Source organism: Aromatoleum diolicum (assembly GCF_012910955.1).
GTDB lineage: Bacteria > Pseudomonadota > Gammaproteobacteria > Burkholderiales > Rhodocyclaceae > Aromatoleum > Aromatoleum diolicum.
On sequence record NZ_WTVQ01000005.1, the window covers coordinates 1 to 114,564 of the forward strand.

Genomic DNA, 114,564 nt, shown 5'->3' on the forward strand with positions numbered 1-114,564 from the left:
AGTGTGCCATCGCGCCCCAGTTCTGGCGACCGTGCTTGCGCAACCAGACCAGAACCGTCGACCGGCCTTGAATGCCGTAACGCTCCTGCGCCTGCTTGTAGGTCAGTTCGCCTTTTTCTACTTGCTCCACCACCGCCAGTTTAAAAGCCAGCGTGTAGTCCCGCTGTGTCCTCTTAATCCCCGTTTCCATCTGACTTCCCCTTTCTTTCCAGAAAAGGTGTCAACTTCTTTCAGGACGGGTCACGGTCGACAAAAAAGGCGCTGCCGATGCAGCGCCTTTTTTTGTTCACCGCCCGCAGGCGGCTAGCAACCGATCAGCCACGCGCGGCGAGATAAGCCGCGAAGTCCTCGCTCACTTCCGGATGACGCAGGGCGAGCTCGACGGTCGCCTTGAGGTAGCCAAGCTTCGAACCGCAGTCGTATCGTACTCCCTTGAACTGGTAGGACAGCACGGCCTCTTCCTTCAGCAGCGAGGCAATCGCGTCGGTCAGCTGCAACTCCCCGCCGGCACCGGGCGTGATCGAACGCAGATGATCGAAAATCCGCGGCGTCAGGATGTAACGGCCGACCACCGCCTGCGTCGTCGGCGCGTCCTCGGGCTTCGGCTTCTCGACGATACCGGTGACACGCTGCACGTCGCCCAGCTGGGTTTCGGTGCTGACGATGCCATACTGCCGCGTTTCCTCGCGCGGCACGTTCATCGTGCCGAGCACCGAACAGCGGTGGTAGTTATACACACCCACCATCTGCTGCATGACCGGATCTGCGCCGTGATTGTCCAGCAAGTCATCCGCGAGGATCACCGCGAAGGCCTCGTCGGCTACCACGGCAGAAGCGCACAGCACCGCATGGCCCAGACCAAGGGCCTCCGACTGCCGAATGTAGATGCAGTTCACACCCTTCGGCACGGTCCGCTGCACCAAGGCAAGCAGTTCCTTCTTGCCACGCGCTTCCAGTTCGGTTTCCAGTTCGTAGGCCTTGTCGAAATGGTCTTCGATCGAACGCTTGGTGCGGCCGGTGATGAAGACCATGTCGGTGATGCCGGCTGCAACCGCCTCTTCCACCGCGTACTGGATCAGCGGCTTGTCGACGATCGGCAGCATCTCCTTCGGGCTGGCCTTGGTCGCCGGCAGGAAGCGCGTACCCATGCCGGCAACCGGGAATACTGCCTTCGTAATTTTCTTCATATTCTGCATCTCCCTTGTTTCATTGTTCCGTTCAGGCCGGCGCCGGGTCCGTGCCATGTTCCTAAGCCTGTTCAAGCAGGCGCAGCAAACCATCCTCGTCAAGGACCGCCACGCCCAGCTCCTCGGCCTTCGCGAGCTTCGAGCCGGCTTCGGCCCCCGCCACCACGAAATCCGTCTTCTTCGAAACCGAACCGCTCACCTTTCCACCATGCGACTCGATCAGTGCCTTGGCCTCGTCGCGACTCATCGTCGGCAGCGTGCCGGTCAGGACAAATGTCTTTCCGTTTGCCAGGCCCGACGGCACCAGCGCCGGAGCGCCCTCTTCCCAGCTCACGCCGGCTGCGCGCAACTGCTCGATGACCTCGCGGTTGTGCGCCTCGCCGAAAAAGCCCGCAATACTCTGCGCCACCACGGGGCCGACATCCGGCACGTGAAGCAAGCGATCGACATCCGCCTCCATCACTGTGTCGAGCGAACCGAAGTGCCGCGCCAGATCGCGTGCCGTCGCCTCACCGACATTGCGGATCCCCAACGCGAAGATGAAGCGCGCCAGCGTCGTGTGGCGGCTCTTCTCGATTGCCGCCAGCAGGTTCGCCGCCGATTTGTCCGCCATCCGTTGCAGGTTCGCCAGTGCCAGCACTCCGAGCTTGTAGACATCGGCCGGCGTCTTGACGATTCCCGCATCGACGAGCTGCTCGACCAGCTTGTCGCCCAGGCCCTCGATGTCCATTGCGCGACGCCCGGCAAAGTGCAGCAAGGCCTGCTTGCGCTGCGCCGGGCAAAAAAGCCCCCCGGAACAGCGTGCAATCGCCTCGTCCTCCGCCTTTTCGACATGCGACGCACACACCGGACAGCGCGGCGGCATCACGAAGGGCCGCTCGCTGCCGCTGCGCCGCTCGACGACCGGCCCCACGACTTCGGGTATAACGTCGCCGGCCCGCCGCACGATGACCTGATCGCCAATCAAAAGTCCCTTGCGCTGGATTTCCTCTTCGTTGTGCAAGGTGGCGTTGGTCACGGTGACGCCGCCGACGAACACCGGCCTGAGGCGCGCCACCGGCGTCAACGCCCCGGTCCGCCCGACCTGCACCTCGATGTCGAGCAATTCGGTGATCTCTTCCTGCGCCGGATACTTGTGGGCGACCGCCCAGCGCGGTTCGCGCGTGACAAAGCCGAGACGGCGCTGCAGGTCAAAGCGGTTGACCTTGTACACCACGCCGTCGATGTCATATGGCAGCGTGTCGCGCATACCGGCAATGCGGTCGTGGAAGGCAATCAAGTCCTCGACGCCCTTCGCCACGACGCGGTGTTCACATACCGGCAGGCCGAAGGCCACAAGCGCTTCAAGCATTTCGCCCTGGGTCGCAGGCACGGTCCAGTCACCGGTCTCGCCCAAGCCATAGGCAAAGAACGACAGCGGCCGTTTCGCCGCAATGCGCGGGTCGAGCTGGCGCACCGCGCCAGCAGCCGCATTGCGTGGATTGACGAACACCTTCTCGCCGTTCGCCATCTGGCGGACGTTCAGCCTGTCGAAAGCATCGCGGCGCATGTAGATCTCGCCGCGCACTTCGATCAGCGCCGGCACAGCACCGACAAGCCGCAGCGGGATCTGGCGAATCGTGCGCACGTTGTGCGTGACGTCCTCACCGTTTTCCCCGTCGCCGCGCGTGGCCGCACGCACCAGCACCCCGTTTTCATAACGCAGGCTGATCGCAAGCCCATCGAACTTGAGTTCGGCGAGATATTCGACGGCGGGCGCATCGGGACCCAGTTCGAGCGCGTTGCGCACACGCGTATCGAAGGCAATCACACCGCCAGTGGTGGTATCGGTCTCGGTACGGATCGACAGCATCGGCACCGCGTGCCGCACTGCAGCCAGCTCGGGCATCGGTGCGCCGCCCACGCGCTGTGTCGGCGAGTGAGACGCGGCGAGTTCCGGGTAGTCGCGCTCGAGCGCTTCCAGTTCGCGGAACAGCCGGTCGTACTCCGCGTCCGGAATCGTCGGGGCGTCGAGAACGTAGTAAGTGTAATTGTGTGCCTCGAGTTCGCGCCGCAGCTGCGCGGCACGCTCGAAAGCCTGGGGCGATGCGATCATCAGTCGGAAAACAGGCGCATCGCCAGCTTGCCGCCCGCCGGCAGACCAGCGCTGGCCATCTGCGACTGGAACTGCTCGATCTGCGCGCGGATCACGCCTGCGGCATCGGGACCGAAGGACGCGCGATTGTCGTCGACGACGGTACCCTGCAGCGCATCAGCCATCTGCATGGCCTGGCGCATCATGCGCTCGAATACGACCACCCCATTCGCCACGCGCGGCACATCGATGAGCAAGGTCAGGGCGCTGGTGGTGAGATCGCGCATTTCCTCGGCGGCGAACAGCGCGGGCTCAACGTTGCTCAGCGTGTACAGGGTATTGCCCTCTTCGTCGCGGGCATGGAATGCGCCATCGCTGCCGATCGTCAGGCCATGCGATTCCGCCAACGCGCGAATCTTGGTGCCGACAAACGGCTGACTGTTGCTGACGACGTTGATACCGATCTGGACGTCGACGCTTGCGCAGAAGCGATCCAGCTCCGCTGCATTACGCAGCGCCTCGCCGCGCGCCGGTAAATCGGCAGGAACCGCAAGGAACTGATCTGCAACCCGCTGCATGCCGCCGGAAAAATGCATGAAATCGTTTTCACCGATCGGACCTCGCCGATCGACCATCTGCATCGCGGCGCAGAACCAATGGTACGCCCCTGCGCTGTGGGCGTTCAGCGGCCGCCACAGGTTCTCGCCATCGTCAAAGGCAAACCAGCGCACCGGCTTCGAGATGCCCATGAGCTGCTCGCCCTGTGCCGCCCACAGACGCGGCACATCAAGCGGCTCGATAGACTCGATGCGGATCACGCAATCGACCCGCGGATCGACAACGTCCGGCGCTCCCGGCGTAACCCGCCGTACGCCTGCATCGCGAGAACCGGACGGCCCGGATTTCTCGCCGCCCCACGATTCGCCGACCGAGGGTTCCAGGCGTTCGACAGGCCCGGCATCACCCTCGCCATCCCGCGGTTCGAGCAACACGTCGCGGTGGTCGGACCTGAAAGCCAGTTCCGCCTGGCGGCTGTGCTTGCGCTCCTGCCACTTGTTGTACGCAACGATTCCGACGACTGCGGCCACGCCCAGCGCGGCCAATCCGATCTGCAATTCGCTATCCATCTTCCTTCCCGTTGTGAGTCTCGCCACGTACCTTGGCGAGGTCCGTCACCCGTTGGGTTTCGCAAAAAAATTCAATGCCGCATGCGCCTCCACCCGGAACATGCACACGGCGCTTCGTCCTCAGGCCGCGGCCGGCTCGGCCAGGCGCAAAGCCTCTTCCATATCCACTTCCACGACGCGCGAGACACCCTGCTCCTGCATGGTCACGCCCACCAACTGTTGCGCGATCTCCATCGTGATCTTGCTGTGACTGATGAACACGAACTGCGTCTGCGATGACATGCGCTTCACCATCTGACAGTAACGCTCGGTATTCGTATCGTCCAGCGGCGCGTCCACCTCGTCAAGCATGCAGAACGGCGCCGGATTCAGCTGAAACATCGAGAACACCAGCGCGATCGCGGTCAGCGCCTTCTCACCGCCGGACAACAGGTGGATCGAGGTGTTCTTCTTGCCCGGCGGCTGTGCCACGATCTGGATGCCCGCATCCAGAATTTCATCTCCGGTCAGCACCAGCCGCGCTTGTCCGCCACCGAACAGCTGCGGGAACAGCGTGCTGAAATGCTGCGTCACGGTATTGTAGGTCTCTTGCAGTTGTTCGCGCGTCTCGCGATCGATGCGCCGGATCGCATCCTCGAGGGTACCGATGGCCTGCATGAGATCTTCATACTGCGCATCGAGATAGCCCTTGCGCTCTTGCGCACTGCGCAACTCATCAAGTGCAGCCAGGTTCACCTGACCCAGCTCGGCAATCTCCCGCGCCAGACGGGCCACCTCACGCACCAGCGAGGTTTCGCGCAGGTCGGCAGTAAGCAGCGGCAGCAATGTGGCCTCGTCGGCCTGTGCCTCGGCAAGCCGCTCATCGAACTGTGCCGCCGCTAGCTCCGCCGCCTGCACCGCAAGGCGCAGCTCAGCCACACGACCGCGCGCCGGCGCCGCATTCTGCTCCGTGCGCAGGCGCAGTTCCTCGGTCTGCTTCAGGTGGGCGACAGCCTGTTCCAGCGCATCGCGCCGGGCGGCCAGCGCGGCTTCGCGGCTCGCGCGCAGCACCAGCGCTTCCTGCAATGCACCATGGCTGCGGCTGCTGTCGGTGGCCTGCAATTCATGCTGGCGGGCGTCGATCTCGACCGCGACACGTTCCAGCTGTTCCACCGCCAGCTGCAGATTGCGCGCGATGTCGTCGAGCTTGCCGGCGCATTCGCGTTCGGAGAAGCGGGCCTCCTGCAATTCCCGGGCGGTCGCCTGCTCCAGCGCACGAGTCTCCCGCAACACGTTGTCGCGCTCGGCAAGCACCTCCATCGCCCCGTCCAGACGCTCACGCTGCAGTTCGGCAAGCTCAGCCGAACGCGCCTGTTCCATTTCCGCACGCGCCAGGTGCTCGCGCTCGGTGACTTCGAGATGGACCACATCCTCCAGATCGCGCGCGAGCTGCGCGCGGCGCTCTTCCGCGCGCTGGCGCGCCTGCGTCAGCTTGAGCAGTTCGACCTGTTCCGCGTGCACTTGCTGCTGTGTGGCCTGCAATTCGCGGCGCAGCGTGTTGCCGCGCTCCTGCAACTCGGCGGCCACCGCCTCCGCGGCGAGCAACGCGTCGTGCGCAAGTTGCGCGTCGCTCTCCAGTTCGCGCTGCTGTTCCGCCAGGGTATCGATCTCGCGCTGTCGCTCCATGACCCCGTGCGTGCGACTGTCGGGCGCGTAATGCACGAGGGCGTGCCGGGTCAGAAGCTGACCGCGCGGACCGACCAGACACATACCCGGCGCAATCTCGCCACGCCGTTCCAGCCAAGGCTCCAGTGCATCCACGGCGTGGCAGCCACGCAACCAGTCTGCGAGCGCCGGACGCAGTTCGGCCATCGACACGCTGACCTTGTCGATCAACGCAAAAGTGCCCGGAAGCGGCGAATGCGCGTCGCTCGTCAGCTCGGCATGACCGAATGCCACGGCGAACGATCCCGGGGGCGCTTCGTCGAACATCGCCCGTGCGGCATCCGTTACGTTACCGGTCAGCGCGGCCAGTCGCTCCCGTAACACCGCTTCGACGGCCATCTCCCAGCCGGCTTCGACACGAAGCTCGCGCCACAGTGGAGCCAGTTCGACAAGTTTGTGTCGCTTGAGCCAGTCACCGAGTTGCCCCTGCGACTGCACCCGCGCCTGCAACTGCACCAGTGCGTCGCGCCGGGCCCGTAATTCCGTCAGCCGCCGCTGCACCTGCCGCTCGTGATCGAGCGCGGTTTTCAGCGCGGCCTGCGCTTCGGGCAGGCGCGCCTGCGTCGCGCCAAGCTCGTCCTGGCGCAGTTCATGATCCTCGCGCAGCATTTCGAGGCGTTCTTCCTGCTGCGCCAGCACCGATTCATCCGGCCCGTCAATGCTTCCGGTCTCGCCCAACAACCTTCCACGCCGTTGATTCAGCGCATCGAGCGCACGCGCGGCACTCGCGCGGTTGGCTTCCTCGACGCGCAATTGCTGTTCGGTCTGGGCAAGTTCGCGTCGCGCCGCGGCGACCGTCGTGTCGGCAGCCTGGCGTGCCGACTCGGCCTCGGGCAGTCGATCGGCGATCTCTGCATGGCGCGCCTCGGCCTGTTCCGCACGCATCGCCGCGTTGTCGAGCAGTGCCGACCAGCGTTCGCGATCGCCAACCAGCGCCTCCTGGCGCGCACGCCAGTGCGCATCGTCGGTTGCGAGTTGCGCCAGGCGGGTTTCCAGGCGCTTGCGTGCATCTTCCAGGTGCTTGAGCTCTGCCTCCAGCCGACTCACTTCCGCGGAAATTGCGAACAGATCCGTCTGCGCAGCATGCGTTGCCTCGGCGGCGGCAAAGTGGTCCCCGCGTGCCGCCTCGACGGTCGTTTCCAGTTCCTGCAGACGGGCGCTGTCGGACTCCATCTTCGACGACAGCTGATTGAGTTCGGCCCCGAGGCGGTTCTGCTCGGCGCGCGTCTCATTGCGTTTGAGCAGCCACAACAGTTGCTGGCGCTGCGTGTGCGCGGCGTTCAGGTCGCGGAAGCGCGCAGCGATCCCGGCCTGGATTTCCAGATGGCCGATGCGCTCGCCCAGCTCCGTGCGGATGTCGTCGAGACGCGCCAGATTGTCGCGCGCATCCGAGAGACGGCCCTCGGTTTCCCGCCGCCGCTCACGGTACTTGGTTACACCCGCGGCCTCCTCGAGGAATCCCCGCACTTCCTCCGGACGCGCCTCGATGATGCGCGAGATCATCCCCTGCTCGATGATCGCGTAGGCACGCGGCCCCAGACCGGTGCCCAGGAACAGGTCGATGACGTCCTTGCGCCGCACCTGGACGTGATTCAGGAAATAGGTGGATTCGCCGCTGCGATCCAGCACCCGCTTCACGGAAATCTCTGCATAGCGCGACCACTGGCCGGCCGCGCGCCCGTCGGCGTTATCGAACACCAGTTCGACGCTTGCGCGCGACACCGGCTTGCGCGTCGTCGAGCCGTTGAAAATCACGTCCTGCATCGATTCGCCACGCAGCGCGCTGGCGCGCGTCTCGCCCAGCACCCAGCGTACCGCATCGATGATGTTTGACTTGCCGCAGCCGTTCGGACCCACCACACCCACGAGATTGCCCGGGGTGAGAACGGTGGTCGGGTCGACAAAGGTCTTGAAACCGGCGAGTTTTAGCTTGGAAAGACGCACGTCTAGACGGAGACCGGAACGAAAGAGGAAAACGCGGAAGTAAGACGGTCGGCGCCGAGTCTGGCGAAAGCGCGCCATGATAACATCCCGCGCTCGATGCCCTTAGCTAGCGGGCGGCTTCGCAAATGCAAGAATACGAAAGTGCACATTGCCACAGTCGGCGATCCGGCATTTTCATCATGTCACAGGAATTGCGAAGCAGCCCGATGGCAATAGCGGTGCACAACCAGAAACATGCCGACCCGATCCGACGTGAACCCCTATCTCGACCGACTCCAGCCCTATCCCTTCGAAAAACTGCGTGCCCTGTTCGACGGCATCACACCGCCGACCGACTTGAAGCTGATCCGGCTGTCGATCGGCGAGCCGCAGCACCCGACGCCGCAGTTCATCATGCAGGCGCTGACCGACAATCTGAATGGTCTGGCGAGCTACCCCAGCACGCAGGGCAGCGAGGCGCTGCGCGGCGCAATCGCGGGCTGGCTGGAACGCCGTTACGGACTCCCCAAGGTGGATTCCGCGACCCAGGTACTGCCGGTCAATGGCTCGCGCGAGGCGCTGTTCGCTTTCGCGCAATGCGTGATCGACGGCAGTCGCCCCGGCGCCAAGGTGCTCAGCCCGAACCCGTTCTACCAGATCTATGAGGGCGCGGCGCTGCTCGCGGGGGCCGAGCCGGTGTTTCTCAACAACCTGCCGGAAAACCGCTTCGGCTCCGACTTCGATGCGGTGCCGGAATCCGTGTGGCGCGACGTTCAGCTGGTGTTCGTGTGCTCGCCCGGCAATCCGACTGGCCGCGTCCTGTCGCAGGACGAATGGGCGCGCCTGTTCGAACTGTCCGACCGCTACAACTTCGTGATCGCCGCCGACGAGTGTTACTCGGAAATCTATTTCGATGACGACGCACCGCCGGTGGGCGCGCTGCAGGCCGCGCAGCGCCTCGGGCGCAGCGATTTCCGCAATCTGGTGATGTTCTCCAGCCTGTCGAAACGTTCCAATGTCCCCGGCATGCGCTCCGGCTTCGTCGCCGGCGACGCCGCAGTCATCAAGGCTTTCCTGCGCTACCGCACCTACCACGGCTGCGCAATGAGCCCGGCGATACAGGCCGCGTCGGTGGCGGCATGGAACGACGAGGCACACGTAGTGGAAAACCGCCGCCTGTACCGCGAGAAATTCGACCAGGCGACGCCGATCGTCGCCCGCCACCTGAAGGTCGAACGGCCCGACGCGGGTTTTTACCTGTGGGCGCGGACGCCGATTCCGGACACCGAGTTCGCCCGGCGCCTGCAGGCTGAATATAATGTCACGGTCCTGCCCGGCAGCTTCCTTGCCCGGCAAGCGAACGGCGTCAATCCGGGCGCCGGTTTCGTACGGATCGCCCTTGTGGCCGACACGGCCGAATGCGTGGAGGCTGCCGAACGTATCGCAGCCTTCTGCCAAACCCTCAAATAACCGGAATTTCCCCATGCAAGAACTGCAAAAGATCATCGACGAGGCTTTCGAGAACCGTGCCAGCCTCTCCCCCACCTCAGCCCCGGCCATCGTGCGCGACGCAGTCGCCAGCGTCATTGACGGACTCGACACCGGCCGCCTGCGGGTAGCGGAAAAAATCGACGGCACCTGGACCGTCAATCAGTGGATCAAGAAGGCCGTACTGATTTCCTTCCGCCTGCGCGACAACGAGATCGTTTCCGCCGGATCGCTGAATTACTTCGACAAGGTGCCGACCAAGTTCGGCGACTACACGCCCGAACAGTTCCGCGAAGGCGGCTTCCGCGTGGTGCCGCCCGCTGTCGCGCGCAAGGGCAGCTTCATCGGCAAGAACGTGGTGCTGATGCCCTCCTACGTGAACATCGGCGCCTACGTCGATGAAGGCTCGATGGTCGACACCTGGGCGACGGTCGGCTCCTGCGCCCAGATCGGCAAGAACGTGCACCTGTCGGGCGGCGTCGGCATCGGCGGCGTGCTCGAACCGGTGCAGGCCGGCCCGGTCATCATCGAAGACAACGTTTTCGTCGGCGCGCGCTCCGAAGTCGTCGAAGGCGTCATCATCGAGGAAAACGCGGTGCTGTCGATGGGTGTGTACATCGGTCAGAGCACGAAGATCTACGACCGCGAAACCGGCGAAGTCTTCTACGGCCGTGTCCCTTCCGGCGCCGTGGTCGTCCCCGGCAGCCTCCCGTCCGCCGACGGCAAGTACAGCCTGTATTGCGCCGTGATCGTGAAGCGCGTGGACGCCCAGACGCGTGCCAAGACCGCCATCAACGAACTGCTGCGCGGCGCCTGATTTCCCGGCGCCCGCCACCACCCGTCGGGGCGGCCCTGACCGATCGCCCTGACAACGAAGCCCCCTTACCCACGCTCCGGAGACTCGCTCGATGATTTTCGACAAACTTTTCCAGTTGATGGCGGAAAAGGTCGCTTCGGACATCTTCATCTCCGCTGGCGCCCCGATCCATATCAAGATCCAGGGCATCACCATGCCGATCAACCAGCAGGTCATGGATCCGTCCATGATCAAGCGGATGATCTACGAGATGATGAATGCCGAGCAGATCGAAACCTTCGAACGGGACAAGGAGCTGAACCTGTCTTACGGGCGGCGCGATCTCGGCAACTTTCGCGTCAACGTATTCTGGCAGCGCCACAGCGTCGCGATCGTGGTGCGCTACATCCAGGGCGAAATCCCCTCGCTGGAGTCGCTTGGGCTGCCGCCCGTCCTCGCTGAAGTCGTGACCGAGAAACGCGGCCTGGTGCTGGTCGTCGGCGCAACCGGGTCGGGCAAATCGACCACCCTGGCGTCGATGATCGACCATCGCAACCGCAACCGCTCGGGCCACATCCTGACAGTCGAAGACCCGATCGAATACCTGTTCAAACACCGCAAATCGGTGGTGAACCAGCGCGAAGTCGGCATCGACACGCATAGCTGGCACGATGCGCTGCGCAACGCCATGCGTCAGGCGCCGGACTGCATCCTGATCGGCGAAATCCGCGACCGCGAAACGATGCAGGCAGCACTCGCGTACTCGCAGACCGGGCACCTGTGCCTGGCGACGCTGCACGCGAACAACGCCTACCATGCGCTGAACCGCATCGTTAACTTCTTCCCTCTGGAAAACCGTTCGCTGCTGTTCCTCGACCTGGCTGTCGCGCTCAAGTGCGTGGTTTCACAGCGTCTTGTCCGCAAGCCAGACGGTATGCGCATGCCGGCGGTCGAAATCCTCATGAACACCCGCCATGTGTCCGAACTGGTCGAGCGCGGCGAGCTGAATGAAGTCAAAGAAGCGATGCAGCAGAGTCTTGCCCCCGGCTCGCAGACCTTCGAACAGGATCTTCACCGGCTTTACCACGAAGGCATCATCACCTTCGAGGAAGCGCTCGCGAACGCGGATTCGCCGACGAACCTCGCCTGGCTCATCAACAACGCACAGTTCAACAACGCTCCAACGCCCGACAACGCCGACGATGCCCCACCCGTCGTGGATTTCGAACCAACGAGAAAGGACGGTTCCTCGTTCAGCGAATTCTCGCTGCACCTCGACGACGGTCACACCGGCGGAGCGACCTGAGCTGACGGACTTCCCCGACTTTCAACCGGCACCGCGCCGCGATAACAACAATGACATCCCCTGCCCTGACGGCCACCTTCGCCCTTGCCTGCGAGCTCATATCCCGCCCCTCGGTTACCCCCGAGGATAGCGGCTGCCTCGAACTCATCGCATCCCGCCTCGCGCCACTCGGTTTCCGCTTCGAGCGCATCGACACCGGCGGGGTGTGCAACCTGTGGGCACGCCGCGGCGACACCGCCCCCATTCTCTGCTTTGCCGGCCATACCGACGTCGTGCCGACCGGCCCGCTTGACGCCTGGGATTCAAACCCGTTTCAGCCGACAGTGCGCGATGGTCACCTGCACGGCCGCGGCGCCGCAGACATGAAGACTTCGCTTGCGGCGTTCGTCACCGCGATCGAAGGTTTCGTCGCCGGACACCCCGACCATCAGGGCTCGATCGCGCTGCTGCTGACGTCCGATGAGGAAGGCATCGCCAGTCACGGCACCGTCAAGGTCGTCGAAGCCCTGGCGGCGCGCGGCGAGCGTCTCGACTACTGCGTCGTCGGCGAACCGACTTCGGTCAAGACGCTTGGCGACACCATCAAGAACGGGCGCCGCGGCTCGCTCTCCGGGACGCTACGCGTCAAGGGCGTACAGGGCCACGTCGCCTACCCGCAGCTCGCACGCAACCCGATCCACGAATTCGCCCCCGCACTCGCCGAACTCGCCACAATCCGCTGGGACGAGGGCAACGAGTTTTTCCCTCCGACCACCTGGCAGGTGTCCAATATTCACGCCGGCACCGGTGCCAACAACGTGATTCCGGGCGAATGCGAAGTGTTGTTCAACTTCCGTTTCGCCTCGGTCAGCTCCGCCGACCAACTCAAACAACGCACGCACGCCGTGCTCGACCGTCACGGACTGGACTACATGCTGGACTGGCACCTGTCGGGCAAACCATTCCTGACCGGGCGCGGCGAACTGGTCGCCGCGCTGACGGATGCCATCCGCAATATCGCAGGGGTCGAGACCGAACTGTCGACGAGCGGCGGCACGTCCGACGGACGCTTCATTGCCGACATCTGCAACGAAGTGGTCGAGTTTGGTCCGGTCAACGCCACCATCCACAAGGTCAATGAGTGCGTCGCAGTCGACGCGATCGAGCCCCTGTCGAAGATCTACGAATACACCCTGCGCGCCCTGCTGGCCGCCAAGCGAGACTAAGCATGACCCACACCTGCGATCATCCCGACCACGACGACGAGCACCAGCACGAACACGAAAGCGGCCCGCTCGCCGAACTGGTCACGCTACGCGACTGGCTGCGCTACGCCGTCACCCGGTTCAACCGCGCAGAGCTGTTCTTCGGTCACGGGTGTCGCGACGCCTACGACGAAGCGGTGTGGTTGTTGCTGCACACCCTTTCGCTGCCGCTCGACCGGCTCGAACCCTTCCTCGATGCCTGCATCACGGCAGAAGAACGCGAGTCGCTGTTCTCCGTTATCGAGCGCCGCGCCGACGAGCGTATTCCGGCCGCCTACATTACCGGAGAAGCCTGGCTCGGCGATTTCCGCTTTCATGTCGACAAGCGCGTCATCGTGCCCCGTTCGTTCTTCGCCGAATTGCTCGAAAACGGTTTCGCACCGTGGATCGAGGACGCCGCCGAAGTGCGCAGCGCCCTCGATCTATGCACCGGCTCGGGCTGCCTGGCGATCCTGATGGCGCATGCCTTCCCCAATGCCGGGATCGTCGGCGCCGATCTCTCGGACGACGCACTCGAAGTCGCCCACGTCAATGTCGCCGAGTATCAGCTGGAAGACCGGGTTGAACTGGTCAGGAGCGACGTTTTCGACGGACTTGCAGGACGTCGTTTCGATCTGATCATCAGCAATCCGCCCTACGTGACGGCAGAATCGATGGAGACCCTGCCCGCCGAGTATCTCCACGAGCCGCGCATGGCACTGGCGGCGGGCGAAGATGGCCTCGACGTGGTACGCCGGCTGCTGGCGCAGGCGCGTGCCCATCTCAATCCCGGTGGCGTACTGGCGGTCGAAGTGGGGCATAATCGGCATATCGTGGAAGCCGCATTTCCGCAGCTACCCCTGGTCTGGCTGTCGGCCACCGGGGGCGACGACATGGTCTTCCTGCTGCGCGCCGAAGAACTCCCGCAAGCAGCCGCCTGACCGGGCGCGGGGACGCGTTCGGCAACGCTGCACCGGCGGCAGTGCCATGGTCCAGTCCGATCGACAAGGAACATTCATGGCCGGCGCTCGCTACATCCTGCTCGTTGAAGACAACCCCGACGAGGAAGCCCTCGCACTACAGGCCTTGAGCGCCAACGGCCTCACGGATAAGGTCGTCGTGGCCCATGACGGAATGGAGGCACTCGACTACCTGTTCGGTGCGGGGTCTCACCATGGCCGCGATACCACACAGAAGCCCGCAGCCATTCTGCTGGATCTTCAGCTGCCGCGCATCGACGGCTTCGAGGTGCTGCGACGGGTGCGCGCGCACGGTCAGACTTCGCTGCTGCCAGTGGTGGTGGTGACAGCCTCGCACGACGTGGATGACATTCGCGAGGCGTACCGGCTTGGCGCGAACAGCTACGTCGTCAAACCCGTCGACTTTGGCCGTTTCAGCAGCGTCATGGCCCAGATTGGCCGTTACTGGCTCTCGCTCAACGAGCCCGCAGATACCAGCACACGCCGCTGAACGGCAGCCCCATACGTTCAGGCCAGTTCGTCGATCCAGGCCTGCTGGATGGCTTCGAGTACGCGTTCACCACAATGCTTGGGATCGTCGTCGAACTCGGGAAGGGCCATGACCCAGTTCATCAGGTCGACGAAATTGATGCGGGTCGGATCAATCTCCGGGCGCGCTTCGGAGAGCTGGATCGCGATCTCCTGGATTTCGGTCCACTTCATCAGTGCTTGCCCTCCCGGGCCATGTTGATGGTGTAGCGCGGAATCTCGATCACCAACGGCGTCTCGCCGACCACGGCCTGACAGGACAGGCGCGACTGCGGCTCCAGTCCCCAGGCCTTGTCGAGCAGATCCTCCTCGGTCTCCTCGGCCTCCGGCAATGAACCGAAACCCTCGCGCACGATTACGTGACAGGTCGTACAGGCGCAGGACTTTTCACATGCGTGCTCGATTTCGACGCCATGCTCGAGCAGCACATCACAGATCGACTTCCCAGCTTCGGCCTCAATTACCGTCCCGTCCGGACATAATTCCACATGCGGCAAAACAATGATCTGGGTCATACCTGAATCTCATCCACCTTCTGACCCGCCAGCGCCGTCCGGATACTCTTGTCCATGCGGCGGGCGGCAAATTCGTCGGTCACACGGGAAAGTGCGTCGATGCCTTTCTTGATGGCCCGCGGATCATCGCCGGACACCAGCCGCCGCAGTTCGGCAATGGCGGCATCGATCCCGGCACGCTCATCGGCGTTCAAGAGGTCGCCATCCTGCTCCAGTGCATGGGTGGTCGCCTCGATGACGCGATCGGCCTCAACCTGTTGCTCGCGCACCGCACGCGCATGCATGTCGTCGGACGCACGATCGACGCCTTCACGCAGCATGCCGGTAATCTCGTCGTCCGTCAGGCCGTAGGTAGGCTTGACCAGCACGCTCGCCGCGACTCCCGATGACATCTCACGTGCCGACACCGACAACAGGCCATCGGCATCGACCTGGAAGGTCACGCGGATCCGCGCCGCTCCTGCCGCCATCGGCGGAATGCCACGGAGCTCGAAGCGCGCCAGCGAGCGACAATCGGAGACAAGCTCGCGCTCGCCCTGCACGACATGGAAAGCCATCGCGGTCTGGCCGTCCTTGAAGGTCGTGAATTCCTGCGCGCGCGCGATCGGTAGCGTGGAATTGCGCGGCACCACCTTTTCGGTCAGTCCACCCATGGTTTCCAGTCCGAGGGACAACGGAATCACGTCGAGCAGCAGCCAGTCGTCCTCTTCCTTGCGATTGCCGGCCAACACGTTAGCCTGGATCGCGGCGCCAAGCGCTACGACCTTGTCCGGATCAAGATTGGTGAGCGGCTCCTGACCGAAGAATTCGGCCACCGCGCGCTGTATGTGGGGCATGCGGGTGGCACCACCGACCATCACGACACCCTTGATGTCCTCGGGTGCGAGACCTGCATCGCGAAGCACCTTGCGCATCGGTGCTACGGTCTTCTGTATCAGATGCTGGGTCATCTGCGCGAACTCGTCGCGCGTCACGGAAAGATTGACCTGCTCGCCCGTCGCCAGACCCGCCTTGATCGGCGCCTCCTCGGAAGCCGTGAGCAGTTCCTTTGCTTCGCGCGCTTTCATCAGCAGGCGGCGGGCGTCCTCACTCGTTGGCGGCGCAATCTTGGCCTTGTCGAGCACCCAGCAGAACAGGCGATGGTCGAAATCGTCGCCGCCCAGTGCGGCATCGCCATTGGTCGCGAGGACCTCGAAAATTCCCCGTGAGAGCTTGAGAATCGACAGATCGAAGGTGCCGCCGCCGAGGTCATATACCGCGTAGACGCCTTCGGAGGCGTTGTCGAGACCATAGGCGACCGCCGCCGCCGTCGGCTCATTGAGCAGACGCAGCACGTTCAGCCCGGCAAGCTTCGCGGCGTCCTTGGTCGCCTGGCGCTGCGCGTCATCGAAATAGGCGGGAACGGTGATCACGGCACCTGTAAGCTCGCCCCCCAGACTGGCTTCAGCACGGGCCGCAAGCACGCGCAGGATCTCGGCGGAAATTTCCACCGGCGTCTTCACGCCCTGCACGGTACGCAGCCGAAGCATCCCGCCCGCATCGACGAAGTCATAAGGCATCGATTCGACGTGCGCCACATCGTTCAGGCCGCGGCCCATGAAACGCTTCACCGACATGATCGTATTGCGGGGATCGGTGGCGTGCGCGGCCGCTGCACTGCGACCCACTTCGATCGTCCCATCGGGGTGATAGCGCACGATGGACGGCACCATGGCACGCCCGGCCTCGTCGACGAGACACACGGCGATGCCGTTGCGCACCGTCGCAACCAGCGAATTGGTGGTACCCAGGTCGATACCGACGGCAAGCCGGTGCTTGTGCGGCTCCGTCGACTGCCCGGGTTCGGCGATATGCAGAAGGGCCATCAGGTCTCCAGCGCCTCGAGGGCGTCGTCGATCTCGTGTTGGAGTTTTTCCATGAACATCAGGCGACGTACCGTCTCGGCTGCCGCCACGTAATCCTGCTGCTCATCGAACTGCTGTGCAAGCTCGTCGAAAACCTCGCGCGCATGTTGCCGCAGGCGCGTGTGCAATTGCGTCAACTCCTCGCTCTCCCCGGCGGAACGTGCTTCTTCCACCGCCTCACGCCACTCCATCTGTTCCATCAGGAACCCGGACGACATGGCGGTATTGGTGTGCAGCCCGGCATCCACGCCGGCCAGCTCAAGCAGATAGATCGCTCGCGGCAGCGGCTTGCGCAGCGTCCGGAATCCTTCGTTGACCTGCGTCGCCCACTGCATCGAGCGACGCTTGTCGCTGTCCGGCAGATGTGCGAACCGATCGGGATGCACCCGGCCTTGCAGGTCGTGATACGCCATCTCCAGTGCCGCCTCGTCAAGACGAAAACGGCGTGGCAGCCCGAAGAGCGCAAAGAAGTCCTGCTGCAGGTCGATGCTCATGGGGTTGGGGTATCCGACTCAGACGTTGAAGCTCTCGCCGCAACCGCAGGCATCCTTGACGTTCGGGTTGTTGAACTTGAAGCCTTCGTTCAGGCCCTCGCGAACGAAATCAAGCTCCGTGCCGTCCAGGTAGGCCAGACTCTTCGGATCGACAACCACTTTCACACCGTGGCTCTCGAACACCAGATCGTCGTCATGCGTTTCATCGACGAATTCAAGACGGTAAGCCATGCCCGAACAGCCCGAGGTTCTCACCCCGAGGCGAATCCCCACGCCCTTGCCGCGTTTGGCCATGAAGTCCGAAACGTGTTTGGCAGCGCTTGTGCTCAGTGTGACGCTCATGACTCAGTCCCCCGAATTCAGGCTACGTGCTTCTTCTTGTAATCAGCCACTGCGGCCTTGATCGCGTCTTCCGCGAGGATCGAACAGTGGATTTTAACCGGCGGCAGCGCCAGTTCCTCGGCAATCTGCGTGTTCTTGATTTCCAGCGCCTGCTCGACGGTCTTGCCCTTGACCCATTCGGTTACCAGCGAGCTCGAAGCGATCGCCGAGCCACAGCCGTAGGTCTTGAACTTGGCGTCCTCGATCACACCATCCTTGCCGACCTTGATCTGCAGCTTCATCACGTCGCCGCATGCGGGCGCACCCACCATGCCGGTACCGACTCCTTCGTCTTCCTTGGCAAAACCGCCCACGTTGCGGGGATTTTCGTAATGATCCAGTACTTTTTCGCTATATGCCATGATCGTTCTCCTGTTTCATGCGCTCAGTGGGCAGCCCACTGCACGGAATCCAAATCGACGCCTTCCTGCACCATTTCCCAAAGAGGCGACAGCTCACGCAGCTTGCCGATCTTCTTGTGCAGCAGGTCGATCGTGTAATCGACTTCCTCTTCGGTCGTGAAACGCCCGATCGTGAATCGGATCGAGCTGTGGGCGAGTTCGTCGTTGCGTCCCAGCGCACGCAACACGTAGGACGGCTCCAGGCTGGCCGAGGTACAGGCCGATCCGCTCGACACCGCAACATCCTTGATCGCCATGATCAGCGACTCGCCCTCAACGTAGGCGAACGAGATGTTCAGGTTGTGCGGCACGCGATGTTCCATGTCGCCATTGACGTAGGTTGCCTCGATATCCTGCAGGCCTTTCAACAGCCGATCGCGCAGCTTGCGGACGCGATCGTTCTCGATCTTCATCTCTTCGCGCGCAATGCGGAAGGCCTCGCCCATGCCGACGATCTGGTGCGTCGCCAGGGTGCCGGACCGCAGTCCGCGTTCGTGGCCGCCACCGTGCATCTGCGCTTCCAGACGCGCACGCGGCTTGCGTCGCACATACAGTGCGCCGATGCCCTTCGGGCCGTAGGTCTTGTGCGCGGAAAAGGACATCAGATCGACCTTCAGCTGCGACAGGTCGATGTCGACCTTGCCGGTCGCCTGGGCCGCATCGACGTGGAAGGTGATGCCCTTCTCGCGACAGATCTCGCCAATCTCGGCGATAGGCTGGATCACCCCGATCTCGTTATTCACGAACATCACGGAGACTAGGATGGTGTCCGGCCGCAGCGCGTTCCTGAACGCTTCCATATTGATCAGACCGTCTTCCTGCACGTCGAGGTAGGTCGCCTCGAAGCCATGACGCTCAAGTTCGCGGAAGGTGTCCAGCACCGCCTTGTGTTCGGTCTTCAGGGTGATGATGTGCTTGCCCTTGCCCTTGTAGAACTGCGCCGCGCCCTTGATGGCGAGGTTGTTCGACTCGGTCGCGCCGGAAGTCCAAACGATTTCCTTCGGATCCGCATTGACCAGCGCCGCCACTTGCTCGCGCGCGTCCTCCACGGCCTTTTCGGCTTCCCAGCCGTAGGCGTGCGAACGGCTGGCGGGGTTGCCGAACTGCTCGGTCAGCCAGGGAATCATCGCCTGGGCGACGCGCGGATCGACCGGCGTTGTGGCGGAGTAATCCAGGTAAATCGGAAACTTCAGCATCTTGATCCTCCGTCGATCTATTTATGGTTGGGCCGCCATCGCGGTCAAGTTACTCAGTTCATTCGCCAGCTGTCTGAAGCTGGCAAGAAATCCATCCACATCGGCCTGTCGCGTATCGCGCCCCAGGCTGACCCGCACTGCTCCGCGGGCAACTTCCCTGTCGACGCCCATCGCCAGAAGCGTATGCGAAGGCTCCGGGTTTGCGCTGGAACACGCTGAACCGCTGGCACAGGCAAAGCCGGCACGGTCGAGCTTGGCAACCAGCGTTTCGCCGTCGAGCCCGTCGGCGGCGAAGAATACGGTATTCGGCAAGCGCGGCGCTCCCGCCGAAAAAATTCTCATGCCATGCTGCGCAAGCCCCGCCTCGAGGTGGTCACGCAGGGCGGCCAGCCGCGCCGCTTCGTCGCCGATACGGGCCACTGCGCGTTCGCAGGCGACGCCGAAACCGACGATTGCGGCGACGTTCTCGGTACCCGAGCGCAATCCGCGCTCCTGGCCACCACCCGCGACCAGCGGTGCGAGTTCGACCCGCTTGTCCAGCACCAGCGCACCGGCACCAAGCGGACCACCGATCTTGTGCGCCGACAGCGTCATCGCGTTCACGCCCAAGGCGCGAAAATCCACGTCGATCTTGCCCAGCGCCTGCACCGCATCGGTGTGAAACCACGCGCCAATGGCTTTTGCCTCGTGTGCGAGCGTGGCCACATCCTGCAGTACGCCCGTCTCGTTGTTCGCGAGCATCACCGACACCAGCGCCGGCTTTGCCGCGAGCACTGCCTGCCAATCCGTGCGCTTGATGAGTCCGGCCCGATCCACGGCGATCTCCCGCACCGTCCAGTCCGCGCGGCGCAACTGCTTCGCCGGTTCGCGCACACAGGGGTGTTCGATCGCGCTGATTGCAATCATTGCCGGCTTCATCAGCGCCGCTGCGCCCTTGACGAACAGATTGTTCGCTTCGGAGCCACCGCTGGTGAAGACCACCTCGGTGGCATGGGCGCCGACGGCTGCGGCCACTTTCGCCCGCGCCTCGTCGAGCGCCGCACGTGCCTGCCTGCCATATTCATGCCGACTGGAGGCGTTGCCGAAGCGGCCATCGAGCCACGGCAGCATCGCGTCACGCACCACCGGGTCCAGCGGGGTGGTGGCATTCCAGTCGAGATAGACAGGCGCAAACATGGGCTATCCGAACCGGCTCAGGCTGCTGCCGCCTCGCGCATTGCAACCATCGCGCGCCGACGCACATCCTTGAGCACACTCATGTCCGGATCGGCCTTGATCTCGCGGTGCACCAGCGCCGCGAGCGTTACCGAATCCAGATACTCATACATGCGCTTGTTCAGATTGGCCCAAAGATCGTGAGTCAGGCAGCGATGCTCGTCCTGACAGTTCTGCTTGCCACCGCATTGCGTCGCATCCAGCGGCTCATCAACCGCAACAATGATGTCGGCGACGGTGACGCGGCTCATGTCGCGTGCGAGCCGATATCCACCACCGGGGCCACGCACACTGGTGACCAGCTTATGGCGCCGCAGCTTGCCGAACAGTTGTTCGAGATACGACAGTGAAATTTTCTGGCGATCGGCGATTCCGGCCAGCGTCACCGGCCCTTCGGTCTGGCGCGATGCCAGATCGATCATCGCGGTCACCGCAAATCGTCCCTTGGTGGTCAGTCTCATATTGGCTCCTCGTAGCGCGGAGTTTGCCGTCCGGGGGAATACCCGAACGTTTCGCTCAACTATACGTAACCCGACAAAATCGGTCAACTACTCGGAAGCCAATCAATCCACCATTTTCGACAACCGCTGAGCGTCGAATTCATCGCTCTTTTCGATCGTCGCATCGAGTATGAAACCGGCCTTTTCGAAGCGCTCGATCAGCATCTGAATACGACGATCGGTTTCCACGGCATGATCAAGCAGGCCATGCATCGCCTTGGCAAGCGGGTCGTCCATCTGCTTCGTCACGCCGTAGGCGGAAAAGCCCATCTGCTCGGCCTTCTGCTCGCGCGCCTGATCACGCGCACCGTCGCGTTCGGGATCGATGACACGCGCCGGATTGCCGACTGCAGTGGCACCAGCGGGCACCGGCTTCACCACGACGGCATTGGAGCCGATACGCGCGCCATCGCCGACCGTGAAACCACCGAGCACCTTGGCCCCCGCACCGACCACAACCCCCTTGCCCAGTGTCGGGTGGCGCTTGGTGCCACGGTACAGCGAGGTTCCACCAAGCGTCACGGCCTGATAGATGGTGCAGTCGTCACCAATTTCAGCCGTTTCACCGATCACGACGCCCATGCCGTGATCGATGAACACCCGCCGACCGATCGTTGCACCGGGATGAATCTCGATACCAGTCAAAAAACGCCCGACATGGCTGACGAAGCGTCCCAGCCAATAGAAACCCCTATTCCATGCGACGTGCGCAATGCGATGCAGGAACAGCGCATGCACCCCCGGATAACAGGTCAGCACCTCCCAGGTCGAGCGGGCGGCGGGGTCGCGTTCGCGAACGCTGGCCAAATCTTCGCGCAGGCGGCTGAACATGGATGCTCTACTCCAGGAGGCATGGTTGCCGTCGTTAATTTCCGACTATTTTAGTCAGCTTTACGTTCAAACGCACTAATGATGCCGCGGAGGATATTCACCTCCTCCTTTTCCAGCCGGATCCGGCCGAATAGACGCCGGATACGCTGCAGCAAGCGCTTGGGATTGGCGGGATCATAAAATCCGCTGACGGTCATCGCCTCTTGCAGATGGCGATGAAAGCCCTCGATTTCGTCAAAACTTGCCAGGTCCGGCAAGGGCTCGGCCGGCGGCGGCGGCGACAGCGCCGCCATCCGCAGCTCATAGCACAGCAGTTGCACCGCCGCACCGAGATTCAGAGACGAGAAGGCCGGATTCGCGGGGATCGACACCGGCATCGAGCACAAGGCGACATCCTCGTTGGTCAGCCCGCTGGTTTCGGTGCCGAACACCAATGCAACCTCGCCCTGCCCGGCAAACGCGACGAGTTCCGGCGCGGCCTCGCGAGCGCCACGCACCGCTACCGAGCGTTCGCGCCGGCGTGCCGTCACGGCAGCTGACAGGACCGTGCCTTCGAGCGCTTCTTCAAGCGAGCCGACGACTCGCGCATTCGCCAGCAGATCGCCCGCACCCGACGCGCGCGCGTCGGCCACGGGATCGGGAAAGCAAGCCGGATCGACAAGATACAGGCGGCTCAGCCCCATCGTCTTCATCGCACGCGCAGCGGCGCCGATGTTGCCCGGATGGCTGGTACGGGAAAGTACGATACGGATACGGTCAAGCGCGATGGCGCCATTCATATTAAAATCATGTGTTTTATTTGAATTTTATTGAGCGGAGCCCTTCCGGGCACCTGACTCCAGCGAGACCGACGCGCATGCATCCCACCCTGAACATCGCAGTGAAAGCCGCCCGCCGCGCGGGCACCATTATCAACCGCGCTTCGATGCAACTGGACCAACTCAGCGTCCAGGCCAAGTCTCCCAACGATTTCGTCAGCGAAGTTGACCAGGCCGCCGAGGCCGCCATCATCGAAGTGCTGCGTGAGGCCTACCCGGACCACGGCATTCTAGCAGAGGAGTCGGGCGAGTCTGCTGCGGCCGAGAACTGCGAATATCAGTGGATCATCGACCCGCTCGACGGCACCACCAACTTCCTCCACGGCTTTCCGCAGTATGCGATTTCGATTGCACTGGCAAAAAACAAGGTACTCGAACAGGCGGTGATTTACGATCCGACGCGCAACGAGTTGTTTACCGCCACCAAGGGTCGCGGCGCCTTCCTCAACGACCGCCGCATTCGTGTCTCCAAGCGCATCCGTCTGAATGAATCGCTGATCGGCACCGGATTCCCGTTCCGTGAATTCGACAATGTCGACGCCTATCTGGCGATGTTCAAGGATCTGACCCAGAAAACCGCCGGCATCCGACGCCCCGGCGCAGCAGCGCTCGATCTCGCCTACGTCGCTTGCGCGCGCCTCGACGGGTTCTGGGAACTGGGTCTGCAGCCGTGGGACATGGCGGCCGGCGTACTGATGATCCAGGAAGCGGGCGGTCTGGTCAGCGATCTGGCCGGCGAAGGCACCTACATGGAAACCGGCAACGTCGTCGCCGGCACCCCGAAGGTGTTCGGCCAGTTGCTCCCGATCATCCAGTCTCACCGCACTGCGGCACTGCGCGCCTGAAGTCGGCGGGGGCGCATCGGAAACCTCCCCGAGCGCCCACCTGCCCCGTCCACTCCTGCGATCCTCCGGCCGCGCGACCGGGCACCTGACGATCCTGCGCACGCAAACTGCGGCACAAATCGCTTACATAACAGCGGCAAACGCCATTCACCCTGCGCAATTGATGCGAGCAGCCGCCCCCCGAATTCGGTAGGATGGCGGATCAAGCACGACGCGCGCCGCCCGAATGCGGCGCCCGGGCGTCCCCCTACTCTGCACTTCCCTCGGCTCTCATGACCTCATCCATCGAAACCTTCGATCAGCTCGAACTCCGTGCACCGTTGCTCGAAGCCCTGTCCGAGATCGGCTACGAAACGCCCTCACCGATCCAGGCGGCGTGCATCCCGCACCTGCTGGCGGGCCACGACCTTCTAGGTGAGGCCCAGACCGGCACCGGCAAGACGGCCGCCTTCGCGCTGCCCTTGTTGAACCGCCTCGACCTGAGCGTCAAGAACCCGCAGGTGCTGGTACTGACGCCGACGCGCGAACTCGCGATCCAGGTCGCCGAAGCCTTCCAGCGCTATGCAAAGAACCTGCCCGGATTTCATGTACTGCCCATCTATGGCGGCCAGAGCATGGTCGTGCAGCTGCGCCAGCTGAACCGCGGCGCGCACGTCATCGTCGGCACGCCGGGGCGCGTCATGGACCACCTCGAGCGCAAGAGCCTGACGCTCGACAGCCTCAAGACCCTGGTACTCGACGAAGGCGACGAGATGCTGCGCATGGGTTTCATCGACGATGTCGAATGGATCCTCCAGCACGCGCCGGCCGACCGCCAGACCGCGCTATTTTCGGCGACGATGCCGGACGCCATTCGTCGCGTGGCCCATCGGTATCTGCGCGATCCGCACGAGGTCAAGATCAAGGCCAGCACCACCACGGTCGCCGCGATCCGCCAGCGTTTCTGCCAAATCAGCGTCGCCCACAAACTCGACGCCCTGACCCGCATCCTCGAGGTGGAAGAGGAATTCGATGCCGCGATCGTCTTTGTGCGCACCAAGACGGCCACTGTAGAGCTTGCCGACAAGCTCGAAGCGCGCGGCTATGCCGCCGCCGCACTGAATGGCGACATGACCCAGCAGCTGCGCGAACGCGTGATCGAACAATTGAAGGGCGGCGCGCTCGACATTGTCGTCGCCACCGACGTTGCGGCGCGCGGCCTCGACGTCCCGCGCATCAGTCACGTCATCAACTACGACATCCCCTACGACACCGAAGCCTACGTTCACCGCATCGGCCGCACCGGACGTGCCGGCCGCACCGGCAGCGCGATCCTGTTTGTCGCGCCGCGCGAAATGCGCATGCTCAAGGTCATCGAGCGCGCGACACGCCAGCCGATCGAAGCGCTGCAACTGCCGTCGCGAGAAGCCGTCGCCGACAAGCGCGTCACAGCGTTTCGCCAGCAGGTCGCCTCGGTGCTCGAATCCGAAGATCTCACCTTCTTCCACGATGTCGTCGCGGGCATGGAATCGAGTCACGACGCCGACCTTCACGACATCGCGGCGGCACTCGCGTTCCTCGCCCAGCGCGAGCGCCCGCTTCAGCTGCCGAACTCCGGCGGCCCCGACATCGCGCGCCAGACCTTCGCGCGCCCCGATTCACGTCCCGATTCACGTCCCGATTCACGTCCCGATTCACGTCCCGATTCACGTCCCGATTCACGTCTTGAATCGCGTGCCGAGCGCCCCCCGCGCGAAAACCGCGACGCTATTCTCGAACGTCGGCGCGAGTTTTCGGACGGCAACCTGCAGCGCTACCGCATCGAAGTCGGTCGCAACCAGCAGGCCACCCCCAAAGACATCGTCGGCGCCATCGCCAACGAAGCGGGCATCGAAAGCCGCTACATCGGCCAGATCAACCTGTACGAGGATTACAGCACGGTCGAACTGCCGAGCGGGTTGCCACACGACGTCCTCGACATCCTGCGGCGGGTTCGCGTGCGCCAGCATCAACTGAACATCCGCCCGCTCGATGCCGAAGAAGCGAAACGTGACGCAGCACGCGTCCGTCCCGGTGCCGGCGCGCGCCCTGGTGCCCGACCCGGTGGACGCCCGGATCACGCCGGACGCCCGGATCAGCCCCCCGGCAAACCTTCGGCCAGACCGTGGGACAAGCCCGCAGGCAAACCCGCCGCCGGCAGGCCTTTTCCCGCGAAACCTTTTCAGGGCGAGCGCCGCAGCGACACCGGCACCGGATTCAAGCCGGGCAAGAAAAAGGCACCGCGCGATCGTTAAGCGTCCGGCACATCCTGCGGCTTCGCACAGATGCGAAATGCCGGTTTGGAATATGTGATGCAGCTTTTGCTGAAGTGCTTGACAGACAAAAAACTCAAACTATAATGGCGGTCTTTCAGCGGGAATAGCTCAGTTGGTAGAGCGCAACCTTGCCAAGGTTGAGGTCGCGAGTTCGAGACTCGTTTCCCGCTCCAGAACACCTGGAGAGATGAATTAGAGTCTTTCCACCCGATCGAGGCGTATCGGGAAGGCAGGCCAGGCAGATTGGCGCGATGGCAGAGTGGTTATGCAGCGGCCTGCAAAGCCGTGTACATCGGTTCGATTCCGGTTCGCGCCTCCAGAAGCAAACGCGGGAATAGCTCAGTTGGTAGAGCGCAACCTTGCCAAGGTTGAGGTCGCGAGTTCGAGACTCGTTTCCCGCTCCAGAAATTGACAAGAGGGAAGGTGCTGGCGCACCTTCCCTCTTTGTCTTTCGGCACACGCTTCGTCATGTTCGGCCTACGCAAACCCCCCGCCCCACGCAACACGCCGATCCCGCTGCCACGCAACGCCGTAATACCGGATTACGGTAGCGACGGCCTGTACGGCCTGGTCGCGACAATCCGCGACTATCTGGATGGCAAGCCCTGGTGCTCACCCGGCACGTCCAGTAATGACGACACGCGTGAACACCGGCCGACGCGGAAGCTCGTGTTCATCCTCATCGATGGCCTCGGCGATACCTTTCTGCAACGCTTCGGGGCCGGCAGCACGCTGCTGGCCCACCGCCAGCGACGACTTACCTCGGTATTTCCGAGCACCACGGCAAGCGCCGTGACGACCACCCTCACCGGCCTGGCCCCGACAACGCATGGATTGACCGGCTGGTTCATCCACGACCGGCGTTTCGGCGGCGTGATCGCACCACTACCGATGATCAGGAGAGCGGGTGGCCCCGTGCGTGGCCCACTGGCACTGCCACGCCTGTTCCCCTATCGCACGCTGTTCCAGCGTCGCAAACGCAGCTCGATTTTCGTATCCCCCGAGAACCTCGCCTATTCACCCTACTCTTTCCGCCACAGCCGGGGCGCACAGGTACTGCCCTACCGTGGCATCCAGGGCATGAACGACGCGATCGTTACTGCGCTAGGCGCCATCGATGGCAAGGGCGGATATGTGCATGCCTATTACCCGGTTTTCGATGCGCTCAGCCACACTCATGGCTGCACCGCGGACGAAGTCGTCGCACAGTTCCGCCGAATCGATACGGCTTTCGCGCAACTCCTCGAGCGCCTGCGCGGTAGTGGCACGGACGTGGTCGTGAGCGCCGATCACGGCTTCATCGATTCTCCGCCGGAACAGCAGGTCCACCTCGACGCTTATCCTGCAGTGCGAAGGCTTCTCAGCGCGCCCCTGTTCGGCGAGCGGCGGGCGGCATTCTGCGCGGTACGTGCCGGTGCGGAAGGGGATTTCCAGGCGTTTGCCGACGAGGTGCTCGCCGGCAAGGCGGTGCTGATCCGCTCGCAGGATCTGTTTGAAAGTGGCCTGCTGGGTCCGGGGAAGGCGCATCGCCGCCTGAGCGAGCGCATCGGCAGCCACACGCTGCTGATGGAGTCCGGATGGACAATCTGCGACCACGTACCGGGCGAACACCGCCACTCGATGATCGGGGTACACGGCGGGCTGTCGCCCGAAGAGATGTGGGTGCCGCTGATCTGCGCCCGTTGCTGAACCACGCTCGGTTCACCGACAGTTCGGCAGGCGCCTCAGTGAAGGTCCTCGTCAGCCGGTAGCGGCAAGACCATGATGCCCTCGTCGATCAGTTCGCCGACGTCGTCACGGGTCGCCTGCCCCTTGATGTTGCGCGCCTCACTGTCGCCATAATGAATGCGGCGCGCTTCCTCGGCGAAGCGCTCACCGACGTCCTCCGATGCCTTGCCGATGCGCCGCAACATGGCCAGCGCAGTCGCCAGGACTTCCGGCGTGGGGGCCGTACCGGGCTCCGTTGGGCTGGCAACCGGCGAGGAGGACTGCGCCGCGCCGGGAGCGGCCGGCGCGGGCGCTGCGGCGCCGGTGTTCACATATGGCGCGCTGGGTCGCCGCGTGATCACCGACGAACCGCATGTCGGACAGGACAGTTGACCGCGCTCCTGCTGCACCTCGAATGCATCCGACGAGGCAAACCAGCCCTCGAACAGATGCTCACGGTCACAGCTGAGATTGAGAACGATCACCTTGAATTCCGGACGGTGACAACAACATGGGCGCCGCATTGCGGGCGGCGCTGGTACCGGGAACGGGACTCGAACCCGTACGCCCAAAGGCGGCAGATTTTAAGTCTGCTGTGTCTACCGATTTCACCACCCCGGCCCCGGAGGGCTGCGCATTCTACTCCGTGCAGCCAGACCTGCACAGCATCAGCCGACGTGTCGCGACTTGCGCTCGTGCTGCGCGAGCCGCGGCATCGCACGATGCAGGTAGTAGCCCATAGACCACAGCGTCAGTGCGGCTGCGACATAAATCAGCACGTCACCGACCACTCGCATGTCCACCGACCACAGTGGCGCGTTGTAGAGCAGCAGCGGGATCGCAGTCATCTGCGCCGCCGTCTTGAGCTTGCCGACGAAGGCGACGGCAACACCGGCGGATTCCCCGACTCGTGCCATCCATTCCCGCAAAGCCGAAATCGTGATTTCCCGCCCGATGATGACGACCGCGATGATCGCGTCCACGCGCGCAAGCTGGACAAGCAGGATCAGCGCTGCCGCGACCATCAACTTGTCCGCTACAGGGTCGAGGAAAGCACCGAAGGCCGAGGTCTGATTCAGGGCGCGTGCCAGGTAACCGTCGAACCAGTCGGTCACCGCCGCGACGACGAAAATGAGGGTCGCAGCGAGATTTTTCTCCTGCGATTCGAGCCAGGCATCGGGAAAATAAAAAACGCCGACAAACATCGGAATCAGCGCGATACGCGCCCAGGTCAGGGAATTCGGAATGTTGATCAGCATTGAAGGAGGCCGCGGGGACGTGCTGGAACGCGCGTCAATGCAACACATTGTATATCCGTTCTTCCAATTCGCAGGTCACCGAGGTGCTGCGTGACCGCCGGGACGGCCATCGCTTGCATCGAGCGGATGGCGCCGCAGCCGCGCTAGCACATCATCTTGGCGTAAGTCGCGTTGTCCGTGGCGTAGCAGCCGCACGCGGCCGCTTCGAGGCCGCTGCGGTCGACAATCGTGACATTCCCGCGGCTGTAGCTGATCAAGTTGCGATGTTGCAGCGCAGTGGCCGCCTTGGTGACGCCGACGCGGCGCACGCCCAGCATGTAGGCGAGGAATTCATGCGTGGCATGAAACTGGTTCGAGTGGGCCCGGTCCTGCGTCATCAGCAGCCAGCGGGCGAGGCGCTCTTCCACGACATGGAAGCGCGTGCAGGCAGCATTTTGCGCGAGTTGGCCCATTACCACATGGAGATAGCGCTTGAGCACGCATCGCAGTGCACGACTTTTTTCTAGTTCACGACAAAACAGCGCTGCATCCATGCGCAGCGCTGAGCCGGCACCTTGTACCACGGCGTGCAAGAGCGAGACATTCACGCCGAGCACAAGGGGACTTCCAACCATGCCTTCGTCGCCAACAAGCCCCACCTCCAGGCTGGCGCAGTCATCGATCGGTTTGGTGGTCAGGGAAATGAAACTTTCAGTTGGGAAATAAACGTGGCGAATAGGCTCGCCGGGTTCGGCCAGGACTTCGCCAAATGCCAACGTTACCGGCTCGCAGCCACTCAGAAAATGCTGACGGTCTTTGTCGGGCAGGGCCTCAAGCAGACGATTGGTTGCAGGGGCAGGCTTGGGCGACCGCACGTGGTCTCTCCTGATGATGAGGGGGTCGGGCAAGCGGCACACGGAGAGTTGATGATTAATTCCCGCTGTCGAATGCTTGCCAAGGGCGAACCGCTACCCTTGGTTGGACCCTTCGTAGACTGGAGCGACACGCGGCGATTGTCTGGGCGGTAGCGCACAGAACGTGCCCGCCAAGCGTTTGGTACAGGCGGGGGATCGGGAGCGAGCGCAACCGATCATCCGGATTACTGGACGGCGCTCCCCTGCAGCAGGCGATCGGACTCCGCCCTGACCACGGCGTAGCATTCACAGGCGCGCGCTTCCAGGCCTGGCCGGTCGAGCACGGTGATGTGGCCGCGCTGGTACTCGATCAAGCCGGCCCGCTGCAGGTTGCCGGCCGCTTCCGTGACCCCTTCGCGGCGTACCCCGAGCATGTTGGCGATCAGTTCGTGCGTCAACATCAGTTCGTTCGAGGGTAGGCGATCGAGGCTCAGCAGCAGCCAAGTGCAGAGTTGCTGGTCCAGCGAATGATGCCGGTTGCAAACCGCCGTCTGTGCCATCTGGGTTAACCGTACCTGGGCATAACGCAGCAACACGTTATGCAGAGCGCCTTTACGGCGCCCTCCAACACGATCGAATTCTTCCTTCAACAGTTCCGCTTTCAGGCGGTAGGCGTGCCCGGCGCTGAGCACGACGGCCCGGCCGGGCATCGTTTCGCCGCCCATGAACAAGGGAACACCGATGATCCCCTCGTTGCCGACCACAGCGACGCCGGCTGATGCGCCGTCCTCCAGGACATAGAGCACCGACACGATCGAGTCGATGGGGAAATAGACGTGGTGCATCTGTACGCCCGACTCGCGCAGCACGTCACTGAGCTCCACCGTGATCAGTTCCAGATTAGGCAGGAGGCGTGCGTATTCATCTTCCGGCAGGCTTGCAAGCAGTTGGTTCTGGCGGGGGTCATGAGGGGAAGGCATGTACGATCTCCCACAAATCGAATCGGCATGACGTTCCAGTATAGGCGCACCGATCCAACTATGGACGATCATGCACGAAAGCGGCGAAGCCGCTAGCGGGCACCGGAGTTCGATCGCCTGCCGCCGGAAGCAGGCGATCGAACTCCTTCTTGACCACCGCGTAGCATTCACAGGCGCGCGCTTCCAGCCCCGGCCGGTCGAGCACGGTGATGTGGCCACGCCGATATTCGATCAGCCCGGTCTTCTGCAGATTGCCGGCAGACTCCGTGACCCCTTCGCGGCGCACGCCGAGCATGTTGGCGATCAGTTCCTGAGTCATGGCCAGTTCGTTCGTCGACAGGCGATCGAGGCTCAGCAGCAGCCAGCGGCAGAGTTGCTGGTCCAAAGAATGATGGCGGTTGCACACCGCCGTCTGCGCCATTTGGGTAAGCAGCGCCTGGGTGTAGCGCAGCAAGAGGTTATGCAATGCGCCGGACCGCCGCCCGCCGGCACGATCGAATTCCTCCTTGAGCAGTTGCCCCTTCAGCCGGTAGGCGTGCCCTGCGCTTTGCACGAGAGCCCGGCTGGGTGTCGTTTCGCCGCCCATGAACAGGGAGACCCCGACGATGCCCTCGTTGCCGACCACGGCGATCTCGGCCGAGGCGCCATCTTCCATCACATACAGCAGGGACACGATCGAGTCGGTCGGAAAATAGACGTGACGCATCTGAATCCCCGACTCGTAAAGGACTTCGCCGAGCGGCATGGGGATCAGTTCCAGATGAGGGGCGAGACGCGCGTATTCGTCTGCGGGGAGTGCTGCGAGAAGATGATTCTGACGCGGGTCATGAGAGTCAGGCATGCACATTCTTCCACTCGTCCAATAATCATTTTCAGTATAGGACTTCGCTTCGCAATGCGTGTGACAGCGTACAGACGGAGCATGGGATTCGGCGCAGATTTTATTGGCCCACAGCAGGAAGTGAGGATCGGCGTGACACCCCAGGCGAGCAAGGACCGGCATCGCATTGGTGGTGACCGAGGCGCATCAGACCGGGATTGCGCGGCACGTCAGTGCTGAACCGGCAGCGGCGCAACGGCAGCGGCACACCGCAATGCATGGGCGCGACAACTTGAAATGTTCGCATGGAGAACGTGATGAAACGTCATCGGAAATTCATTCTGGCGGTCCCGGTGTTGGCAGCCCTCGCGCTGACCGGTCAAGGGATTGCCATGTCGGACGACGCCGTGCCGGCCGGCAAGAAACTCGACCAAGAGATCGACAAAGGGGCCCAGCTGACATTGGCCGAAGGAAGGGAGACCTTCCGCTTCGATACCTTTGGAGATGAGGCCTTCTGGGGCGATGCGCTGAAGCTGCATCAGGCGATCAAGGGCGCGGCGCTCGGCGGCGTCGGTCCGGGCGTGAGCCCGCGGACCGCGTTGAGCGTGGGGCTGAAGGTCGATGTGGACGCCCTGCCGGGCAAGCTCGTAGACGACCTGAAGGCCGGGCGGGTGAATCTGGATGACCCGGCCGTCACGGTCGAGTTGCTGCGCCTGAATGCGGTGATCGGCGTGACCGGGTTCTTTGACGCGACGCGCGCCTTGCGGTCGATCGGTATTCAGTGCGCGCTCTGCCACACCGCGGTGGACAACTCGCTCGCACCGGGAATCGGCCGTCGACTCGACGGCTGGGCGAACCGCGACCTCAACGTCGGCGCGATCATCAACCTGTCGCCGGACCTGAGCACCGTGGCCGCGCTGCTCCAGGTCGACGAGACGACCGTACGCCAGGTCGTCACTGCCTGGGGGCCTGGGAAGTTCGACGCCGAGCTGTTCCTCGACGGCAAGGGCTTCCGGCCCGATGGCAAGACGGCCGCAACGCTGATTCCGCCGGCGTTCGGGCTGGCCGGTGTCAACCTCCACACGTGGACCGGCTGGGGTTCGGTGACGCACTGGAATGCCTTCGTCGCGAATCTGGAGATGCACGGCAAGGGGACGTTCTTCGATCCGCGCCTGAACGACCCGATACAGTTTCCCGTTGCCGCCCGCGCGGGCTTCGGCGATGTACGCAGCGACCCGGATCTGATCAGCCCCAAACTGCCGGCGCTGCATTTCTACCAGCTCGCCATTCCTGCCCCCGCCGCACCGGCAGGCAGTTTCGATGCCGCCGCCGCCGCTCGCGGGAAGCAGATTTTCGCGAACCGGGCGCGTTGCGCGAGCTGCCATGTTCCCCCGACATATACCGAACCGGGCTGGAACATGCATACGGCCGACGAAATCGGCATTGATGATTTCCAGGCCAACCGGGCGCCCGACAGGCGCTACCGCACCGCGCCGCTGAAGGGACTGTGGACCCACACGAAGGGCGGCTTCTACCACGACGGGCGCTTCGCGACACTGGGTGATGTTGTGAACCATTATGACGCGCACTTCCGCCTTGGCTTGTCCGGACAGGAGAAGAACGAGTTGGTGGAGTACTTGAAGTCGCTTTAGTCTTTGCCGCGACAAAACGCGCCACATGGGCCGGGGAGGCTAATCATCTTTTCGCCTTCCCTGGCGCCTCGCTTTGTGCCGCGCATAGTGAGTCATCAAGGGCGTCACGGATATTCCGTGAAGCACGATGGAGACGGCCACCACGGTGAGCGTGAGGGAGAGGATTTCCTCCGCCAGGGGGCGCGGCAGGCCATGGTTGATTGCGTACATCAGGTAGTAGATCGAGCCGATGCCGCGGATGCCGAACCAGGAAATCAGGAAGCGCTGATCACGTGACACCGGCGCGCCGAGCAATCCAAGCCACACCGAAACGGGACGCACGACCAGGAACAAGAGCAGGACAAACCAGCCGGCGCTGGCGGGGAGGTAGGTGTACGAGAGCATCGCGCCGACCACCAGAACGACCGCCACCTCCGCGATCCGCTCCAGTTGTTCGTTGAAACCCTGCACTGCCTGCATCATGTAGGCGCCGGCATACTCCGCATGGGTGGCTAGCACCTCGTCGGCCTGCCTGCCGTGAAGACCCGTTTCAGAAAGAACGGCATCGGAGATTCGCCCTGGCTGTTCGTTCACTCGCTGCAGAGCGAGACCTGCGGCGAAAACGGCCAGGAAGCCATACGTGTAGCTGAGCACGGCTAGCCCGTAGGCCAGTGCGATGAGTCCCAGTGTGAGGAACTCGTCGAACCCGACCGACTCCTTGTGGCGGCTGCGCAGATAGACCACCAGCCGCCCGATCAGCGTACCCAGCGTGCCACCGATCAGCAGACCGCCGGCAATCGCCCACAGCACATCAACGGCAAGCCAGCGCCAACCGCCCGTGCCCAGGTCGTGAAGACCGAGCAGGCCGAGTCCCAGCATCACGAAGGGAAAGGCGGCGCCATCGTTCAAGCCCCCCTCGCCCGACAGGCTGAAGCGCAAGCGATCGCGATCGCCCGCCTCGACCACCTGGACATCGGAGGCCAGAACCGGGTCGGTGGGCGCGAGGATCGCTCCGAGCAGGACTGCTGCGCCCAGCGAAAGGCCGAGACCCAGCATACCGATCGCTGCGATCAACGCCACCGTGATCGTCATCGACACGAACGCGAGACGCGCTGTCACACGCCAGCCCTTGTCCGCCAAGGGGAGACCGAGCTTGAGACCGACGGCGAACAGCGAGATGAGCACCGCCAGTTCGGTCACTCTTTCCAGGATGACAGCATAGGTCAGCGGATCGGGCGACAGGAGAGCCCAGCCGGCGGGGCCGAGCCCGAAACCGGCGGCCAGATAAAGCATGGCGGTGCTCAGGGGCAGCCGCTGCAGCGTCGTGCCCGACAGGGCCATCGTGGTAAGCAGCGCGCCGATGATGAGCGCCCAGATTGCAAAGGTCATGAGAGAAAGATACGCGAGTTGCCCGGCTGCCTGCGTGCGCTGTCGCGCAAAGCGCGGGTCGTCCGGCCCGGGGACAGCATCCCGGAGGAGGAAGCGGCGATCGACGCCTCATTCGCCGTATGAGCGCTACCGTACGGAAAAAATTCAGGGGTCGGGCGATTATCGGCGTGACGCTCGACCGCCTGACCCGAACCAACCGCGCAATCAAATTGAATTCAAGCGCGCGGCGCAAGGGGTGCAGAACGTCGGCAATCTGATGAGCATCAAGACGCAGAAGGACGCGCTCATCGTAACGATCGCGGGGGCCAGATCGGCCGGCGCGACCCACTGAGAACAGGCAGGAGGTTTGTCATGAAAGCGATGAATGAATTCGGATCGGTGCTGGGAATCGTTGCGGCGCTGACGCTTGGTGCGTGCGCAACCCCGAGCACCTCGCCCTACGGACCCAGCTCCGGCGTTAGCAATCCGGAAAACGTCTACTCCGGCTATGGTGTGGTGTCGTCGATTGAACTGATGGAACAAGACAACACTGGTCGTGCCGGTGGCATCGGTTTGGGCACCATCGCCGGCGCCGTAGTCGGGGGTGTCGTCGGCAATCAGGTCGGGTCCGGAAGCGGCAACACGGCAGCAACCGTCATCGGCGCGGCGGGCGGTGCCTATATCGGCCACGAGCTGGAAAACCGCCAACAAGCGCCACGGGACGATGCATACAAGGTCACGATCAGCATGGATGACGGGTCATATCAATCGATGATCGTGAATACCAACACCAGCTTCCGCGTCGGCGACCGGGTGCGAATCCGCAACGGGATCCTGCAGCGGTACTGATTGCAGCATCGGGTTCCCAAGAGAAATGCCCTGCCTGTGCAGGGCATTTCTCCATTAGCGAGGCATTCTCGCAAGCGGTGGGACGGGGGCCAGGTCCGCGGCAGCGATCGAATGCCGGTCTTGTGCGCCGCGGACGGGCGGCGAATCAGTTGCGCCGTTCTTCCCTGCGCCGTTGTTCCTCGCGCTTTTCTTCTTCCTGCTTCTGTTCTTCGCTGGTTTTGTCCTTGTCACGTGCCCTGCCCGCGGCAGGCCTGGGCTCCTGGGTGCGCGGCTCTGCCGCGGGCACCGGCGGAGGAGGTGGTGGCGCCTGTCTGGGCGCAGCGGCAGGCGGACGTGGCTCGGCTTGCCTTGTGGCGGGCGCGGATTCGGGTCTCGCCCGTTGCCGCGGCGGCTGCTCGTCCGGCGGGGGCGGCGCGACCCTGGGCTCGGCGGCGCGCTTCGGCGCAGCGGGCGGCGGGGCGACGGCTTGTTCGCGCTCGCGCTGACTACCATTCCCGCGCGGTTCGGACCTGTCACGTGGCTCGCGCGGCTGCGCTGCCGGCACTGCGGGCGTCGCTTGCGGCGGGGCAGCCTCGGGCTGCGCCCCGCCTCGGGCTGGCGCCGGGGGCGGCGTTACCGCTTGTTCGCGCTGTTGTCGCTCGCGACGCTCTTCTCGCGCGTCACGCTGGTCGGACTTGCCGCGCGGCTCGGGTGCCTGTGCTGCCGGCACCGCCGGCGTCGCGGGTACTGCCGGTACTGCTGGCGTCGTTCGCGTCGCTGGAGTCGGCACCGCCGGCGTTGCTGGTGTCGCTCGCGGCGGAGCGAGCTCGGGCTCGGCGGGGCGTTGCGGTGATGTCGGCCGTGGTGCGGCGCTTTGTCCGCGCTGCTCGTCGTTTCCGCGCTGTTCCGATCTGCCCCGCTGTTCATCGTCACCACGCTGCTCCGACCTGCCGCGTGGCTCCCGCGATTGCGCTGCGGGTACCTCTGGCGTCGCCTGCGGCGGCGTGACCTGAGGCTGAACCGCGTCCTTTGGCGTTTCCGGCTGCGGTGCTACGGGTTGTCCACGCTCCTCTCCCCTCCCCCGCTGTTCGGACTTGCCGCGTGCATCGCCTGCCTTGGCACCGGATGCCGCCGGCGGGGGACGCACGGTCGGCGGCGCTTCCTGCTTCTGCGCGACCACTTTGACGACGGGCGCCGACGCTGCAGGTTTCAATTCCTTGCGCGCGGACTCATCGAGCGGTTTGCCCGGCTTGGCGCTCAGTTGCTGCTGTTGGGCCGCGAATCCGACGGGTGCCGCAGGGGGTGCGGTACGCGCGACAACACGCCGCTCGAGCACACGCGCAGGCGGCTTGTCACGCTGGGCAGCCGCGCCACGCACGCTTTTTTCCGTCGGCGCCACCGGCGCAACAAGCGCCAGCGGTGCGCTGCCGACCATTTCCCGGGATACCCGCACCGCCGCCTTCGACACCGGTTGCGACTGTACGAAGGTGGTCGTCGGCACGGCGACGACGGCTCCCTGCACGTTCCGGTTGGCGTAGACCACATTGGTCACGTTCGTATTGTTGTAGTAGTTGTTGATGACCGTGGTGTTGACGACGGTGTTGCTGCGGTTGATATTTTCGAAGTAGCTGCGGCTGACCTGGTAGGCCGGTCGATACACCTCGCGCGGCCCCAGCGGGAACCACGCGACGCCGCCGACAAGGCCGCTAGAGATCGTGAGCTGGAAGTTGTCGCCGCCCACGAACACCACCAGTGCCGGGGCGTAGTAGGCCCGACTGCGCACGGGGCCGGGTATCCACCCCCACGTTCCACCGACATGCGCCCAGCGGCCGTAGTGGGATACGGCGAAGCCCCAGGGCGCGTCATCCACCCAGGTCCAGCCCCACGGGTCGATCCATGCCCAATGTCCGTCGCGATACGGAGCCCAGCCGCTGGCTACGCGGCTGGGGTACCAGACGTTACCGTAGGTGGCGTCGACGCGCCAGCTGCCGTGCTCGTCGAGATCCTGGTAGCCGACCACGTCTTCCGATACATAGCGGGCGGAGCGCGAGTCGTCATAGCGGCGGTCGCGGCTGCTCGCCCAGCGATCGAAGTCGTCGGTGCGCTGCGCATCGACATACTCGTACTCGCGCAAGTCGGTGCCCATGAAGCGATAGGGTTGCTGCGAATCGATGACATACGCCGCGTCTTCGCCGTACACCTCGCCCTGCCCCCGGCGCACGAAGATCGTCGTCGCATCGCCTTCGGGATCCACTTCGATCCGGAAGGCACCCGGTTCCCGCAAGGTAAAGGCAAGATTCGGCGTAGCGATCTCGAACACCTGGTTAGGTGCGAGACGACGCACGCGCACGTTCAATGTGCCTTGCGTCAATTGCAGTTGGGTGATTTGGTCGTCGAGATTCAGAACGGAGACGCTGGTACCGGCGTTCATGCGAACCAGTGTTCCGCCGGTCTGGAGTTCGGCGCGCGCACCGTCATCGACCCAAAGGCGGTCGCCGGTGGTCAGCGGCCGATTGGTGGTGGCCTGAAACCAATCGTTGTCACCGGCTGGCGAAAAGCTCACCTCGCCGGCCATGTAAGCAAGCCGCGCGACGCGCGACGGCGGGTCCGCGCCGGCCCAGCCGCTGAAGCCAAAGATTACGACACCGGCAAGGAAGGCGAATGTCCGGAGGCGGAGAGATTGCGTTTTCATGACGATTCCTTACGCAGGGGTGCGCTGTCAGGGCTGACAGAACCGCGTCGACGCCATCGCTGCTGCTCTGTCAAGAAGGTGGCATCAAGCATAGGGAACGCTACTCACGCGGTCTGTTCGGTAGCGCACCGAGCCCGGCCACGAATCTCGACGCAGGGCGGCGCCATCGTGGATTTTGTTCCGATGCCATCGCAGATCCTTTACCGGCAACCGAAGACACGCGCGCTATGTATGCTCCCGCACAGACTGCGGCCGGGTGATGGACGACATTGACCCTGACTGCGTTGTTGCCCGGCGCACCCGGGTGCGATTGCGGGCAAGGCGAGGATCTGCGGTTCCGGGGATGAGATCCGAGGTCCAAGCATGCCGGATTGTGTCGCGCATCAGGATTGAATCCCGCGGTTCGTGACGGGCTTCGGTATGCGCAACTTATTACAGGAGACATCAATGACTGCAATATTGAGATCCGCGTTGGCGGTGGTCGGCGTGCTTATCACCACGCAAGCCGCCGCACAGGTCACCTTTTACGAACGTGAAGGCTTCAGAGGCAGGTCCTTCACGACGGCAGAGGAGGTCCGTAACATGGAGCGCCGTGGCTTCAACGACCGCGCCTCGTCGGTGGTGGTTGAGCGTGACCGGTGGGAGGTTTGCGAGGATGCCCGGTTCAGTGGTCAGTGCGTCGTCCTGCGTCGCGGCAGGTATCCGTCCCTGGGCGCGATGGGCCTGAACGACCGCATTTCATCGGCGCGGAGCGTGGACCGGAATGCGCACGTCGATGACGATCGCTATGCACCGGTTCCTGTTGCGCCCAACGATAACAATCGCGTTGCACAGATCACCTTCTACGAACGTGAAGGCTTCAGAGGCCGATCCTTCAGCACAAAGGAACAGATCCGTAACTTCGAGCGTAGTGGCTTCAACGACCGCGCCTCGTCGGTCACGGTTTCGAGCGGCCGATGGGAAGTCTGCGAGGACGTCCGATTCAGCGGTCGCTGTGTTGTCCTGCGTCCGGGCAGGTATCCGTCCCTGGCCGCGATGGGCCTGAACGACCGCGTGTCGTCCGTGCGGACGGTGAGCCGCAACGCGCGCATCGATGACCATCGTTATGCGCCAGCTGCTGTCGTCTCTCACGACTACCGCAGGCGCAGTGACGAGCGCCTCTTCGAGGCGGATGTCACCGCCGTGCGCGCGGTGGTCGGACCGCCCGAGCAGCGATGCTGGGTCGAGCGCGAAGAGGTCGTCCAGGATCGAAGCAACGCCAACGTGCCCGGGGCCATCGCCGGTGCGGTCATTGGCGGCATTCTCGGTCACCAGATCGGTGACGGCGCCGGCAGGGATCTCGCGACAGCCGGAGGGGCCGTCGCGGGGGCCGTGGTGGGCGCAAACGTCGGTCGCGACGACGGCGGCCAGCAAGCGTACACGCAGGACGTCCGGCGGTGCGAAAGCACACCCAGCCAGGCGCGTCCCGAATACTGGGATGTGACCTACACCTTCCGCGGACAGGCCTACCGCGTGCAGATGACCGCGCCCCCCGGACGTACCGTGACCGTGAACGAACGCGGCGAACCCCGGGAGTAAGCCTTCGACGCAACAGAAGCGAGCGAGGCGGCCCAGTCGGGCCGCCTTGCTTTGGGGCTCCCGATCTTGCGCCGCCTATGTGCGGCAACAGACAGACCGTAACGGGTGGTCTGCATAACCTTAAGTCATCGGAGCCAGCAGCATGCAGTAGCTACAGCGCGGCAATGTGCAGTGGTTGAAAGCAGCGCGGTCCTGGCAAAGAGATGGATGTGCAAGGCATTGCACGCCAATGCATCACTCCAAAGATCACCAGATGAAGGAACAAAAATGAACAAACTCAGCATTAACGTGATTGCGATTGCGCTTGGACTGGCGTTCAGCGGCGCTTCGATGGCCGAAGGCATGTCAAAAACCGATTACGAGGCCGCCAAGGACAAGATCACGGCCACGTACACGGCCGACAAGGCGGGCTGTGACTCGTTATCCGGCAACAAGAAGGATATCTGCGTGGAAGAGGCCAAGGGCAAGGAAAAGGTCGCCAAGGCGGAACTTGAAGCCAGCTACAAGCCGAGCCGGGACACCCGCTACGACGTGAGCGTCGCCAAGGCGGAGGCCACCTATGCAGTGGCGAAGGAACGCTGCGATGACATGGCCGGCAACGCGAAGGATGTCTGCGTGAAGGAAGCGAAGGCCGCGGAAGTCACCGCCAAGGCCGACGCCAAGGCGCAGATGAAGGCGTCGGATGCCAAGGCTACGGCCGACGAGAAATCCGCCGAGGCGCGCGGCAAGGCGAGCGAACAGACTACCGATGCCCGCAAGGACGCCACGGCGGACAAGCGTGACGCCGAGTACAAGGTGGCAAAGGAAAAGTGCGATGCATTCGCGGGTAGCGCCAAGGATGACTGCCTGATGAAAGCGAAAACGCAGTTCGGCAAGTAACTAGTCGCAGTCGACGATGGACGCAGCACCGGAAACACCGTGTTTGAGTAAGAGGTAACTCCATGAAATCGATTCAGAAATTCGCGCTCAGTGCAGTTGCCGCAGCAGTAATGCTCGGCCTGGGCGGTTGTGCCGGCATGTCGGCACAGGACAAGAACACAGCCATCGGCGCCGGTGTCGGTGCCATCGGCGGTTCGGTTCTTACAGGCGGCAGCGCCGTCGGAACGGTCGGTGGTGCTGCCGTCGGCGGCGTCATCGGTCACGAAGTCGGCAAATGATGTTCGACACGCGCTGCGCCTGCCCTACCCGGCCGGTGCGTCGCGGCCGCCTTTCACCCTGATCCCGCGGCGAGCGTGACCGATACGGTTTCGCTCGCTTCCGGGCAGACGGGCTACCAGGAGGAAGGAATGATGAAACTCGCAAGGAACGTCAGCGCAGCCTTGGTCATGAGCGCATTGCTTGCAGCGCTGGCCGGCTGTCAGAAACAGGAAGGACCGGCAGAAAAGGCCGGCAAGGAAGTCGACAAGGCAGCCGAGAAGGTCGGCGAGCAGGTCGAAAAAGCCGGCGAAAGTATCAAGGACGCGGCAACCGGCGACAAGAAGTAATCGATCTAACCGCCGCGCGGAATTGTCCGCTTTGCCATAGTCAGCACGTTGACGTGCGCATGCATCGTCACTCAAGTAGCTATGGGCGTTACCGCACAGAGCCGATCGGGTCTCACGTTTATTCTGACTCACGGCGCACCCTGGATGCCGAGGAGGCCGCTCCCGGCATCGTCCACAGCCCGCACGAGGAGAAGACCATGAACAAGGATCAAGTCAAAGGTCGCATCGAAGAAGCGAAAGGCAAGATGAAGGAAGTCGTCGGCAAGGTAAGCGGCGACAAGACGCTGGAACAGAAAGGCAAGATTCAGAATATCAGCGGCAAAGTCCGGGCGGGACTTGGCGATCTGAAGGAAGACATCAAGGACGCCATCTGAAGCAAGTAATCGCTGCGCTTGAATGGGCATGGCCGGTATTTGCTGAACACTTTTGACAGGAGCATCAAATGACGTATGAAACTCTCAATCCCGCACCGAGGCTGCTTAGCGCCACCTCTCTCATGAGCGATGCCGTCTATAACCACAAGGAAGAGAAACTGGGTGACATCAAGGACATGATGCTTAACATTCACAGCGGCACCGTGAGTTACGCAGTGTTGTCCTTCGGGGGCTTCCTCGGTATGGGAGAAAAGCTGTTTGCGGTGCCGTGGAGCGCATTGACACTCGACACGGTAAACAAACGCTTCGTGCTCAACGTGGAAACCGATAGCCTCGAGAATGCACCGGGATTCGACAAGGATCACTGGCCCGACATGGCTGATCCCACGTGGGCGCAGAGCATCCACACTTATTACGGGACTCAGTACGAGACTCAGGCCGATCCCGACAAGCCGAATGTCCCGCTCCTGTAACTGATGTGCAGCTGCTCCCACAACCGCGCCAGCCCTTGGCGTGGATGAATGAGGCCCTCATCGTGAGGGCCTCCTGTTAATTGCCAGGGACACTCGTGAATATTGAAGAGTCATTCGCATGGCTTGCGTACCGGCGCTGAACCTGACTCCATCTGCACAAGAGCGATGTGATGCGGACCATGGCAGTCCGGCAAGCGATCGTCTGGTAATTACCTGCGAGCATGGTGGCAACCGGATTCCCGCGCCGTACCGCGACCTATTCCGCTCCCATCAGGCGGTGCTGGACTCCCACTGGGGCTTCGACCCGGGCGCGCTCATCATGGCAAGAGCGCTGGCACGTGCCTTTGCGGCGCCGCTGGTGGTTTCCACCGTAAGTCGTCTGCTGGTGGACCTGAATCGATCGCCTCGCAATCCGCGACTGCATTTCGATGTGATTCGCGAAGCGCCGGCCGAGCTGCGCCAGCATATCCTGGACTGCTACTACCAGCCGTTTCGCGCGCAAGCCGAGCACCTTGTCGGGCAAGCGATCGCAGACCACGGCCGGGTGATCCACATCTCATCCCACAGCTTTACACCCGAGCTGAACGGCAAGGTACGAACGGCCGACATCGGGCTGCTCTACGACCCGGCCCGACCGGGGGAGGTGGAACTGTGTGCGCACTGGAAGACATCCCTCGAGACCTGTGTGCCCGAATTCACCGTCCGGCGCAATTACCCGTACCAAGGCAAGGATGACGGCCTGACCGCCTGGTTTCGCAGACGCCTGCCGCCCGACGCCTATGTGGGAATCGAGCTGGAAATCAACCAGAAACACGTCGCCGGGGCTGCCAGACAATGGGCCGCCTTGCGCAAGGGAATCGTCGAAGCTCTGGGCGCGGCGCTCGCAAGCCGGCGCGCGATCATGTCCGCGCAGCCGCCCGATTCAGAAACCGGTCCCAACAACCGGTCAAGGCTGACCGCAGGAGGTCCACGATGAAGATCCGCATTGGCTACGAAATGATCTACGACTGCCCGCAACCGACGCCGATGATCCTGACCCTGAGTGTGCACTACTCGCGGGTGTCGGACATCATCATCCCCGACCACCTGATCGCCGATCCACCCGTACCCCACACCGCCTATCGCGATACCTTTGGCAATTGGTGCTCGCGTATCGTCGCGCCCGAAGGCCAGCTCCGGCTTTTCACCGACGCGATGGTAAAGGACACCGGACAGCCGGATGTGGTCGTGCCGCAGGCGCGGCAGACGCCGGTGGAAGAACTGCCCGACGAAACCCTGCTGTTCCTGCTGGGGAGCCGCTATTGCGAGACCGATCGCCTGTCCGAGACCGCCTGGCAACTGTTCGGCAGGTCACCGACCGGATGGGGGCGCGTCCAGGCGATCTGCGACTACGTCCATCAGCATCTCACATTCGGCTATGAGCACGCCCGACCCACGAAGACGGCTTGGGAGGCATCCCAGGAGCAAACCGGCGTGTGCCGGGACTTTGCGCACCTGGCAATCACGTTCTGCCGCTGCATGAACATCCCCGCACGTTACTGCACCGGCTACCTTGGTGACATCGGCATACCGCCGCCCTACGGGCCGATGGATTTTGCCGGCTGGTTCGAGGCCTATCTCGACGGCCGCTGGTACACCTTCGACGCGCGCAACAACATGCCGCGTATCGGACGCGTTTTGATCGCCCGCGGCCGCGACGCCGCCGACGTCGCGATCAGCAACACCTTCGGCCCGAATATCCTGAAGAGCTTCAAGGTCCGGACCGACGAGGTGATCGAGGGGTGAAGCAGGCGAACGTTCCGCGGGTGCATCAGCACATCACCGGCCGGGGGCGGCCGGGAATCGCGCCGACCGCCAGCAGGATCGGAACGATCGGCAGGAGGATCGAAAAGTCACTGCATGCCTTGTGACGGCGAGTCATAGCGGCGCAGTGTCCGGGAGAACTCCCGCAATGCGTCGATGCCGCTTTGCTCGGCGCGCCGACACCAGTCTTCCAGCTGTCTGACCAATTGGTCCTTCGACGCGGTGGATCGGCTCCACACGGCCGTGAGCTCCTGCCGCATGGAATCGATGGTGCTCAACACCGTGCTGGAATGCAGAGCCTGTTCCAGGACTGCACGTTCCTTCTCCGGCAGAGCCTGCGCATCCCTCTGCAGCCAGTGCTTGACGGCGTCCAGCGCGCTGGAATCCTTGAAGCCGGGGACCGCGCTGGCGCGCAGTCGGCGGATTTCGTCCAGCGCGGTGCGTTGCAGGGATCTGGCGAACCGGGCCAGCACGTCGTAGCGGTGAGTGATGACCGCCTGCACGGTGTCCGCGTCGCAGCGCGTCTTGAAGGTGCTGTAGCGAATGCCGGGCGCGACCTTGTACACCTTTGCACAGTGAAAGATCTCCATCACACGGATGTACATCCAGCCGATGTCGAATTCCCACCACCGGTTCGAAAACCTGGCCGAGCTGGCGTAGGCGTGGTGGTTGTTGTGCAGTTCCTCGCCACCGATCAGCAGTCCCCACGGCACGATATTGCGCGAGGCATCGCACGGCGCGAAGTTGCGGTAACCCCAATAGTGGCCGATGCCGTTGATCACGCCCGCGGCGAAGATCGGAATCCACAGCATCTGCACCGCCCACATCGTGAGTCCGATCGGACCGAACAGCACAAGATCGATCGCGAGCATGATGACCACGCCGAGCACGCTGTGCTTCGTATACAGATGGCGCTCGATCCAGTCGTCGGGCGTACCGCGGCCGTATTGCCGGATCGTTGCGACGTTTGCGCTTTCCGCGCGATAGAGCTCGGACCCCTCGAGCAGCACTTTGCGGATTCCATGGATCTGCGGACTGTGCGGATCTTCCGCCGTCTCGGTGGTGGCGTGGTGCTTGCGGTGAATCGCCACCCACTCGCGGGTGACCATACCGGTGGTGAGCCACAGCCAGAAGCGGAAAAAATGGCTCAGCGCGGGATGGATGGCCAGCCCACGATGCGCCTGGTGCCGGTGGAGAAAGATCGTTACCGCGGCGATGGTGACGTGGGTCAGGCCCAGCGTAACCAGCACATAAGCCCACCAGGGCAGATCGAGAAGAGCTAGTTGCATCGCGGATTCCTTTGCAGAACGACCTCGCGACCGCCGGTGATCCCCGCAGTCATCGCAATATCCCTGCCTGCCATGCTACGCGCCGGCCGAGAAGCGTCTGTACGACAGCGCACGCTTCCGGAAATTCGGATTTCCTTCAGCACGGGAGCGCTGCCCCAATGGCCGCTGCCCGATACCGACACCGGAGCCGTCACTTGCCCCGTCCTCTGTGCGACGGCGCACCGACCGCAGCGCATCACGCGACTAGCCTTATAGCGTGTCGGGAGTTTCCCCGTAGTCAGTTCAAGCCGGCGCAACGCCGCGTCGCGTCACCGTACGCTTTCGCTGCGCGCCGCGCATGAGGGGCGAGACACAGGCTGCGACAAAGGATGTCCGACTGGCAATTCCGCCAGTCGAATCCCGAACCCAAGGAGGGTGACATGAACTGGGATATCGTCGAAGGCAACTGGAAACAGTTCAAGGGCAAGGTAAAGACGCAGTGGGGCAAACTTACCGACGATCACCTGGATGTGATTGCCGGCAAGCGCGACCAATTGGCGGGAAAACTCCAGGAAACGTACGGCATATCGAAGGACGAAGCCGAGGAGCAGATCAAGCGTTTTGAAGAACTGAACAAGGATTAAGGTCAAGACGCCGCTTCGTAACCCGAGCACGCTGCGCTCAGCCCTTTGCCGTGTGCAGTGTGCCGTGACAGGTGCTTTATTGAAAGGACTCAACTCATGACCAGCTATAAACACTTCATCCTGCCAGCCGTGCTGGTCGGGAACAGCGCGGTGGCCTCCGTGTTCGCGACATTCATGGCCGACCGCCTTCGCCACACACGCAAAGGCCGACAGAAAGCAGCACTCGCCGACTGGGAAGACGAGGGTGGCAGCGTGGTGGTGCCCGAAGCCACGACACCATCATCATGAAGCCTGCGAGTAACGGCAACGCCCCGGCCGTCGCTGATCGAAACCTCGAGCGAGACCTGGATCGGAGCGTGGCGTCGCCGCTGCGGCAATGGCGTGATCGGGGCATCACGACGATGAACGCGCCTTCCTCAAGCGACACGCATGATCCGGACGACCCTTGCCATTCCTCGCCTGGACGTTCATGCCCGCGCTGCAACGGTTCCGTATACCGCGTCCCGCGCCGCTTCGTAGACCTGCTCGTGAGCGCCTTGATGCCGGTCCACCGCTACCGCTGCGACGAGATGGGCTGTAATTGGGAAGGGAATCTGCGCGCGACGCGACAGTCCGTCCCGAGCGGCGGCAGTGTCGATACGTACGAAGAAGCAAGAAGAGACGCGCGCGAGCGGTCGCAGATGGGCCGCGAGACGCTGTCGGGCGCGCAGTCGCGATGAACGACGGGCTCAACCCCGCTCGCGCCGCGAGCTCGGCGACGATCGACCCGCTCGCACCCAAGACAGGCGTTCCTTGCCAGGAACCCGCAGTGATCAGGAGAAAACCATGTCCAGCGTCGGTTACCACGAGCCTTTGGAAGAACTATCTGCGGAAACGCGCGACATGCACCGGGCAATTGTTTCCCTTATGGAAGAGCTGGAAGCCATTGACTGGTACAACCAGCGCACCGATGCGAGCCAGGACCCGGAACTGAAGGCCATCCTCGAACACAACCGGGACGAGGAAAAGGAGCACGCATCCATGTTGCTGGAGTGGATTCGGCGCAAGGACCCGAAGTTTTCCGAGGAGCTCCGGGACTACCTGTTCACCACAAAGCCGATTACCCAGAAATGACCAAGGCCGGCCACTCGCCGCAGCGGACCACCGCCAACGACCGCTGGCGTCAGCTATCGCCGAGAGTATTGATGCCATGAACACGCCCCCAACCACCGTCCTGCTCGTCGAAGACGATCCCGCCGACGCAGGATTGATCCAGGCGGCGCTCGCCAGCACGGACGAGCAGCCGTTTCGCGTCGAATGGGTAACACGACTGTCCGACGCAATCGAACGACTCGGCCGGGAGGGCATCGAGGTGGTGCTGCTCGACCTGACACTGCCCGACGGCCAGGGCATCGAGGCGTTCGATCAGGTGCACCAGGCTGCGCCGAATGCGCTGATCCTGGTCCTGAGCGGAGCGACGGACGAAGAAGCCCCGCGTCTCGCCCTGCAGCGCGGCGCCCATGACTATCTCGCCAAAGCCCATATCGATGCCCACTGGCTGCCGCGTGCGCTGCGCTACGTCATCGAGCGCAAAGCCTCGCGGGAGGGGCTGCGCGACAGCGAGGCGCGGTTTCGTGCCATGAGCGACGCCTCCCCGCTCGGAATCTTCGTCTCCGATGCGCAGGGAGGCTGTACCTATACCAACACGGCGTATCACAAGATATCGGGGCTGACCTTCGATCAGACGCTGGGCACGAACTGGAGCACGGCAGTCCACCCGGACGATCGCCAGCGTGTGCTTGCCGAGTGGCGCGACGCAGCGCGAGGCCAGGATCCGTTCGAAACGGAGTTCCGCTTTCTGCGTGAAGACGAGAGCGTGGTGTGGACGCGCGTCAATGGCGCCGCCATGCGCGATGGAGCGTGGTCGCACGGTCACGTTCAGACGGTCGAGGACATCACCGAACGCAAGTCGACGGAACTCGTATTGCTAGCGGCGGAAGAGGCATTCTTCGAGGAAAAGGAACGTGCCCAGGTCACGCTCAATTCCATTGGCGACGGCGTGCTGAGCACCGACCTTCTGGGCAAGGTGACTTACATGAATCCGGTCGCGGAAGCGATGACCGGCTGGTCTTGCGAGGATGCGCTGGGTCGGCCGCTGCCGGAGGTGTTCACGATCATCGACGGCAAAGGGCGCAACGCTGTAGCGAATCCGGCGCTGCGCGCGATCACGGGCGACAGGACGGTGGAGCTGACCGCGGATTGCTTGCTGGTCCGTCGCGACGGCTCCGAATCCCCGATCGAGGACTCCGCCGCGCCCATCCACAACCGCGCCGGCGAGGCCATCGGTGCCGTCATCGTCTTCCACGATGTCAGCAAGGCGCAGGCCATGGCGCAGAAGATGTCCCACCAGGCCCAACACGACTTCCTCACCGGCTTGCCGAATCGGATGCTCCTGACCGAACGGCTCTCGCAGGCGATCGGGCAGGCCCATCGACACCGCAAGCAGGTCGCGCTGATGTTCCTGGACCTCGATTATTTCAAGCACATCAACGACTCGCTCGGGCACGCGATCGGCGACGAATTGCTGCAATCGGTTGCGGGTCGCCTGGCGGCGTGTGTGCGCACCACGGATACGGTATGCCGCCAGGGGGGTGACGAATTCGTGATCCTGCTGACCGAAATCGAGTGCCCGCATGATGCAGCGCACGTCGCGAACAAGGTGCTGGCCGCACTCACCGAGGCGCAGCATATCGGCGGACACGAACTTCATGTCACCGTGAGCATCGGCATCAGCGTGTATCCCGACGACGGCACCAACGCGGAAACCCTGACGCAGAGCGCAGATACCGCGATGTATCACGCCAAGGCGAACGGCCGTAACAGCTTCCAGTTCTTCGAGGCAGAGATGAACACCCGGGCGGTCCGCAGGCAGTTCGTCGAAGGCAGCCTGCGCCGCGCGCTGAAGGAGGACGAGTTCCTGCTGCATTACCAGCCGCAGATCGATCTCGCGTCGGGTGCGATGACCGGGGCCGAGGCGCTCATCCGTTGGCAGGACCCGGATCTCGGACTCATCTACCCGGGCGATTTCGTGCCGATCGCGGAAGAGTGCGGCCTCATCGTGCCGATCGGCCGATGGGTGCTGCGCGAAGCCTGCCGGCAGGCCCGCGCGTGGCTGGATTCGGGCCTGCTCGCGGTGCCGGTGGCAGTCAACATCTCGGCGCTGGAGTTACGACACGAGGGCTTTCTCGAAGGCGTTGCCCTGATCCTGAAGGAAACCCGCCTTCCGCCGCGTTATCTCGAACTGGAACTGACGGAAAGCATCATCATGGACGACGCCGAATCGTCGGCGTCGGTGCTTGATGCGCTCAGGACCATGGGGGTGCAGCTTGCGATCGACGACTTCGGTACGGGCTACTCGAGCTTGAGTTATCTGAAGCGCCTGCCGATCAACACCCTGAAGATCGACCAGTCCTTCGTGCACGACATCGCCACCAATACAGACGGCGCAACCATCGTCGCCGCGGTGATCGGCATGGGGAAGAACCTCAATCAGCGAGTCATCGCCGAAGGCGTCGAAACGTATGCCCAACTCGCATTTCTGCGGACTCAGCAGTGCGAAGTGGGACAAGGGTTTCAGTTTAGCCACCCCTTGCCCGCGGAGGCATTCGAGCTGTTGCTCGATTGCCCGAAAGACCAGCAGCCACGGCCACTCCTGTGCTGAATGGACACGGTCGCCAAAGTCGTTCGGACACGTGGCGTGAGCACGCCCAGCGCCCACACCATGCAGCCGCATCCCGACTGGCGGGCGCTGCGGCAGCTGGCCCGTGTGTCCATGTGCAACATGGTATTTACCTTCGGTGCCTTTCTGACTAGGCTTCTGTAAGGGCTTCAAGACAGCACGCGGTTGCCCGCCGCCAGTATCACAGGACGCTCGGATCATGGACGCTACAACCAGGACAGCCTTAGTCATCGCGCTTGTCGCCGTAGCCCTGCCATTGGTGCTCTTCAGCGGCGGAATGGCGAGCGTAGCACTGATCAGTTTCGGGACGATGGACAGCGGACTCGTGCGCGAGATCAACTGGATCTGGCTTCCCGTCCTGCTGGCCGTCTTGCTGGCCGCCGTGCTCACTTCGGTCATGTTCGGCGAGAAGTAAGGCACGCGCCAGGGGAAATCGACGCCCTGGAAGCAAGTCAGCGCAGAACCTGGTCCAGGCGGCAGGACGACCTTGATCCGATCAGCTGAAAATTGTTCTCGAGCCACGACTCCGCCTGGCTGCGGCCCTCGTCGTGCAGCGCCGCGATGAACGAAGAATGGGTATTGGCCTTGCTGAGCGAACCCAATCGGCTCATGTATTCAGGCGAGTCGATCAGGTGCATGTTCAGGCGGCGTAGTTTCCGCTGCAGACGTCCGAACGGGATCCAGCCCTGCTCGGCCTCCTCCTTCGCGAACGCGAGCCCCTGCAGTTCGGTGAAAAACGCCGACGTGAAACCAATTTCGGTCAGCCGGCGCGAGATCTCGTCCGCCGAAGACGGTGTTTCCGTGCCGGGCTCCGGATGCAGCAGCACCATGATCAAGTCGCTGGCGCGACAATGATTTACCAGCGGAATCAGCGGGGGATTGGCGGTGAGACCGCCGTCCCAGTAGGCTTCTCCGTCGATCTCGATACTGTGATGCAGGGCCGGCAGGCATGCCGAAGCTAGCAGGGCTTCGAGCGTGAGTTCCCGCGTGTGGAACAGCCTCAGCCTGCCCGTGCTGACCCGCGTTGCGGCAATGAAGAGTTCGATCCGGCAGTCGGCCCTCAGCCGCTCGAAATCGACCTGGCTTACCAGGATGTCGCGCAAGGGGTTCAGGTCGAAGGGATTGAGCTGGTAGGGCGAAAAAAACCGCGTCATGAAGAGGAATGCCTTGAGCGCGGTGGCATTGCCCAGCGACTCGTTGCCTGTCACGGAGGATGCGTTCTCGCCCATGCCGTTGAACGGCGCTCTGGTTTCAACACTCTCCCAAAAATCCTTCAGCGCCTGGCGGGCGCCATCCCGCCCACCGCAAGTGAATCCGTGCGCAACGAGCACGGCGTTCATCGCGCCGGCACTCGCGCCGCTGATGCCGTCGATATCGATGCGTTCGTCTTCCAGCAGGCGATCGAGAACACCCCAGGTAAACGCTCCATGAGAGCCGCCGCCCTGCAGTGCCAGGGTCACGAGCTTTTTTCGCATGCACAATTTCCTTGATCAAGGTTTTGAAGTCTGGTTTTTTGAATCCGACAAAGTCCTGGCATCCCGGACCAGCTGCGCGCAATCGCTGTCCTGTCCCGGGCCGGCATCGATCAGGGGAATCAGCGCAAGCAGCGGATTGACCATGCCGAGCGCAATGGCACCGAGGGCGCGTGCCGCCAAGCGCCCCTTGTCGACGCCGGCTTCGGGCCTGGCAAAGCTGCCGCGCACGTGGATCGGGCTGCGCAAGGCCACAGGGCTGGTGTCCTTGGTTTTCTGATTCAGCGTCAGATCCAGCTTTTCCTGCCCCAGATCGATGCTGCCCGTGCCGATGATGGTGGTGATCTCGGTGTCGAAGATCAGCGCCCGGCTGTTCATGATCCCTTCCTTGACGTCGAAGTCGGCCACCGCACAACGCAGCTTCACGAGTTCGTCGCCCCTCACCTGCAGTTCGAGTATCTCCCACAGATGCAGGCCGATTTGCTCCATCATCAGCCGGCTGATCTCGCCCCCGGCGACGACCAGGCCCAGCGTGCCGCTGGAAGTCGCCAGCATGCGCCTGACCGAGTTGCCGTTGCCGCTGAGGTCGAATTCGCCGTTGATCTGGCCGATGCTGGCCTTGCTGAGCTTGACCGTCGGAAACAGCTTCGAAATCAGGATCTTTCGCGCCTTCACCCTGGCGTGCGCCGCGATCGGCTCCTTGCGCCCATCCAGCGTAATTACGGCATTGAGCTGGCCGCCGGCGATGCCGAAGTCGAGCGGATCGAGCCGCAGGACGGAATCACGCAAGCTCAGATGGGTCACGAGGTCTTCCAGCGGAAGCTCCTTGGCGTGGCGAAAGGTTTTGGCTTTGAGGGTCACCTCGGCATCGACGGTGTCCCAGCGTTCGGCCTTGAACGCCATGTCCGGCAACACGCGTGCTTGCGCAGGCGTGGGGGCGGTCGTCTCGGAAGGTTCCGGCGCGGCCTCTCGGGCAGCCTCCAGGCGGCCGGGCCTGGCGCCGATCAAGGGGCCCAGATCGACGATATCGAGCACGTTGGAAACCAGATCCGCTTCCATTGCAGGGCGTTTGCCGCCGGTGACCACCTGCACTGTGCCGCCAATGTCGCTGCCCCCGATGCGGCCGGAGAATTTCTCGTAGCGCCACGTTTCCCCGCTGCGCACGATATGCCCGGCCGTCGCGTAGGCGCCCGTTTCCGGAAAGGCAATGCCAAGCAAGGGATAAAGTTGCGCCAGATTCTTGCCGCTGACGGCGAGCGTCATGTCCACCGCGGAAAACTTCAGCAGGCTGGTAATGGTCCCCTCGCCCTTCACGACGGTACGGCCGACGGTGAGTTCGCCCTTGAGCGGATAAGGCGTGCGCTCGTCGCGCAGTCCGAGCACCGGTCCGCCGCTGCCGCTCGCCTTGAGCGGCAGGCCCTTGAATTGCCCCTGTGCGGAAAAGCTCAGCCCGGCCTCGGTGGGCTGAGCGTTCGACGTCGACAGTTCCGAACGGATGCGAGTCTTCTGCGCAGCATCGTCGTAACCGAGCGTTCCTTCATCGAGCATCAGGCGGTCGATCTGGATACGCGCCCCCTCGTCCTGCTGCTGGAGGTCCAGCAGCCAGTTCTTTCGACCTTCGGTCCCCTGTTCGAGATAGATCACGGGACGCCTGAGCCGCACTTCGGGAAGTACGATGTTTCGCCGCATGAGTTGCGGCAAGTCGATCGAAACTTCGAACGCGTCGGCGGCGACCATCTGCTTTTCCCTGGCCCAGGCCGGATTTGCGAATGTCACCGCACCGGCATGGATACGCGGGTGCGGCCAGCCGAACTCGACGGCCAGATCGCCACCGATCGCCAGTTCGCGGCCGGTTTTTTCCAGCGCCATGCGCTCGATCGATCCACGCAACCAGTTCCAGCCGAAAATTGCGACAAAGAGAACCGCCAGCGCAATCAGCGCGAGAGCGATTCCGGCGATCCATTTGAGCGAAGAACGTAGCGTCATGGCGTTATTCCAGGCGATGCGGCCATCCTTTTTTGGGATCTGAACCTTAGGGTGCCAGCAATTATCGGTGTCCGACAAGCACCACACCGTTCGACAGCGCACATAAGACGATTCCCGACAGATGCAATTGCCCCGCTCGGCAGATGGGAGCCCGTCCATGCGGAGCATCTGTGCGCTGCCGTACAAACTCGGGGAACCGTTTCATCTATCCTCGAACGCATCTGCTCTCGAGTGCATCCATGAATCCCGTGTCGGTGGCACCCGCCGCCATTGCCCAGTCGTCGCCGCAGGAACTCGCACTTTCGGGCGCCTGGACTGCGCGCGGAATCGGCACTATCGCGCCGCAACTGGACGCGCTGGCCGCGCCTGCCGATCAGGAACTGGTCATCGACAGTGCGCGCATCGAGGCGCTCGATACTGCAGGCGCCTGGGTTCTGCAAAAACTTCTGCACCGCCTGCGTGGCGAAGGCAAGGCGGTACAGCTGCGTAACCTGCGCCCGGAATTCGCCCGACTGCTCGACGCCATCGGGCAGCAGACGGCAGACCAAACACACCCCCTCTCCCCCCTTGCCGGCGCGCCCGCATCGACGCTCGAGGGCTTGGGCCGGAGCATTGAAGCGGCCGCCCAACAGGGCTTTGCGCTGCTCAGTTTCGTCGGGGCATGTGCGCTCGCGCTCGGCGGATGCATCGCTCACCCGGCGCGATTCCGGTGGCGTCCGATCCTGTACAACATCCGCAGCGCCGGATTCGACGCCCTGCCCATCGTCGGGCTGCTGTCGTTCCTGCTCGGCATCGTTGTCGCCTATCAGGGCGCCGATCAGCTCCGGCAATACGGTGCCAACATTTTCGTCGCCGACCTCGTCGGCCTGTCCATGCTGCGCGAGTTCGCGCCCCTGATCACGGCCATCATCGTCGCCGGACGCTCGGGTTCAGCCTATGCCGCGCAGATCGGCACGATGGCGGTGACCGAGGAGATCGACGCCATGCGCACGCTCGGCATCGCGCCGCTGGATGTGCTGGTGCTGCCGAAGATCCTCGCGCTGTTGATCGCCCTGCCGCTACTGACCGTGTTCGCCGATGTACTCGGCGTGTTCGGCGGCATGATCATGGCGCGCGCGCAACTGGGGGTGGGCTTCGGCGATTTTCTCGATCGTTTCGTCAAGGCCGTCAGCGTCACGGCCTATCTCATCGGTATCTGCAAGGCGCCGGTATTCGCTGCCATCATCGCCGTGGTGGGCTGCTTCCAGGGCTTTCGCACCCACGGCGGCGCCGACAGCGTCGGCCGCCAGACGACACGCGCCGTGGTTCAGTCGATCTTCCTCGTGATCGTTGCCGACGCCCTGTTCTCGGTCGCTTTCAGTGCGCTGGACCTCTGACATGCAAGACCCGACGCCTTCCGACGACGCAGTCATCACGCTCAGCAAGGTATCGACGAGCTTCGGCGAGCACGTCGTGCATTCCGGCATCGACCTTGAAGTGCGCCGCGGCGAGATCTTCGCGTTGATCGGCGGCAGCGGCTCCGGCAAGTCGACGCTGCTGCGCGAAATGATCCTGCTGCATCGCCCGGATGCGGGCTCCATCCGGGTGCTCGGCGTCGATCTGCAGGCGCTCGGTGATGGCGACGCGGACCGCGACACCCTTGCGCTACGCCAGCGCTGGGGGGTGATGTTCCAGCATGGCGGCTTGTTCGGATCGCTGACGGTGCAGGAAAACGTCGGCTTGCCACTGCGCGAGCACACCGGCCTGGACGACGCGCTGATCGATGAAATCGCGGCCTGGAAGCTCGCCATGACCGGGCTCGAGCCGCAGGTCGGCGCGCAATATCCGTCCGAACTCAGCGGCGGAATGATGAAGCGGGCGTCGCTGGCGCGCGCGCTGGCACTCGACCCGGAGTTGCTGTTTCTCGACGAACCGACCGCGGGACTCGACCCCGAAAGCGCCGGCGAAGTCGACCAGCTCGTGCGCAAGCTGCGCGACCTGTTCGGCCTGACCATCGTGATGATCACGCACGACCTCGACCTGTTGTGGCAACTCGCCGACCGCGTCGCCGTTCTCGCCGACGGCAAGGTGCAAGGCATCGGTTCGATGTCCGAGCTCGCACAAGTACAAGTGGACAACCCCGCCATCCGGAAATTCTTCGACGGCCCGCGCGGGAGAGCGGCGCACGAACAGGACAAGCAGCAGGCCGACGTGCACACCAGCGGGGAAACCGGGGAACCATCATGGAAAGCAAAGTGAATTATGCGGTCGTCGGCGCGTTTGTCCTCGTCCTCGGCGCCGTGCTGGTCGCGGGCGTGCTGTGGCTCGCCTCGGGCGGCGCATTCCAGAAGAAATACGACCTCTATCTGGCGATCGAGGACGAATCAGTCGCCGGTCTCAATCTGAATGCGCCGGTCAAATACAACGGCGTCGACGTCGGCAAGGTGCGGCAGATTGAGCTCGACCCGGGCAACCCGGAACGGGTGAACCTGCTGTTCGCCATCGAACGCGGCACGCCCATCAAGGAGGACACCGTCGCGGTGCTGAAGACGCAAGGCCTGACAGGCATCGCCTATGTCGAGCTCAGCGGCGGCACCCGCGATGCGCCACCGCTACGCGCCGCTGCGGGAAGCGCGTATCCGGTGATCCGTACCAAGCCCTCGCTCGCCGCCCGGCTCGAGAATGTGCTCACGACGGTGCTGGCGAAGCTGGACACGATCTCGAACAACATCAATACCATTCTCAGCGACGAAAACCGGGCGGCTTTCACGACTGCGCTCGCCGACATCGCCACCGTGGCGCACACGATCGCTGCGCGCAAGGACGCGCTCGATGCGGGCATCACCCATGCGGCCCGCACGTTCGAGAACACTTCACGTGCCACCGCGCAGGTCGGGCCCGTGATCGATCGTGTCGGACGCAGCGCCGAGGCCGTCGAGAAAATGGGCAACGAGCTCGCCCGGACGAGTACCAGTGCGGGAAAGGTCGTCGACTCGGCCGGGGCCGACCTGAAGCGCTTCGGCGAGGAAACGCTGCCCGAACTGGAACGTCTGCTCGGGGAACTCAGCGTTCTGTCGACCTCGTTGCGGCGCCTCAGCGAGCAAACCGAGCGCAACCCGTCCGGGATCCTGTTCGGTCGCAAGCCGGTGCCGAACGGGCCGGGAGAATCGGCAACGGCACCATCACCAGGACAACAGCGGCCATGACGCATCCATCTTTCGCACTCGCGGGCCGGATTTGTGCTGCCGGTCTGTTGCTGATACTGGTCAGCGGTTGCGGCGCTCTGCGCCCGACGGCGACACCGCAGCCGGGCTTCTATTCGCTCGACAACGCATGGATCGAAGCCCGGGCGGCGACGCGTTCCCCGGCGACATTAGCGGTCAGGGGCCCCACGCTGATCGTCAATCCACCGCATGCGGCGTCGGGTTACGACAGTCAGCGCATCATCTATGCGCGCGAGGCCTACAAGCTCGAATATTTTGCGCACAACGAATGGGTCGACACACCGGCGCGCATGCTCGCGCCGCTCATAGTTTCCGCAGTGGAGACCGGCGGGACATTCCGCGCTGTCGTGTTGACGCCGAGCGCCGCGGCCGGCGATCTTCGCCTCGATACCGAGATCACCCGCTTGCAGCACGATTTCGCCGGCCAGCCGAGTCGCGTACGTTTCACGCTGCGCGCCTATATCGTTGATAACAAGACGCGCCGGATTCTGGCGTCGCGCGAATTCGATGAGAGCGTTGTCGCCGCGAACGAGTCGCCCTACGGCGGCGTCGTTGCCGCCAATCGCGCCGTGCAAACGGTGCTCGAGCAGCTCGCGGAATTCTGCGCCGAAACGGCAGCGAACTGGCATCCGGCCGGCGCCGAAGTCCCGAAGCTCACGGAGGAAGGCCTGCCGGGGCGATGAAACTGCCGCGGCAGGCTGAAGATTACGCGGTTTTTCTAGCGGAGCGGGCGCTCGTGCGGGATGCGTTGGCGGACGTCTGCAGCGCCTGTGTCGCCCCTGTCATGGTGGATTCCGCGACCTCGCGTGAGGTGTTGATGATGTTTTCGCAGGCGGTGCCGGCGGTGTTCAATGTCGACTTCAACATATCGGCAATGCCGGCCGTTTTGAGCGGCGATCCCTGAAACAGGTTGTCGACTTGCGCCACCAGGGTTTGCGTGACCTCGGCCGCGCGCTGCGCGCTCACGGTGGCGATTTCGGCTTGCGTCTTGACGCAGATCTCATTCACGTTGCGGAAGTACTCGCTGGCGCGCTCGAAACTCTGCATGTACACGCCCACCTGCTCGTGCAGGTCCTGCGTCGAGTGGGTGGCGCTGCCTGTAGCGAACGAGCGCATGAAGTCGCCATTGAGCGCCAGCAGTTGCTGGGTCGCGTTCAGCGAGACGTCGAAGATGGCCTTGACGACTTCACCGTTGTCGCTGGCAGCCTCGGTAACTTTCTGCAAATAGCTGATCGAGTTCATATAGCAGTTTCCTCTTGTATAAGACGTTCACATTGCATGCATCGAAGCCACCGACTCGAAGCTCTGGGTCGGCAGCGGGGTGTTATCAGGGTAGTGAAACGCAGTCTGTCATCGGCAGGCGTCGTTCACGTCAGGCGCCTGCCGTCGCCGCAGGTGCCGTGACGCTGCTCGCCCGGACCGTTCAGCAAGTGACAGGCAGATGTGAATGGGATGCGCTCGCGGACGAGCCAACGGAATGTGTCGGTGCCGGAAGGCGACGCGCCTTGCGTTCCATGTTCCGGGCCTGACTCGACTCCCGGAACGCGACGGGTTGAATGGCTGCGTCCTGATCGAGGAGCCCGAGGGCGCACGCGCTCGTGCCCATGAAGCGCGCGACGTCCGGGTTGTCAAAAGGCCCGAACACACACAGGGTGCCCGCGTCGATGGTTTTCCGGCCTTGTTTCGTGCGTCTCTTCGGCATCACGAAGTAATAACCAAGACTCATACGTTCACAATCGCCATCCCGGTGGTGATAGGTTGGCGGCGATCCGGAGTCACCTTCTGTCATCATACTGATGACTTGGCTGCGCACAGCTTGCACGTTTGTCTCCTCCACACGACGCAGGCATGAGGGGCGGTCGATTTTCTTGGCATCGACTCGACCCCGGCGACGGCATCCCTGCCACATCGCCTTTATTCGATCTATCGTTTGTTCGGTTGCGCAGGCGAGTGCCCGGGACGGCTTACCTCGAGCACTCTGTGCTTTTGAGGGATTGAATAATTCTTGAAGGGCGCGGTTCCGTCAACGCAGCTATCCGCAACGGACCACGGGGGAACGCAAAGGGCTGCATTATTCCATCTCCGCCGATTGCATTCTGTCGGCCGCAGGCCCGATCGGCGTCGGAATTCAGTCCATGCAATGTAGGTGTTTTCCTACATGCATTGCTGCGAAAATGGTGTAGATATCGGGTTCGGGCTGTTCCGCGGGCTTTCCTGGCGTGACCCAGGTCTGCGGCGCGGGTAAGGCACCGGGGGAACCATGCGGTTTGAAGGGAATGGCATATGAGCGCGTTGCAGAACGACGGAGCGCAATCGATCCGCCCGCCCGGGGAGCAGGCCGGGACGCAGCCTGACGGCACATCCGGCGCAGATGCGCCACGCCGCATGCCGGACGAACTCCTGCACGAGCTCAGGGTTCATCAGGTCGAACTGGAGAGGCAGAACGAGGCGTTGCACAACGTCCGGCTTTCGCTTGAGGACGCGCGGGATCGCTACGTCGATCTGTTCGAGTTCGCGCCGGTGGGCTATCTGACCCTGACCCGGCAAGGGACGATCGATGAAATCAATCTTACCGGGACAAACCTGCTCGGGGCCGAACGCAAGCAGGTGCTGGGCCGCCGCTTTGCGCATTTCGTCCTGCCCGAGGACCGTGACCGCTGGCATGTCTATCTTGTTGACGTGGCCAAACATTCCGGCAGCCGGGATTGCGAACTGCGCCTTTTGCGCGGTGAAGGGGCCTGCTTTTATGCCAGGCTGAACGGCATCGGGGTGACCTCGACCGCTGACAGGATCGCGGTGCGCATAACCTTGACGGACATTTCCGAACAGAAGCGGATGGAGGCGCTGAACGAGAGCGAGTTGCGCCTGCGCATGGCCATGCAGGCGATGTCGGGGGGGATCTACGACTGGGATCGGCGCACCGGCTCGCTCTACTGGAGCAGCGATCTCTCACAGGTGTGTGGCATCGCTCCACGGGATTTCAGGCCTGACCGTCGCTGGTGGCGGCAGCGAGTGCATCCGGAGGACCTGCGCCTGATCCGGCCGGTGATCGTGAGCGCATTGAAAACTCGCACGAACCAGTTTCAGGTCGAATACCGCATCCGCCATGAGGATGGTCGCTGGGGGTATGTGGCGGATCGTGGCCAGATCGTGCGCGACGCCACCGGCCGCGTCGTACGAGTGGTCGGCGCCATGACCGATATCACGGCAAGCAAGCATGCCGAGGCGGCGCTGCTGCGGCTGAATGACGCACTGGAGGAGAAGGTTGTCGAGCGCACGGCCGAGGTCGAAGCGCGTTCGCAGGCCCTTGCCGAGGCCGAGCGCTTCGCGCGCGCGACGATCGACTCGCTGTCGTCCAGTCTATGCGTGCTCGACGAGCAGGGCCGGATCATCGCCACGAACAGGACGTGGCGCGAATGGGCGATTGGCACAGGCGACAGGGTGGCTCGGGCCCGCGGATGTCAGGACTGTCGCGCGACGCCGTTCAGAATACCGTGCTGGTCCGCGGAAACGGCCACCAGTGTGCACGATGCAATCCAGGATCTGCTGGCGAGAAAACGCCGGACGTTTTCGCTCGAGTATGAATGCCGCGCGCCCGCGGGATCGAGCTGGTTCGAGATGCATGTCACGCGCTTCCCCGGCGATGGTGCGGTCCGGCTGGTCGTGACGCACGACGAAATCAGCGAACGCAAGCGTGCGGCGGAAGATCAGAAAAGGACCGCCGAGCGCATCAAGCAACTGGGATTGCATCTGGAAACGCTGAGGGAACAGCAGAGTGCGATGATTGCGCGTGAGTTGCACGATGAACTCGGCGCAACGCTGACGATGCTCAAACTCGGCCTCGCGACCACTGCGGAGGAGGTGGCGAGCTCCGAACCGCTGCACACGAAGCTCTATGGCCTGCTCGAGCAGGCGGACGCGGCCTTGCGCGTAGTCAAACGCGTTTCCAGCAGCTTGCGCCCGGCGACGCTGGACACGCTGGGTCTCATCGCGACGATCAGATGGTACGTCACGCAGTTCTCGCGTAACACGGGCATCGCCACGGTGCTTCGGTTACCGGAATACGTGCGGCTATCACAGCTCGGTAATACCACCGTGTTTCGCATCATTCAGGAAGGCTTGACCAATGTTGCAAAGCACTCGGGCGCGAGCAAGGTGACCATAAACGCCCGTAAGCATGATGGTGCATTGATTGTGAGACTGGTCGACAACGGTTCAGGTATTACAGAAAGCGACCTGCAGCGCCCGGACTCCTTCGGCCTCATGGGCATGCGCGAACGTGCGGAACACCTGGGGGGGACGCTTTCAATCGGCAGCGGACCGGATAAGGGGACACAGCTAATGTTGCGTATTCCGCTCGATAGCTGAGCGCTGAAACAGGCGTACTGGGAGCAATGAAAATGGTTAACGTTCTGATTGCAGACGATCATGCGGTCGTTCGAAGCGGTCTGAGGCAGTTTCTTGCCTCCACCGAGGATATCGAGGTCGCCGCGGAGGCTGCGACGGGCGAGGAGGTGCTTGCGCTGGTGCGCAAAGGAGTGTGCGACGTTGTATTGCTAGATATCGCCCTGCCGGACCTGAACGGGCTGGAAGTGCTCAAGCGTGTGAAGCGTGAGCGGCCGGATCTGCCGGTACTGATCTTCAGCATGTACTCCGAAGACGAGTTCGCCGTTCCCGCACTGAATGCCGGTGCCTCGGGATATCTGAACAAGGACAGCCCGCCGGGCCAGATCCTGACCGCGCTTCGCGCGGTCGCCACGGGCGCCCGTTACGTGAGTCCCGCACTGGCGGAAAAGCTCCTTGCCGGCACGGTGAGCCGGGGTAAGCGGCTTCCCCATGAAGCCCTTTCCTCGCGCGAAATGGAGGTGTTGCTGCTCTTGAGCAAGGGCATTCCACTCACGAAGATCGGCGAAATGCTGCATGTAAGCGTCAAGACCGTCAGTACCTACCGCTCGCGCGTGCTCGAAAAACTCGCGATGCAATCCAACGCCGAGGTCACCCGCTACGTCATGGAGCACAAGCTCGGTTGACGAGGCTTGCCGGGCGCGCCGCCGAGTCGATCCGCTGCCATATCGGGTGGCCTTCGGCTCAGCGCCGGGTGGTGACGCGCCAGACGACATTGCCCACGTCGTCGGCTACGAGCAATGCGCCGTGCTTGTCGAGTACGACACCGACCGGCCGGCCGTATGCATTGCCTTCCTCGCCAAGGAAACCCGTCAGCACATCGACGGGTGCACCGCCGCCAGGCTTGCCGCCTTCGAAAGGCACGAAGATCACCTTGTAGCCGCTATGCGGGCGGCGGTTCCACGAGCCATGCTGGCCGATGAACATGCCGTTGACGAAGGGGGCGGGCAGCGAGGTGCCGGCGGATGACGCCAGGCCCAGCGAGGCGGTGTGGGGCCCCAGTGCGTAGTCCGGCGCAATCGCCTTGGCCACCAACTCGGGCCGCTGCGGCTTTACACGTTCATCGACATGCTGGCCGTAGTAGCTGTAGGGCCAGCCGTAAAAGGCGCCATCACGCACCGCGGTCATGAAGTCGGGAACCAGGTCGCTGCCGAGTTCGTCGCGCTCATTGACCACTGTCCATAACGCGCCGCTGAGAGGCTCCCACGCCAGGCCATTCGGGTTGCGCAAACCGGACGCAAAGATGCGGTGGGCGCCGCTGCGCGCATCCACCTCCCAGATTGCAGCTCGCTCCGCTTCTACCTCCATACCCCGTTCGGCCACATTGCTGTTCGAGCCTACGGTCACGTAAAGTTTTGCTCCGTCCGGGCTGGCGATGAGGTTCTTGGTCCAGTGGTGGTTGATCGCGCCTGCGGGCAGGTCCACCACCTTGACGCCGGGCGCCGTGATGCGCGTGTCGCCGGCGGCGTAGGGAAATCGCAGCAAGGCGTCGGAGTTGGCTACGTAAAGATCGTTACCCACCAGCGCCATGCCGAACGGTGAGTTCAGCCCTTCCAGCAGCACCGAGCGCAGATCCGCCACCCCGTCACCATCCGTGTCGCGCAGCAGCGTGATGCGGTTGGCGCTGGGTACGCCAGCTCCCGCCCCCTTCTTGAACAGTCCCATCAGCCAACCCTTGATACCCCTGCCGTCGTCGGGCCTGGGCGGAGCATTGGTCTCGGCCACCAGCACATCGCCATTTGGCAGCACGTACAGCCAGCGCGGGTGATCCAGGCCGCCGGCGAATTTGGCGACAGACGTGCCCGGTGCCGCATGCGGCATAGTGCCGGCCGGCCAGCCCACGGCGGGCGCAATGTGTACGGTCGGAAGCAGCGTCCGCTGCGGGGGTGGCAGCGCGGGTTGTGGGCCGGTGCCGGCCGATACCGGCAGCGTGGCCATCTCGCCACAGCCTGCGAGCGCCAGAGCCGCCGCGCCAATCAGGAAAATGTGTGCGCGCGTAAGCATCATTCTGACCGCAGCGCGGCGAATCAGTATCGGACGGTTCACGGCGACTCCTCAGAAAGTGGAAAACCGGCACGAATGCCGTCAAGCCATCGGAGAGCGGCCCCGCACAACTCATCCGGCGCGTGAACAGCGTAGGAGCAGACGCTGCGGAATTCCGTGCGCTGGCGAACACAGGGAGCTTGTTTCCTCTGTGTCGCTGCTGCCGTGCGGGAGTGCGGGCATGAGGACATGGAGATATATTGGCAGTCCACAACAAGGAAATGCGCTGTTACCGGGTTGGAGTAAGATTCTTGTCCGGTCATGCCGCGCGGTGCGGATAGGGAACTTTGTGCCAAACAGCAAGGTAGCTGAACCGTCCGATATCGGGACTCCCGTGATTACCGCCACTACAAGCGCCCTCCCCGACATGCATGCAGACAGATTATGCCCCGGGAATTTTTCCATCGTGGGCATGGGCGCTTCTGCCGGCGGCCTGGAAGCCTTCGAACAGTTCTTCCGTCGGATGCCCGCGGATAGTGGCATGGCTTTCGTGCTGATTCAGCATCTCGATCCGAACCACGCCAGCCTGCTCACGGAAATCCTGCAACGCGCCACCACCATGCCGGTGATCGAAGCCACGGATCAACTGATTGTGGCCCCCGACCGCGTGCACATCATTCCGCCCAATCGCGACATGGCGATCTTTCACGGCGCGCTGCAGTTGAGCGTTCCGGATCAGCCGCGCGGAATGCGCATGCCCATTGACGCCTTTCTGCGTTCCCTCGCCGAAGACCAGGGAGAGAAGGCGGTCGGCATCATCCTGTCCGGCACGGGCACCGACGGCACCCTGGGGCTGCGTGCCATCCTGGGTGCCGGCGGCATCTCGCTGGTGCAGGAACCTGCCAGCGCCCGATACGACGGCATGCCTGCCAGTGCCATCCGGGCGGGCTATGCGACCGCTGTGCTTGCCGCGGACGCCATGCCGCACGCGCTACTGGCGGGCATCCGCCGTATTGCCCGGCGTCAGGAAGATCGTCCGGCGGCGGCGCCCGTGGGCACCATGAGCCGCATCCTGATGCTGTTACGCACCGCGACCGGCCATGACTTCTCGCTCTACAAAAAGAGCACCATCGGCCGCCGCATCGAGCGGCGCATGGCGCAGCACGACATCGAGGACATGGAGATTTATGCCCGCTACGCCAAGGAAAATCCCGCCGAGATACAAACGCTGTTCAAGGAACTGCTGATCAACGTCACCAGCTTCTTTCGCGACCCCGAAGCCTTTGTCGCCCTGAAGCGGGAGATCCTGCCGCGGCTGCTGCGGGACAAACCCGATGCCTATGTGCTGCGCATCTGGGTGGCAGGATGCGCCACCGGCGAAGAAGCCTATTCAATCGCGATCCTGCTGCGCGAATTGATGGATGAGAGCAAGCGGGAATTCAAGGTTCAACTCTATGCGACGGATCTTGACGATGATGCCATCGTCGTTGCACGGGCCGGCCTGTACCCGCCGAATATTGCCCAGGACGTTCAGCCTGACAGGCTGCAGCGCTTTTTTCTGAAGGACGATGCGGGTTATCGGGTAAGGAAGGAAATTCGCGAAATGGTGGTGTTCGCCGTCCAGAACGTCATCAAGGACCCTCCCTTCACCAGGCTCGACCTGCTGTGTTGTCGCAACCTGATGATCTACCTGGAGCCGGAACTGCAAAATCGCCTCATCCCGGCCTTCCACTACGCGCTCAAACCAGGCGGAATACTGTTTCTCTCGCCCTCGGAAAGCATCGGCAATCACACCGGGCTGTTTACGGCGCAAGACCGCAAATGGAAGTTCTATCGTGCCACCCACTCCGTCGCCTCTGCCCGCGCGGTGTTGGCCAGTGGCTTGTCCTGGGCTGCGGATAGCGGGGGCAAGGCGCCCGAGGAAGTCATGAAGAAAGCCAGGGAAACCAATTTTGCCGAATTGACCCGACGCGTGTTGCTTCAATCCTACGCGCCGGCCTCGGTCGTGACGGACCTGAAGGGCAACATCCTCTATGTTTACGGTGACACCGGAAAATTTCTGCGTCCCGCCCCCGGCCGGGCCACGCTCAACGTGGTAGAGATGGCGCGCGAGCCGCTACCGCTCGAACTGCGTGCGGCCATCTTCCACGCCGCCAGCCAGGGAGGGGTGACATTGGGCCGGGAAGTCGCCGTCACCACCGATGGCGAGGTGGAGACGGTGAGTTTCAGTCTGCGCCCCGTGCCGGACACGGACGCCGGCGAGGCCGTGCTGGTGATCAGTTTTCAGGAAATGTCCGGTGCCGCACCCGGCACGCGCAAGCGAAGCAAGCGTGAGTCGACTTCGCTCGCGAACGAAAGGATCGAGGCGCTCGAGCGTGAGCTGACCTACACGCGGGAGAACCTGCAGGCCACCATCGAGGAACAGCAGGCGTCCAACGAGGAGATGCAGTCCACCAACGAAGAACTCCAATCGAGCAACGAAGAACTCGAGACCTCCAGGGAAGAGCTGCAGTCGATCAATGAAGAGCTGGTGACGGTGAATGCCGAGTTGCAAGCCAAGATCCAACAGCTGGCCGGCATGCAGAACGACATGAAAAACCTGCTCGACAACGTGAGCGTCGGCACGATCTTCCTGAATGAGCAATTGGTTATCCGCCGCTTTACGCGCGAGGCAGCGCGGGTCTATCGCCTGATCGGCTCGGATGTGGGGCGCCCCCTGAGCGACATCAAGTCGGATCTGGAGGGTGAAGACCTGCTCGCCCGCGCACAGACTGTCCTCGACAGCCTGATTCCGTATGAGTGCGAACTTCGCACGGTTAGTGGTGTCTGGTATCTGGCGCGCATAATGCCTTATCGGACCGTAGACAACGTCATCGAGGGGGTGGTGCTGACCTTCACGGACATCAGCAAGCGCGTCGAGGCTGAAGCGGCGGTACAGACGTCGCGGGATCTGGCCGAAGGCGTCGTCGATACGGTGCGCGAACCGCTGCTGGTGCTGGACGGGGCCTTGAAAATCGTCTCCGCCAGTCGTTCGTTCTACCGGAACTTCCGCGTCGCGCCGGAAGATACCCTGGGCCGTCCGCTCTACGACGTCGGCAACCGCCAGTGGGACATCCCCGAACTACGGGAACTGCTGGAAACCATTTTGCCGCGCGACCGCAGTTTTGAAGGCTATGTGGTCGAACAGGTCTTCCCCGCCATCGGCCGGCGCAGGATATCGCTCGATGCCCGCCGCATAGCAGGCAGGAGCGGCGACACCCAGCTGATTCTGCTGGCAATGCAGGACGCCGAAATGTCTGCGTGAGGGTCAGGGACGGCGCAAGAGAGCGGGTCGTAGCGCTCAAGTGTGCGAATCTTGATTGCGCGCCCGCGACAAGACACGCCGGCTCATCACAGCGGCAAGTGCGATGATTGCACTGCCGCTGTATGGTTCAACACCCCGTGCTAGCGAGATCTCAACGGGTGGGAGCCGGAGGCGGAACGACGATCACGGTATCGCCGCCGGTCTTGCCGGGCTCACCTTTGGCCCCGGTATCACCCGTTGATCCTGGTGCTCCGGTGTACCCGGTCGAGCCCGTCGAGCCAGTTGAGCCGGTATCCCCAGTGGACCCGGTCGATCCTGGGGCTCCAGGGGCACCCGCGGGGCCCGGGGGGCCAGGTACCGGGACGGGAACTACGGCGGGCGTCACAACCGTCGTCGGCTTTTCACACGCGCTCAACGCCAGCGCCATCAATACCGCTGAAAACATTATCGAATACTTCATGGGAATTCCTTTTGAGTGTTGGTCGAGGACCGCTCACGCAGGGATTTGCGGTTAGCTGGACTTGCCAGTCAAAGGTACGCGATCCCCCTGTGCCGTTCCGTTCGCTGGCGAACATAGCCCCGCTTTCCGGACACCTTGCACGGCCGGTGCATGGTCGATTGCAGCGCCAGAAAACCAAAAGCGGCGAATTGTGCGGAACGGCTCTCGCCAAGGCAGTGCTTTGTGCGGAACCGTACAGAGCCGGCAGCCTTTTCGGCGTAAATGTTATCGGGCGGACGAACATTCTCATCAACGGGCGCAAGTCCAGGGATCGACACAAGATGAAAGCCATACTCATTACCGGAGTCGCACTGATTGTCATGGGCGCAGCCGTTCTGGGCTATGACCATTACAGCTACACGACGACCGAGAACATTCTCCAGATCGGACCGATCACGGCGACCGCCGAACGGACGCATACGGTCTCGATTCCGCCGATCGTCGGCTGGTTGCTGATCGGTGGCGGCGCGTGCGTGATCGCTTACGCCGTACTGTCAAAGAAAGGCTAAAAGGAAAAGGTATCCGTATGACCATCAACCTGGCTCTTGCTCCCCTGGTATCGCTGATCGCCGGGATTCTGATTCTTGTCGTTCCCCGGCTGCTGAACTATATCGTCGCGATCTACTTGATCCTCATCGGGTTGATCGGCCTCTTCGGCGGCGGCAACTTCAATTTTCGCTGAACCGGCGATTAGCCCGCGCCCTCTCACGTGGTGCGTCGTCGTTCAATTCGGTTTTTGACAGGGCCTTTTCGAGATCGCCATCTGCCGCCGTACTGGCGGCAATCGTGACGAGAGGAACCGTAGCGGTGCGCAGTCGCGCGAAAGTGTTTCACCGATGAAACACTTCGGTTGCGTGGCGCCATTCTCATGAAAATCGTTACCAATCAAATGCTTGACGCCTACTTTTCGAGTCGTGCCGGAGCCATATCGGCGTTCACCTGTACAGGGTCTGAACATATTGTCCTTCAGCCCCTCGCCTGCAAAGGGTGCGCAGATGGAATAGTCCCTTTTGAATCAATCCCTTGAAGTGACTTTTTACGCGTGGCACAGCTCTTGCGCGATTGGGGCCACCGGGCTCGGCATGGTGCCGGCTTTGGCTCTCGAAGGGGAATTGCGATGAGGAAGACTCTGATTTCAGCCGCGATCGGGCTGGCCTTTGGTGTCGCCGGACAGGTGTGGGCCAATCCCGTGAATACCGTAAGCGATGTCACAGACACCAACACGCAGACCGCCAGTGCAAGCGCAACGCAGGCGGGCGATACCAGCCCGCAGGCGAATGAGTTCTCGACGGCGACGCAGGACAACTCGACGAGCAGTACCGACAATTCGAATCAAGGCAACAACAGCTCCACCAACAGTGCCGACAGTTCGAACCAGGGTAACGACAATTCGACGAGCAGCACCGACAACTCGAACCAAGGCAACAACAGCTCCACCAATAGTGCCGACAGCTCGAACCAGGGTAATAACAGCTCCACCAACAGTGCCGACAGCTCGAACCAGGGCAACGACAACTCGACGCAGAGCAGTAGCGCCGATGGCGACAACCGCGACAACGATGGCATGGCGACGGCAGAGGGCCATGGCAGCACGGCGGCGAATAATGGCTCGACCTCGACGGCCAATTTCACTAACGCGTTCAACACGACCCACGTAATGGCCCTGTCGTCACTGACGGGTACGGTCAGTGGCGTCTCCGTGAGCGGTCTTGGCAACGTCGCGACGAACAATGGCAATGCCAACGGCGGCGCGGGTGCGGCCGGCGGGGCTGGCAGCGGAGGTGACGCGACGGGCGGAGCGGCAGCAGGTATGGGTGGTGCCGGTGGTGCCGCATCCGGTGCTAGGGGTGGAGCAGGCAGCAATGGCGGTGACGGTTCAGTTGGCACGGCGACGACCGGCGAGGCGAATGGAGCCACCGGCGAAACCGGCGGAAATGCCGGTCCTGCGAGGGCCAACGGTGGAGCAGGCAGTGGGTCGGTTGGAGATGCGACGGCCAGCAACGGTTCGTCCGGCGGGACGGCTACGGTTACACCGTCGGTTGATCCGGGTACCGCGACGGCGACCGGTGGGAGTGGTACCGCGGGCGATTCGACGGCTGGCGCCAGCAGCAGCACCGCGACCGGCGGGAATGGCGGCACCGCCAGCAACACCGCCGGAGCCGGTGGCAACGGTGGTACGGCGACCAGCGGCAATGCCTCGACAGGCAGCGCAGCAGGCGGCAATGGCGGCAGTGGCGGCAGTGGCGGCACCAGCACGGCGGGTAACGGCGGAGACGGCGGTACGAACACCGGAGGAATGGCGACCGGCGGTGCCGGTACGGGTGGCGAAGGCGGCATGGGCGGAGCCGGCGGCACGGCGGCGGTCGATGCGGGGACCTTCAACATGTCCAATACGATCAGCAACAGTTTCACAAACGGCGCCGGCATCATCGTCAATGCCCAGAACAGCGGCATCGGCGCACTCGTGCAGCAAAGCGTGAATGTGCAGGCAAACCTGACTGTCAGGTAATTCGCACGCGCAGAGCCGGGGGAACCAACCTTTCCCCCGGTTTCATCGGCAGTCGAGGAGTCAAGCCATGAAACAGGTACTGCACTTGCTCGCCTTGGGCATCGCGCTGGCCCTCATGTACGGCACGATTGTGCCTGCGCGGGCCGATGACTTGGTGATGCTGGGTGATGCGGAGGAACTTGCGGTGCAGGGGCCGGCATCAAGGCTGCTGGATGGACCGGCGCTTGATGAGGCGGCGCTGTCCAGTCTGCGGGGCGGCGCCGATACGCATAGCAGTGAAATACGCGCGATCGGCTCGGTCAGCGAAGTTTCGGTTTCGGATGCCGCAACCGGTCACAACCTCATTACCGGCGGTGCGCTTGCCGGTGCGAGCGGCGTGCCGATGTTCATCCAGAACAGTGGAAACGGGGTCCTGATCCAGAACGCGGTGATCCTGAACGTCGAAGTGAATTGACGTGGCGACGATGAAAGTCCGCACGTGCTTATCGATCGTCATGCTGCCCTGCTGCCTGTCGGGGCTCGCGCTCGCCGAGGGGCCCGCGATACTCGGCCCGTCGGGGAACACTTATGCGGTACCGGTGACGAGCCTGAAGGGCGCGCGCTTTGTGTCGACGCTACGCCAGCAATATGACTTCAGTTGCGGCTCGGCCGCGGTCGCGACCTTGCTGACGCATCATTACGACCTGAAAGTCGACGAAGTCGAGGTCTTCAAATACATGTTCGAGCGCGGTGACCAGGCGAAAATTCGGCGCGAGGGTTTTTCCATGCTCGACATGAAGCGCTATCTCGACGGCAGGGGCTTCCGCGCGGAAGGTGTGCGCGTGTCGCTCGACCAACTCGCCGATGCTGGCGTGCCAGGGATCGCGCTGGTGAAGGAGAACGGCTATTCGCATTTTGTCGTGGTAAAGGGCGTGCGGCCAGGCAGAGTGGTGATCGGCGACCCGGCCATGGGCACGCGGGTGATTGATCGGAACGACTTCGAGAAATACTGGACCAATGGCATCCTGCTCGTGATCAATAACAGGGTCGACCTCGCCCAATTCAATCGCGAACAGGACTGGCGCGTGCGACCGGCGGCTCCGCTGGGTGATGGAGTCCGGGGGGGCAACAGCATGGATGTGCTGCTGCTCCGGCGCGGTCCGATGGACCATTGAGCGGATGGCGATGAACAGCGTACGGCCGGGACAACTCGCCGGACTGATTGCCCTCCTCGTGGTGGGGGCCGGGACGCCGCGGCTCGCCCTGCCGGTTGAGCAGGACGCCTTGGAGCGCGAGCGCTTCGAGCAAATCACCGTTGTCGATGACGAGGTGCTGGATGGTCTGCGGGGAGGATTCGAAACACCGGGCGGGCTGATGCTTTCCTTCGGCATCGAGCGTCTGGTCTATATCAATGGCGAATTGTTGAGCACCACCAGTCTCAACGTGGCGGATCTCGGCAGGTTCGTCGGCGGCAGTGCGGACGCTGGCAGGATGCCGACGCTGGGAAGCACCGTGGGCCTGATCCAGAATGGGCCGAACAATACATTCGATGCGAGCATCATGGCCTCCGGGGCCTTTGCGACGGTGATCCAGAACACCCTGAACGACCAGACGATACTGTCCGTCACGACGATCAATGCAACGGTCAACAGCATGGATATGATGCAGGCCAACCGCATCGGCGACTCGCTCAGAAGCACCGTTAACAGCGCGCTTTTCAGATAGTCTCATTGTGAACTTTCCGGCAGGCTGCCCGGGGGCAGCACTGCCGATTGCGCTGCCTCAGAGCGTGAGTGGCATGCGCAGGGTGAGCTGGATGTCGGGCGCGTCGTCGGTGAGGCCCGCGCCGATGGATAGATTAAGCGTCTTGCCCGAATTGAGCCGGTAGGAGTAGCCGAGCAACAGGGTTCCCAATTGTGACCGGACCGAAGTCGTCGGCCGCCTGCCACCTACCTTGACCTTGCCGACCGACAGATGATCGTAGCCGATGCTGAACGACGATCGATCATTCAGCGCAAGGCCCATGCCGAAGTTGAAGCCGACTGCGCCGCCCGGCTGCACTTTACCGAGATCGAGGTCACCGTCGTTGGTCTTCTGCTTTACGTTGTCGCGCGCGAAGCTGTACTGATAGCTGACGCCGCCAAAAAATACCACCGGGTCAGAAGGAAGGAGCACGGTGATTCCTGGCTGAACCGTGAAAAAGCCGGAGCCAGTCGGCATCTCGGTTTGCAGGCCCGTGCCGGTGGTGCCGCGTATCGTGCGGTCCACCTTGACCTCGAAGGGGTCCCTTCCCGTACGGGTCTTGAATCGCAGGGAGGCAATGTAGTAAGGATCCTCCACACCACCGTCATTGAGCTGATAACGCCCGGTGAGTTCGATGTCGCCGAGGCCGTGCCCATCAACATCAAAGGAGGTATCGGCCGCGGCGCCCGCACCGACCGGCCGGCTTACGCTGGTATCGGTTCGATATACATACGGAATTTTCGCTTCGAGTTCGAAGCGGTTGGTAATGCCGCGGCGCACGGTCAGTGCGCCGATGAAGGTATCGCTCTTCACCTCACGCACGTCGATCAGTCCGATCAGGATGGCCGGGATAATCGTGTAACCGACCAGCGCGATGCGATTACTGGATGAGTGGGCGTATTGCAGCGAGGGTTCGACCAACCACTTGCCTGGAGGAGTGAGAACCCCCGGTTGCTCAAAGATCGGCGCCACCGCAGGCGGCCGGTTTTCAGTGCGGCGTTCGGGGGGCTTTCCGACCGGTTTCGGCGCCTGAGCCACCTGCTGTGCGGGCTGTGCTGCGGTGACCTGGGCAGTTGTCGGGGTTGACGGTGCGGCCGCCGCTCCCGCCGGTACCGTCCCCCGCCCCCTGACGCTGGCGATGTCGAGGGTCCGCTGCAAGTCGTCGAGCAGCATCTGTTGCTTCGCAAGGTCGCGATTGAGCGATTCGATCTGACGGCTTTGCTCTTCCACCCTCCGTTTAAGGTCCGCCATCGAAGTGCTAAAGGTGCCTTCTTCGGCATGGGCCACGGAGCCGGAGGTGGCGATCACAAGGCCGGCAAGACTGCAGCCCAGCAGCCGTCCTTGACGATGTGCCAGTGCGTTCATGTTTCCCCCCTTATTCTCGTGTTCGACAGAAACCCGGCACCCGTAGGCGACTACAGGATGATCTTCAGGCGATCGATCATGCGGTACAGGGTGACGCGGGAAACGCCCAGCTGGCGCGCCACTTCCGATACGTTGTTCTGGTATTTGTTCAGGCTGCTCACGATGACGTCCTTTTCAACCGTGGAGCGGACCTCATTCAGCGTGGGATTGGTGCCACCCTCGAGGTCAGGTGAAGGAATGCCCAGATCCGCGGCGCTGATCAGCTTGCTTTCGGTCATGATCATCGCGTGCTGCACGCGGTTGATCAGCTCCCGAACGTTGCCCGGCCACGGGTACTCGCACATCGCATGGAGCGCCTCGGAACTGAAGCCTTTTACCTGCGGACTTTTCTGGTGCCGGTTTTCGTTGAAGATGGTGGTGACCAACAGCGCAATATCCTGCGCGCGCTCGCGCAACGGTGGCACCTTGATATGCAGTACGTTTAGCCGGTAAAAGAGATCCTCGCGGAACCGTCCTTCGGCGACTGCACGGCCCAGATCCACATGAGTTGCGGCGATCACTCGCACGTCCACCCGCATGCGCGCGGTCGAGCCGACCCGGACGATGGTCTTTTCCTGCAGAAAGCGCAGCAGGTTCGCCTGCAGGTCGAAAGGCAGATCGCCGATTTCGTCCAGGAACAACACCCCCTGATTGGCTGCCTCGATATTGCCGATTTTGCGTTGGTTCGCGCCGGTGAAGGCTCCGCGCTCATGCCCGAAAAGCTCGGACTGAATGAGATTGGGCGCAATGGCACCACAATTCATCGTTATGAACGGCGCGTTCGCGCGCTCCGAATGGTGATGGATGGCGCGCGCAACCAGTTCCTTGCCGGTGCCGGACTCGCCGCCAATCAGCACCGGTGCATTCACCGTCAGGATCTTGTCGAGTTGACGGTACAACTGGACCATTTTCGGGCTGCGTCCAGTCATTCCGTACCGGCCGATGTCGTCCTCTTGTTCGACGATGCTCTTGCAGATCAGCGCCTTGCCGTGGGCGTGACCCAAGGTCATGATCAGGCGATCGCGGTCCAGCGGCAGCGTGTGAAAGTCATGGAAGCTGCGCAGAACCATTGGTCCAAAGGTTTGATTGCGCAGCAGTTCTCGACCCAGAATCGCGATCCATTCGACATCGTGCCTGGCGAGCAGGGATTCCAGTTCGCGGGCCGACCATGATTGCGGTGAAGTAAAGGCCACCAGGCCGACCAACGGGCAACGTATCCCCAATGCCCTGTTTGCTTCCTCAATTGTCGAAACGACATGGAAATCCCAATCGGGGAGATCCAGGTCATCCAGTGCAGTGCGGACAGCGCCGTTCCGGTCGAGTAATACTCCCTTCCGCTTTTCCATATGCAACCCCAAATTCCGAGCGGCGCTTGCCCTTTCCTGGAATCGGTGCGGCAGTGCAATTCCTGCCCCTCGACCCGGGTCCGTGCAGCAAGCCAGCCCAGTTCCTTGAACCGGAAACCAATGACCGGGGCACACAAGACAAACCCGGCCGGTTGCTCTGCCACTGGCCGGCGATCGCCCCGTTGAAGTCATGTGTGATGACGGTGCATGAATGATGCCAACTGCTTGAGGATGCGCGTTTTGAGGTGTGTCGACATGTAACGTAACTGCAAACGTCAGTTCATAAACCCATTCGCATATTCGTTTTGCATTTTTGCATTGTGCGAGATGACCTGCGGAGGCACGCGGCCGGCTGGATGTGCAAGATCCTGTTGCATCAAAGGGGAATCGAAGAACGGCCAGTGATGTTTCCCGGCGCCTGCACTGACGATGCCAAAGGAATTATTCAGATTGGACTGTCGAAGTCGCATCGGTGACTCAACAGCGCAGGTGTCAAATGCGTCGACACTCTTCCTGGCCCGCATTGCTCACACCCTCACGATTCGGTCCAAAGCGAAGGTCGTTCTCGGCAGTGTTACGTCGGTCGCGATCTTCCGTTGAGGATGAGCCCACCGACGCGCGCATCGTGTCCGTATATGTGAGAGATGCGCACTAGCCCGCGCCCTTTGCGAATTGTTTGGCCATGAAGGCCCAGATCATGCGCGACGCGTCCGGGCCTTTCGGATCGCTATAGTTCTGCCCCGCGGCGCCACCACTCCACGCATGGCCAAGGCCGTTGATCTCGCAGAGGGTTGCGACCACGTGGCCGCGCGCCCGGTAATCGGTAATCGTGGCGGCGTAGCGCGTGCCGCGCTGCACCGTGCGCGGCCTACTCGGTTTCGCGCCCACCCGGGCGCCCCACAGCCGCGCCGCTTCGGCGCCATTGCTGGGCGCCACGACATAGTCGGCGCTGCCATGGATCACCAGTAGCGCGGGCGAGCGCGTTCCGACGGCGATCGGCGCGAGTGCTGCACCTGCAACCCGGCGCCCGCGCATGGCCCGCAATGCGGTGGCTGATGAATGCGCGACACCCGTTCCGATACCCGAATGCATTGCGATCGCCCGAAAACGCTGCGGGCGATGCGCCGCCAGCAGCGCGGCCATGCCCGCGCCCGCCGAAAGCCCGGCCAGCGCGATACGCTCCGGATCGACGGGTTGCAACAGGCAGACCTGATCGATCGCGGCGTCGATGGCGCCGGCCTCGCGCTGCGCCCGACCCGAGCGCGTGTCGTACCAGTTCCAGCAACCTTGAGCATTCGCGAGGCGGTCCTGTTCGGGATAAAGCACAAAGAAGCGTTCGCGAGCGGCGATCCGGTTCATCTTGCTGCTGGAAGCCAAGGCTTCCGCGCCCTGCCAGCAACCGTGCAGCATCACCACAAGCGGCAGGCGCTCGCCGCGCTGCACGCCGGGAGGCTTGTAGAGCCAATAGCGGCGAGCGCCAGCGGTGCCGATGGCGAGCCCCGCGCTCCAGTCGCCCACGGCTGGCGCGGTGCGCTTCTCCGCGACACGCTTCTCCGCGACACGCTTCTCGGCGACCCGTTTCGTCGCCGTACGTTTCATCGCCGTACGTTTCGCCGCTGCGGGTTTGCGCGCAGGCTTGGCCTTCAGCGCCTGCGTTATCGCCTTCGAACCGGCGCGAATCGCCGTCCGCGTCATCGCCGTCAGTGCGCGCTGGAATGATCGGCCCAAAAGGGCCTTTCGCGTGCGTCGTGCCATGCTTTCAGCGCTCGATCGTCAGTGGTGCAACAGAGGCGCATGCAAGCGCCCCGTGGGAGCCGCCCCGCGGCAATGGCAGGAGCAAGCGCTTATTTCGCATCCACGCGCACCTCGACCATGTGTTCCTGGTGGTCATCAACCAGGGGAATCGCCTTGTCGGGTCGCTCGACGCCATCCACAGTCACGCTCGTCACGCCGCTTTCCCGATCGTCACCGACACGCATTTGCGAGACGCCGATGTGATAGACGGTGTCCCGATAGCGGTAGTGGATCTTGTACGCGTGCCAGTCCGCCGGCAGGCAGGGCGCGAGATGCAGGGTGTCGCCCGCCAGCCTCAGGCCCAGCAGCGATTCCATCACCAGCCGATACATCCAGCCGGCAGAGCCGGTGTACCAGCTCCAGCCACCGCGGCCGATGTGCGGCGTGAGTGCGTAGACGTCGGCTGCGACGACGTAGGGTTCCGCCTTGTAGGTGGCGATCCCCTCCGCGGAAAGTCCGTGATTGACCGGGTTGATCATGGCCAACAGCTCCCAGGCACGCTCGCGCTCGCCCAAGGCGGCAAACGCCATCGCCGCCCAGATCGCCCCGTGGGTGTACTGGCCGCCATTCTCGCGCACGCCCGGCACGTAGCCGCGGATGTAGCCGGGATCCAGATTCGACTTGTCGAAGGGCGGATCGAGAAGCTGGACGAGCGCGTAGTCGCGGCGCACGAGCCGTTCGTCAACGGATTTCATGGCCATGCGCGAACGCATCTCGTCGCCCGCCCCGGACAGCACGGACCAGCTCTGCGAGATCGAATCGATGCGGCATTCCGTGTTGCCGGCGGAGCCAAGCGGCGTGCCATCGTCGAACCAGGCGCGGCGGTACCACTGGCCGTCCCAGGCGTGCTGCTCGATGTTCCGGCGCAACTGCCCCCCCTCCTCCACGCACAGATCGGCGAAGGATGCATCACCGTACGCTCTCGCCACCCCGGCGAACTGTCTCAGCACTTCGCACAGGAAGAAGCCCAGCCAGACACTCTCGCCCTTGCCCTTGATCCCTACCAGATTCATGCCGTCGTTCCAGTCGCCCGCGCCGATCAGCGGCAGGCCGCGTTCACCGAAGCGCAGACCGTGGCGGATGGCTCGCACGCAGTGCTGGTACAGGCTGTCCACGTCGACGGAGCGGCCGGGCAGGTCATAGTAGGAGTCGTCCTCGGGATTGACCGGGCGGCCCTCGAGGAAGTGCACGGCTTCGTCCAGTACCCCCGTGTCGCCGGTACTCGTCACATAGCGGCACACCGCCAGCGGTAGCCACAGGTAGTCGTCCGAACAGCGCGTGCGCACCCCCCGGCCTGCCGGCGGATGCCACCAGTGCTGCACGTCGCCCTCCTGGAACTGACGGCTCGCGCACAACAGCAGATGCGCACGCACCAGCCCGGGCTCGGCATGGATCAGTGCCATCACATCCTGCAACTGGTCGCGGAAGCCAAAGGCGCCACCCGACTGGTAATAGCCGCTGCGGGCCCAGATGCGACACACCAGCGTCTGGTACATGAGCCAGCCGTTGGTCAGCACGTTGACCGACGGGTCGGGCGTTTCCACCTGAACCGCGCCGAGCGTGTGCTTCCAGTGCTGCTGCACCGTTGCGAGCGCACCGCGCGCGGCCAGGGCGCCGCGGAAGCGCTGCACGAGCGTGCCGGCGTCTTCGACGTTGAGCCCGACGCCGAGCCGGAAGACGACTTCGCGCTCCTGCCCCTCAGCCAGATCGAAACTCACCTGGATCGCGCCGCAGGGGTCCAGCGCCGCGCCCACTTTGCCGGACAGGCGCGTGCGGCTCATTGCCGCCGGATTTCGCAGCGTGCCGTTGCGCCCGAGGAATTCCGTGCGGTCCCCGCTCAGGTTGCGTGTCGGTTCATCCACATCGAAGAAGGCCACCCGCTCGGCAAACTCCATGCTGTAGGGGTTACGCGCGTAGAGCGCACCGCTGCGGGGGTCGATTTCGGTGCTGACATGCATGGCGGATTTCGCCCCCAGATCCCCCAGCACCCACTCGACGTAGCCGGTCACGGAGAGCCGGCGCGCACGCCCCGATTCGTTTCGCATTTTCAGCACCGAGAACTTGACGGGGGCGTCCAGCGCCACGAAAACGCGCAGTTCCGACCAAATGCCTGCGGATCGGGTCTCGAAGACGCTATAGCCGAATCCGTGCCGGACGACGTAGGACGCATCGGCACGGGCCGGCAGCGGTGTGGGCGACCAGAACTGGCCGGTCTCTTCGTCGCGCAGGTACAGGGCTTCGCCGCTCGAATCGCTCACCGGATCGTTGTGCCAGGGGGTGAGACGGAATTCGTGCGCGTTCTCGCTCCAGGTGTAGGCGACGCCGCTCTCCGAGACGATCGTCCCGAAGTGGGGATTCGCCAGAACGTTCACCCACGGCGCCGGAGTCACCTCGCCGGGCGCGAGCGCAATGACGTATTCACGCCCGTCAGGGGTGAATCCGCCGAGCCCGTTGAACAGGATCAGATCGCGGCGCGGCGGCTCGGCGGCGGGAGCGCCTTCGGAACGCTGCGCGCGACTCGGCGCAAAACGCGGCGGCCGTGGATCCGCAAGGGTGCGGCGGTCGAGCTGCTCCACCAGTGTGCCCCGGCCGTCGGAAATGATGGCACGCGCAACCGACTGGAGCAGGATGCGGTCCTCGCCGGACATCTGCTCGGCGGGCCGCACGAAAATGCCCCCCGGCCGATCGATCACGCTCGCCTCGATACCCGAGGCGATCAGCCCCATGATCTGTTCCTGCAATCGTTGCCGGTAACCGGCATGCTCCTCGTTCCAGATCACCAGGTCCACCGCCAGCCCCTTCAGCCGCCAATACGCGTGGGCCTGCACGAGTTGGCGCACGAGATCGATGTTGGCCGAGTCGCCGATCTGCAGCAGCACGATCGGCAGATCGCCCGAAATGGCGTATCCCCACAGGCCCGACTGTCCGCGGCGATTCTTGATGAGCACCGCCGGGTCGGCGCGCAGCGAGGCGTTGGCGTGGATCACCGAGCTGGCCAGGCGCGCATGCAGTTGCGAGTCGGCTTCGCTGGCATTGAGCTGCCGCAGCACCACCTGGCTGTGGGTCCAGGTCAGGTCGAAGACGCGATCGGCGAGATGGCGGTCCTGGTATTTCTCGACCAGGCTCACGGCCATGTCGCGGGTGTCACTGATGCCCGAGACGATGTCGATCGTGACCGACTGTTCCGGATCGAGCGTGATGCGATGACGGATGGCGACGACCGGATCCAGCACCGAACCGTCGGTGCCCGAGAGCGGGCCCGGGTCGCTCATCGCCAGCGGATTGGCGGCACTTCTCGTACGGCCGATGAAGCGCAGACGATCGGTCTCGTAGGACACCTCGCCGAGCTTCGCACCATGCACCGCCATCAGATGCAGCATCCACGGCGCCTGCTCGCCCGCCGAACGGGGCCGGCGCGTGCACAGGATCGCGCACCGCTCGTGCAATATCTCGGTCTGCACGAAAAGATTGCTGAAGGCCGGATGCAGCGCGTCCGCGGCGGGAGGTGCGATCACCACTTCGGCGTAACTCGTGACCTCGATTTCCCGGCGCTGTTCCGACCGATTGGTGATGCGCACCCGCCGAAGCTCGATATCGTCCTCCGGCGACACGACGATCTCGGTGTAAGTCTCGAAATCGCCATCGTCCGCGCCATCGCCGGTGCACACCGGGTCGCGGCGGCGAAACTCGGCGCGCCCTTCGGAGAAGATCGCCTCGTACGTCTCCGGTCGCTTGAGCGTCGGCTGATAGGCGGTCGACCAGAACTCGCCGCTCGCCCCGCTGGTCACTTCGCGGACGTAGCAGAACGTGCCCCAGTTGTCGCACGTGCCGTCTTCGCGCCAGCGCGTGACGGCGAGGTCCTTCCAGCGGCTGTAGCCGCCGCCCGCGTTGGTGACCATCACGTGGTAGCGGCCGTTCGACAGCAGCTGCACCTCGGGTATCGGCGTGTGCGGGGTACTGAACACCCGAATCTGCGTTTCCGCGGCGACCGACGTCGCACGCACGTCGGACAGCTGCGCCGTGTGCGCAAACAAGGCCGTGGCTTTCGGGATGCGCTCCTGCAGCAGCAGCATGACTGCCTGGAACAAACGGTCCGACTCGAAGCGCCGCTGCATCGGGCGATCCAGCACCAGGTAGGCCAGCGCCAGCAGGCTCATGCCCTGGTGGTGGGCCATGAAGGAGCGCACCAACACGTGCGATTGCCCGCGACGCTGGCGTGCCGGCGTGTAGTCGATCGCCTCGAAGAAGCCGAATTTGCCAAGGAAGCCCTCGGCCGCGAGTCGCTGCAGATTCAGGCACGCCTCCTCGGGCGCCACCATCAGCGCGAGCACCGAGGCATAGGGCGCGATCACCAGATCGTCGGCCAAGCCGCGCTTGAGTCCCAGCCCCGGCACGCCGAAGGCGCGGTACTGGTAATTGAGATGCATGTCGACGGTGTTGTAGCCGGATTCCGAGATGCCCCAGGGGACGCCGCGCTGGATGCCGTACTCGATCTGTCGCGCCACCGCCGCCTTGCAGGTCTGGTCGAGCAGCGTATTGTCGTACGTGGGCATCACCAGCAGCGGCATCAGGTACTCGAACATCGAGCCGCTCCACGACAGCAGGACCGGTTCGCCACCGGTCGCAGTGAGCAGGCGCCCGAGGGTGAACCAGCTTTCCTGCGACACTTGCCCCTGGGCAATCGCCACGAAACTACATAGGCGCGCCTCGGACGCCAGCAGGTCGTAGTAACTCGAATCCAGTCGGCGCTCTTCGACGTTGTAACCGATGGTCAACAAGTGTCGCGTCTTGTCGAACAGGAACTCATAGTCCATCTGCGCCAGTTCGCCGCATTGCAGTGCCAGGCGTTCGATGGCCGCAATCCTGTCTCGCGCGCGGGCGCGCCCTTCCGCGAGGGATTGCTGCAGTTCGCCAAGCCAGGCGAGTTGCGCCTGCGTCCACTCGCGTTGCGCCGACGTTGTCTCCGTATCGCCCCTCGCCAGTTGGCGCAGGGTCGGGATGCCGGGGGCGTCGACCAGCCTGGCGAAATGCGCCTCCATCCCCCCCGGTGCTGCCGGCAGCACCAGCCACGGCGCGAGAAAGCACAGCTCGTCCAGCGCCTCTCGGCATTGCCGGGCAAGGGCCTGCGCCCACACCTGCGCTTCCGCCCCCTTCGCATCGCGCTCGGGCACCGGACCGTCCCTGACATCGGCGCTGACGACGAACCGCTCGGCGAGTTCGGCGGCCCCGGTCGCCAAGCGCATCAGGGTCAATCGCGCCGCTGCGAGGGTGCCCGGAGGCGCCGCGGACACCGCTTCCAGGGTGTTCCTGAACTCCGCCAGCGGGCCCGCAGCCGCCCTGTCCATTGCGTCGGCAAGGTCCGCAAGTATCCTGAGCGTGTCGCTCAAGCCGTCGAATAGCCGCCCTGCGATCACCTTGTCATCGGCCAGCGCGAGCAGACCCGCACGCAAGGTCAGCAGGTGGCCGGCGAGGTTGCCACTGTCCACCGTCGAGACATACAGCGGCGACAAGGGCAGCAGCGTCTGCGTGTCGTACCAGTTGTAGAAGTGCCCCCGGTGCCGCTCCAGCCCGTCCATCGTACGCAGGGTATTCGTCGTGCGCTCGATGAGTTGTCCGGCCGGGATGTAGCCGAAGTCGTACGCGGACAGATTCGCCAGCAGCGCCACCCCGATATTGGTCGGCGACGTGCGATGCGCGACCGCGGCAACGCGATACTCCTGATAATTGTCCGGCGGCAGCCAATTGTCGTCCGCACCGACCAAGGTGTCGAAGAAGGCCCAGGTGCGGCGCGCCAGCGCGCGCAGGAACAAGATCTGCTCGGCCGCCAGGGACACCGTGCGGCGCGCCAGCGGGCGGCTGATCCACCATGCGATGCCGGGCGACACGAACCACAGCAGCAGAATCGGCCCCGCCACCCCCAGCACCACCGGCTCCGCAATCACCAGATAGATCGCCGTCACGGCGGCAATGACGGGGCCGATCCACATCGATCGCCAACACCCGAGGGCCTCGCTGCGGCCACGCTCGGCCAATTCGCGATCGACTTCGCTCGACGGTTTCCATTCGAGCAGTCGCCTGCGAGCGACCAGCATCCGCCAAACCGTGCGCGCGATCGCATCCAGGCTGAAAAACGCCTCGTACGGCAGACAGGCCAGCTCGAACGCCACCTGCGTCAGGCGCCGCGCCGCCGACTGTGCAACGGCTGCGAGGTGCTGGCGCAACAGCACCTCGTCCGGCTTGCGGAACAGATCGACGATGGCGACGCACACGGCCGGAATCAGCAGGATGCCGATCACCGCCGAGGTCCACAACCACGCCGGCGACAGGAGCGTCCATCCGGACAGCAACATCAGCGTCAGCGCCGCCGGGACGAGACTGCGCCGCAGATTGTCGACCAGCTTCCACTGCGACAGCATCGACAGCGGATTCGTCCGGCGGCGCGCGCCCTCGCCCGGAACGTGCCGCAGCAACCACCCCGCCAGCTGCCAGTCGCCCCGAATCCAGCGGTGACGGCGACTCACGTCCGCGCTGTAGCGGGCAGGATAGTCCTCGTACACCTGCACGTCGCTCAACAGCCCGGCACGCGCGTAACAACCTTCGAGAAGATCGTGACTGAGGATGCGATTTTCGGGAAAGCACCCGTCGAGCGCCTGCTCGAACGCATCGACGTCGTAGATCCCCTTGCCGATGAACGAACCTTCGCCGAACACATCCTGGTAGACATCCGACACGGCGCGCGTGTACGGATCGATGCCCGGCTCACCACCGTACAGGCGCGCATAGTGCGAGCGGTTCGTCCCCGGCAGGCTGACCGACACGCGCGGCTGCAGGATGGCGTAGCCGTCGCACACGCGACATTTGTCCGCGTCGTACCGTGCGCGATTCAGCGGGTGCGCCAGGGCACCCACCAGTTGTCGCGCCGTATCGCGCGGCAACTGCGTATCCGTATCCAGGGTAATGACGTACTTCACCCCGGTCAGAATCGCGGTGTCGCCGACGACAAGGGCAAAGCCATCCCCGGCAACGCCACGCGTGCCCGCCCGCAACAGCGCGTTCAAATCCGCGAGCTTGCCGCGCTTGCGCTCATACCCCATCCAGACCCGCTCCTGCGGGTTCCATCGCCGCGGGCGGTGGAAGAGGAAGAAAATGTCGTCCCGGGTCCAGCCCTCGCCATTGGTGTATTTCTCGTTCAGCTCGTCTATTCGCGTCCGGGCCAGCTCCATCAGCGGACCGTCCTCGGGCAGCGATTCATGCTGCGCGTCCAGAAAATCGGTCAACAAACCGAAGTGCAGGCTGGCATCGCGATTCGCCAGAAACCTGACTTCCAGCGCCTCGACCAGATCCTCGACGCTCGCAGCACTCGTGAGCATGGTCGGGACCACCACCAGCGTGCGCGACTGCGACGGGATTCCTTCGGAGAAGTCCATTCTGGGCAGCGGACGCGGCGCCACCAGCACGGTTGCCAGCCAGTTCACCAGTGCCACGGCCAGCTGACTCGCACCCAGCAGCGAGACGATGCAGACGGGCAGCAGCACCCAAACGGATGTTCCCGCGCCACTCGCCTGCGTCAGCAGATAGCCGGTAAGGATCAGGGTGATCAGCGTGATGGCGCCCAAATACGTGATCAACGGGATCCGGTCTGCCGCCCTGCACAAGGCCTCGGGGCCGGAAAGGTGAACGTCCGCCGCCCGCTCGAGCTCCGGCAAACCCCTGTCGATCAGGTAGAAGCCCACGTGCCCTGCCCGGTCGACGCTCCCGCTCGCGGTATCGATGGCCGCGCCGGCCCGCGCCAGGTCGAGCGCCTTGCGGGCCACTTCGCCCTCCGTCAGACGGCCTTTCCTCGCGATCGCTTCCGTTGCATGGCGGTAATGGTCGCGAGTAGCAAAATCCATCCTGCCATAGACGCCGGCGGGATCCTGCATCAGAGTCTGTTCGACGACACTCATGCTTTCGACGAACTTGCGCCAGTCCATCGCCCCCAGCACACGGAGACTGCCAATGCTGTTGCTGATCGAGACCTGATCGGCGGCCTGCTGCTGGTTCTCCGACTGAACCATCTGTTCAATCGTCAGGCCCGATTCGGACAGTCGCTGCTCGATCCAGGTCAGCGGCAAGGCCAGGGCCGGGCCTCGCCCCTGCAAGCGGCGCGCCAGCTCCGCAACAAACGCGCTGACCATCGGCGGATTTGAACGCGCCATGTCTGCGATCACCAGGATCAGACTCTTCGGATCCTTCTCGGCGGTCTCGGTCATCTGGTCCGCCCAGGAACCAGCCAGGTCGCGCTCCGCCCAACCCGCGGCGATGCGCGCGCCAACGCGGCGCAGATTCTCGATCACTGCCAGTCGCAGCATGATCGGGATCGCCCACAATTCGCCGAGCTTGAGAGCCGATACCGTCTGGTAGGCCGCCACGAAGCGGCTGAGACTTTCCGTATCCACGCGACCATCGCCGTGCGCCACGGTCTCCAGCGCGATGTCGTACACGCGCGGGGGCCCCGCCGACGGCCCCGCGGACCCGATTTCCAGGCGCGGCAGTTCGCGGCTGTAACCTTTGGGCAGGTGCCTCTTGGCCGTGCGGATCTGCTCTTCGATAAGGTAGAAGTTGTCGAGCAGCCAGTCCCCCGCCGGCGTGATCCGGCGGTTCTCCGTCACCGCAACGGTGAGCAGCTTGCACACTCCGACCAGCGCGCTTTCATTCGCCGCCAGCCGCCCCAGAAGCTGATCCGGTGCGCGTCCCGGGGCCAATCGGTGCGTTGCCGCGAGGGCCTTGCCATGCTGCTCCATCTGATCGGCGCTGAACAATTCCGATCGCAGCGGCGGCTCCTCGTCGGACGAAATCCTTGGCCAGCCGCTTCCGCGAAGCTGCATCTCCAATTGCTGCAAATATGCGTTGAGCTTCATGCCGGCGTTCAATTCAGGGGCCTTTTTTCAGAAAATGAAATCTCAGTGAAACGCATCACGGCGCACGAGCGACCGCCTACTCTCCAAGCAGCTCCGCCACCGACTCAAGTTCCTCCACATGCTGCGTCACCACTTTCGCGATGACCGTGATGGGAATGCTCAACAGCAAGCCCCAGATGCCCCACAGCCATGCCCAGAACAGCATCGAGACGAATACCGCTGCCGTGTTCATCTTGGCGATCCGGCCGGTCATCCAGGTGGTGACGAAAGTCCCGACGAACGTGGCGATCACTACCGACGCCCCGGCAACCATCAAGGCCGTTGACAGGGAATTGAACTGCATGAATGCCGCCATCCCGATGCCGGCGGCGGTCACAGCCGGACCGAAATACGGGATGACGTGCAGCAGGCCTGCGGCCACGGCCCAGGCGCCAGCGTTTTCCAGACCCACCCAGTGCAACGCGATCCAGGTGAGCAGTCCGACCAGCACATTGGTCGCCAGCAGCATGAACATGTAGCGCTGGATCGACGCATTGATGTCGTCGAGGATGTGAACGGTGATCTTCCGGTTCGACATCGACGGGCCCGTGAGGCGCACCAGCTTCCGCTTGTACGTGTCGCCCGAAAGAAGCAGGAAGAAGGTCAGGAAAAGCACCATGGCTGCCTGGCCGATCAGCCCCATCGCCCCCATGGAGCCCATCAAAAGGAAGTTGCCGAGTTTGAAGCCGGGCGTATCCACAACGACGCGCGTCGCCTTCTGTCTTGGCGTCGGGTCGATACCGGCCGCCTCGCTCGTTGCCTTCTCGATCTCGTCGGCAGCGGTCTGCACCTTCTGTATGGTGCTGGCCTCGCCTTTACGCAAACTCGCCAGGCCGGTCGACAGCTTGCTGACCGCTTCGGGCACCTGATCGAGGATCGTCTGCATCTGCCCGCGCAGGGAGAATGCCCCCAGACCGAGCGCACACACGACGCTCACCATCACCACGATGGTTCCGACCACGCGCGGAATCTTGATCCGTTCGAGCCACACGACGAGGGGATTGAGGGTGTAGGCAAAGAGGATCCCGAGCAGCATCGAGATGAAGAAGCTCTGCGCCCATTCCAGCGCAAACACCACCGCGACGGTGGCAAGGACGCCCAGCGCCAAGCCTCGCGCATCCGTTCCCATATCGACCGTCGGCGCGATCGCATCGTCTGCAACCGCAGCCGGGATTTCGACCGACTCCGCGACACCGTCTCCTGCACCGGTCAGGGGTTCCGGCTTCACGGGCGCTGCAGCCGGAATGTCGCCGGAGTGTGTCATCGTCCTCGCACCTCAGCGTGCGGCTCGCGCTTGCGCGCGAAGCGTCGCGGGGGATTCACAAGAGGTGTCGTGCCATTCGTTCAGCAGTTTCGCCGCGAAAAAACTTCGATGAACAGCAGCAGACCGTCGCAGACACTCCCGAACACGAGGTCCGAGAGTAGTCCGCGACGGTCAGTCCCTCACTTGAGCCGCAGGTCGTTCTTGACCGATTTCACACCGGCCACGGTGCGTGCCACGTCGGCGGCCTTGCCGATGTCGCCCTTCTCGGCCACAAAGCCGCTCAGTTGCACGACGCCCTTGAATGTCTCGACGTTGATTTCTGCAACTTTCAGTGTGGGTTCCTTGAGAATCGCCGCCTTCACCTTGGTCGTGATGACGCTGTCGTCAATGTACTCGCCGGTCCCCTCCTGCTTCGGCGTGGATGAGCAGCCCACTGCGGTCACCAGCGTAATGGCCAGGAAAAATGCGGAAAGATACTTGCCAAATTGTTTCATGATTGATTCTCCAGAAATACATACAAAAGGACTTCTCGCTTCTTGCTTCCAGCACACGCTCGACAAACTACTACCTGAAGCCGGTCATCCGCACTGCGTCGTGGCGCCCTTCCCGGCGCCGGTTGACACCGCGGCTTCGCCCCGGCGGATGCATCAGCGCCGGCTCATCAGGATGCCGATGATGATTCCGGCTGCCGCCGCAAGCCCGAGGACTTTCCACGGGTTCTCCACTACATACTCATGGGTGACGTCTGCGGTGTGCCTGGCCTTTTCCGTCACCGCAAGTCGCGAACTGTCGAGTCGGGACCTCGCCTCGACCAGCTTTCCTTCAATCTTCGTGCGTACCGCGGCGAATTCCTCGGCGGTGGAATTGGCCACCTCCTTCAGCAAGCCATCTGCATCGGAACCTACGCTTTTGAGATCTCTCACCAGCTTGTCCTTCATGTCTTCTACAGAGCCGTGGCCTTGGGTCAGATCGTTAATCATCATGCCTCCTGGTGCGAATGGTGAATGGGCGAAGCGACTGTCGCGGACAGACTTGCGCCCGCGTCACCGCTACTGGCGAGGAACCGATTTGCCGTGCTCATTTTTCACATTTACACGCATGTCGTTCCTGACGGATGACCGTACATTCGGGCCGAAGCGTTCCTCTGACACGCATCCTGTTCCTCACCGCACACGGAGTCTGTGCGCTGGCGTACAGACGGTTATTCCCCTGTGAGTAGGATTGCAACAAGGACGTGGCACTGACTATCGAAACCGAGGCTGGTCGCCACTTACTCTGACCTGGGACCACCGCCGCAAAGGCGCAATCGGCAACGCGGTTGCAACGGTGGTGCTGGCGCGCCGAGAAGGGCGGCATTGGCGCGCTTCGAGAGCTTTCTCGAACGCTTCGCCGCTACGACTCACTGTCGGGAGAATGAAATGTCAATCGGAACAATTCTACTGATCGTTCTGGTGCTATTGCTGATCGGCGCGATTCCCGCTTGGCCCCACAGCCAGGGATGGGGATACGGTCCCAGCGGTGGTATTGGGCTGGTGGTGCTGATCCTGCTGATCCTGTTGCTGATGGGCAAGATATAGCGCCTTGCTCCGTCCGGGCGTGACACCCCCGAGAAAGACAATGCGGTTCGCAAATCAGGTCGAACTGCAGGCCGGTCATGTCCGCCGACGGAGTTTCAATTAATGGGAAGGAACGAAAATGCTGCATTACGCCGTGGTGTTTTTAGTGATCGCACTGGTCGCAGCCCTCCTTGGTTTTACCGGGATCGCGGCCGGCGCCGTCGAGATCGCCAAGATCTTGTTCTTCGTTTTTCTCGTTCTCTTTGTCGTATCCCTTGTCATGGGTCTCCGCGGTCGAAAGTGACCGTGATCCCGCGCTAGCACGTCCACCGAATGCGGCTGAGACGATGGAATGCAAGTGTCCATGCAGCCCGCTCAACCACGTGTGTGCTCCGCAGTACACAGGCTGAGCATCGCCGGAAATCTCAATCGCCGGACGACCAACGCATCCGGGCGGCCGTCCCCCCACGCTTGCGGACGATTTGTTCGCGCGAGTGCATGGTTCATCTATGGAGCAGAGCATGAGCAATCCCCATTCAGCGTTCGACACTCCGGCCGGGCATCGGCCTTCCCGCCTGTCGATGCATAGCGGGCTGCTGGCCCCCGTCGTGGCCCTCGTGGTGGCCCTGCAATGCGCCCCGCTGTGGGCTGACGAGGTGGACGACGCAGCACGATTCAATGCCACCAGTGCCCCGCAGGCAGAAATCTCATGGATGAGCGGCGGTATCGGCGATGAAGCGCGCGAAGAAATGCGCAAGGCAGCGCGGGCTTACAACGTGCACATCGTCTTCAGCGCCCGCAATGGCGACTACCTCGCTACCGTTCCCGTCACCGTGACGCGGCGAAACGGCCAGAAAATCTATTCCGGCGTCAGCGACGGCCCCCTGCTTTACCTCAAGCTGCCACCCGGGTCTTACCAGCTTGCTGCCGAAATTGACGGCGCCTGGCAAAGCAAGCGCATCGAGGCGGGCGCATCCGGACGTGCCACCAAGGTGACGTTTGTCTCCCGGGGCGAATGACTGCAGTGGTCTCACGACCACTAACCTGGATCCCGCCTTCTGCCCGCAGAGCCTCCCCGGTGAGCAGGCCGCTAGCGCGCCTTTCACCGCCTTGCCACCGGGCCTGACGAGTTTAGGCTGCCTTGTCGACATTGACCCGCGCAGCGCGCAGCTTGACGTCGAGGTCGCGTAGGCCGGTCCGCAAGCCCTCTTCGATTACCGGATGATAAACCGGCATCTCGAGCATCTGCGCGACCGTCATCTCGTTCTGCAGCGCCCAGGCCAACAGGTGTGCCAGATGCTCGGCAGCGGGCGCCAGCATTTCCGCGCCCACGAAGCGCCCGCTGGCGAGATCTCCGTAGACGTTCAGCAGCCCCTTGTTCCTGAGCAGGATGCGCGAACGGCCCTGATCCTCGAAACTCACCTGTCCGGTCGCGAAGCTACCGGGTTTCATCGCATGCAGGCCGCCCCCCACGATGCCGATCTGCGGATCGGTGAACACCACGCCGATGCGCGCGCGGCGCAGACCAGGCTTCACCTGCCTGCCCAGCGCGAAACGTGCGGCATTCTCGCCGGCAATGCGCCCCTCGTCGGTCGCCTCGTGCAGGAGCGGGATGAAATTGCCGGCATCGCCCGCAATGAAAATCGGACTCGCCCTGTCTGCGCTAACCGTCCGCGTGGTCAATGGATCGAAGGACGGCACGCCTTTGGCGTCGAGCTTGAGCGTAGTCCTGTCGAGGCCGATGCCCGTCACATTGGGCGTACGGCCGGTCGCCGCCAGAACATAATCGAAATACTCGATGACATCGGAACCATCCGGCCCCGCGCGTCGAATCGCGACGCGGTCGCCATAACGCTGCATGTCGGCAATGCGCGCATCGGGCGCCAGCGTGAATTCCTCGTTGAAGGTCACGCAGGCGTATGCGCGGATCTCCGGATCGCTGATCGGGCCGACACGCCCGCCACGACCGAGTACCGCCACACGAACACCCAGCCGGTGCAGTGCCTGGCCCAGCTCCAGGCCGATAATCCCCGGGCCGATCACCGCCACGGCCTTGGGCAGATCGTGCCAGTTGAACACGTCGTCACTGGTGATCACGCGGTCACCCAGTGACGTGAACGAATCCGGGTAGGCGGCACGCGAGCCGGTTGCGATGATGATGCTCTTGCTCGTGACCCGCGTATGGTCGGCGACGGCTAACGTATGGTCGTCGACGAAACAAGCCTGGCCGCGAATGCGCTCGGCGTCGGGAATCTCTTCCACGTCGCGCAGCACGAAGCTGACAAAACGGTCGCGCTCGCGTCGCACCCGGTCCATCACCGCGCGGCCATCGATGCGGACATCGCCATCGACACAAACGCCGAACCCCCCGGCCTTCCCGACCGCGTGGGCGGCGTCGGCGGCGGCAATCAGGAGCTTGCTCGGCATGCAGCCGACGCGCGCGCAGGTGGTGCCATATTCGCCGCCTTCGATAATCACCGCGCTCGCACCGGCTTTCCTGGCTGCGTAGAACGCGGCAAGGCCTGCCGTGCCGGCACCGACCACTGCAACATCAACTTGCACGGTCTTCATGTCTCATCCTCGTTTCGTCGGCGGCTCCCGACGCATTGGGGGCGCCTTGTGCCCTGCACAAGCCGGCATCCCTGTTGCGCCGTGGGCTAGCGATTGCGGTAGCGATCGTCGCCGTGGCGGTCGTCCCGCTCGTCCCAACGCTGGTCGCCCCTGCGCTCGTCGCGGCGCCCATCGCGGCCGTCACCATGACGTTCGCGGTAACGCGGGACGTACTCGCGGTTGTACCAGTTGCTTTGTACAAAATAGACCCGCTCGCCGCAGGCGTCGTATTTATGGCAGTGCCTGCGCCAATTCTTTGCATGCCCCGGGGGCACCCGCAGATAGATCGGCGGGCGGCTAACCGGTACCCGCTCGATGGCCACTGCGCGGCGGTAGATCACTTGCGGCCGCGGATAGTCGCCGATGTCGAGGCGACCATAGAAGCCGGGATCGCCGATGCTTATCGACACGCCAACGTCGGCGCCGAGTACCGGGATGGTGGCAGCAGCCAGTGCTGCCGCAAAAATTAAACGTTTCATGTTTGACCTCGTGGTGTCGGAAGTACCACTTCAAGCACTCCCCATGAATCGGGAACGGTGCGCCACGCCATCTCGTCACCGCCTGCAATGGCGGCGAAGGTCGCCGCCGCAATTCCATTACGATAAATCGCACGAATTCGGCGCGTTACCCTTGACGCTGAGCCTACGTTAACGCCGCCACCAACTCTGTACGCAAGCGCGCATAGGGGGCAATCAGGCGTAGATGCCGCTCACGAACGCGTCAAAGGCTTCGACGGGCAAGGGCCGACTGAACAGGTGTCCCTGATAGGCATGGCAACCGTGGCTATCGAGAAACGCTCGCTGCGCCTCGGTTTCCACCCCTTCGGCGATGATGTTCAAGCCGAGGCTTCTGGCCATCGTGATGATCGCCGTAACGATGACCGCGTCGGTGCCCTGTTCCGGAAGATTCAGGACAAACGACTTGTCGATCTTGAGCTGGTCGAGCGACAGGCGCGTCAGGCAGGAAAACGACGAAAATCCGGTACCAAAATCGTCAAGCGAAAAATGGACGCCCAGTCGCTTGATCATCTCTATTTTTTGAATCGTATCGGCGACGTTATCCAGCACCATGCTTTCGGTCAGCTCGAGCGTCAAACGCTGCGGATTGGCATTGTTGGCCTCGAGAACATTGCATACCTGATCAATGAAGCCGGGTTGACGGAACTGGCGGGCGCTTATGTTCACCCCCAGCCTCAGTTCGCGGGTGCGTTCGTCGCATGACCATGCGTTGAGCTGGGCACAGGCGGTCTCCAGCACCCAGCGGCCAATGGGCAGGATGATATCGGACTGCTCCGAAAGCGGGATGAAGTCGCCGGGAGCAATCAGTCCGTGTTTCGGGTGCTGCCAGCGCAGCAAGGCTTCGGCACCGATGATGCGGCGCGTGTTGTCGAACTGTGGCTGGTAATGAAGCACGAACTGCCCGCGCCTGATCGCGTGTCGCAATTCGTTCTCCAGCGTGCTCCGCCGGTCGAGCGCGGCCTGCATCGACGGGTCATAGAAGCGCACCGTATTGCGGCCCGCCGACTTGGCCTGATACAGGGCAAGATCGGCATGCTTGAGGAGCTCTTCGACGGTATCCTGCGCGCACAACAAGCGGACGCCGATACTGGTCGTGCAGTGAAATTCCAAGTCCCCGAGATCAAATGGCTGTGCGATGGCCTCGTTAAGCTTTTCGCCAACCTGTTTGGCCAGGAGGGCAGCCTCCTCCACTTCCGCGCTCAAGCCTTCCAGGATCATTACGAACTCGTCGCCGCCCAGGCGCGCCACCGTGTCGCCTTCCCGCAAGCCGGCGCGCACGCGCTGTGCCACCTCGACCAGCAGCAGATCGCCGACGTCGTGGCCGCGGGTGTCGTTGAGCGTCTTGAAGTTGTCCAGATCCAGAAACAGGATCGCGCCACACAATCCGCTGCGCGAAGTCGTCGCCAGCGCATGCGCCAGCCGGTCGTGCAGCAAGCGCCGATTGGGGAGATGGGTGAGCGGATCGTAAAAGGCCAGGCGATGGATCTCGGCTGCCGCCTCGCTCTTCTCGGTGGTATCGGAAAACGCGCCGACATAATGGGAGACGCTACCGTCGGGCGTCGTCACCGCTGAGATCGTCAGCCATGCGACGTAGATTTGTCCGTTCTTGCGCCGGTTCCAGATTTCACCCTGCCAATAATGCTTTTCCTTCAGGGTCTGCCACATGTTCTTGAAGAACGCCCGGTCGTGGCGTCCTGAACTCAGCAACGCCGGCGTCTTTCCCAGGGCCTCGCCCGGGCTGAAACCGCTCAGTTCCGTAAAGGCGCGATTGACCTTGATGATGACGCCATTGGCGTCGGTAACGATCATGCCCTCCTGCGACTCGAACGCAATGGCGGCGATGCGCTGTTCCTCCTCGGCACGCTTGCGCTCGCTGATGTCCGTGAATGCAATTCGCACGACCGGCGTGCTTCCCGCCATTTCCATCACCACGCACTGCAGCTGGGCGGGAAAGCACGAGCCATCGCCCCGTTTCAGCAGCAGTTCGCAATTGAGCGTCAGGTTGGCCGGTCCCTGCCACGCCGCGGTGATGTGGCGCCGCCAGCGTTCATGATCATGCGGGGCAATGAAATTCTCGAAGTGGCGCTGGTTCAGTTTTGATCGCGGCACACGCATGAGCGTCGCCGCGACGAGATTGGCCTCGACAACCATCGCGTCCCGGGACAGCGTGAGATAGCCGACCGGGGCGAAATCGAAAAGATTCACGTAGCGATCGCGCGACTCCTCCATGTCGATGTGGGCGTGGCGCAACGCCTCGTTCTGCATCTCCAGTTCGATCTGGTGCACCTGGAGTTCATGCAGCAGCGCATCCACCGAACGTTGCGGCACTGCCGGGGCACTGCCGAATTGCGCTTCGGCGGCTGTTCGCAGGGGATCTTTGCTAACCGCTTTCTTGCCCATCGTCCTGAACCCTCACGCAGACCCTTCGGCTTCCTGCATCGCCAGCAGAATCAGCTGGGTGTCGTCGCTCCCGCCCGCGATGGGGGCACGTAGTGGCCACGCGGCAAACGGTTTCCGGCAGTGCCATCTTGGCATGCAGCGCTGCTGCTGTCGGCGGGTCAAAGGACGCGGAGTCAAGCGGCGCGCGGGTATCGGATTTCCTTGCAATCTTGCTGGCTGCCACAGGATCTCCCTTGAAGTACCGAACGGCATACCCGAATTGGCATGGTACTCCGATCGGAGCTGCGGTCCCTCTCGTTCGCAACCTTCCCGGATGGCATACCCCAAGCCGGGCAGTGCGAGTTGCCGCAATATGCAAAGCAAAAATTCCCGGATGCTCTTTGCCGCAGGCACTGCCCGGCAGGCACCTCGACGCTGCAGAAATCTTGCCGCTCTGTTCGGTATCGCACAGAACCATTCGTCGCAGGCGCACTAGGCTGCGCATGTCGGGCCGGACCGATTCGAACGCAGACGGCGCGTACCGATCCGTGCCACACTCATACTTGTTCAGGAGATTGCGGGAGAACTGATATGGCATCGCATCGAGCCCCGCACAAACCTCACTGGCTCGCCTGGCGCCTGTTCTGGCTGGCCGGTGTGCTGGGTCTGCCCTTGGCCGCCTGCATGAGCCTGCCCACCATCGTGCCCGACCTGGCCCGTCGCGACCCTGCGGTGCAACTGCAAGGCGCGCGCGGCCCGCTGTCGGCGGAGCAGAGCAAGGCGATTCTCGATCGCCTGGCGGCTCGTGGCCAGGAGACCGACATTTTCGAGCGCCACCTGGCGCTCGAGGAGGCCATCGTCGGCAGCCCCCTGACCACCGGCAACCACGTACTGCTCCTCCAGGACGGCCCCGCCACCTACGGGGCCATGCTGGCAGCCATCGCGGGCGCCCGCGATCACATCAACATGGAAACCTACATTCTCGACGACGACGAGATGGGCCAACGCTTTGCTCAGGCACTGATCGACAAGCAGCAGCAAGGCGTGCAGGTCAATCTCATCCGTGACAGCGCAGGCACCATCGGCACGCCGGCCGCTTTCTTCCAGCGGCTGAGCGACAGCGGCATTCAGGTGCTCGAATTCAATCCCCTCAACCCGCTGGTGGCCCGCAAGGAATGGGAGCTGAATCAGCGCGACCACCGCAAGCTGCTGATCGTCGACGGACGCACCGCATTCCTGGGTGGCATCAACATCAGCAGCGTCTACTCCAGCAGCTCCACCGGCAAGCTTTCGCGCCCCCGCCCGGACGGCAGCTTGGCGTGGCGCGATACCGATCTGCAGTTGCAGGGCCCCGTGGTGGCCGAGTTCCAGAAGCTGTTCCTCGCGGCCTGGGAAGGGCAGAAGGGCGATCCCTTGGCGGCGAAAAACTACTTCCCGCAGCTCGAGAACGCCGGCCGGCAGGTGGTGCGCGCGATCGGCAGTTCGCCCGACGAACCCTTCAGCCTGATCTACGCCACCCTGCTGTCGGCCATCGGCAGCGCCGAGACCAGCGTATACCTGACCAACGCGTATTTTGTGCCTGACCCGCAGCTGCTCGCCGCACTCGAAGCGGCGGCCGGGCGCGGCGTCGACGTGACGCTGATCCTGCCCGGCCAGACCGACTCCTGGCTGGTCTTCCACGCCGGGCGCGGCTACTACGGGCAGTTGCTGCGCGCGGGAGTCAAGATCTACGAGCGACGCGGAGCGATCCTGCATTCCAAGACGGCGCTGATCGACGGCGTGTGGGCCACGGTCGGGTCGACCAATCTCGACTGGCGCAGTTTCCTGCATAACCACGAGTTGAACGCAGTCGTGCTGGGCGCGGAGTTTGGCAGCCAGGTGCATGCGATGTTTAAAAAGGACCTGGCTGAGTCCGACGCAATAACGCTGGAGCAGTGGGAGCGCCGCCCGCTCCAGCTGCGCCTCCAGGAGTTGTTCGCCCGGGCCTGGGAATACTGGCTCTGAGCACCCACGCTCCCCGGGAATTTTCGCTAGCGCGCACAACATATCGCGCTCACTCCTTGCTGACGTCGTTGTACTCCCCGACCAAAGTCTGGATGATTTCCCGTGCGATTGCCGTCTCCTGCTCCGTCCGCGTTTCCGCCACCAGCACGAACTGACCGCTGGCGATCGCATCGCGGACCAGTGCCTCGAACGTCTTTTCCTTGGTCCCGGCGCCGGCCGCCGCACCGATGAGTCCTCCGAGGCTGGCGCCCCAACCCAGCATTGCGAGCGGAGCAATCAACGGGCTCGCAACGAACAGGCTCACGTTCGCCGCCACCAGTGCCAATTGCGCGAGCGCACCGACGCCGGTGCCGACCGCGGTGCCGATGGCCCCGTCGACCAGGACGTCCTTCAGGACTTCCTTGCTGCCCGCTTCCGGAGCCGCTGCGGAGTCAGGTGACCCCAGGTCGTTCTTTTCGAAAAGATGCAGCCGTTCGCGCGGCAACCCCTGCTCGACGAGCCTGGAAAACGCGAGTTGAGCTTGATCGCGGTGAGCGAAAAAACCCGATACGTGGTGGCGATAGTCATCCATGCTCATTCTCCTTGGCGTGCTCCGTACGAAGCGGATGGAGTTCGAGCCTAGCCGGCGCACCCCGCAGCGTCTGTGCGCTGTCGTACCAATAAGCAAAGACCGCGTAATTTAGCCAAGCCGCCGCACGTCAGGACCGGACTGACCGGAAACCTGATGATGCGGCGATTGTGTCCGGAGTGTTCGCGACGGCACGCGTGCGACCGCGTCAGCGGAAAGAGCTGTATATCGCTTCGGCGAGTTTTCGACTGACGCCATCGACCCGGCACAGGTCTTCGACCGTCGCCGCACGCACGCCATCGAGTCCGCCGAACGTGGCCAGCAGATTGCGCCGACGCGTCGCCCCCACGCCGGGAATATCCTCCAACCGCGAGCCGACACGGGTCTTGGCGCGGCGCGCGCGATGGCCGGTGATGGCAAAACGGTGCGCCTCGTCGCGGACTTCCTGGATCAGATGCAACGCTGCATGGTCGGTTCCGAGGTTCAGCGGCAGCCGGCCATCCGGGAAGATCAGCGTCTCCAGCCCCGGCTTGCGCTCCTCGCCCTTGGCAACGCCGACCATCGCAATCGACTCCAGCCCGACTTCCGTCAGCACCGCCAGCGCCGAACTCACCTGCCCCTTGCCGCCATCGATCAGGATCAGGTCGGGGCACACCCCCTCCCCGGCCGCCACCTTGCCATAGCGGCGCTCCAGCACCTGGCGCATCGCCGCAAAATCGTCGCCGCCGGTGATGCCCGCGATGTTGTAACGGCGATACTCGGAATTCTTCATCGCGCCATCCACGCAGACCACACAGGACGCCACGGTCGCCTCGCCCATCGTGTGACTGATGTCGAAACACTCGATGCGCCGCGGCACCTCGGGCAGGTCGAGCGCTTCGCGCAGGGCTTCCAGACGTGCCTCGCTGCGGCCGGTATCGCGAGCCCGTGCCAGAATCGCCAGCCGCGCATTGTTCTCCGCCATCTCCATCCACGCCTTCTCCGCCGCATGACGCGGCGCGATCAGCGAGCAAGGCGTGTCGCTGATTTCCGCCATCAGCGCCTTGACCGGGTCCAGCGGCACATTCAGCAGCAGCCGCGCCGGCATGCCGTGGTCCCGGTAATGCTGCTCGATGAACGCCAGCGCCCCGTCCACTGCGCTGCAACTCCCGGCGGCACTGGGAAATTGCGGACGGTCACCAAGATGCCTGCCGCCGCGCACCATCGCGATATTCACGCACGTCAGGCCGTCCTGTTCCACGGCGGCGATGATGTCGACGTCTTCGTCCTTGCGGCTATCTGCGTACTGACGCTGCAACACCGTCTGCAGCACGCGCACCTGGTCACGACACGCCGCCGCCTCTTCGAACGCCAGCCGCTCGGCCGCCGCGTGCATGCGGGCCGTCAGATCATCAATCACCTCCGAAGCGCGCCCGTCCAGAAAGCGCGCCGCCAGCGTCACGTCCTCAGCGTAGGCCCCATTGTCGATCAGCCCGACACAGGGCGCGGTACAACGCTTGATCTGGTGCAACAGACAGGGCCGCGAGCGGTTCTGGAAGACCGAGTTCTCGCAGGTGCGCAACTGAAAGGTCTTCTGCAGCAGATGGATGCTCTCGCGTACCGCCCAGGCGTTCGGAAACGGTCCGAAATAACGTGCCCCCTTCGTGAACGCCCCCCGGTGATATGCGAGGCGCGGGAAATCATCGCCCGACAGCTCGATGTACGGATAGGACTTGTCGTCGCGGAACAGGATGTTGTAGCGCGGCGCAAGACTCTTGATGAGGTTGTTTTCGAGGATCAGCGCTTCGGCTTCGGAACGCGTCGGCGTGACATCGACGCGCAGAATCTGCGCCACCATTAGCGTGATGCGCGGACTCGGCTGGTTTCGCAGGAAATAGCTCGAAACGCGCCGCTTCAGGTTCTTCGCCTTGCCGACATAGAGCACGCGCCCCTCGGCGCCGATCATGCGATAGACGCCCGGCTCCTCGGGCACTGTCTTGAGAAAGGCCTTCGTGTCGAAGGGGGCCGCAGAATCGGTCATGGGCAACTGCGCGTCGCGCTCGCACGCACGCCTCGCTTACGCGACATCCTCGCTGATACCGGCCAGGGCGCTGCGTGCCTGCCGGTAGGTCGGGTGCAATTCCAGCGCAAACGGATCCTTGCACTGCGCACGCGAGCGCAGCGCCTCAATGCGCGCACGGCTTTCGGGGGGAATCACCGGCGCCCAGCGATCGAGCAGATCGGCCGCCAGGTCCGGACGATTGCACACCAGCACCATGTCGCAGCCGGCTGCGTACGCCGCACGGGCACGCGCGACGATATCCCCCGCGACCGTCGCCCCCTCCATCGTCAGGTCGTCACTGAACACCACGCCGCCAAAACCCAGCCGTCCGCGCAACACGTCCTGCAGCCAGAACGGCGAAAAACCGGCCGGATTGGGATCGACCTTCGGATAGATCACATGCGCCGGCATCACGCCCGACAACTGACGGCCGATTCGGTGGCGGTAAGGCGCGATGTCCTCGTTCCAGATCGCCTCGAAGTCGCGTTCATCGACCGGGATTTCCAGATGCGAATCGGCCTCGACGAAGCCGTGCCCGGGAAAATGCTTGCCCACGCAGCCCATCCCCGCCTCGGCCATCCCGGCCACCAGCGACTGCGCCAGCGTCGCCGCGACCTGCGGGTTGCGATGAAAAGCGCGATCGCCGATCACGCGACTGCAGCCGTAATCCAGGTCCAGCACCGGCGTGAAGCTCAGATCGACCCCATGCGCGAGCAACTCCGCCGCCAGCACATAGCCCACTGCACGCGCGACATCGAGCGCTGCCACATGATCGCGCTCCCACAACTGCCCGAGACGGCGCATCGACGGGATGCGCGTAAAGCCGTCGGTACGGAATCGCTGCACCCGCCCGCCCTCGTGATCGACCGCGATCACCAAGGCCGGATCGCGCAAGGCATGAATCTCGGTGGTCAGCGCGGACAGCTGCTCGGACCCGGTGTAATTGCGCGCGAACAGAATCACGCCCCCAACCAGCGGATCGAGCAGACGCTCGCGCTCCTCCTCGGTCAGCGCCGTTCCCGCGACATCGAGCATCACCGGGCCGAGCGGCCGTCGCACCTTGTTCGGGTTGTCTGCAGAATTCATATCTTCTCGATCAGCGCAAAGGCCACGACGTAGTCGATCTCGTCGCTCAGGCTCAGGTGGGCACTCAGGCCGCGTTCATCCATGTACGCGCTCAGCGCGTCATCAAATTCGTAGACCGGCTTGCCGAGTTCATCGTGCCCGACCCTCACCGCATGTAGCGTCGCGGGCACCGCCACACCGGTGCCGAGGGCCTTGCCGAACGCTTCCTTGGCGGCGAAGCGCTTCGCGAGAAAGCGCGCCTGGTCACGGCTCGCCGCAAAGCCGTCGCGCTCGGATCCCGTGAGGATGCGTGCCGCGAAGCGTTCGCCATGACGTTCCAGCGCGCCGCGCAGACGGTCAATCCTGACGATGTCGGTACCGATTCCGTGGATCATGCTGGTCCGCTTACAGCCCGCGTCCAGCCGCCTCGCGCATCAGGCGCTTCATCTCGCGAACCGCGTCGCGCAGCCCGGAGAACACCGCGCGGCTGACGATCGAATGCCCGATATGCAGCTCACGCACCCCCGGCAGCCGTGCGATGGGCTGGACGTTGTAATAGTTGAGCGCATGCCCGGCGTTGAAGCGCATGCCAAGCGCGCGAATCGCATCGCCAGCACGACGCACCTTGTCGATTTCCGCCACCACCGCGACACTTTCCGCATCGCGCCCGGCCGCGTGGAAAGCATGCGCATAGGGGCCGGTATGAATCTCGCAGACGCGCGCCCCGATCCGCGCCGCCGCTTCGACCTGGGCGATCTCCGCGTCGATGAACACACTCGTGACGATACCGGCATCCGCCAGCCGTCCCACCACCGCCTTCAGGCGCGCTTCCTGCGCGACGACATCCAGACCACCCTCGGTCGTCACCTCATGCCGCCCCTCGGGGACCAGCATTGCCATTTCCGGCTTCAACGCACAGGCGATGCCAAGCATTTCGTCGGTCGCCGCCATCTCGAGATTCAGCTTGATCTGCGTGAGGTCGCGCAGCTTGCGCACGTCCTCGTCCTGGATGTGGCGACGGTCCTCGCGCAGATGCACCGTGATGCCGTCCGCACCACCCAGATGCGCCTCCACGGCCGCCCACACGGGGTCGGGTTCCCAGGTACGGCGCGCCTGCCGCAAGGTCGCCACATGGTCGATATTGACGCCGAGTTCGATCACAGTTCCAGCAACTCCTTCAACACCCGGCGCGACTGCAGCATCTGTCCGCCGAGATAATGGTTGATCAGCATGCGCAACAGCGTCTTGCTTTGCGCCAGGGTCTCGGCGCGCGAGAAATCGTCCTGCGCCATGTCGAGCAGCGTACGACCGCTCACCGCGGGAAGGTCGGCCGCCTCCCCCATTAGCCTCACCGGACCGCGCTCGATTATATAGACGTAGTCCATCCCGGGATCGACCGGATCGCCCGAATCGCTCTCGCTATCGAGCCCGATTCCGTAGCCCAGCTCACGCAACAGCGCGAGCTCGAAGCGCCGCAGCACCGGCTCCGGCACCGCATTGCGGCCCAGCGTTGCAATCGCATCCGCATACGCCTCGAACAGCGCGGGATGCGCATCCTCGCGCGCGGTCAGGCGCACCAACAGTTCGTTCAGATAATAGCCGCACATCAATGCACGTCCGGTCAGCAGGGGCTGTCCGCCGCGCCATTCGGCCCGCACCAGCGTCTTGACCTCGCCACCACCGGACCAATCGATCAGCAAGGGCTGGAAGGCCATGATGACGCCGCGCAGCGCCGACAGCGGTCGCCGCGCACCCTTGGCGACCATCGCCACGCGGCCATGATCGCGCGAGAAAGTCTCGACGATCAGGCTGGTTTCCCGCCACGCATGCGTGTGCAGGACGAACGCCGGCTGCTGATCGATGCGCTGCTTCTGGCTCACGCCGACACGCGCAAGTTCGGCTTACTCGTAACCCAGGCTCTTGAGCGCACGTTCGTCATCGGCCCAGCCACTCTTGACCTTGACCCACACTTCGAGGAAAACCTTCCCGTCGAAGAGCTGCTCGAGCTCGACACGCGCTTCCGAGGCGATGCGCTTCAACTGCTCGCCGCCCTTGCCGATGACCATCGCCTTGTGGCTCGCACGGTCAACGACCACTGCCGCATGGATGCGACGCAGCTTTCCCTCGGTCTCGAACTTCTCGATCTCGACCGCGATGCCATACGGCAACTCGTCGCCCAGCAGGCGGAACAGCTTCTCGCGCAGGAATTCGGCTGCAAGAAAACGCTCGCTGCGGTCGGTAATCTCGTCCGCACCATACATCGGCTCGCCCTCGGGCAACAGCGGCGTCGCTGCCTTGAAAAGTGCGTCAACGTTGGTACCGCGCTCCGCGCTCAGCGGCACGATCTCCGTAAACGGGAAAACCTCGCTTACCCGCGCGATGAACGGCAGCAACTGGCTCTTGTCCGCCAGGCGATCGACCTTGTTGATGACCAGCACGACCTTCGCTTCCTTCGGCAACACCTCGACCACCTTGCGGTCGTCCTCGCCGAAGCGCCCGGCCTCGATCACGAAGAACACCAGATCGACATCACCCAGCACCTGAGACACCGTACGGTTCATCGAGCGATTGAGCGCATTGCGATGTTTGGTCTGGAAGCCCGGCGTGTCGACAAATACGAACTGGGAATCCTCGCGCGTCAGAATACCGGTGACGCGATGCCGCGTCGTCTGCGCCTTGCGCGATACGATGCTGATCTTCTGCCCGATCAAGCGATTCAGCAGCGTCGACTTGCCTACGTTCGGACGGCCGACGATGGCGACGAAACCGGTGCGAAATCCTGCGGGGGTGGCACCGGTTTCCGGGCTAGTATCCTGATTCATGACTTCCTCAACTGCGCCAGCGCGTTCTCGGCCGACTGTTGTTCTGCCGCACGACGGCTGGCGCCCCGCCCGGTGGTACGAAGATTCAGTGCGCTGACCTCGCACGCCACTTCAAAATCCTGCGCATGGGCTTCGCCATGCACCTTCACGGTGACGTAGGTCGGAAGTGGTAGCTTGCGCCCCTGCAGCAGTTCCTGCAACGCCGTCTTGGGATCCTTAGACGCCAGTTGCGGATCGATGCGCGCAATCACCGGGCCATAGAGCCGGTCAATGACCTCCTTCGCCGTGGCAAAGCCCTGGTCCAGGAAAACCGCGGCAAACACGGCTTCAAGCGCGTCGGCCAGAATCGACGGCCGCCGGAAGCCACCGCTCTTGAGCTCACCCTCACCCAGACGCAGATATTCACCCAGGTCGAGTTCGACAGCGATCCGATGCAAACCGTCCTGGCACACCAGCGACGCACGCAGGCGCGACAACTCCCCTTCGCGCAACTCGCCGAAGCGCTCGAACAGCGCGATCGCAACCGCGCAGTTCAAAATACTGTCGCCGAGAAATTCCAGCCGCTCGTTGTTCGGCTGGCCAAAGCTGCGGTGCGTGAGCGCCCGCTCAAGCAGCGAGATATCGGAAAAACGATGGCCGATACCGCGCTGCAGACGATCCAGATTCGCGATCACTATCTGCCGGCCGTCGTCGCCTGGAAATCGATCAACAGGCTGACGTTAGCCACCACCGGCACCTTGCGCGAATACTCGACTTCAATCACGACCTTCCCCGCTTCCTTGACGATGTCGAGGTCGGCCCCGCTGATCGTGACGACGTCATCGATCTGGCCGCGGCGGTCGAAGCTGCGCCGTAATTCAACGATCGATGCCCCGCCATCGCCCTCGTCCGCCACCAGCTTGATGATGCGCTGAATCGCGAAATATTCATTCAGAGCCGGAACCGAGCGAAAACCGATCAGAAGAATGAAGCCAAGAAAGGCTCCGACAAACAGCACACCGATCGGGCTGATGCCCATTTGCCTGCGTTTCATCCGTTTTCCGTCTCCGTATCAGTGAAATCCGCCAATCCGCTGCATGTCATTGAAGTTGAACCAAATGAAGAATGCCCTGCCGACAATATTGGTATCCGGCACGAAACCCCAGACCCGGCTGTCGCTACTCGAATCGCGGTTGTCGCCCATGACAAAGTAATGCCCCGGCGGCACCGTGCAACTAACACCGGCGGTAGTATAGGTGCAGTTTTCGCGGAACGGATAATCGAGCACCTGCGGGACGAAGGCCGGCACATCGCGCTCGATCAGCACTGAATGCTCGACCTTGCCAAGCTGCTCGGAAAAGCGCGGCGAATAGTACAGGCGGTCGGGATGAAGATAATCGTCCTGCGGCGCCATTTGAACCGGCTGACCGTTGATACGCAGACGCTTGTCGAGGTATTCCACCCTGTCGCCGGGCAAACCCACCACGCGCTTGATGTAATCCATCGACGGATCGGCCGGATAACGGAACACCATCACATCCCCGCGTGCCGGCTCGTTGATTGACACGATCTTCTTGTTGATCACCGGCAGACGAATGCCATAAGTCCACTTATTGACGAGGATGAAGTCGCCAACCAGCAACGTCGGAATCATTGAACCCGACGGAATCTTGAACGGCTCGACGATGAAGGAACGCAGGCCGAAAACGATCAGGATGACCGGAAAGAAACTCGCTCCGTATTCCACCCACCACGGAGCGGGTGCTTCCGCCGAGCGGCGCTTGCGCGCAAAGAACCGGTCGATCACCCACAGGATGGCTGTTGCCACCAGCAACAGGAACAACACCAACGCAAAATTCACACAGACTCCGTATCGACGCGATTCAATGCAGTCAGGTCAGGCGAGACAGCCAACCCTTACTTGCCGTCGTCCACCCGCAGCACGGAAAGGAACGCCTCCTGCGGAATTTCGACGTTACCCACCTGCTTCATCCGCTTCTTCCCTTCCTTCTGCTTTTCGAGAAGTTTCTTCTTGCGGGAGATGTCGCCGCCATAACACTTGGCGAGAACGTTCTTGCGCAGGGCCTTGATCGTTTCGCGCGCAATGATGTGCGAACCAATCGCCGCCTGAATCGCGACATCGAACATCTGGCGCGGAATCAGGCCGCGCAATTTCGCAGCCACTTCGCGTCCGCGATATTGCGACGATGCGCGGTGCACGATCACCGACAGCGCATCGACTTTTTCGCCACCCACCAGCAGATCGAGCTTGACGAGATCGGCAGCGCGGTATTCCTTGAATTCGTAATCGAGCGATGCATAGCCGCGCGACACCGATTTCAGCTTGTCGAAGAAGTCCATGACCACTTCGTTCATCGGCAGGTCGTAGATCAGTTGCACCTGGCGGCCGTGATAGCGCATGTCCACCTGCGCCCCGCGCTTCTGGTTGCACAGCGTGATAACCGGCCCGACGTAGTCCTGCGGCAGAAAAATCGTCGCGGTGATGATCGGCTCGCGGATTTCCGCAATCTTCGACTGGTCCGGCAGTTTGGCGGGGTTCTCGACCCGGATCACCTCACCGCTGTTCATCACCACCTCATACACCACGGTCGGCGCCGTGGTGATCAGGTTCATGTCGAACTCGCGTTCCAGCCGCTCCTGCACGATGTCCATGTGCAGCAAGCCGAGGAAGCCGCAGCGGAAGCCAAACCCCAGCGCCTGCGACACTTCCGGCTCGAACTGCAGCGACGCGTCGTTCAGTCGCAACTTCTCCAGCGAATCGCGCAGCTGCTCGTATTCGCTCGACTCCACCGGGTACAGACCGGCAAACACCTGCGGCTTTATTTCCTTGAATCCTGGCAACGGCTCGCTCGCCGGACGGGTCGCCAGCGTGACGGTGTCGCCCACCTTGGCGGCCTGCAATTCCTTGATGCCGGCGATGATGAAACCCACTTCACCGGCGGCAAGTTCCGTGCGAGGCACCGAGCGCGGCGTGAACACACCGACCTGATCGCATGGATACTGGGCGCCATTGGCCATCAGCAGAATGCGATCTTTCGGCCGCAGCACGCCATCGACGACACGCACGAGCATCACGACGCCGACATAATTGTCGAACCAAGAATCAATGATCAGCGCTTTCAACGGCGCAGCCGGATCACCCTTCGGCGGCGGCACACGGCGGACGACGGTTTCCAGCACATCCTCAATGCCGAGTCCGGTCTTCGCCGAACACAACACCGCCTCGGACGCATCGACGCCGATGACGTCCTCGATTTCCTGGCGCGCATTCTCTGGATCAGCGGCGGGCAGATCGATCTTGTTCAGAACCGGAACCACCTCGACGCCCTGCTCGATTGCCGTGTAGCAATTCGCCACCGTCTGCGCCTCGACACCCTGCGACGCATCGACCACCAGCAGTGCGCCCTCGCACGCTGACAGCGAGCGGCTCACCTCGTAAGAGAAGTCGACGTGTCCAGGGGTATCGATCAGATTCAGGTTATAGACCTGCCCATCCTTGGCCTTGTACTGCAGGGACGCGGTCTGCGCCTTGATCGTGATGCCACGCTCGCGCTCAAGGTCCATCGAATCGAGAACCTGCTCCTCCATCTCGCGATCAGACAAACCACCGCAAAAGTGAATGAGGCGATCGGCCAGCGTGGACTTGCCGTGATCGATGTGGGCGATGATCGAGAAATTTCGGATATGTTGCATGCGACAACAAAAGAAGGGTGCCATGCGGCACCCGGGATGGATTGGTTGAATCGGCTAAGCCGCGGATTCTAGCGGAAAACGCCCGCAATAGGCACGGACTGCGGACTCGTCCAGATGGTAATGACACAGTTCCACGTCGCCGGCAAGGACTACCGGCACCAGTTCGTCCCAGCGCGCCTCGAGCGCAGGATCCGCGTCGACGTCAAACACTCTGATCGTCCAGCCGAGTTCGGCAGCCAGCGGCTGCAGCTTCTCAAGCAGGTCGTGGCAAAGGTGGCACCATTCTCGGCTCATCACCGTCAGCTCGCGCACTGCGTTCATTCTCCCGCCCGCAAGGTGACGTAGTTTGCGCCCTCGCTGCGCTGGACCAAGAGTGTCACCAGTTGTCCGTCCTTGAGTTCAGCCACTTGGCGATTGAACACATCAACGGCCTTCAGCGGCACCTGGCGCCCCCCCGACACGATCGCCAGCACAATATCGCCGACCTGGAGATCGGCGCGCGCAGCGACGCCCTGGACACGCTCGACGATCAGTCCGTGCTCGACATTTCGTTCTCGCCGTTGCGCCGGGGTAGGTAACGCCAGAACCAAGCCCAGCTTGTTTGGTGCCGGCTGGACGCGTTCGCTGCGCCGCGTACGCTGACCTGCGTCATCCAGCCACTCACCGACCACAATGTTCAGGTCACGCGCGGCCCCATTGCGGTAAAGCGATATGGTCACCTGCGAACCAGGACGGCTCGCCGATACGATCCGCGGCAGGTCACCCGATGATTCGACCGCCTTGCCACCAAAGCGCACGATCACGTCGCCCTGTTCGAGACCGGCCTTTGCCGCCGGACCACCCGCCTCGACTGCGCTCACCAGCGCTCCTGCGGCACGCGGCAGACCGAAACTCTCGGCCAGTGCACGCGTCACCTCCTGGATCGCGACACCTATGCGACCACGCTGCACCCGTCCACTCGCACGCAACTGTGCCTGGACATCCATGGCCAGATTGATCGGGATCGCAAACGACAATCCCATGAAACCACCGGTCTGACTGTAGATCTGCGAATTGATGCCGACAACTTCGCCCTTCAGGTTGAACAGGGGGCCACCGGAATTACCCGGATTGATCGCCACGTCAGTCTGGATGAAAGGCACAAAATTCTCATCGGGCAGGCTGCGCCCCTTGGCGCTGACAATACCGGCTGTCACCGAATGATCGAAGCCGAAGGGCGAACCGATCGCCACGACCCATTCGCCAACCTGCAATTTGTCCGGATCGCCGATCGCCAGGCGCGGGAGATCGGAGGCATCGATCTTGATCAGCGCCACGTCGCTGCGCGGATCTGCACCGACCACACGCGCCCGGAACTCACGTTTGTCGATCAGGCGGACAAGGATTTCCTCCGCACCATCAACAACGTGCGCATTGGTCAAGATAAAACCGTCAGCGCTGATGATGAAGCCCGAACCCAGCGAACGATTTTCCGGGTCGACGCGCGGATGCTCCGGTTTGCGCGGAATGAAGCGGCGGAAGAAATCGAACATCGGATCGTCCTGCCCCAATCCGGGGAACGCCAGCGGACCCGCCTTGCTCGCTTGCGCTGCACTGATATTCACTACAGCCGCGCCGTGTCGCTGCACAAGCTGAGTAAAATCCGGCAATACAACGGTTCCTGCGCCCACTGCGGACAACGGTGCAAGCGCACACACTACCGCAAGCAGCACCGCTCGGCACAGGCGCACCAGATTCATGCGCGCAGCCCTTCCGGTGCGTGGCATTGCGCCCCCACCCGTGCCATCTCGATCTCGAATCCACCGCGCACCGCACGACTACGCAGCACCAGCCGATTGAAGACCATCGAACACACCAGTCCTATTCCGGCCCCCATCAGCGCAAACAGATCTTCCCGCCCGCCCGACGCCACTGCATTGCCAATGCCTGCTCCGACCACCAGGAGGCTGCTAGCCAATCCGTAACCAAGCAGAGCACCGCGCAGCGGCGCACCGTCGTGCATGCGCAACAGCACCGCGTCGCCCGCCTCGACGCCGATGGCGTTGGGAAGACTGAAAATTTCGTTCGGGCTCTTCAGCGCGTAGGCAATGCCTGCGGAACGGCAGCCGCCTGGCTCATCACAGCGGCCGCAACCACCGGATCGCTCGCGCAGCCGAACCCAGGCACGCCCCCCCTCGACGCGCTCAACAACCGCGCTCGCTTCGATCATCGCACTACCGGCTCGATGCCGTCGCCGAGTCGCTGAACCGTCCGCAAAGGCACTTCCCCGAGCGCAGTCACCAGATGCGCCCCCGCCATCCTCTTGTAGATGTTAATGGCGCCGGTTGCGAGCGGCCCGATCGCCTGGCGCGATCCGTCTGCCGGCTCGATGAAGACCGAGATCGAGGCCAACCCGTCGCTATACACGAGATGCAGCGCTTCTCCACGATCACGACCCAGCGGACGTCGCACAATCGACATCAAGGAAAAGCCATTGAGCGGAGCGTTCAACGCCCATCCGCTTTCCTCCTTGCGCACCTCGACGCCGTTGGCATGCACCACTCGCCATTCGCCGTCCTTCGCGTAGCGAGGACGGAGTGCGTCGTTGCCGATATCCCCGCCGATCTTGACGTCGCTAAAAGTGAATTGCTCGATGATCTCGCCACGCTCGTCCACGGTACGGGCCTTAAGCAGCAGACCGGACTGAAGCTCGGCCCACAACTGGTGGCCATAGCGCAAATCGTCTTTCGGCTCCAGCACCACCAACTGCGCATCGAGGCCAGCCACGCGGCTCACCTCGCCCTTGCGGATACGGTAATTTTCGGCGAGACCGGCGAAGGAAGCTGGCAAGCGAGACGGAAATGCACGCCGTCCACCGGGCCTGTCGACGATCACCATTTTCTGGTCAGGCAGGACACAACGCACTTCGCTATTGCTGCGAATGACTTCCCGCGGACTTCCGTCCAGTACTTCGAGCCGCTCATGTTCGCCATTGGCATCAGCCATGTGAACAATCCGGGACGTTTCGAAGTTCTTCCCCGACTGGTAAATGAAGGTTCCGGCGTAATTGAGACGCTGCCCTGCCGTTGCAATGCGTCCGAGCCAGGAAAGGGGATCTCCGGGTGACTGCGCAATTGCCTGCGAATGCGCAAGCACAGCGCAGAACCCCAAGACAACGGCAAGTCCCCTCATCGACCGTTATCCTGCCTTACGTCGGAAACGGTGCGCACATGCTGGATGGCCCCGGAAAGCGGACCACCGCCCGTCATGGATTGATGCGCAAACACATATTCACGATTCGGATCGACGGATATCGGCGACTGCGTCACCGATACCGGCCGCACTGCTACAAGAGCGGACTCGGATGCCTGGACTCGCGGCGGCGCCGTCGCTACACGGCTCATATCATCCTGATCAGCGTACAAGGTGTGAGCAACCCAACCGACCGCAGCTACCCCCATGACCGATGCGGCCAGTGGCATCAGCGAACGCCAAGCCTTGCCACGGCCCGGCTCGGCCGGCCGTACCGTCGGCGCAAGCACAGTGGGTTCAGACTCGATCTCCGCCATAACCCGCCCGACGAAACCTGATGAACCATCCCTATCGCCCCGTAGCAGATCGCCAATCAGGCAATAGGTCCCCCACTCGGTGCGCAACGACCGATCGCGCCGGATCGAGTCCAATACCGGAGGCGCCGACTGCTCGTCGAGATCACCATCAAGAAGTGCCGACAGTTTGTCCTTCATGAGTACCACCTACCAACGTTTGTCAGGAGCCGTATCCAGCAGCGGCCGCAGTTTTTCAGCAATTGCCTCGCGTGCGCGGAATATCCGCGAACGCACCGTTCCGATCGGACAATCCATGATGCTGGCGATCTCCTCGTAGCTCAGCCCTTCGAGCTCCCGCAGCATGATCGCCGTGCGCAATTCCTCTGGTAGCGCCTCCATCGCCTGATCCACCGTCTCACCAATCTGCCGCGTCATCATCAACCGCTCCGGCGTATTGATGTCACGCAACTGGTCACCTTCCTCAAAGGTTTCGGCCTCTTCAGAGTCGAACCCGGTCGATGTCGGCGCACGCCGACCCTGCGATACCAGATAATTTTTCGCGGTATTGATTCCGATACGATAAAGCCATGTGTAAAAAGCGCTGTCGCCCCGGAACGATCCCAAGGCGCGATACGCCTTGATAAAGGTTTCCTGGGCCACGTCTTCCACCTCGGCAGAGTCGCGGATCAATCGGGAAAGCAGCCTATGCAACTTGCGCTGGTATTTCGTTACCAGCAAGCCAAAGGCCTGCTTGTCGCCGCGTTGTACGCGTTCGACAAGCTGCTGATCTATCTCGCGATCGCTCATGAGCGGGTCGTTTCTCTAGGTTGGGCAAAATCCGCGCCAGTATAGCGACCCCCCATGAGTACGGCAAAGCCGAAGCTAATCAAGAGACACAGGGCTTGGCAAATAGTTCAGACGCTGAAGGGGTCTTGTGGCGAAAGCGCCTGTATCCGAGATTTCGCTGAATACGGAGCGCGCAGCGGGACATGATATATTCGTGCGGGTGTCCGACCCTTGCCTTTCACGATCTTGTCAAAACAATACGACGTACTCATTCTCGGCAGTGGCACGGCTGGCCAGTCGCTGGCGCTGCGACTGGCAGATCATCTTCGCGTTGCGGTCGTCACGAAACGCTTGCTCTCCGATAGCGCAAGCGCATGGGCGCAAGGCGGAATCGCCGCGGTACTCGACACATCGGACAGCATCGCCGCCCACATCCAGGACACGTTCACCGCGGGAGCTGGCCTGTGCGATCCACAAGCCACACGTTTCGTGGTCGAACACGGCAAAGCCGCCATCGAGTGGCTGATCGGGCGCGGCGTTCCGTTTACACGCGAAGATGAATCGACGATCGGCTACCACCTCACGCGCGAGGGCGGCCATTCGCACCGGCGCATCATTCACGCCGCCGACGCCACCGGCGCCGCCGTTCAGGCGACGCTGAGCGAACAGGTCAGCAAACACCCGAACATCGACATACTCGAGAACCACATCGCGGTCGATCTTGTGCTGGGCGAAAAAATCGGGCTGCCTGGCGAGGGCTGTCTGGGAGCCTATGTCCTCGATATCACCAACGACCGCGTGGTCACAATCGGCGCACGCAACACGGTGCTGGCCACCGGCGGCGCAGGCAAGGTCTACCTGTACACAACAAACCCGGGCGTAGCGACCGGAGATGGAATTGCAATGGCCTGGCGCGCAGGCTGCCGCGTCGCGAACCTGGAATTCATCCAGTTTCACCCGACGTGCCTCTACCACCCCCAAGCAAAATCCTTTCTCATTTCAGAGGCAGTGCGCGGCGAGGGCGGGCTCCTCAAGCTGCCTGACGGCACCCGCTTCATGCCCGAACACGACCCGCGTGCAGAACTGGCGCCGCGTGACGTCGTGGCACGCGCGATCGATTTCGAAATGAAGAAACACGGTCTGGACTGCGTCTTCCTCGACATCAGCCACAAACCAGCCGACTGGTTGCGCGGACACTTCCCGAACATCCATGCCCGTTGCCTGGAACTTGGCATCGACATCACACGTGAAGGCATTCCGGTTGTCCCGGCTGCACATTACACCTGTGGCGGCATTGTTACCGACTTGGCAGCGCGTACCGACCTCAGCGGGCTCTATTCGGTCGGCGAATCAGCCTGCACGGGTCTTCACGGCGCCAACCGACTGGCCAGTAACTCGCTTCTCGAGTGTCTGGTATTCGGCGAAGCCGCAGCAAAGGACATCCTGTCTCAAGCACGTCGCAGCCTGCCTCGCCTCCCCGACTGGGACGAAAGCCGCGTCACCGACGCCGACGAAGAAGTGGTGATTTCGCATAACTGGGCCGAACTGCGACGCTTCATGTGGGACTATGTCGGTATCGTGCGTACCAACAAGCGCCTGCAGCGCGCCCAACACCGCATCCGTCTGCTGGCTCGCGAAATCGACGAGTTCTACTCGAACTTTCGCGTCAGCAATGACCTGATCGAATTGCGGAATCTGGTGACCACAGCGGATTTGATCGTGCGTTGTGCGCTGCGTCGCAAGGAAAGTCGAGGCCTGCACTTTTCGCGCGACTTTCCAGAGACCTTACCGAAAGCTCGCAATACGGTTCTCCGACCACCGAAGATCTAGCGGGGCATTCCGGCCTGCACGGACGTGGCCTCATCGCGGCCCGCCAGACGCTCGGACGGCATCGCATCTTCGGATCGAGCGTCACTGCCACCAACTTGCATGGTTGCCTTGTGCCGCAGCCAGATACGCAGACCACGCCAGCTGTCTGCGGGCAGATTGTCGGGCAGGAGCATCATCGCGCCACGCATTGTGCGTCGTCGCGGCCGGGCGACGCGGGCGCCTCGCCAATGTATCCATACAGCCCACCCAAAATCGACGCACGTCGCTTCGGGCAACGCATACACGACGCGGCGATGTTCCATGATGCGAAGTTCGCCGTTGTCGTCCAGCACCAGGATGCGACCTTTCGTACCGATCTCCGCCCGCATTGCCGTGCGGAAGGACACGCCTAGTACCGCCAGCACGAAAAAAACGATCAGCGGATGGACCGCGGAACGCACAAACGCGAACGCCGCGATCAAATGAATCGCGGCGTTCAAACCCAGCGCCAACCTCGACGGCTGGATTTCAATTTCAAGCGGGTAACGCATCGTTATTGCGCACCCGCGCGAGCTCAGATCCGCCGGAACGCGAGCGTCCCGTTGGTACCGCCGAACCCGAAGGAATTCGACAGTGCCGCACGAATTTCCATCGGACGTGCCTTGTTGGCCACGTAATCGAGGTCGCACTGCTCGTCCTGCTCGAAGATGTTGATCGTCGGCGGAGCGATCTGGTGATGCAGCGCGAGTGTCGTGAACACTGCCTCGACGCCACCCGCGGCACCGAGCAGGTGCCCTGTCATCGACTTCGTCGAGTTCACCGCTATCGACTTCGCACGATCGCCGAAACAGCGCTTGACGGCAGTCGTCTCAGCCAGATCACCCAGCGGCGTCGACGTGCCATGAGCATTGATGTAATCGACTTCGTCGAGCGACATGCCGGCATCGCGCATCGCATTCGTCATGCAACGCGCCGCGCCACTGCCATCCTCGCACGGTGCAGTCATATGATAGGCATCGGCGCTCATGCCGTAACCGACCACCTCCGCATAGATCCGCGCGCCGCGAGCCTTGGCATGCTCGTACTCCTCGAGCACCATCACGCCCGCGCCTTCACCGAGCACGAAACCGTCGCGACCCTTGTCCCAGGGACGGCTGGCCGTCGCCGGATCGTCGTTGCGCGTCGACAACGCGCGGGCCGAAGCGAAACCGCCTACTGCAAGCGGTGTCACGGTCGACTCGGCGCCACCTGCGACCATTACATCCACATCGCCATACTGGATGAGGCGCGCAGCCTCGCCGATACAGTGGGTGGCGGTGGTGCATGCGGTAACCATCGCCAGACACGGCCCCTTGAGGCCGAACATGATCGACAGGTTTCCGGCGATCATGTTGATGATCGTGCCCGGAATGAAGAAGGGGGAAATCTTGCGCGGCCCACCCTTCAAGTAATCGTCATGAGTCGATTCGATCATCGGCAGACCGCCGATACCCGATCCGATATTCACGCCGATGCGTTCGGCGTTCGACTCGGTAACTTCGAGTCCGCAATCCTTGAACGCCTGGATGCCTGCTGCCATGCCGTAATGGATGAAGACATCCATGCGGCGTGCTTCCTTCGGCGACAGGTACGCGTCAATATCGAAACCCTTCACTTCGCCGGCGATCTTCACCGGAAAGTTAGAGGTATCGAAACGCGTGATCTCACCAATACCGGAGCGGCCGTTGACAATATTGTCCCAGGCCTCCGGAACGGTATTCCCGACCGGGGAAATGATGCCCAGACCGGTAATGACGACTCTGCGACGGGTCAATGTTCGCTCCGGTGATCAGGTTTACTTCTTCAGATGGGCGGTGACGTAGTCAATCGCCTGCTGAACCGTGGTGATTTTCTCGGCTTCTTCGTCCGGGATCTCGCACTCGAACTCTTCTTCGAGCGCCATGACCAGTTCCACGGTATCCAGCGAATCCGCGCCCAGATCGTCGACGAACGAAGACTCGATCTTGATCTCCGACTCGTTCACACCAAGTTGCTCGGCGACAATTTTCTTGACGCGCTGTTCGATGTTCTCCATGAACTAACTCCTTCCCTGAGTGATCCAGATATGTAAAAAAAAGCCGGCGTATTCTACCAAAAAGGATGGCAACCGCTATCGCTGCCGGCAATCACGACATGTACATGCCGCCGTTCACGTGCAGGGTCGTACCCGTAACGTAAGCAGCAGCGGGTGAAGCAAGAAAGGCGACCGCCCCGGCGATTTCTTCCGGACGACCAAGACGCCCCAGCGCAATATTGCCGAGCAGCGCGTCGCGCGCGGCTTCAGGCAGGGCTCGCGTCATGTCGGTGTCGATGAATCCGGGGGCCACGCAATTGACGGTGATGTTGCGGCTTCCCAGCTCACGCGCCAGCGCGCGGCTCATGCCGGCCACGCCGGCCTTGGCCGCCGCGTAATTTGCCTGACCCGGATTGCCGGCACTACCGACAACCGAAGTGATGTTGATGATGCGACCCCCACGCGCCTTCATCATGCCCCGCATGACGAGGCGCGACATGCGGAACACGGACTTGAGATTGGTATCGATGACCGAATCCCATTCCTCATCCTTCATTCGCATCGCGAGGTTATCGCGGGTGATGCCTGCATTATTGACGAGAATACCGACCGCGCCGAAGCGCTTCTCGATCTCCCCGATCGCTGCCTCGCATGCAGCCGCATCAGTCACGTTGAGTGCCAGGCCGCACCCCTTGATACCGGCTTCCTGCAAACCTTTTCCGATATCGGCTGCACCGGATTCGGAGGTCGCCGTTCCGACAACAGTGGCGCCGAGACGCCCCAGTTCGAGGGCCACCGCACGCCCAATCCCGCGAGACGCTCCGGTAACCAGGGCCACCTGCCCTTCAAGCGAAAAACTCATCGTACTTACCTCAGCGCCGCAATCGACTGTTCGAGACTTGCGGCGTCGTGAATCGAGCCGCCCTGGACCTCACCAGCAATGCGCTTGGTCATGCCTGCCAGCACCTTGCCCGGTCCGCATTCAAAAATGTGCCCCATACCGCGTCGCGCCATTTCCTGCACCAGCTCGATCCAGCGGACCGGCGAGAACGCCTGCCGCACCAGTGCATCACGTATCTGCGCGGGATCATCATAAGTCGCAACATCGGCATTATTGAGCACCGAGATTGCAGGCCGCCCGATCCGGATCGTCGCCAGACGTTCAGCCAAGCGCTCGGCCGCCGGCTTCATCAGCGCACAATGAAATGGCGCACTGACCGGCAGCAGCATTGCGCGCTTGGCACCGCGAGCTTTCGCTGCTTCGATGGCCCGTTCGACGGCTGCCTTGGCTCCGGCGATCACGATTTGTCCCGGCGCATTGAGGTTAGCCGCCTCGACGACTTCGCCCTGTGCGGCCTCGGCACAAGCCTCGCGAACTGCATCGACCTCCAGCCCCAGAAGCGCCGCCATGCCACCCTCGCCGGCCGGGACCGCTTCCTGCATTGCCTGCGCCCGAAAGCGCACCAGCGGAACGGCGTCGCCAAAGCTCAACGCCTCCGCGGCGACCAGCGCCGAGTACTCTCCGAGACTGTGACCCGCAACCAGTTGCGGCTTCGGACCACCGGCGGCAAGCCACGCGCGGTACGCCGCAACACCTGCGGTCAGCATCAGGGGCTGCGTATTGACCGTCAACGCGAGACGCTCGGCCGGCCCTTCATTGACCATCTGCCACAGATCCTCGCCCAGCGCGTCCGATGCTTCGGCAAAAGTGTCGCGGATTTCGGCACGCTCGCCATAGCCCGACATCATGCCGACGGACTGGGACCCCTGTCCCGGGAAAACCAGAGCAAAAGCCATCGTTTACCTATCCTGTATCAGAATTGGAGCAACACTGCGCCCCAAGTGAAACCACCGCCCACGCCTTCGACGATGAGTCGCTGTCCCGCACGAATGCGGCCATCGCGCACTGCCAGGTCGAGCGCCAGGGGAATCGACGCAGCCGAGGTATTGCCGTGGCGATCGACTGTGGCAATCACCTTTTCCATTGGCACACCCAGACGCTTGGCGGTCGCTTGAATGATGCGCACGTTCGCCTGATGGGGAATCAGCCAGTCGACTGCTTCAACGGACATACCCGCCTGGTCAAGGACTTCCAGCGCGACGTCACCGAGCAC

106 protein-coding genes, 4 tRNA genes and 1 pseudogene (1 of these 111 only partly in view) are annotated in these 114,564 nt (G+C 63.0%); 47 read left to right on the plus strand and 64 right to left on the minus strand.

Annotation, left to right across the window (positions count from 1 at the left end):
* From GPA25_RS04135 to smc, 5 genes are all read right to left on the minus strand, one after another.
* Positions 1–190: helix-turn-helix domain-containing protein (locus GPA25_RS04135; RefSeq protein WP_169259103.1), on the minus strand; the 190-nt coding region annotated here is incomplete at its 3' end.
* Between the two features lie 124 nt (positions 191–314).
* Positions 315–1,187, minus strand: coding sequence for a UTP--glucose-1-phosphate uridylyltransferase GalU (gene galU / locus GPA25_RS04140; protein ID WP_169259104.1), 873 nt, complete (start codon positions 1,185–1,187; stop codon positions 315–317).
* A 61-nt stretch (positions 1,188–1,248) separates the two neighbouring features.
* A complete protein-coding gene (gene ligA / locus GPA25_RS04145; protein WP_169259105.1) occupies positions 1,249–3,282 on the minus strand; it encodes an NAD-dependent DNA ligase LigA in 2,034 nt (677 codons plus the stop codon).
* Positions 3,282–4,388 carry a cell division protein ZipA gene (locus GPA25_RS04150; protein ID WP_169259106.1) on the minus strand — a complete coding sequence of 369 codons (1,107 nt, stop codon included), beginning with the start codon at positions 4,386–4,388 and terminating at the stop codon, positions 3,282–3,284. Before GPA25_RS04150 ends, ligA begins: the two co-directional genes overlap by 1 nt.
* A gap of 120 nt (positions 4,389–4,508) precedes the next feature.
* Complete coding sequence (smc, locus tag GPA25_RS04155) at positions 4,509–8,036, minus strand: chromosome segregation protein SMC (protein ID WP_343034829.1); 3,528 nt, start codon at positions 8,034–8,036, stop codon at positions 4,509–4,511.
* A 252-nt stretch (positions 8,037–8,288) separates the two neighbouring features.
* Between smc and dapC the strand changes: the two genes are divergently transcribed.
* The 6 genes from dapC (at position 8,289) to GPA25_RS04185 (ending at position 14,298) form a co-directional block, all read left to right on the plus strand.
* Positions 8,289–9,485, plus strand: a complete 1,197-nt coding sequence (dapC, locus tag GPA25_RS04160; protein WP_169259252.1) for a succinyldiaminopimelate transaminase — start codon at positions 8,289–8,291, stop codon at positions 9,483–9,485.
* Between the two features lie 13 nt (positions 9,486–9,498).
* Positions 9,499–10,320: a 2,3,4,5-tetrahydropyridine-2,6-dicarboxylate N-succinyltransferase gene (dapD, locus tag GPA25_RS04165; protein ID WP_169259108.1), complete on the plus strand. Its 822-nt coding sequence runs from the start codon at positions 9,499–9,501 to the stop codon at positions 10,318–10,320.
* A 91-nt stretch (positions 10,321–10,411) separates the two neighbouring features.
* Positions 10,412–11,605 (plus strand): PilT/PilU family type 4a pilus ATPase, encoded by a 1,194-nt coding sequence (locus GPA25_RS04170; RefSeq protein ID WP_169259109.1) that lies wholly within the window; start codon positions 10,412–10,414, stop codon positions 11,603–11,605.
* A gap of 50 nt (positions 11,606–11,655) precedes the next feature.
* Positions 11,656–12,810, plus strand: coding sequence for a succinyl-diaminopimelate desuccinylase (dapE, locus tag GPA25_RS04175; RefSeq protein WP_169259110.1), 1,155 nt, complete (start codon positions 11,656–11,658; stop codon positions 12,808–12,810).
* 2 nt (positions 12,811–12,812) lie between these two features.
* Entirely contained in the window at positions 12,813–13,769 is a 957-nt protein-coding gene (gene prmB / locus GPA25_RS04180) for a 50S ribosomal protein L3 N(5)-glutamine methyltransferase (RefSeq protein WP_169259111.1), read from the plus strand.
* 76 nt (positions 13,770–13,845) lie between these two features.
* Positions 13,846–14,298: a response regulator gene (locus GPA25_RS04185; protein WP_169259112.1), complete on the plus strand. Its 453-nt coding sequence runs from the start codon at positions 13,846–13,848 to the stop codon at positions 14,296–14,298.
* Positions 14,299–14,315: 17 nt separating this feature from the next.
* Here the strand turns inward: GPA25_RS04185 and iscX are convergent, their stop codons facing one another.
* The 11 genes from iscX to GPA25_RS04240 all read right to left on the minus strand — a co-directional run bounded on the left by iscX (position 14,316) and on the right by GPA25_RS04240 (position 22,552).
* A complete protein-coding gene (gene iscX, locus GPA25_RS04190; protein WP_169259113.1) occupies positions 14,316–14,510 on the minus strand; it encodes a Fe-S cluster assembly protein IscX in 195 nt (64 codons plus the stop codon).
* Positions 14,510–14,851 carry an ISC system 2Fe-2S type ferredoxin gene (fdx, locus tag GPA25_RS04195; protein ID WP_169259114.1) on the minus strand — a complete coding sequence of 114 codons (342 nt, stop codon included), beginning with the start codon at positions 14,849–14,851 and terminating at the stop codon, positions 14,510–14,512. The genes iscX and fdx overlap by 1 nt, the downstream gene beginning before the upstream one ends.
* Positions 14,848–16,716, minus strand: a complete 1,869-nt coding sequence (hscA, locus tag GPA25_RS04200) for a Fe-S protein assembly chaperone HscA (protein WP_169259115.1) — start codon at positions 16,714–16,716, stop codon at positions 14,848–14,850. Before hscA ends, fdx begins: the two co-directional genes overlap by 4 nt.
* Positions 16,716–17,249 (minus strand): Fe-S protein assembly co-chaperone HscB, encoded by a 534-nt coding sequence (gene hscB, locus GPA25_RS04205; protein ID WP_169259116.1) that lies wholly within the window; start codon positions 17,247–17,249, stop codon positions 16,716–16,718. The genes hscA and hscB overlap by 1 nt, the downstream gene beginning before the upstream one ends.
* Positions 17,250–17,267: 18 nt before the next feature.
* The gene (gene iscA, locus GPA25_RS04210) at positions 17,268–17,591 is read right to left on the minus strand and encodes an iron-sulfur cluster assembly protein IscA (protein WP_169259117.1); all 324 of its coding nucleotides are present in this window, start codon (positions 17,589–17,591) and stop codon (positions 17,268–17,270) included.
* A gap of 17 nt (positions 17,592–17,608) precedes the next feature.
* On the minus strand, positions 17,609–17,992 hold the full coding sequence (gene iscU / locus GPA25_RS04215; RefSeq protein ID WP_169259118.1) for a Fe-S cluster assembly scaffold IscU: 384 nt from the start codon (positions 17,990–17,992) through the stop codon (positions 17,609–17,611).
* 23 nt (positions 17,993–18,015) lie between these two features.
* Positions 18,016–19,227 carry an IscS subfamily cysteine desulfurase gene (locus tag GPA25_RS04220; protein ID WP_169259119.1) on the minus strand — a complete coding sequence of 404 codons (1,212 nt, stop codon included), beginning with the start codon at positions 19,225–19,227 and terminating at the stop codon, positions 18,016–18,018.
* A 21-nt stretch (positions 19,228–19,248) separates the two neighbouring features.
* The gene (locus tag GPA25_RS04225; protein WP_169259120.1) at positions 19,249–20,403 is read right to left on the minus strand and encodes a cysteine desulfurase family protein; all 1,155 of its coding nucleotides are present in this window, start codon (positions 20,401–20,403) and stop codon (positions 19,249–19,251) included.
* A gap of 17 nt (positions 20,404–20,420) precedes the next feature.
* Positions 20,421–20,903 (minus strand): Fe-S cluster assembly transcriptional regulator IscR, encoded by a 483-nt coding sequence (gene iscR, locus GPA25_RS04230; RefSeq protein WP_169259121.1) that lies wholly within the window; start codon positions 20,901–20,903, stop codon positions 20,421–20,423.
* A 102-nt stretch (positions 20,904–21,005) separates the two neighbouring features.
* Positions 21,006–21,773 carry a serine O-acetyltransferase gene (gene cysE / locus GPA25_RS04235; RefSeq protein WP_169259122.1) on the minus strand — a complete coding sequence of 256 codons (768 nt, stop codon included), beginning with the start codon at positions 21,771–21,773 and terminating at the stop codon, positions 21,006–21,008.
* Between the two features lie 50 nt (positions 21,774–21,823).
* Positions 21,824–22,552: an RNA methyltransferase gene (locus GPA25_RS04240; protein ID WP_169259123.1), complete on the minus strand. Its 729-nt coding sequence runs from the start codon at positions 22,550–22,552 to the stop codon at positions 21,824–21,826.
* A gap of 77 nt (positions 22,553–22,629) precedes the next feature.
* On the opposite strand from GPA25_RS04240, the gene GPA25_RS04245 reads away from it, so the two are divergent.
* From GPA25_RS04245 to GPA25_RS04270, 6 genes are all read left to right on the plus strand, one after another.
* A complete protein-coding gene (locus GPA25_RS04245) occupies positions 22,630–23,436 on the plus strand; it encodes an inositol monophosphatase family protein (RefSeq protein WP_169259124.1) in 807 nt (268 codons plus the stop codon).
* A 272-nt stretch (positions 23,437–23,708) separates the two neighbouring features.
* A complete protein-coding gene (locus GPA25_RS04250) occupies positions 23,709–25,709 on the plus strand; it encodes a DEAD/DEAH box helicase (RefSeq protein ID WP_169259125.1) in 2,001 nt (666 codons plus the stop codon).
* 118 nt (positions 25,710–25,827) lie between these two features.
* Positions 25,828–25,903: transfer RNA gene (locus GPA25_RS04255), tRNA-Gly, on the plus strand.
* Between the two features lie 72 nt (positions 25,904–25,975).
* Positions 25,976–26,049 (plus strand) — tRNA-Cys (locus GPA25_RS04260).
* Positions 26,050–26,058: 9 nt separating this feature from the next.
* Positions 26,059–26,134 (plus strand) — tRNA-Gly (locus GPA25_RS04265).
* A 64-nt stretch (positions 26,135–26,198) separates the two neighbouring features.
* Positions 26,199–27,419, plus strand: a complete 1,221-nt coding sequence (locus GPA25_RS04270) for an alkaline phosphatase family protein (protein ID WP_169259126.1) — start codon at positions 26,199–26,201, stop codon at positions 27,417–27,419.
* 35 nt (positions 27,420–27,454) lie between these two features.
* On the opposite strand, the gene GPA25_RS04275 is transcribed toward GPA25_RS04270, so the two are convergent.
* From GPA25_RS04275 to GPA25_RS04300, 6 genes are all read right to left on the minus strand, one after another.
* Positions 27,455–27,922, minus strand: a complete 468-nt coding sequence (locus tag GPA25_RS04275; RefSeq protein ID WP_169259127.1) for a DUF1178 family protein — start codon at positions 27,920–27,922, stop codon at positions 27,455–27,457.
* A 51-nt stretch (positions 27,923–27,973) separates the two neighbouring features.
* A tRNA-Leu gene (locus GPA25_RS04280) sits at positions 27,974–28,058 on the minus strand.
* Between the two features lie 47 nt (positions 28,059–28,105).
* Positions 28,106–28,696 carry a CDP-diacylglycerol--glycerol-3-phosphate 3-phosphatidyltransferase gene (pgsA, locus tag GPA25_RS04285; protein WP_169259128.1) on the minus strand — a complete coding sequence of 197 codons (591 nt, stop codon included), beginning with the start codon at positions 28,694–28,696 and terminating at the stop codon, positions 28,106–28,108.
* Positions 28,697–28,839: 143 nt separating this feature from the next.
* Positions 28,840–29,550, minus strand: a complete 711-nt coding sequence (locus tag GPA25_RS04290; protein WP_169259129.1) for a helix-turn-helix domain-containing protein — start codon at positions 29,548–29,550, stop codon at positions 28,840–28,842.
* Positions 29,551–29,774: 224 nt separating this feature from the next.
* Positions 29,775–30,509 carry a Crp/Fnr family transcriptional regulator gene (locus tag GPA25_RS04295; protein WP_169259130.1) on the minus strand — a complete coding sequence of 245 codons (735 nt, stop codon included), beginning with the start codon at positions 30,507–30,509 and terminating at the stop codon, positions 29,775–29,777.
* A 58-nt stretch (positions 30,510–30,567) separates the two neighbouring features.
* Positions 30,568–31,350 carry a Crp/Fnr family transcriptional regulator gene (locus GPA25_RS04300; protein ID WP_169259131.1) on the minus strand — a complete coding sequence of 261 codons (783 nt, stop codon included), beginning with the start codon at positions 31,348–31,350 and terminating at the stop codon, positions 30,568–30,570.
* A gap of 284 nt (positions 31,351–31,634) precedes the next feature.
* Between GPA25_RS04300 and GPA25_RS04305 the strand changes: the two genes are divergently transcribed.
* Positions 31,635–32,981 (plus strand): hypothetical protein, encoded by a 1,347-nt coding sequence (locus GPA25_RS04305; RefSeq protein ID WP_169259132.1) that lies wholly within the window; start codon positions 31,635–31,637, stop codon positions 32,979–32,981.
* 39 nt (positions 32,982–33,020) lie between these two features.
* Here the strand turns inward: GPA25_RS04305 and GPA25_RS04310 are convergent, their stop codons facing one another.
* Positions 33,021–34,349: a cation:proton antiporter gene (locus tag GPA25_RS04310; protein WP_169259133.1), complete on the minus strand. Its 1,329-nt coding sequence runs from the start codon at positions 34,347–34,349 to the stop codon at positions 33,021–33,023.
* Positions 34,350–34,700: 351 nt separating this feature from the next.
* Between GPA25_RS04310 and GPA25_RS04315 the strand changes: the two genes are divergently transcribed.
* Positions 34,701–35,177, plus strand: a complete 477-nt coding sequence (locus GPA25_RS04315) for an outer membrane lipoprotein (protein WP_169259134.1) — start codon at positions 34,701–34,703, stop codon at positions 35,175–35,177.
* 145 nt (positions 35,178–35,322) lie between these two features.
* Here GPA25_RS04315 and GPA25_RS04320 read toward each other — a convergent pair whose 3' ends face one another.
* Entirely contained in the window at positions 35,323–37,848 is a 2,526-nt protein-coding gene (locus GPA25_RS04320) for a DUF6600 domain-containing protein (RefSeq protein ID WP_169259135.1), read from the minus strand.
* Between the two features lie 477 nt (positions 37,849–38,325).
* Here GPA25_RS04320 and GPA25_RS04325 point away from each other — a divergent pair, with 477 nt between their 5' ends.
* The 8 genes from GPA25_RS04325 to GPA25_RS04360 all read left to right on the plus strand — a co-directional run bounded on the left by GPA25_RS04325 (position 38,326) and on the right by GPA25_RS04360 (position 43,542).
* The gene (locus GPA25_RS04325) at positions 38,326–39,426 is read left to right on the plus strand and encodes a beta/gamma crystallin-related protein (RefSeq protein ID WP_343034839.1); all 1,101 of its coding nucleotides are present in this window, start codon (positions 38,326–38,328) and stop codon (positions 39,424–39,426) included.
* Positions 39,427–39,693: 267 nt separating this feature from the next.
* Positions 39,694–40,305 carry a hypothetical protein gene (locus GPA25_RS04330; RefSeq protein ID WP_169259136.1) on the plus strand — a complete coding sequence of 204 codons (612 nt, stop codon included), beginning with the start codon at positions 39,694–39,696 and terminating at the stop codon, positions 40,303–40,305.
* Positions 40,306–40,367: 62 nt separating this feature from the next.
* Positions 40,368–40,583: a glycine zipper 2TM domain-containing protein gene (locus GPA25_RS04335; RefSeq protein ID WP_169259137.1), complete on the plus strand. Its 216-nt coding sequence runs from the start codon at positions 40,368–40,370 to the stop codon at positions 40,581–40,583.
* A gap of 129 nt (positions 40,584–40,712) precedes the next feature.
* Positions 40,713–40,910: a hypothetical protein gene (locus GPA25_RS04340; protein ID WP_169259138.1), complete on the plus strand. Its 198-nt coding sequence runs from the start codon at positions 40,713–40,715 to the stop codon at positions 40,908–40,910.
* Between the two features lie 197 nt (positions 40,911–41,107).
* On the plus strand, positions 41,108–41,284 hold the full coding sequence (locus GPA25_RS04345; RefSeq protein ID WP_169259139.1) for a CsbD family protein: 177 nt from the start codon (positions 41,108–41,110) through the stop codon (positions 41,282–41,284).
* A gap of 68 nt (positions 41,285–41,352) precedes the next feature.
* Complete coding sequence (locus tag GPA25_RS04350; protein WP_169259140.1) at positions 41,353–41,757, plus strand: PRC-barrel domain-containing protein; 405 nt, start codon at positions 41,353–41,355, stop codon at positions 41,755–41,757.
* A 118-nt stretch (positions 41,758–41,875) separates the two neighbouring features.
* Positions 41,876–42,733, plus strand: coding sequence for an N-formylglutamate amidohydrolase (locus tag GPA25_RS04355; protein WP_169259141.1), 858 nt, complete (start codon positions 41,876–41,878; stop codon positions 42,731–42,733).
* The gene (locus tag GPA25_RS04360; RefSeq protein ID WP_169259142.1) at positions 42,730–43,542 is read left to right on the plus strand and encodes a transglutaminase-like domain-containing protein; all 813 of its coding nucleotides are present in this window, start codon (positions 42,730–42,732) and stop codon (positions 43,540–43,542) included. The genes GPA25_RS04355 and GPA25_RS04360 overlap by 4 nt, the downstream gene beginning before the upstream one ends.
* A gap of 107 nt (positions 43,543–43,649) precedes the next feature.
* Here GPA25_RS04360 and GPA25_RS04365 read toward each other — a convergent pair whose 3' ends face one another.
* Positions 43,650–44,849 carry a DesA family fatty acid desaturase gene (locus GPA25_RS04365; RefSeq protein ID WP_169259143.1) on the minus strand — a complete coding sequence of 400 codons (1,200 nt, stop codon included), beginning with the start codon at positions 44,847–44,849 and terminating at the stop codon, positions 43,650–43,652.
* 368 nt (positions 44,850–45,217) lie between these two features.
* Here GPA25_RS04365 and GPA25_RS04370 point away from each other — a divergent pair, with 368 nt between their 5' ends.
* From GPA25_RS04370 to GPA25_RS04395, 6 genes are all read left to right on the plus strand, one after another.
* Entirely contained in the window at positions 45,218–45,472 is a 255-nt protein-coding gene (locus tag GPA25_RS04370; protein WP_343034831.1) for a CsbD family protein, read from the plus strand.
* Between the two features lie 96 nt (positions 45,473–45,568).
* A complete protein-coding gene (locus GPA25_RS04375) occupies positions 45,569–45,760 on the plus strand; it encodes a hypothetical protein (RefSeq protein WP_169259144.1) in 192 nt (63 codons plus the stop codon).
* The gene (locus GPA25_RS04380) at positions 45,757–46,191 is read left to right on the plus strand and encodes a hypothetical protein (protein WP_211162942.1); all 435 of its coding nucleotides are present in this window, start codon (positions 45,757–45,759) and stop codon (positions 46,189–46,191) included. The genes GPA25_RS04375 and GPA25_RS04380 overlap by 4 nt, the downstream gene beginning before the upstream one ends.
* A gap of 106 nt (positions 46,192–46,297) precedes the next feature.
* Positions 46,298–46,585, plus strand: a complete 288-nt coding sequence (locus GPA25_RS04385) for an encapsulin-associated ferritin-like protein (RefSeq protein WP_169259145.1) — start codon at positions 46,298–46,300, stop codon at positions 46,583–46,585.
* 76 nt (positions 46,586–46,661) lie between these two features.
* Entirely contained in the window at positions 46,662–49,172 is a 2,511-nt protein-coding gene (locus tag GPA25_RS04390; protein WP_169259146.1) for an EAL domain-containing protein, read from the plus strand.
* A 217-nt stretch (positions 49,173–49,389) separates the two neighbouring features.
* Positions 49,390–49,605 (plus strand): hypothetical protein, encoded by a 216-nt coding sequence (locus GPA25_RS04395; protein WP_169259147.1) that lies wholly within the window; start codon positions 49,390–49,392, stop codon positions 49,603–49,605.
* Positions 49,606–49,642: 37 nt separating this feature from the next.
* Here GPA25_RS04395 and GPA25_RS04400 read toward each other — a convergent pair whose 3' ends face one another.
* Together GPA25_RS04400 and GPA25_RS04405 are read right to left on the minus strand one after the other, a co-directional pair.
* Positions 49,643–50,665: a patatin-like phospholipase family protein gene (locus GPA25_RS04400; RefSeq protein WP_169259148.1), complete on the minus strand. Its 1,023-nt coding sequence runs from the start codon at positions 50,663–50,665 to the stop codon at positions 49,643–49,645.
* 15 nt (positions 50,666–50,680) lie between these two features.
* On the minus strand, positions 50,681–52,648 hold the full coding sequence (locus tag GPA25_RS04405; RefSeq protein ID WP_169259149.1) for an AsmA family protein: 1,968 nt from the start codon (positions 52,646–52,648) through the stop codon (positions 50,681–50,683).
* Positions 52,649–52,887: 239 nt separating this feature from the next.
* Between GPA25_RS04405 and GPA25_RS04410 the strand changes: the two genes are divergently transcribed.
* The 4 genes from GPA25_RS04410 to GPA25_RS04425 are packed head-to-tail and all read left to right on the plus strand — an operon-like array spanning position 52,888 to position 56,534.
* Positions 52,888–54,024, plus strand: coding sequence for an ABC transporter permease (locus tag GPA25_RS04410; RefSeq protein ID WP_169259150.1), 1,137 nt, complete (start codon positions 52,888–52,890; stop codon positions 54,022–54,024).
* 1 nt (position 54,025) lies between these two features.
* The gene (locus GPA25_RS04415) at positions 54,026–54,886 is read left to right on the plus strand and encodes an ABC transporter ATP-binding protein (protein ID WP_169259151.1); all 861 of its coding nucleotides are present in this window, start codon (positions 54,026–54,028) and stop codon (positions 54,884–54,886) included.
* Positions 54,871–55,833 carry an MlaD family protein gene (locus GPA25_RS04420; RefSeq protein WP_169259152.1) on the plus strand — a complete coding sequence of 321 codons (963 nt, stop codon included), beginning with the start codon at positions 54,871–54,873 and terminating at the stop codon, positions 55,831–55,833. The genes GPA25_RS04415 and GPA25_RS04420 overlap by 16 nt, the downstream gene beginning before the upstream one ends.
* Positions 55,830–56,534 carry an ABC-type transport auxiliary lipoprotein family protein gene (locus GPA25_RS04425; RefSeq protein ID WP_169259153.1) on the plus strand — a complete coding sequence of 235 codons (705 nt, stop codon included), beginning with the start codon at positions 55,830–55,832 and terminating at the stop codon, positions 56,532–56,534. The genes GPA25_RS04420 and GPA25_RS04425 overlap by 4 nt, the downstream gene beginning before the upstream one ends.
* A gap of 22 nt (positions 56,535–56,556) precedes the next feature.
* On the opposite strand, the gene GPA25_RS04430 is transcribed toward GPA25_RS04425, so the two are convergent.
* Positions 56,557–57,093: a phasin family protein gene (locus GPA25_RS04430; RefSeq protein ID WP_169259154.1), complete on the minus strand. Its 537-nt coding sequence runs from the start codon at positions 57,091–57,093 to the stop codon at positions 56,557–56,559.
* Positions 57,094–57,274: 181 nt separating this feature from the next.
* Complete coding sequence (locus GPA25_RS04435) at positions 57,275–57,673, minus strand: hypothetical protein (RefSeq protein WP_169259155.1); 399 nt, start codon at positions 57,671–57,673, stop codon at positions 57,275–57,277.
* Positions 57,674–58,134: 461 nt separating this feature from the next.
* On the opposite strand from GPA25_RS04435, the gene GPA25_RS04440 reads away from it, so the two are divergent.
* Positions 58,135–60,219, plus strand: coding sequence for a sensor histidine kinase (locus tag GPA25_RS04440; RefSeq protein WP_169259156.1), 2,085 nt, complete (start codon positions 58,135–58,137; stop codon positions 60,217–60,219).
* 32 nt (positions 60,220–60,251) lie between these two features.
* Positions 60,252–60,881 (plus strand): response regulator, encoded by a 630-nt coding sequence (locus GPA25_RS04445; RefSeq protein ID WP_169259157.1) that lies wholly within the window; start codon positions 60,252–60,254, stop codon positions 60,879–60,881.
* A 58-nt stretch (positions 60,882–60,939) separates the two neighbouring features.
* On the opposite strand, the gene GPA25_RS04450 is transcribed toward GPA25_RS04445, so the two are convergent.
* The gene (locus GPA25_RS04450; protein WP_343034832.1) at positions 60,940–62,301 is read right to left on the minus strand and encodes a PQQ-dependent sugar dehydrogenase; all 1,362 of its coding nucleotides are present in this window, start codon (positions 62,299–62,301) and stop codon (positions 60,940–60,942) included.
* A gap of 409 nt (positions 62,302–62,710) precedes the next feature.
* On the opposite strand from GPA25_RS04450, the gene GPA25_RS04455 reads away from it, so the two are divergent.
* The 7 genes from GPA25_RS04455 (at position 62,711) to GPA25_RS04490 (ending at position 70,254) form a co-directional block, all read left to right on the plus strand.
* Positions 62,711–65,542: a chemotaxis protein CheB gene (locus GPA25_RS04455; RefSeq protein WP_281357686.1), complete on the plus strand. Its 2,832-nt coding sequence runs from the start codon at positions 62,711–62,713 to the stop codon at positions 65,540–65,542.
* Positions 65,543–66,322: 780 nt separating this feature from the next.
* Positions 66,323–66,550: a hypothetical protein gene (locus GPA25_RS04465; protein ID WP_169259159.1), complete on the plus strand. Its 228-nt coding sequence runs from the start codon at positions 66,323–66,325 to the stop codon at positions 66,548–66,550.
* Between the two features lie 17 nt (positions 66,551–66,567).
* The gene (locus GPA25_RS04470; RefSeq protein ID WP_169259160.1) at positions 66,568–66,723 is read left to right on the plus strand and encodes a DUF3096 domain-containing protein; all 156 of its coding nucleotides are present in this window, start codon (positions 66,568–66,570) and stop codon (positions 66,721–66,723) included.
* A gap of 435 nt (positions 66,724–67,158) precedes the next feature.
* Positions 67,159–68,550, plus strand: a complete 1,392-nt coding sequence (locus GPA25_RS04475) for a beta strand repeat-containing protein (RefSeq protein ID WP_169259161.1) — start codon at positions 67,159–67,161, stop codon at positions 68,548–68,550.
* Positions 68,551–68,617: 67 nt separating this feature from the next.
* Positions 68,618–69,004 (plus strand): hypothetical protein, encoded by a 387-nt coding sequence (locus GPA25_RS04480; protein WP_169259162.1) that lies wholly within the window; start codon positions 68,618–68,620, stop codon positions 69,002–69,004.
* Positions 69,005–69,014: 10 nt separating this feature from the next.
* A complete protein-coding gene (locus GPA25_RS04485) occupies positions 69,015–69,704 on the plus strand; it encodes a C39 family peptidase (protein WP_169259163.1) in 690 nt (229 codons plus the stop codon).
* 4 nt (positions 69,705–69,708) lie between these two features.
* Positions 69,709–70,254, plus strand: a complete 546-nt coding sequence (locus GPA25_RS04490; protein ID WP_169259164.1) for a hypothetical protein — start codon at positions 69,709–69,711, stop codon at positions 70,252–70,254.
* 57 nt (positions 70,255–70,311) lie between these two features.
* Here GPA25_RS04490 and GPA25_RS04495 read toward each other — a convergent pair whose 3' ends face one another.
* The 8 genes from GPA25_RS04495 to GPA25_RS04530 all read right to left on the minus strand — a co-directional run bounded on the left by GPA25_RS04495 (position 70,312) and on the right by GPA25_RS04530 (position 85,999).
* Entirely contained in the window at positions 70,312–71,637 is a 1,326-nt protein-coding gene (locus GPA25_RS04495) for an acetate kinase (protein WP_169259165.1), read from the minus strand.
* 50 nt (positions 71,638–71,687) lie between these two features.
* Positions 71,688–73,022: a sigma-54 dependent transcriptional regulator gene (locus tag GPA25_RS04500; RefSeq protein ID WP_169259166.1), complete on the minus strand. Its 1,335-nt coding sequence runs from the start codon at positions 73,020–73,022 to the stop codon at positions 71,688–71,690.
* A 275-nt stretch (positions 73,023–73,297) separates the two neighbouring features.
* Positions 73,298–73,492 carry a hypothetical protein gene (locus GPA25_RS04505; RefSeq protein WP_169259167.1) on the minus strand — a complete coding sequence of 65 codons (195 nt, stop codon included), beginning with the start codon at positions 73,490–73,492 and terminating at the stop codon, positions 73,298–73,300.
* Between the two features lie 181 nt (positions 73,493–73,673).
* Complete coding sequence (locus GPA25_RS04510; RefSeq protein ID WP_169259168.1) at positions 73,674–74,777, minus strand: extracellular catalytic domain type 1 short-chain-length polyhydroxyalkanoate depolymerase; 1,104 nt, start codon at positions 74,775–74,777, stop codon at positions 73,674–73,676.
* An 89-nt stretch (positions 74,778–74,866) separates the two neighbouring features.
* Positions 74,867–83,716 carry a GH36-type glycosyl hydrolase domain-containing protein gene (locus GPA25_RS04515; protein WP_169259169.1) on the minus strand — a complete coding sequence of 2,950 codons (8,850 nt, stop codon included), beginning with the start codon at positions 83,714–83,716 and terminating at the stop codon, positions 74,867–74,869.
* 76 nt (positions 83,717–83,792) lie between these two features.
* Positions 83,793–85,019: an AI-2E family transporter gene (locus GPA25_RS04520; RefSeq protein WP_169259170.1), complete on the minus strand. Its 1,227-nt coding sequence runs from the start codon at positions 85,017–85,019 to the stop codon at positions 83,793–83,795.
* 179 nt (positions 85,020–85,198) lie between these two features.
* A complete protein-coding gene (locus GPA25_RS04525) occupies positions 85,199–85,513 on the minus strand; it encodes a BON domain-containing protein (protein ID WP_169259171.1) in 315 nt (104 codons plus the stop codon).
* A 153-nt stretch (positions 85,514–85,666) separates the two neighbouring features.
* Positions 85,667–85,999, minus strand: a complete 333-nt coding sequence (locus GPA25_RS04530) for an ElaB/YgaM/YqjD family protein (protein ID WP_246265333.1) — start codon at positions 85,997–85,999, stop codon at positions 85,667–85,669.
* A 320-nt stretch (positions 86,000–86,319) separates the two neighbouring features.
* On the opposite strand from GPA25_RS04530, the pseudogene GPA25_RS24360 reads away from it, so the two are divergent.
* The 4 genes and pseudogenes from GPA25_RS24360 to GPA25_RS04545 form a co-directional block, all read left to right on the plus strand.
* A pseudogene (locus GPA25_RS24360) lies at positions 86,320–86,436 on the plus strand (DesA/ISL3 alpha bundle tail domain-containing protein); the annotation flags it as partial.
* Position 86,437: 1 nt separating this feature from the next.
* Positions 86,438–86,596, plus strand: coding sequence for a DUF3309 family protein (locus GPA25_RS04535; RefSeq protein ID WP_169259173.1), 159 nt, complete (start codon positions 86,438–86,440; stop codon positions 86,594–86,596).
* A 118-nt stretch (positions 86,597–86,714) separates the two neighbouring features.
* The gene (locus GPA25_RS04540) at positions 86,715–86,879 is read left to right on the plus strand and encodes a DUF1328 domain-containing protein (RefSeq protein ID WP_108949618.1); all 165 of its coding nucleotides are present in this window, start codon (positions 86,715–86,717) and stop codon (positions 86,877–86,879) included.
* Positions 86,880–87,084: 205 nt separating this feature from the next.
* The gene (locus GPA25_RS04545) at positions 87,085–87,594 is read left to right on the plus strand and encodes a hypothetical protein (protein WP_169259174.1); all 510 of its coding nucleotides are present in this window, start codon (positions 87,085–87,087) and stop codon (positions 87,592–87,594) included.
* A 112-nt stretch (positions 87,595–87,706) separates the two neighbouring features.
* On the opposite strand, the gene GPA25_RS04550 is transcribed toward GPA25_RS04545, so the two are convergent.
* The 3 genes from GPA25_RS04550 to GPA25_RS04560 form a co-directional block, all read right to left on the minus strand.
* On the minus strand, positions 87,707–89,146 hold the full coding sequence (locus tag GPA25_RS04550) for a dihydrolipoyl dehydrogenase (RefSeq protein WP_169259175.1): 1,440 nt from the start codon (positions 89,144–89,146) through the stop codon (positions 87,707–87,709).
* Between the two features lie 86 nt (positions 89,147–89,232).
* Positions 89,233–89,664, minus strand: coding sequence for a hypothetical protein (locus tag GPA25_RS04555; protein WP_169259176.1), 432 nt, complete (start codon positions 89,662–89,664; stop codon positions 89,233–89,235).
* Positions 89,665–89,877: 213 nt separating this feature from the next.
* Positions 89,878–92,103: a putative bifunctional diguanylate cyclase/phosphodiesterase gene (locus GPA25_RS04560; protein WP_169259177.1), complete on the minus strand. Its 2,226-nt coding sequence runs from the start codon at positions 92,101–92,103 to the stop codon at positions 89,878–89,880.
* Positions 92,104–92,766: 663 nt separating this feature from the next.
* Between GPA25_RS04560 and cls the strand changes: the two genes are divergently transcribed.
* On the plus strand, positions 92,767–94,086 hold the full coding sequence (gene cls, locus GPA25_RS04565) for a cardiolipin synthase (protein WP_246265335.1): 1,320 nt from the start codon (positions 92,767–92,769) through the stop codon (positions 94,084–94,086).
* Between the two features lie 49 nt (positions 94,087–94,135).
* Here the strand turns inward: cls and GPA25_RS04570 are convergent, their stop codons facing one another.
* From GPA25_RS04570 to rpoE, 17 genes are all read right to left on the minus strand, one after another.
* Positions 94,136–94,657 (minus strand): hypothetical protein, encoded by a 522-nt coding sequence (locus GPA25_RS04570; RefSeq protein WP_169259179.1) that lies wholly within the window; start codon positions 94,655–94,657, stop codon positions 94,136–94,138.
* Positions 94,658–94,862: 205 nt separating this feature from the next.
* Positions 94,863–96,674, minus strand: coding sequence for an excinuclease ABC subunit UvrC (gene uvrC / locus GPA25_RS04575; RefSeq protein ID WP_169259180.1), 1,812 nt, complete (start codon positions 96,672–96,674; stop codon positions 94,863–94,865).
* A gap of 36 nt (positions 96,675–96,710) precedes the next feature.
* Positions 96,711–97,781: a beta-N-acetylhexosaminidase gene (gene nagZ / locus GPA25_RS04580; protein WP_169259181.1), complete on the minus strand. Its 1,071-nt coding sequence runs from the start codon at positions 97,779–97,781 to the stop codon at positions 96,711–96,713.
* On the minus strand, positions 97,778–98,155 hold the full coding sequence (gene acpS, locus GPA25_RS04585) for a holo-ACP synthase (protein WP_169259182.1): 378 nt from the start codon (positions 98,153–98,155) through the stop codon (positions 97,778–97,780). The genes nagZ and acpS overlap by 4 nt, the downstream gene beginning before the upstream one ends.
* Before the next feature lie 10 nt (positions 98,156–98,165).
* Positions 98,166–98,921, minus strand: coding sequence for a pyridoxine 5'-phosphate synthase (locus GPA25_RS04590; RefSeq protein ID WP_169259183.1), 756 nt, complete (start codon positions 98,919–98,921; stop codon positions 98,166–98,168).
* Positions 98,918–99,640, minus strand: coding sequence for a DNA repair protein RecO (gene recO / locus GPA25_RS04595; protein WP_169259184.1), 723 nt, complete (start codon positions 99,638–99,640; stop codon positions 98,918–98,920). The genes GPA25_RS04590 and recO overlap by 4 nt, the downstream gene beginning before the upstream one ends.
* Before the next feature lie 21 nt (positions 99,641–99,661).
* Positions 99,662–100,582, minus strand: coding sequence for a GTPase Era (gene era, locus GPA25_RS04600; RefSeq protein ID WP_169259185.1), 921 nt, complete (start codon positions 100,580–100,582; stop codon positions 99,662–99,664).
* On the minus strand, positions 100,579–101,256 hold the full coding sequence (rnc, locus tag GPA25_RS04605) for a ribonuclease III (protein ID WP_343034835.1): 678 nt from the start codon (positions 101,254–101,256) through the stop codon (positions 100,579–100,581). Before rnc ends, era begins: the two co-directional genes overlap by 4 nt.
* Positions 101,256–101,615, minus strand: coding sequence for a DUF4845 domain-containing protein (locus GPA25_RS04610; protein ID WP_169259186.1), 360 nt, complete (start codon positions 101,613–101,615; stop codon positions 101,256–101,258). Before GPA25_RS04610 ends, rnc begins: the two co-directional genes overlap by 1 nt.
* Before the next feature lie 18 nt (positions 101,616–101,633).
* A complete protein-coding gene (lepB, locus tag GPA25_RS04615; RefSeq protein ID WP_169259187.1) occupies positions 101,634–102,422 on the minus strand; it encodes a signal peptidase I in 789 nt (262 codons plus the stop codon).
* Positions 102,423–102,478: 56 nt separating this feature from the next.
* Positions 102,479–104,275 (minus strand): translation elongation factor 4, encoded by a 1,797-nt coding sequence (gene lepA / locus GPA25_RS04620; RefSeq protein ID WP_169259188.1) that lies wholly within the window; start codon positions 104,273–104,275, stop codon positions 102,479–102,481.
* Between the two features lie 54 nt (positions 104,276–104,329).
* A complete protein-coding gene (locus GPA25_RS04625) occupies positions 104,330–104,596 on the minus strand; it encodes a glutaredoxin family protein (protein WP_169259189.1) in 267 nt (88 codons plus the stop codon).
* Positions 104,593–106,041 (minus strand): Do family serine endopeptidase, encoded by a 1,449-nt coding sequence (locus GPA25_RS04630; protein WP_169259190.1) that lies wholly within the window; start codon positions 106,039–106,041, stop codon positions 104,593–104,595. The genes GPA25_RS04625 and GPA25_RS04630 overlap by 4 nt, the downstream gene beginning before the upstream one ends.
* Positions 106,011–106,484, minus strand: coding sequence for a SoxR reducing system RseC family protein (locus GPA25_RS04635; protein ID WP_169259191.1), 474 nt, complete (start codon positions 106,482–106,484; stop codon positions 106,011–106,013). Before GPA25_RS04635 ends, GPA25_RS04630 begins: the two co-directional genes overlap by 31 nt.
* Positions 106,481–107,446 (minus strand): MucB/RseB C-terminal domain-containing protein, encoded by a 966-nt coding sequence (locus GPA25_RS04640; RefSeq protein WP_169259192.1) that lies wholly within the window; start codon positions 107,444–107,446, stop codon positions 106,481–106,483. Before GPA25_RS04640 ends, GPA25_RS04635 begins: the two co-directional genes overlap by 4 nt.
* On the minus strand, positions 107,443–108,000 hold the full coding sequence (locus GPA25_RS04645; protein ID WP_169259193.1) for a sigma-E factor negative regulatory protein: 558 nt from the start codon (positions 107,998–108,000) through the stop codon (positions 107,443–107,445). Before GPA25_RS04645 ends, GPA25_RS04640 begins: the two co-directional genes overlap by 4 nt.
* Before the next feature lie 9 nt (positions 108,001–108,009).
* Complete coding sequence (gene rpoE / locus GPA25_RS04650) at positions 108,010–108,609, minus strand: RNA polymerase sigma factor RpoE (protein WP_169259194.1); 600 nt, start codon at positions 108,607–108,609, stop codon at positions 108,010–108,012.
* 225 nt (positions 108,610–108,834) lie between these two features.
* Here rpoE and nadB point away from each other — a divergent pair, with 225 nt between their 5' ends.
* Positions 108,835–110,418, plus strand: a complete 1,584-nt coding sequence (gene nadB, locus GPA25_RS04655; RefSeq protein WP_169259258.1) for an L-aspartate oxidase — start codon at positions 108,835–108,837, stop codon at positions 110,416–110,418.
* Here the strand turns inward: nadB and GPA25_RS04660 are convergent.
* From GPA25_RS04660 to GPA25_RS04685, 6 genes are all read right to left on the minus strand, one after another.
* Positions 110,415–110,948 carry a protein YgfX gene (locus tag GPA25_RS04660; RefSeq protein WP_169259195.1) on the minus strand — a complete coding sequence of 178 codons (534 nt, stop codon included), beginning with the start codon at positions 110,946–110,948 and terminating at the stop codon, positions 110,415–110,417. The genes nadB and GPA25_RS04660 overlap by 4 nt on opposite strands.
* A gap of 23 nt (positions 110,949–110,971) precedes the next feature.
* On the minus strand, positions 110,972–112,210 hold the full coding sequence (gene fabF, locus GPA25_RS04665) for a beta-ketoacyl-ACP synthase II (RefSeq protein ID WP_169259196.1): 1,239 nt from the start codon (positions 112,208–112,210) through the stop codon (positions 110,972–110,974).
* A 21-nt stretch (positions 112,211–112,231) separates the two neighbouring features.
* On the minus strand, positions 112,232–112,471 hold the full coding sequence (gene acpP / locus GPA25_RS04670; protein ID WP_169259197.1) for an acyl carrier protein: 240 nt from the start codon (positions 112,469–112,471) through the stop codon (positions 112,232–112,234).
* Positions 112,472–112,562: 91 nt separating this feature from the next.
* Positions 112,563–113,312: a 3-oxoacyl-ACP reductase FabG gene (gene fabG, locus GPA25_RS04675; RefSeq protein WP_169259198.1), complete on the minus strand. Its 750-nt coding sequence runs from the start codon at positions 113,310–113,312 to the stop codon at positions 112,563–112,565.
* Positions 113,313–113,317: 5 nt separating this feature from the next.
* Complete coding sequence (gene fabD, locus GPA25_RS04680; RefSeq protein WP_169259199.1) at positions 113,318–114,247, minus strand: ACP S-malonyltransferase; 930 nt, start codon at positions 114,245–114,247, stop codon at positions 113,318–113,320.
* 17 nt (positions 114,248–114,264) lie between these two features.
* On the minus strand, positions 114,265–114,564 hold the 3' portion of the coding sequence (locus GPA25_RS04685; protein WP_169259200.1) for a beta-ketoacyl-ACP synthase III. It continues 666 nt past the right edge of the window; the window shows 300 of its 966 coding nt (coding positions 667–966); its start codon lies off the right edge, out of view; it ends in the stop codon at positions 114,265–114,267.

What these genes read in the sequence shown, in the direction of transcription:
- galU (WP_169259104.1), bottom strand. Translation starts at nt 1,187, where the DNA reads ATGAAGAAAATTACGAAGGCAGTATTCCCGGTTGCCGGCATGGGTACG.
- GPA25_RS04150 (WP_169259106.1), bottom strand. Translation starts at nt 4,388, where the DNA reads ATGGATAGCGAATTGCAGATCGGATTGGCCGCGCTGGGCGTGGCCGCA.
- GPA25_RS04295 (WP_169259130.1), bottom strand. Translation starts at nt 30,509, where the DNA reads ATGCCTTCCCCTCATGACCCCCGCCAGAACCAACTGCTTGCAAGCCTG.
- GPA25_RS04315 (WP_169259134.1), top strand. Translation starts at nt 34,701, where the DNA reads ATGAAAGCGATGAATGAATTCGGATCGGTGCTGGGAATCGTTGCGGCG.
- GPA25_RS04500 (WP_169259166.1), bottom strand. Translation starts at nt 73,022, where the DNA reads ATGGAAAAGCGGAAGGGAGTATTACTCGACCGGAACGGCGCTGTCCGC.
- GPA25_RS04365 (WP_169259143.1), bottom strand. Translation starts at nt 44,849, where the DNA reads ATGCAACTAGCTCTTCTCGATCTGCCCTGGTGGGCTTATGTGCTGGTT.
- GPA25_RS04270 (WP_169259126.1), top strand. Translation starts at nt 26,199, where the DNA reads ATGTTCGGCCTACGCAAACCCCCCGCCCCACGCAACACGCCGATCCCG.
- GPA25_RS04310 (WP_169259133.1), bottom strand. Translation starts at nt 34,349, where the DNA reads ATGACCTTTGCAATCTGGGCGCTCATCATCGGCGCGCTGCTTACCACG.
- GPA25_RS04475 (WP_169259161.1), top strand. Translation starts at nt 67,159, where the DNA reads ATGAGGAAGACTCTGATTTCAGCCGCGATCGGGCTGGCCTTTGGTGTC.
- GPA25_RS04480 (WP_169259162.1), top strand. Translation starts at nt 68,618, where the DNA reads ATGAAACAGGTACTGCACTTGCTCGCCTTGGGCATCGCGCTGGCCCTC.
- GPA25_RS04540 (WP_108949618.1), top strand. Translation starts at nt 86,715, where the DNA reads ATGCTGCATTACGCCGTGGTGTTTTTAGTGATCGCACTGGTCGCAGCC.
- GPA25_RS04485 (WP_169259163.1), top strand. Translation starts at nt 69,015, where the DNA reads ATGAAAGTCCGCACGTGCTTATCGATCGTCATGCTGCCCTGCTGCCTG.
- GPA25_RS04520 (WP_169259170.1), bottom strand. Translation starts at nt 85,019, where the DNA reads ATGACACACTCCGGCGACATTCCGGCTGCAGCGCCCGTGAAGCCGGAA.
- GPA25_RS04495 (WP_169259165.1), bottom strand. Translation starts at nt 71,637, where the DNA reads ATGAACGCACTGGCACATCGTCAAGGACGGCTGCTGGGCTGCAGTCTT.
- GPA25_RS04320 (WP_169259135.1), bottom strand. Translation starts at nt 37,848, where the DNA reads ATGAAAACGCAATCTCTCCGCCTCCGGACATTCGCCTTCCTTGCCGGT.
- dapE (WP_169259110.1), top strand. Translation starts at nt 11,656, where the DNA reads ATGACATCCCCTGCCCTGACGGCCACCTTCGCCCTTGCCTGCGAGCTC.
- iscR (WP_169259121.1), bottom strand. Translation starts at nt 20,903, where the DNA reads ATGAGACTGACCACCAAGGGACGATTTGCGGTGACCGCGATGATCGAT.
- GPA25_RS04380 (WP_211162942.1), top strand. Translation starts at nt 45,757, where the DNA reads ATGAAGCCTGCGAGTAACGGCAACGCCCCGGCCGTCGCTGATCGAAAC.
- fabG (WP_169259198.1), bottom strand. Translation starts at nt 113,312, where the DNA reads ATGAGTTTTTCGCTTGAAGGGCAGGTGGCCCTGGTTACCGGAGCGTCT.
- nagZ (WP_169259181.1), bottom strand. Translation starts at nt 97,781, where the DNA reads ATGAATTCTGCAGACAACCCGAACAAGGTGCGACGGCCGCTCGGCCCG.
- GPA25_RS04170 (WP_169259109.1), top strand. Translation starts at nt 10,412, where the DNA reads ATGATTTTCGACAAACTTTTCCAGTTGATGGCGGAAAAGGTCGCTTCG.
- dapD (WP_169259108.1), top strand. Translation starts at nt 9,499, where the DNA reads ATGCAAGAACTGCAAAAGATCATCGACGAGGCTTTCGAGAACCGTGCC.
- hscB (WP_169259116.1), bottom strand. Translation starts at nt 17,249, where the DNA reads ATGAGCATCGACCTGCAGCAGGACTTCTTTGCGCTCTTCGGGCTGCCA.
- pgsA (WP_169259128.1), bottom strand. Translation starts at nt 28,696, where the DNA reads ATGCTGATCAACATTCCGAATTCCCTGACCTGGGCGCGTATCGCGCTG.
- cls (WP_246265335.1), top strand. Translation starts at nt 92,767, where the DNA reads ATGAGCCTGCCCACCATCGTGCCCGACCTGGCCCGTCGCGACCCTGCG.
- GPA25_RS04535 (WP_169259173.1), top strand. Translation starts at nt 86,438, where the DNA reads ATGTCAATCGGAACAATTCTACTGATCGTTCTGGTGCTATTGCTGATC.
- GPA25_RS04570 (WP_169259179.1), bottom strand. Translation starts at nt 94,657, where the DNA reads ATGGATGACTATCGCCACCACGTATCGGGTTTTTTCGCTCACCGCGAT.
- GPA25_RS04510 (WP_169259168.1), bottom strand. Translation starts at nt 74,777, where the DNA reads ATGGCACGACGCACGCGAAAGGCCCTTTTGGGCCGATCATTCCAGCGC.
- GPA25_RS04505 (WP_169259167.1), bottom strand. Translation starts at nt 73,492, where the DNA reads ATGCGACTTCGACAGTCCAATCTGAATAATTCCTTTGGCATCGTCAGT.
- GPA25_RS04545 (WP_169259174.1), top strand. Translation starts at nt 87,085, where the DNA reads ATGGAGCAGAGCATGAGCAATCCCCATTCAGCGTTCGACACTCCGGCC.
- GPA25_RS04220 (WP_169259119.1), bottom strand. Translation starts at nt 19,227, where the DNA reads ATGCTGAAGTTTCCGATTTACCTGGATTACTCCGCCACAACGCCGGTC.
- hscA (WP_169259115.1), bottom strand. Translation starts at nt 16,716, where the DNA reads ATGGCCCTTCTGCATATCGCCGAACCCGGGCAGTCGACGGAGCCGCAC.
- GPA25_RS04490 (WP_169259164.1), top strand. Translation starts at nt 69,709, where the DNA reads ATGGCGATGAACAGCGTACGGCCGGGACAACTCGCCGGACTGATTGCC.
- GPA25_RS04415 (WP_169259151.1), top strand. Translation starts at nt 54,026, where the DNA reads ATGCAAGACCCGACGCCTTCCGACGACGCAGTCATCACGCTCAGCAAG.
- GPA25_RS04300 (WP_169259131.1), bottom strand. Translation starts at nt 31,350, where the DNA reads ATGCCTGACTCTCATGACCCGCGTCAGAATCATCTTCTCGCAGCACTC.
- GPA25_RS04345 (WP_169259139.1), top strand. Translation starts at nt 41,108, where the DNA reads ATGAACAAGGATCAAGTCAAAGGTCGCATCGAAGAAGCGAAAGGCAAG.
- fabD (WP_169259199.1), bottom strand. Translation starts at nt 114,247, where the DNA reads ATGGCTTTTGCTCTGGTTTTCCCGGGACAGGGGTCCCAGTCCGTCGGC.
- GPA25_RS04340 (WP_169259138.1), top strand. Translation starts at nt 40,713, where the DNA reads ATGATGAAACTCGCAAGGAACGTCAGCGCAGCCTTGGTCATGAGCGCA.
- GPA25_RS04390 (WP_169259146.1), top strand. Translation starts at nt 46,662, where the DNA reads ATGAACACGCCCCCAACCACCGTCCTGCTCGTCGAAGACGATCCCGCC.
- GPA25_RS04400 (WP_169259148.1), bottom strand. Translation starts at nt 50,665, where the DNA reads ATGCGAAAAAAGCTCGTGACCCTGGCACTGCAGGGCGGCGGCTCTCAT.
- GPA25_RS04635 (WP_169259191.1), bottom strand. Translation starts at nt 106,484, where the DNA reads ATGATCGAAGCGAGCGCGGTTGTTGAGCGCGTCGAGGGGGGGCGTGCC.
- GPA25_RS04640 (WP_169259192.1), bottom strand. Translation starts at nt 107,446, where the DNA reads ATGAGGGGACTTGCCGTTGTCTTGGGGTTCTGCGCTGTGCTTGCGCAT.
- GPA25_RS04610 (WP_169259186.1), bottom strand. Translation starts at nt 101,615, where the DNA reads ATGAAACGCAGGCAAATGGGCATCAGCCCGATCGGTGTGCTGTTTGTC.
- GPA25_RS04370 (WP_343034831.1), top strand. Translation starts at nt 45,218, where the DNA reads ATGTCCGACTGGCAATTCCGCCAGTCGAATCCCGAACCCAAGGAGGGT.
- iscU (WP_169259118.1), bottom strand. Translation starts at nt 17,992, where the DNA reads ATGGCATATAGCGAAAAAGTACTGGATCATTACGAAAATCCCCGCAAC.
- GPA25_RS04360 (WP_169259142.1), top strand. Translation starts at nt 42,730, where the DNA reads ATGAAGATCCGCATTGGCTACGAAATGATCTACGACTGCCCGCAACCG.
- GPA25_RS04250 (WP_169259125.1), top strand. Translation starts at nt 23,709, where the DNA reads ATGACCTCATCCATCGAAACCTTCGATCAGCTCGAACTCCGTGCACCG.
- GPA25_RS04385 (WP_169259145.1), top strand. Translation starts at nt 46,298, where the DNA reads ATGTCCAGCGTCGGTTACCACGAGCCTTTGGAAGAACTATCTGCGGAA.
- GPA25_RS04395 (WP_169259147.1), top strand. Translation starts at nt 49,390, where the DNA reads ATGGACGCTACAACCAGGACAGCCTTAGTCATCGCGCTTGTCGCCGTA.
- GPA25_RS04660 (WP_169259195.1), bottom strand. Translation starts at nt 110,948, where the DNA reads ATGCGTTACCCGCTTGAAATTGAAATCCAGCCGTCGAGGTTGGCGCTG.
- GPA25_RS04445 (WP_169259157.1), top strand. Translation starts at nt 60,252, where the DNA reads ATGGTTAACGTTCTGATTGCAGACGATCATGCGGTCGTTCGAAGCGGT.
- GPA25_RS04425 (WP_169259153.1), top strand. Translation starts at nt 55,830, where the DNA reads ATGACGCATCCATCTTTCGCACTCGCGGGCCGGATTTGTGCTGCCGGT.
- acpS (WP_169259182.1), bottom strand. Translation starts at nt 98,155, where the DNA reads ATGATCCACGGAATCGGTACCGACATCGTCAGGATTGACCGTCTGCGC.
- GPA25_RS04645 (WP_169259193.1), bottom strand. Translation starts at nt 108,000, where the DNA reads ATGAAGGACAAACTGTCGGCACTTCTTGATGGTGATCTCGACGAGCAG.
- ligA (WP_169259105.1), bottom strand. Translation starts at nt 3,282, where the DNA reads ATGATCGCATCGCCCCAGGCTTTCGAGCGTGCCGCGCAGCTGCGGCGC.
- GPA25_RS04420 (WP_169259152.1), top strand. Translation starts at nt 54,871, where the DNA reads ATGGAAAGCAAAGTGAATTATGCGGTCGTCGGCGCGTTTGTCCTCGTC.
- GPA25_RS04530 (WP_246265333.1), bottom strand. Translation starts at nt 85,999, where the DNA reads ATGATTAACGATCTGACCCAAGGCCACGGCTCTGTAGAAGACATGAAG.
- GPA25_RS04405 (WP_169259149.1), bottom strand. Translation starts at nt 52,648, where the DNA reads ATGACGCTACGTTCTTCGCTCAAATGGATCGCCGGAATCGCTCTCGCG.
- GPA25_RS04515 (WP_169259169.1), bottom strand. Translation starts at nt 83,716, where the DNA reads ATGAAGCTCAACGCATATTTGCAGCAATTGGAGATGCAGCTTCGCGGA.
- iscA (WP_169259117.1), bottom strand. Translation starts at nt 17,591, where the DNA reads ATGAGCGTCACACTGAGCACAAGCGCTGCCAAACACGTTTCGGACTTC.
- GPA25_RS04550 (WP_169259175.1), bottom strand. Translation starts at nt 89,146, where the DNA reads ATGAAGACCGTGCAAGTTGATGTTGCAGTGGTCGGTGCCGGCACGGCA.
- GPA25_RS04410 (WP_169259150.1), top strand. Translation starts at nt 52,888, where the DNA reads ATGAATCCCGTGTCGGTGGCACCCGCCGCCATTGCCCAGTCGTCGCCG.
- GPA25_RS04525 (WP_169259171.1), bottom strand. Translation starts at nt 85,513, where the DNA reads ATGAAACAATTTGGCAAGTATCTTTCCGCATTTTTCCTGGCCATTACG.
- GPA25_RS04555 (WP_169259176.1), bottom strand. Translation starts at nt 89,664, where the DNA reads ATGAAACGTTTAATTTTTGCGGCAGCACTGGCTGCTGCCACCATCCCG.
- acpP (WP_169259197.1), bottom strand. Translation starts at nt 112,471, where the DNA reads ATGGAGAACATCGAACAGCGCGTCAAGAAAATTGTCGCCGAGCAACTT.
- era (WP_169259185.1), bottom strand. Translation starts at nt 100,582, where the DNA reads ATGAATCAGGATACTAGCCCGGAAACCGGTGCCACCCCCGCAGGATTT.
- GPA25_RS04630 (WP_169259190.1), bottom strand. Translation starts at nt 106,041, where the DNA reads ATGCCACGCACCGGAAGGGCTGCGCGCATGAATCTGGTGCGCCTGTGC.
- iscX (WP_169259113.1), bottom strand. Translation starts at nt 14,510, where the DNA reads ATGAAGTGGACCGAAATCCAGGAGATCGCGATCCAGCTCTCCGAAGCG.
- rpoE (WP_169259194.1), bottom strand. Translation starts at nt 108,609, where the DNA reads ATGAGCGATCGCGAGATAGATCAGCAGCTTGTCGAACGCGTACAACGC.
- GPA25_RS04440 (WP_169259156.1), top strand. Translation starts at nt 58,135, where the DNA reads ATGAGCGCGTTGCAGAACGACGGAGCGCAATCGATCCGCCCGCCCGGG.
- GPA25_RS04225 (WP_169259120.1), bottom strand. Translation starts at nt 20,403, where the DNA reads ATGTTTGCGCCTGTCTATCTCGACTGGAATGCCACCACCCCGCTGGAC.
- GPA25_RS04465 (WP_169259159.1), top strand. Translation starts at nt 66,323, where the DNA reads ATGAAAGCCATACTCATTACCGGAGTCGCACTGATTGTCATGGGCGCA.
- prmB (WP_169259111.1), top strand. Translation starts at nt 12,813, where the DNA reads ATGACCCACACCTGCGATCATCCCGACCACGACGACGAGCACCAGCAC.
- GPA25_RS04305 (WP_169259132.1), top strand. Translation starts at nt 31,635, where the DNA reads ATGGAGAACGTGATGAAACGTCATCGGAAATTCATTCTGGCGGTCCCG.
- GPA25_RS04350 (WP_169259140.1), top strand. Translation starts at nt 41,353, where the DNA reads ATGACGTATGAAACTCTCAATCCCGCACCGAGGCTGCTTAGCGCCACC.
- uvrC (WP_169259180.1), bottom strand. Translation starts at nt 96,674, where the DNA reads ATGACCGATTCTGCGGCCCCCTTCGACACGAAGGCCTTTCTCAAGACA.
- GPA25_RS04375 (WP_169259144.1), top strand. Translation starts at nt 45,569, where the DNA reads ATGACCAGCTATAAACACTTCATCCTGCCAGCCGTGCTGGTCGGGAAC.
- GPA25_RS04625 (WP_169259189.1), bottom strand. Translation starts at nt 104,596, where the DNA reads ATGAACGCAGTGCGCGAGCTGACGGTGATGAGCCGAGAATGGTGCCAC.
- GPA25_RS04470 (WP_169259160.1), top strand. Translation starts at nt 66,568, where the DNA reads ATGACCATCAACCTGGCTCTTGCTCCCCTGGTATCGCTGATCGCCGGG.
- GPA25_RS04455 (WP_281357686.1), top strand. Translation starts at nt 62,711, where the DNA reads ATGGGCGCTTCTGCCGGCGGCCTGGAAGCCTTCGAACAGTTCTTCCGT.
- GPA25_RS04355 (WP_169259141.1), top strand. Translation starts at nt 41,876, where the DNA reads ATGGCTTGCGTACCGGCGCTGAACCTGACTCCATCTGCACAAGAGCGA.
- GPA25_RS04240 (WP_169259123.1), bottom strand. Translation starts at nt 22,552, where the DNA reads ATGAATGGCGCCATCGCGCTTGACCGTATCCGTATCGTACTTTCCCGT.
- GPA25_RS04330 (WP_169259136.1), top strand. Translation starts at nt 39,694, where the DNA reads ATGAACAAACTCAGCATTAACGTGATTGCGATTGCGCTTGGACTGGCG.
- GPA25_RS04245 (WP_169259124.1), top strand. Translation starts at nt 22,630, where the DNA reads ATGCATCCCACCCTGAACATCGCAGTGAAAGCCGCCCGCCGCGCGGGC.
- cysE (WP_169259122.1), bottom strand. Translation starts at nt 21,773, where the DNA reads ATGTTCAGCCGCCTGCGCGAAGATTTGGCCAGCGTTCGCGAACGCGAC.
- lepA (WP_169259188.1), bottom strand. Translation starts at nt 104,275, where the DNA reads ATGCAACATATCCGAAATTTCTCGATCATCGCCCACATCGATCACGGC.
- GPA25_RS04335 (WP_169259137.1), top strand. Translation starts at nt 40,368, where the DNA reads ATGAAATCGATTCAGAAATTCGCGCTCAGTGCAGTTGCCGCAGCAGTA.
- fdx (WP_169259114.1), bottom strand. Translation starts at nt 14,851, where the DNA reads ATGACCCAGATCATTGTTTTGCCGCATGTGGAATTATGTCCGGACGGG.
- GPA25_RS04560 (WP_169259177.1), bottom strand. Translation starts at nt 92,103, where the DNA reads ATGGGCAAGAAAGCGGTTAGCAAAGATCCCCTGCGAACAGCCGCCGAA.
- GPA25_RS04185 (WP_169259112.1), top strand. Translation starts at nt 13,846, where the DNA reads ATGGCCGGCGCTCGCTACATCCTGCTCGTTGAAGACAACCCCGACGAG.
- GPA25_RS04430 (WP_169259154.1), bottom strand. Translation starts at nt 57,093, where the DNA reads ATGAACTCGATCAGCTATTTGCAGAAAGTTACCGAGGCTGCCAGCGAC.